116 protein-coding genes and 1 tRNA gene (1 of these 117 running past the window's edge) are annotated in these 115,343 nt (G+C 44.2%); 65 read left to right on the top strand and 52 right to left on the bottom strand.

Annotated elements, in window-relative coordinates; all coding sequences use genetic code 11:
- Both GCHA_RS01215 and GCHA_RS01205 read left to right on the top strand, forming a co-directional pair.
- On the top strand, nucleotides 1-1,115 hold the 3' portion of the coding sequence (locus tag GCHA_RS01215) for an ABC transporter permease (protein ID WP_007984173.1). Its footprint begins 115 nt before the window's first position; only the last 1,115 of its 1,230 coding nucleotides appear in the window; the start codon falls outside the window, past its left edge; its stop codon occupies nucleotides 1,113-1,115.
- A 1,111-nt stretch (nucleotides 1,116-2,226) separates the two neighbouring features.
- Nucleotides 2,227-2,460, top strand: coding sequence for a hypothetical protein (locus GCHA_RS01205; RefSeq protein WP_007984169.1), 234 nt, complete (start codon nucleotides 2,227-2,229; stop codon nucleotides 2,458-2,460).
- Between the two features lie 288 nt (nucleotides 2,461-2,748).
- On the opposite strand, the gene GCHA_RS01200 is transcribed toward GCHA_RS01205, so the two are convergent.
- Nucleotides 2,749-3,732 (bottom strand): hypothetical protein, encoded by a 984-nt coding sequence (locus tag GCHA_RS01200; RefSeq protein WP_007984166.1) that lies wholly within the window; start codon nucleotides 3,730-3,732, stop codon nucleotides 2,749-2,751.
- Nucleotides 3,733-4,066: 334 nt separating this feature from the next.
- Between GCHA_RS01200 and GCHA_RS01190 the strand changes: the two genes are divergently transcribed.
- Together GCHA_RS01190 and GCHA_RS23115 are read left to right on the top strand one after the other, a co-directional pair.
- The gene (locus GCHA_RS01190; RefSeq protein WP_007984162.1) at nucleotides 4,067-4,426 is read left to right on the top strand and encodes a hypothetical protein; all 360 of its coding nucleotides are present in this window, start codon (nucleotides 4,067-4,069) and stop codon (nucleotides 4,424-4,426) included.
- Nucleotides 4,427-4,551: 125 nt separating this feature from the next.
- Nucleotides 4,552-4,911 carry a rod shape-determining protein MreB gene (locus GCHA_RS23115; protein ID WP_318248902.1) on the top strand — a complete coding sequence of 120 codons (360 nt, stop codon included), beginning with the start codon at nucleotides 4,552-4,554 and terminating at the stop codon, nucleotides 4,909-4,911.
- 243 nt (nucleotides 4,912-5,154) lie between these two features.
- Here GCHA_RS23115 and GCHA_RS01180 read toward each other — a convergent pair whose 3' ends face one another.
- The 5 genes from GCHA_RS01180 to GCHA_RS01160 form a co-directional block, all read right to left on the bottom strand.
- Complete coding sequence (locus GCHA_RS01180; RefSeq protein WP_007984160.1) at nucleotides 5,155-5,619, bottom strand: GNAT family N-acetyltransferase; 465 nt, start codon at nucleotides 5,617-5,619, stop codon at nucleotides 5,155-5,157.
- 148 nt (nucleotides 5,620-5,767) lie between these two features.
- On the bottom strand, nucleotides 5,768-6,934 hold the full coding sequence (locus GCHA_RS01175; RefSeq protein WP_007984157.1) for a M14 family metallopeptidase: 1,167 nt from the start codon (nucleotides 6,932-6,934) through the stop codon (nucleotides 5,768-5,770).
- Nucleotides 6,935-7,026: 92 nt separating this feature from the next.
- Nucleotides 7,027-10,206 (bottom strand): TonB-dependent receptor, encoded by a 3,180-nt coding sequence (locus GCHA_RS01170; protein WP_007984155.1) that lies wholly within the window; start codon nucleotides 10,204-10,206, stop codon nucleotides 7,027-7,029.
- A gap of 87 nt (nucleotides 10,207-10,293) precedes the next feature.
- Nucleotides 10,294-11,286 carry a FecR family protein gene (locus tag GCHA_RS01165; protein ID WP_007984152.1) on the bottom strand — a complete coding sequence of 331 codons (993 nt, stop codon included), beginning with the start codon at nucleotides 11,284-11,286 and terminating at the stop codon, nucleotides 10,294-10,296.
- Entirely contained in the window at nucleotides 11,283-11,852 is a 570-nt protein-coding gene (locus tag GCHA_RS01160; protein WP_007984151.1) for an RNA polymerase sigma factor, read from the bottom strand. Before GCHA_RS01160 ends, GCHA_RS01165 begins: the two co-directional genes overlap by 4 nt.
- Nucleotides 11,853-12,062: 210 nt before the next feature.
- Here GCHA_RS01160 and GCHA_RS01155 point away from each other — a divergent pair, with 210 nt between their 5' ends.
- From GCHA_RS01155 to GCHA_RS23285, 3 genes are all read left to right on the top strand, one after another.
- Nucleotides 12,063-12,605, top strand: coding sequence for an NUDIX domain-containing protein (locus tag GCHA_RS01155; RefSeq protein WP_007984149.1), 543 nt, complete (start codon nucleotides 12,063-12,065; stop codon nucleotides 12,603-12,605).
- Between the two features lie 153 nt (nucleotides 12,606-12,758).
- Nucleotides 12,759-13,418 (top strand): thiopurine S-methyltransferase, encoded by a 660-nt coding sequence (gene tmpT, locus GCHA_RS01150; protein ID WP_007984147.1) that lies wholly within the window; start codon nucleotides 12,759-12,761, stop codon nucleotides 13,416-13,418.
- Nucleotides 13,394-13,498: a pentapeptide repeat-containing protein gene (locus GCHA_RS23285; RefSeq protein ID WP_083881808.1), complete on the top strand. Its 105-nt coding sequence runs from the start codon at nucleotides 13,394-13,396 to the stop codon at nucleotides 13,496-13,498. Before tmpT ends, GCHA_RS23285 begins: the two co-directional genes overlap by 25 nt.
- Before the next feature lie 96 nt (nucleotides 13,499-13,594).
- Here GCHA_RS23285 and GCHA_RS01145 read toward each other — a convergent pair whose 3' ends face one another.
- The 4 genes from GCHA_RS01145 to GCHA_RS01130 all read right to left on the bottom strand — a co-directional run bounded on the left by GCHA_RS01145 (nucleotide 13,595) and on the right by GCHA_RS01130 (nucleotide 17,215).
- On the bottom strand, nucleotides 13,595-13,921 hold the full coding sequence (locus GCHA_RS01145; protein ID WP_272995150.1) for a hypothetical protein: 327 nt from the start codon (nucleotides 13,919-13,921) through the stop codon (nucleotides 13,595-13,597).
- Entirely contained in the window at nucleotides 13,918-14,973 is a 1,056-nt protein-coding gene (locus GCHA_RS01140; RefSeq protein ID WP_318248901.1) for a YHYH protein, read from the bottom strand. Before GCHA_RS01140 ends, GCHA_RS01145 begins: the two co-directional genes overlap by 4 nt.
- 107 nt (nucleotides 14,974-15,080) lie before the next feature.
- Nucleotides 15,081-15,776, bottom strand: a complete 696-nt coding sequence (locus tag GCHA_RS01135) for a response regulator (protein WP_007984141.1) — start codon at nucleotides 15,774-15,776, stop codon at nucleotides 15,081-15,083.
- Nucleotides 15,773-17,215 carry an ATP-binding protein gene (locus tag GCHA_RS01130; protein WP_039991916.1) on the bottom strand — a complete coding sequence of 481 codons (1,443 nt, stop codon included), beginning with the start codon at nucleotides 17,213-17,215 and terminating at the stop codon, nucleotides 15,773-15,775. The genes GCHA_RS01135 and GCHA_RS01130 overlap by 4 nt, the downstream gene beginning before the upstream one ends.
- Nucleotides 17,216-17,351: 136 nt before the next feature.
- Between GCHA_RS01130 and GCHA_RS01125 the strand changes: the two genes are divergently transcribed.
- Nucleotides 17,352-17,600: a hypothetical protein gene (locus GCHA_RS01125; RefSeq protein WP_007984137.1), complete on the top strand. Its 249-nt coding sequence runs from the start codon at nucleotides 17,352-17,354 to the stop codon at nucleotides 17,598-17,600.
- Between the two features lie 61 nt (nucleotides 17,601-17,661).
- Nucleotides 17,662-18,006: a hypothetical protein gene (locus tag GCHA_RS01120; protein WP_007984135.1), complete on the top strand. Its 345-nt coding sequence runs from the start codon at nucleotides 17,662-17,664 to the stop codon at nucleotides 18,004-18,006.
- Between the two features lie 126 nt (nucleotides 18,007-18,132).
- On the opposite strand, the gene GCHA_RS01115 is transcribed toward GCHA_RS01120, so the two are convergent.
- Complete coding sequence (locus tag GCHA_RS01115; protein ID WP_007984133.1) at nucleotides 18,133-18,906, bottom strand: Rossmann-fold NAD(P)-binding domain-containing protein; 774 nt, start codon at nucleotides 18,904-18,906, stop codon at nucleotides 18,133-18,135.
- Nucleotides 18,907-19,203: 297 nt separating this feature from the next.
- On the opposite strand from GCHA_RS01115, the gene GCHA_RS01110 reads away from it, so the two are divergent.
- Nucleotides 19,204-19,749 (top strand): heme NO-binding domain-containing protein, encoded by a 546-nt coding sequence (locus tag GCHA_RS01110; RefSeq protein WP_007984131.1) that lies wholly within the window; start codon nucleotides 19,204-19,206, stop codon nucleotides 19,747-19,749.
- A complete protein-coding gene (locus GCHA_RS01105) occupies nucleotides 19,742-21,238 on the top strand; it encodes a sensor histidine kinase (protein WP_007984129.1) in 1,497 nt (498 codons plus the stop codon). Before GCHA_RS01110 ends, GCHA_RS01105 begins: the two co-directional genes overlap by 8 nt.
- Here the strand turns inward: GCHA_RS01105 and nosR are convergent.
- The 4 genes from nosR to GCHA_RS01085 are packed head-to-tail and all read right to left on the bottom strand — an operon-like array spanning nucleotide 21,235 to nucleotide 25,706.
- Nucleotides 21,235-22,545 (bottom strand): response regulator c-di-GMP phosphodiesterase, NosR family, encoded by a 1,311-nt coding sequence (gene nosR / locus GCHA_RS01100; protein WP_007984127.1) that lies wholly within the window; start codon nucleotides 22,543-22,545, stop codon nucleotides 21,235-21,237. The two genes, GCHA_RS01105 and nosR, sit on opposite strands and share 4 nt — an antisense overlap.
- A 45-nt stretch (nucleotides 22,546-22,590) precedes the next feature.
- A complete protein-coding gene (locus GCHA_RS01095; RefSeq protein ID WP_007984124.1) occupies nucleotides 22,591-24,252 on the bottom strand; it encodes an ATP-binding protein in 1,662 nt (553 codons plus the stop codon).
- A gap of 41 nt (nucleotides 24,253-24,293) precedes the next feature.
- A complete protein-coding gene (locus tag GCHA_RS01090) occupies nucleotides 24,294-25,118 on the bottom strand; it encodes a phosphate/phosphite/phosphonate ABC transporter substrate-binding protein (RefSeq protein WP_007984122.1) in 825 nt (274 codons plus the stop codon).
- Between the two features lie 30 nt (nucleotides 25,119-25,148).
- Nucleotides 25,149-25,706 (bottom strand): response regulator, encoded by a 558-nt coding sequence (locus GCHA_RS01085; protein ID WP_007984121.1) that lies wholly within the window; start codon nucleotides 25,704-25,706, stop codon nucleotides 25,149-25,151.
- Nucleotides 25,707-25,861: 155 nt separating this feature from the next.
- Here GCHA_RS01085 and GCHA_RS01080 point away from each other — a divergent pair, with 155 nt between their 5' ends.
- Both GCHA_RS01080 and GCHA_RS01075 read left to right on the top strand, forming a co-directional pair.
- Nucleotides 25,862-26,896 carry a putative porin gene (locus GCHA_RS01080; RefSeq protein ID WP_007984119.1) on the top strand — a complete coding sequence of 345 codons (1,035 nt, stop codon included), beginning with the start codon at nucleotides 25,862-25,864 and terminating at the stop codon, nucleotides 26,894-26,896.
- Nucleotides 26,897-26,954: 58 nt separating this feature from the next.
- Nucleotides 26,955-28,658: an EAL domain-containing response regulator gene (locus tag GCHA_RS01075; protein WP_007984116.1), complete on the top strand. Its 1,704-nt coding sequence runs from the start codon at nucleotides 26,955-26,957 to the stop codon at nucleotides 28,656-28,658.
- A gap of 248 nt (nucleotides 28,659-28,906) precedes the next feature.
- Here the strand turns inward: GCHA_RS01075 and smrB are convergent, their stop codons facing one another.
- Entirely contained in the window at nucleotides 28,907-29,467 is a 561-nt protein-coding gene (gene smrB, locus GCHA_RS01070) for an endonuclease SmrB (RefSeq protein ID WP_007984113.1), read from the bottom strand.
- Between the two features lie 113 nt (nucleotides 29,468-29,580).
- On the opposite strand from smrB, the gene prmB reads away from it, so the two are divergent.
- From prmB to cspE, 4 genes are all read left to right on the top strand, one after another.
- On the top strand, nucleotides 29,581-30,510 hold the full coding sequence (prmB, locus tag GCHA_RS01065; RefSeq protein ID WP_007984111.1) for a 50S ribosomal protein L3 N(5)-glutamine methyltransferase: 930 nt from the start codon (nucleotides 29,581-29,583) through the stop codon (nucleotides 30,508-30,510).
- Between the two features lie 71 nt (nucleotides 30,511-30,581).
- Nucleotides 30,582-31,682, top strand: coding sequence for a chorismate synthase (aroC, locus tag GCHA_RS01060; protein WP_007984110.1), 1,101 nt, complete (start codon nucleotides 30,582-30,584; stop codon nucleotides 31,680-31,682).
- A gap of 50 nt (nucleotides 31,683-31,732) precedes the next feature.
- Entirely contained in the window at nucleotides 31,733-32,866 is a 1,134-nt protein-coding gene (locus tag GCHA_RS01055) for an MFS transporter (RefSeq protein ID WP_007984109.1), read from the top strand.
- Nucleotides 32,867-33,205: 339 nt separating this feature from the next.
- Nucleotides 33,206-33,412: a transcription antiterminator/RNA stability regulator CspE gene (cspE, locus tag GCHA_RS01050; RefSeq protein WP_006994582.1), complete on the top strand. Its 207-nt coding sequence runs from the start codon at nucleotides 33,206-33,208 to the stop codon at nucleotides 33,410-33,412.
- A 117-nt stretch (nucleotides 33,413-33,529) separates the two neighbouring features.
- Here the strand turns inward: cspE and ansA are convergent, their stop codons facing one another.
- The 3 genes from ansA to GCHA_RS01035 all read right to left on the bottom strand — a co-directional run bounded on the left by ansA (nucleotide 33,530) and on the right by GCHA_RS01035 (nucleotide 36,360).
- A complete protein-coding gene (gene ansA, locus GCHA_RS01045) occupies nucleotides 33,530-34,537 on the bottom strand; it encodes an asparaginase (protein ID WP_039991914.1) in 1,008 nt (335 codons plus the stop codon).
- Nucleotides 34,538-34,617: 80 nt separating this feature from the next.
- Nucleotides 34,618-35,490, bottom strand: a complete 873-nt coding sequence (locus GCHA_RS01040) for a hypothetical protein (RefSeq protein WP_007984107.1) — start codon at nucleotides 35,488-35,490, stop codon at nucleotides 34,618-34,620.
- Between the two features lie 132 nt (nucleotides 35,491-35,622).
- Entirely contained in the window at nucleotides 35,623-36,360 is a 738-nt protein-coding gene (locus tag GCHA_RS01035) for a dienelactone hydrolase family protein (RefSeq protein ID WP_007984106.1), read from the bottom strand.
- Nucleotides 36,361-36,507: 147 nt separating this feature from the next.
- On the opposite strand from GCHA_RS01035, the gene ppnP reads away from it, so the two are divergent.
- The 3 genes from ppnP to GCHA_RS01020 are packed head-to-tail and all read left to right on the top strand — an operon-like array spanning nucleotide 36,508 to nucleotide 38,249.
- Nucleotides 36,508-36,789, top strand: a complete 282-nt coding sequence (gene ppnP / locus GCHA_RS01030) for a pyrimidine/purine nucleoside phosphorylase (RefSeq protein ID WP_007984105.1) — start codon at nucleotides 36,508-36,510, stop codon at nucleotides 36,787-36,789.
- A 38-nt stretch (nucleotides 36,790-36,827) separates the two neighbouring features.
- Nucleotides 36,828-37,175: a hypothetical protein gene (locus tag GCHA_RS01025; RefSeq protein WP_007984104.1), complete on the top strand. Its 348-nt coding sequence runs from the start codon at nucleotides 36,828-36,830 to the stop codon at nucleotides 37,173-37,175.
- Nucleotides 37,176-37,196: 21 nt separating this feature from the next.
- Complete coding sequence (locus GCHA_RS01020; RefSeq protein WP_007984103.1) at nucleotides 37,197-38,249, top strand: GGDEF domain-containing protein; 1,053 nt, start codon at nucleotides 37,197-37,199, stop codon at nucleotides 38,247-38,249.
- A gap of 432 nt (nucleotides 38,250-38,681) precedes the next feature.
- Here GCHA_RS01020 and GCHA_RS01015 read toward each other — a convergent pair whose 3' ends face one another.
- The 17 genes from GCHA_RS01015 to GCHA_RS00935 all read right to left on the bottom strand — a co-directional run bounded on the left by GCHA_RS01015 (nucleotide 38,682) and on the right by GCHA_RS00935 (nucleotide 54,716).
- Nucleotides 38,682-39,314, bottom strand: a complete 633-nt coding sequence (locus GCHA_RS01015; protein WP_007984101.1) for a cupin domain-containing protein — start codon at nucleotides 39,312-39,314, stop codon at nucleotides 38,682-38,684.
- Between the two features lie 58 nt (nucleotides 39,315-39,372).
- Nucleotides 39,373-39,654 carry a hypothetical protein gene (locus GCHA_RS01010; RefSeq protein ID WP_007984100.1) on the bottom strand — a complete coding sequence of 94 codons (282 nt, stop codon included), beginning with the start codon at nucleotides 39,652-39,654 and terminating at the stop codon, nucleotides 39,373-39,375.
- 156 nt (nucleotides 39,655-39,810) lie between these two features.
- Complete coding sequence (gene lipA / locus GCHA_RS01005; protein ID WP_013754127.1) at nucleotides 39,811-40,773, bottom strand: lipoyl synthase; 963 nt, start codon at nucleotides 40,771-40,773, stop codon at nucleotides 39,811-39,813.
- Nucleotides 40,766-41,419 (bottom strand): lipoyl(octanoyl) transferase LipB, encoded by a 654-nt coding sequence (lipB, locus tag GCHA_RS01000; protein WP_007984098.1) that lies wholly within the window; start codon nucleotides 41,417-41,419, stop codon nucleotides 40,766-40,768. Before lipB ends, lipA begins: the two co-directional genes overlap by 8 nt.
- A gap of 61 nt (nucleotides 41,420-41,480) precedes the next feature.
- Nucleotides 41,481-41,747 (bottom strand): DUF493 family protein YbeD, encoded by a 267-nt coding sequence (gene ybeD, locus GCHA_RS00995; protein WP_201751662.1) that lies wholly within the window; start codon nucleotides 41,745-41,747, stop codon nucleotides 41,481-41,483.
- A 17-nt stretch (nucleotides 41,748-41,764) separates the two neighbouring features.
- Entirely contained in the window at nucleotides 41,765-42,937 is a 1,173-nt protein-coding gene (locus GCHA_RS00990; protein ID WP_007984096.1) for a serine hydrolase, read from the bottom strand.
- A 212-nt stretch (nucleotides 42,938-43,149) separates the two neighbouring features.
- The gene (locus GCHA_RS00985) at nucleotides 43,150-44,106 is read right to left on the bottom strand and encodes a septal ring lytic transglycosylase RlpA family protein (RefSeq protein WP_007984095.1); all 957 of its coding nucleotides are present in this window, start codon (nucleotides 44,104-44,106) and stop codon (nucleotides 43,150-43,152) included.
- Nucleotides 44,096-45,181, bottom strand: coding sequence for a lytic murein transglycosylase B (mltB, locus tag GCHA_RS00980; protein ID WP_007984094.1), 1,086 nt, complete (start codon nucleotides 45,179-45,181; stop codon nucleotides 44,096-44,098). Before mltB ends, GCHA_RS00985 begins: the two co-directional genes overlap by 11 nt.
- Nucleotides 45,182-45,248: 67 nt before the next feature.
- On the bottom strand, nucleotides 45,249-46,373 hold the full coding sequence (rodA, locus tag GCHA_RS00975) for a rod shape-determining protein RodA (protein ID WP_007984093.1): 1,125 nt from the start codon (nucleotides 46,371-46,373) through the stop codon (nucleotides 45,249-45,251).
- Nucleotides 46,374-46,388: 15 nt separating this feature from the next.
- The gene (gene mrdA / locus GCHA_RS00970) at nucleotides 46,389-48,320 is read right to left on the bottom strand and encodes a penicillin-binding protein 2 (protein WP_007984092.1); all 1,932 of its coding nucleotides are present in this window, start codon (nucleotides 48,318-48,320) and stop codon (nucleotides 46,389-46,391) included.
- Nucleotides 48,321-48,322: 2 nt separating this feature from the next.
- Nucleotides 48,323-48,793: a 23S rRNA (pseudouridine(1915)-N(3))-methyltransferase RlmH gene (gene rlmH, locus GCHA_RS00965; protein WP_039991911.1), complete on the bottom strand. Its 471-nt coding sequence runs from the start codon at nucleotides 48,791-48,793 to the stop codon at nucleotides 48,323-48,325.
- Between the two features lie 46 nt (nucleotides 48,794-48,839).
- Nucleotides 48,840-49,157 carry a ribosome silencing factor gene (rsfS, locus tag GCHA_RS00960; RefSeq protein WP_007984090.1) on the bottom strand — a complete coding sequence of 106 codons (318 nt, stop codon included), beginning with the start codon at nucleotides 49,155-49,157 and terminating at the stop codon, nucleotides 48,840-48,842.
- A 38-nt stretch (nucleotides 49,158-49,195) separates the two neighbouring features.
- Nucleotides 49,196-49,855, bottom strand: coding sequence for a nicotinate-nucleotide adenylyltransferase (nadD, locus tag GCHA_RS00955; RefSeq protein WP_013754121.1), 660 nt, complete (start codon nucleotides 49,853-49,855; stop codon nucleotides 49,196-49,198).
- Entirely contained in the window at nucleotides 49,852-50,874 is a 1,023-nt protein-coding gene (gene holA, locus GCHA_RS00950; RefSeq protein WP_007984088.1) for a DNA polymerase III subunit delta, read from the bottom strand. The genes nadD and holA overlap by 4 nt, the downstream gene beginning before the upstream one ends.
- On the bottom strand, nucleotides 50,874-51,395 hold the full coding sequence (locus GCHA_RS00945; RefSeq protein WP_007984087.1) for an LPS-assembly lipoprotein LptE: 522 nt from the start codon (nucleotides 51,393-51,395) through the stop codon (nucleotides 50,874-50,876). Before GCHA_RS00945 ends, holA begins: the two co-directional genes overlap by 1 nt.
- A gap of 15 nt (nucleotides 51,396-51,410) precedes the next feature.
- The gene (gene leuS / locus GCHA_RS00940; protein WP_007984086.1) at nucleotides 51,411-54,023 is read right to left on the bottom strand and encodes a leucine--tRNA ligase; all 2,613 of its coding nucleotides are present in this window, start codon (nucleotides 54,021-54,023) and stop codon (nucleotides 51,411-51,413) included.
- Nucleotides 54,024-54,167: 144 nt separating this feature from the next.
- Entirely contained in the window at nucleotides 54,168-54,716 is a 549-nt protein-coding gene (locus GCHA_RS00935) for an SRPBCC family protein (RefSeq protein WP_007984085.1), read from the bottom strand.
- A 188-nt stretch (nucleotides 54,717-54,904) separates the two neighbouring features.
- Between GCHA_RS00935 and GCHA_RS00930 the strand changes: the two genes are divergently transcribed.
- A complete protein-coding gene (locus GCHA_RS00930) occupies nucleotides 54,905-57,292 on the top strand; it encodes a Lon protease family protein (protein WP_039991920.1) in 2,388 nt (795 codons plus the stop codon).
- Nucleotides 57,293-57,404: 112 nt separating this feature from the next.
- Entirely contained in the window at nucleotides 57,405-57,896 is a 492-nt protein-coding gene (locus GCHA_RS00925; protein ID WP_007984083.1) for an FKBP-type peptidyl-prolyl cis-trans isomerase, read from the top strand.
- Between the two features lie 107 nt (nucleotides 57,897-58,003).
- On the opposite strand, the gene yhbY is transcribed toward GCHA_RS00925, so the two are convergent.
- Nucleotides 58,004-58,300 (bottom strand): ribosome assembly RNA-binding protein YhbY, encoded by a 297-nt coding sequence (yhbY, locus tag GCHA_RS00920; protein WP_007984082.1) that lies wholly within the window; start codon nucleotides 58,298-58,300, stop codon nucleotides 58,004-58,006.
- A gap of 95 nt (nucleotides 58,301-58,395) precedes the next feature.
- On the opposite strand from yhbY, the gene rlmE reads away from it, so the two are divergent.
- From rlmE to rplS, 12 genes are all read left to right on the top strand, one after another.
- Nucleotides 58,396-59,025: a 23S rRNA (uridine(2552)-2'-O)-methyltransferase RlmE gene (gene rlmE, locus GCHA_RS00915; protein WP_007984081.1), complete on the top strand. Its 630-nt coding sequence runs from the start codon at nucleotides 58,396-58,398 to the stop codon at nucleotides 59,023-59,025.
- A 52-nt stretch (nucleotides 59,026-59,077) separates the two neighbouring features.
- Nucleotides 59,078-61,048: an ATP-dependent zinc metalloprotease FtsH gene (ftsH, locus tag GCHA_RS00910; protein ID WP_013754114.1), complete on the top strand. Its 1,971-nt coding sequence runs from the start codon at nucleotides 59,078-59,080 to the stop codon at nucleotides 61,046-61,048.
- Nucleotides 61,049-61,133: 85 nt separating this feature from the next.
- Nucleotides 61,134-61,967 carry a dihydropteroate synthase gene (folP, locus tag GCHA_RS00905; RefSeq protein WP_007984079.1) on the top strand — a complete coding sequence of 278 codons (834 nt, stop codon included), beginning with the start codon at nucleotides 61,134-61,136 and terminating at the stop codon, nucleotides 61,965-61,967.
- On the top strand, nucleotides 61,960-63,303 hold the full coding sequence (glmM, locus tag GCHA_RS00900) for a phosphoglucosamine mutase (RefSeq protein WP_007984078.1): 1,344 nt from the start codon (nucleotides 61,960-61,962) through the stop codon (nucleotides 63,301-63,303). The genes folP and glmM overlap by 8 nt, the downstream gene beginning before the upstream one ends.
- A gap of 128 nt (nucleotides 63,304-63,431) precedes the next feature.
- On the top strand, nucleotides 63,432-64,181 hold the full coding sequence (gene tpiA, locus GCHA_RS00895) for a triose-phosphate isomerase (protein ID WP_007984076.1): 750 nt from the start codon (nucleotides 63,432-63,434) through the stop codon (nucleotides 64,179-64,181).
- A 9-nt stretch (nucleotides 64,182-64,190) separates the two neighbouring features.
- On the top strand, nucleotides 64,191-64,562 hold the full coding sequence (secG, locus tag GCHA_RS00890) for a preprotein translocase subunit SecG (RefSeq protein ID WP_007984075.1): 372 nt from the start codon (nucleotides 64,191-64,193) through the stop codon (nucleotides 64,560-64,562).
- Between the two features lie 12 nt (nucleotides 64,563-64,574).
- A tRNA-Leu gene (locus GCHA_RS00885) sits at nucleotides 64,575-64,659 on the top strand.
- A 146-nt stretch (nucleotides 64,660-64,805) separates the two neighbouring features.
- Complete coding sequence (locus tag GCHA_RS00880) at nucleotides 64,806-65,861, top strand: ABC transporter ATP-binding protein (RefSeq protein WP_229816491.1); 1,056 nt, start codon at nucleotides 64,806-64,808, stop codon at nucleotides 65,859-65,861.
- A 346-nt stretch (nucleotides 65,862-66,207) separates the two neighbouring features.
- A complete protein-coding gene (gene rpsP, locus GCHA_RS00875; RefSeq protein WP_006994621.1) occupies nucleotides 66,208-66,459 on the top strand; it encodes a 30S ribosomal protein S16 in 252 nt (83 codons plus the stop codon).
- Between the two features lie 30 nt (nucleotides 66,460-66,489).
- Nucleotides 66,490-67,020 carry a ribosome maturation factor RimM gene (gene rimM / locus GCHA_RS00870; protein WP_007984073.1) on the top strand — a complete coding sequence of 177 codons (531 nt, stop codon included), beginning with the start codon at nucleotides 66,490-66,492 and terminating at the stop codon, nucleotides 67,018-67,020.
- On the top strand, nucleotides 67,020-67,817 hold the full coding sequence (trmD, locus tag GCHA_RS00865; RefSeq protein ID WP_007984072.1) for a tRNA (guanosine(37)-N1)-methyltransferase TrmD: 798 nt from the start codon (nucleotides 67,020-67,022) through the stop codon (nucleotides 67,815-67,817). The genes rimM and trmD overlap by 1 nt, the downstream gene beginning before the upstream one ends.
- The gene (rplS, locus tag GCHA_RS00860) at nucleotides 67,810-68,169 is read left to right on the top strand and encodes a 50S ribosomal protein L19 (RefSeq protein WP_007984071.1); all 360 of its coding nucleotides are present in this window, start codon (nucleotides 67,810-67,812) and stop codon (nucleotides 68,167-68,169) included. Before trmD ends, rplS begins: the two co-directional genes overlap by 8 nt.
- Before the next feature lie 65 nt (nucleotides 68,170-68,234).
- Here the strand turns inward: rplS and GCHA_RS00855 are convergent, their stop codons facing one another.
- On the bottom strand, nucleotides 68,235-68,618 hold the full coding sequence (locus GCHA_RS00855) for a VOC family protein (protein WP_007984070.1): 384 nt from the start codon (nucleotides 68,616-68,618) through the stop codon (nucleotides 68,235-68,237).
- A gap of 89 nt (nucleotides 68,619-68,707) precedes the next feature.
- Here GCHA_RS00855 and soxR point away from each other — a divergent pair, with 89 nt between their 5' ends.
- The 4 genes from soxR to GCHA_RS00835 all read left to right on the top strand — a co-directional run bounded on the left by soxR (nucleotide 68,708) and on the right by GCHA_RS00835 (nucleotide 71,583).
- A complete protein-coding gene (gene soxR, locus GCHA_RS00850; protein WP_007984069.1) occupies nucleotides 68,708-69,169 on the top strand; it encodes a redox-sensitive transcriptional activator SoxR in 462 nt (153 codons plus the stop codon).
- 101 nt (nucleotides 69,170-69,270) lie between these two features.
- A complete protein-coding gene (gene rlmF / locus GCHA_RS00845) occupies nucleotides 69,271-70,209 on the top strand; it encodes a 23S rRNA (adenine(1618)-N(6))-methyltransferase RlmF (RefSeq protein ID WP_007984068.1) in 939 nt (312 codons plus the stop codon).
- Nucleotides 70,210-70,301: 92 nt separating this feature from the next.
- Nucleotides 70,302-70,892, top strand: a complete 591-nt coding sequence (locus tag GCHA_RS00840; protein WP_007984067.1) for a sugar O-acetyltransferase — start codon at nucleotides 70,302-70,304, stop codon at nucleotides 70,890-70,892.
- Entirely contained in the window at nucleotides 70,855-71,583 is a 729-nt protein-coding gene (locus tag GCHA_RS00835; RefSeq protein ID WP_007984066.1) for a DNA-J related domain-containing protein, read from the top strand. Before GCHA_RS00840 ends, GCHA_RS00835 begins: the two co-directional genes overlap by 38 nt.
- A gap of 331 nt (nucleotides 71,584-71,914) precedes the next feature.
- Here GCHA_RS00835 and GCHA_RS00830 read toward each other — a convergent pair whose 3' ends face one another.
- Complete coding sequence (locus GCHA_RS00830; RefSeq protein WP_007984065.1) at nucleotides 71,915-74,119, bottom strand: M3 family metallopeptidase; 2,205 nt, start codon at nucleotides 74,117-74,119, stop codon at nucleotides 71,915-71,917.
- A 472-nt stretch (nucleotides 74,120-74,591) separates the two neighbouring features.
- On the opposite strand from GCHA_RS00830, the gene GCHA_RS00825 reads away from it, so the two are divergent.
- Together GCHA_RS00825 and tyrA are read left to right on the top strand one after the other, a co-directional pair.
- Complete coding sequence (locus tag GCHA_RS00825) at nucleotides 74,592-75,683, top strand: 3-deoxy-7-phosphoheptulonate synthase (protein WP_007984064.1); 1,092 nt, start codon at nucleotides 74,592-74,594, stop codon at nucleotides 75,681-75,683.
- Between the two features lie 11 nt (nucleotides 75,684-75,694).
- A complete protein-coding gene (gene tyrA / locus GCHA_RS00820) occupies nucleotides 75,695-76,822 on the top strand; it encodes a bifunctional chorismate mutase/prephenate dehydrogenase (RefSeq protein WP_007984063.1) in 1,128 nt (375 codons plus the stop codon).
- Nucleotides 76,823-77,191: 369 nt separating this feature from the next.
- Here the strand turns inward: tyrA and pheA are convergent, their stop codons facing one another.
- From pheA to yciH, 3 genes are all read right to left on the bottom strand, one after another.
- Nucleotides 77,192-78,391: a prephenate dehydratase gene (gene pheA, locus GCHA_RS00815; RefSeq protein WP_007984061.1), complete on the bottom strand. Its 1,200-nt coding sequence runs from the start codon at nucleotides 78,389-78,391 to the stop codon at nucleotides 77,192-77,194.
- 217 nt (nucleotides 78,392-78,608) lie between these two features.
- Entirely contained in the window at nucleotides 78,609-79,409 is an 801-nt protein-coding gene (locus GCHA_RS00810; RefSeq protein WP_007984060.1) for a response regulator, read from the bottom strand.
- Nucleotides 79,410-79,441: 32 nt separating this feature from the next.
- Entirely contained in the window at nucleotides 79,442-79,762 is a 321-nt protein-coding gene (gene yciH / locus GCHA_RS00805; protein WP_007984059.1) for a stress response translation initiation inhibitor YciH, read from the bottom strand.
- A gap of 134 nt (nucleotides 79,763-79,896) precedes the next feature.
- Here yciH and GCHA_RS00800 point away from each other — a divergent pair, with 134 nt between their 5' ends.
- From GCHA_RS00800 to purF, 17 genes are all read left to right on the top strand, one after another.
- Nucleotides 79,897-80,202, top strand: coding sequence for an STAS domain-containing protein (locus GCHA_RS00800; protein WP_007984058.1), 306 nt, complete (start codon nucleotides 79,897-79,899; stop codon nucleotides 80,200-80,202).
- Nucleotides 80,203-80,236: 34 nt separating this feature from the next.
- Nucleotides 80,237-81,883, top strand: coding sequence for an ATP-binding SpoIIE family protein phosphatase (locus GCHA_RS00795; RefSeq protein WP_007984057.1), 1,647 nt, complete (start codon nucleotides 80,237-80,239; stop codon nucleotides 81,881-81,883).
- A gap of 35 nt (nucleotides 81,884-81,918) precedes the next feature.
- A complete protein-coding gene (locus tag GCHA_RS00790; RefSeq protein WP_007984056.1) occupies nucleotides 81,919-82,380 on the top strand; it encodes a GNAT family N-acetyltransferase in 462 nt (153 codons plus the stop codon).
- A gap of 82 nt (nucleotides 82,381-82,462) precedes the next feature.
- The gene (locus GCHA_RS00785) at nucleotides 82,463-83,479 is read left to right on the top strand and encodes a Fe(3+) ABC transporter substrate-binding protein (protein ID WP_007984055.1); all 1,017 of its coding nucleotides are present in this window, start codon (nucleotides 82,463-82,465) and stop codon (nucleotides 83,477-83,479) included.
- A gap of 32 nt (nucleotides 83,480-83,511) precedes the next feature.
- On the top strand, nucleotides 83,512-85,149 hold the full coding sequence (locus GCHA_RS00780; protein WP_039991907.1) for an ABC transporter permease: 1,638 nt from the start codon (nucleotides 83,512-83,514) through the stop codon (nucleotides 85,147-85,149).
- A gap of 40 nt (nucleotides 85,150-85,189) precedes the next feature.
- On the top strand, nucleotides 85,190-86,251 hold the full coding sequence (locus GCHA_RS00775; RefSeq protein WP_007984053.1) for an ABC transporter ATP-binding protein: 1,062 nt from the start codon (nucleotides 85,190-85,192) through the stop codon (nucleotides 86,249-86,251).
- A gap of 96 nt (nucleotides 86,252-86,347) precedes the next feature.
- Nucleotides 86,348-86,797, top strand: coding sequence for a tellurite resistance TerB family protein (locus GCHA_RS00770; RefSeq protein ID WP_007984052.1), 450 nt, complete (start codon nucleotides 86,348-86,350; stop codon nucleotides 86,795-86,797).
- 552 nt (nucleotides 86,798-87,349) lie between these two features.
- Entirely contained in the window at nucleotides 87,350-87,523 is a 174-nt protein-coding gene (locus GCHA_RS00765; protein WP_229816493.1) for an EF-hand domain-containing protein, read from the top strand.
- A gap of 115 nt (nucleotides 87,524-87,638) precedes the next feature.
- On the top strand, nucleotides 87,639-89,042 hold the full coding sequence (locus tag GCHA_RS00760; protein WP_007984050.1) for a sensor histidine kinase: 1,404 nt from the start codon (nucleotides 87,639-87,641) through the stop codon (nucleotides 89,040-89,042).
- Entirely contained in the window at nucleotides 89,042-89,644 is a 603-nt protein-coding gene (locus GCHA_RS00755; RefSeq protein ID WP_007984049.1) for a hypothetical protein, read from the top strand. The genes GCHA_RS00760 and GCHA_RS00755 overlap by 1 nt, the downstream gene beginning before the upstream one ends.
- Nucleotides 89,641-90,990 (top strand): sigma 54-interacting transcriptional regulator, encoded by a 1,350-nt coding sequence (locus tag GCHA_RS00750; RefSeq protein WP_007984048.1) that lies wholly within the window; start codon nucleotides 89,641-89,643, stop codon nucleotides 90,988-90,990. Before GCHA_RS00755 ends, GCHA_RS00750 begins: the two co-directional genes overlap by 4 nt.
- Nucleotides 90,991-91,159: 169 nt before the next feature.
- On the top strand, nucleotides 91,160-91,951 hold the full coding sequence (gene truA / locus GCHA_RS00745; RefSeq protein WP_007984047.1) for a tRNA pseudouridine(38-40) synthase TruA: 792 nt from the start codon (nucleotides 91,160-91,162) through the stop codon (nucleotides 91,949-91,951).
- A gap of 137 nt (nucleotides 91,952-92,088) precedes the next feature.
- A complete protein-coding gene (gene accD / locus GCHA_RS00740) occupies nucleotides 92,089-92,937 on the top strand; it encodes an acetyl-CoA carboxylase, carboxyltransferase subunit beta (RefSeq protein ID WP_007984046.1) in 849 nt (282 codons plus the stop codon).
- 15 nt (nucleotides 92,938-92,952) lie between these two features.
- On the top strand, nucleotides 92,953-94,233 hold the full coding sequence (folC, locus tag GCHA_RS00735) for a bifunctional tetrahydrofolate synthase/dihydrofolate synthase (RefSeq protein ID WP_007984045.1): 1,281 nt from the start codon (nucleotides 92,953-92,955) through the stop codon (nucleotides 94,231-94,233).
- Nucleotides 94,230-94,868: an SPOR domain-containing protein gene (locus GCHA_RS00730; protein WP_007984044.1), complete on the top strand. Its 639-nt coding sequence runs from the start codon at nucleotides 94,230-94,232 to the stop codon at nucleotides 94,866-94,868. Before folC ends, GCHA_RS00730 begins: the two co-directional genes overlap by 4 nt.
- A 135-nt stretch (nucleotides 94,869-95,003) precedes the next feature.
- On the top strand, nucleotides 95,004-95,492 hold the full coding sequence (locus GCHA_RS00725; RefSeq protein ID WP_007984043.1) for a CvpA family protein: 489 nt from the start codon (nucleotides 95,004-95,006) through the stop codon (nucleotides 95,490-95,492).
- A 26-nt stretch (nucleotides 95,493-95,518) separates the two neighbouring features.
- A complete protein-coding gene (gene purF / locus GCHA_RS00720; RefSeq protein ID WP_007984042.1) occupies nucleotides 95,519-97,039 on the top strand; it encodes an amidophosphoribosyltransferase in 1,521 nt (506 codons plus the stop codon).
- Between the two features lie 82 nt (nucleotides 97,040-97,121).
- On the opposite strand, the gene GCHA_RS00715 is transcribed toward purF, so the two are convergent.
- Entirely contained in the window at nucleotides 97,122-97,721 is a 600-nt protein-coding gene (locus tag GCHA_RS00715) for a Yip1 family protein (RefSeq protein ID WP_007984041.1), read from the bottom strand.
- Nucleotides 97,722-98,036: 315 nt separating this feature from the next.
- Here GCHA_RS00715 and miaE point away from each other — a divergent pair, with 315 nt between their 5' ends.
- Nucleotides 98,037-98,789 (top strand): tRNA isopentenyl-2-thiomethyl-A-37 hydroxylase MiaE, encoded by a 753-nt coding sequence (gene miaE, locus GCHA_RS00710; RefSeq protein WP_007984040.1) that lies wholly within the window; start codon nucleotides 98,037-98,039, stop codon nucleotides 98,787-98,789.
- A 70-nt stretch (nucleotides 98,790-98,859) separates the two neighbouring features.
- Here the strand turns inward: miaE and GCHA_RS00705 are convergent, their stop codons facing one another.
- The gene (locus GCHA_RS00705; RefSeq protein WP_007984039.1) at nucleotides 98,860-99,315 is read right to left on the bottom strand and encodes an HAD family hydrolase; all 456 of its coding nucleotides are present in this window, start codon (nucleotides 99,313-99,315) and stop codon (nucleotides 98,860-98,862) included.
- A gap of 201 nt (nucleotides 99,316-99,516) precedes the next feature.
- Between GCHA_RS00705 and GCHA_RS00700 the strand changes: the two genes are divergently transcribed.
- Both GCHA_RS00700 and GCHA_RS00695 read left to right on the top strand, forming a co-directional pair.
- A complete protein-coding gene (locus tag GCHA_RS00700; protein WP_007984037.1) occupies nucleotides 99,517-100,137 on the top strand; it encodes an HvfX family Cu-binding RiPP maturation protein in 621 nt (206 codons plus the stop codon).
- Nucleotides 100,138-100,253: 116 nt separating this feature from the next.
- Nucleotides 100,254-100,805: an NAD(P)H nitroreductase gene (locus GCHA_RS00695; protein ID WP_007984036.1), complete on the top strand. Its 552-nt coding sequence runs from the start codon at nucleotides 100,254-100,256 to the stop codon at nucleotides 100,803-100,805.
- Nucleotides 100,806-100,872: 67 nt separating this feature from the next.
- Here GCHA_RS00695 and GCHA_RS00690 read toward each other — a convergent pair whose 3' ends face one another.
- From GCHA_RS00690 to GCHA_RS00680, 3 genes are all read right to left on the bottom strand, one after another.
- A complete protein-coding gene (locus GCHA_RS00690; RefSeq protein WP_007984035.1) occupies nucleotides 100,873-102,213 on the bottom strand; it encodes a DEAD/DEAH box helicase in 1,341 nt (446 codons plus the stop codon).
- 81 nt (nucleotides 102,214-102,294) lie between these two features.
- Entirely contained in the window at nucleotides 102,295-102,963 is a 669-nt protein-coding gene (locus tag GCHA_RS00685; protein WP_007984034.1) for a 3-oxoacid CoA-transferase subunit B, read from the bottom strand.
- Nucleotides 102,964-102,972: 9 nt separating this feature from the next.
- Nucleotides 102,973-103,692 carry a CoA transferase subunit A gene (locus GCHA_RS00680; RefSeq protein WP_007984033.1) on the bottom strand — a complete coding sequence of 240 codons (720 nt, stop codon included), beginning with the start codon at nucleotides 103,690-103,692 and terminating at the stop codon, nucleotides 102,973-102,975.
- Nucleotides 103,693-103,811: 119 nt separating this feature from the next.
- Between GCHA_RS00680 and GCHA_RS00675 the strand changes: the two genes are divergently transcribed.
- On the top strand, nucleotides 103,812-104,705 hold the full coding sequence (locus GCHA_RS00675) for a LysR family transcriptional regulator (RefSeq protein ID WP_007984032.1): 894 nt from the start codon (nucleotides 103,812-103,814) through the stop codon (nucleotides 104,703-104,705).
- 62 nt (nucleotides 104,706-104,767) lie between these two features.
- On the opposite strand, the gene GCHA_RS00670 is transcribed toward GCHA_RS00675, so the two are convergent.
- Together GCHA_RS00670 and GCHA_RS00665 are read right to left on the bottom strand one after the other, a co-directional pair.
- The gene (locus GCHA_RS00670) at nucleotides 104,768-105,535 is read right to left on the bottom strand and encodes a hypothetical protein (protein ID WP_318248900.1); all 768 of its coding nucleotides are present in this window, start codon (nucleotides 105,533-105,535) and stop codon (nucleotides 104,768-104,770) included.
- A gap of 41 nt (nucleotides 105,536-105,576) precedes the next feature.
- Nucleotides 105,577-106,272 (bottom strand): sensor histidine kinase, encoded by a 696-nt coding sequence (locus tag GCHA_RS00665; protein WP_007984030.1) that lies wholly within the window; start codon nucleotides 106,270-106,272, stop codon nucleotides 105,577-105,579.
- 195 nt (nucleotides 106,273-106,467) lie between these two features.
- On the opposite strand from GCHA_RS00665, the gene cysB reads away from it, so the two are divergent.
- Nucleotides 106,468-107,442: an HTH-type transcriptional regulator CysB gene (gene cysB, locus GCHA_RS00660; RefSeq protein ID WP_007984029.1), complete on the top strand. Its 975-nt coding sequence runs from the start codon at nucleotides 106,468-106,470 to the stop codon at nucleotides 107,440-107,442.
- A gap of 121 nt (nucleotides 107,443-107,563) precedes the next feature.
- Here the strand turns inward: cysB and GCHA_RS00655 are convergent, their stop codons facing one another.
- The 3 genes from GCHA_RS00655 to pabB form a co-directional block, all read right to left on the bottom strand.
- Nucleotides 107,564-108,937 (bottom strand): L-serine ammonia-lyase, encoded by a 1,374-nt coding sequence (locus GCHA_RS00655; protein ID WP_007984028.1) that lies wholly within the window; start codon nucleotides 108,935-108,937, stop codon nucleotides 107,564-107,566.
- Nucleotides 108,938-109,072: 135 nt separating this feature from the next.
- Nucleotides 109,073-109,666, bottom strand: coding sequence for a CoA pyrophosphatase (locus GCHA_RS00650; protein WP_007984027.1), 594 nt, complete (start codon nucleotides 109,664-109,666; stop codon nucleotides 109,073-109,075).
- A gap of 4 nt (nucleotides 109,667-109,670) precedes the next feature.
- Nucleotides 109,671-111,167: an aminodeoxychorismate synthase component I gene (gene pabB / locus GCHA_RS00645; RefSeq protein ID WP_007984026.1), complete on the bottom strand. Its 1,497-nt coding sequence runs from the start codon at nucleotides 111,165-111,167 to the stop codon at nucleotides 109,671-109,673.
- A gap of 138 nt (nucleotides 111,168-111,305) precedes the next feature.
- Between pabB and GCHA_RS00640 the strand changes: the two genes are divergently transcribed.
- The 3 genes from GCHA_RS00640 (at nucleotide 111,306) to GCHA_RS00630 (ending at nucleotide 115,191) form a co-directional block, all read left to right on the top strand.
- Complete coding sequence (locus tag GCHA_RS00640) at nucleotides 111,306-112,829, top strand: fumarate hydratase (protein WP_007984025.1); 1,524 nt, start codon at nucleotides 111,306-111,308, stop codon at nucleotides 112,827-112,829.
- Nucleotides 112,830-112,949: 120 nt separating this feature from the next.
- Nucleotides 112,950-114,500 (top strand): DNA recombination protein RmuC, encoded by a 1,551-nt coding sequence (gene rmuC / locus GCHA_RS00635; protein ID WP_007984024.1) that lies wholly within the window; start codon nucleotides 112,950-112,952, stop codon nucleotides 114,498-114,500.
- Nucleotides 114,490-115,191, top strand: a complete 702-nt coding sequence (locus tag GCHA_RS00630; protein WP_318248899.1) for an RluA family pseudouridine synthase — start codon at nucleotides 114,490-114,492, stop codon at nucleotides 115,189-115,191. The genes rmuC and GCHA_RS00630 overlap by 11 nt, the downstream gene beginning before the upstream one ends.
- Nucleotides 115,192-115,343 lie beyond the last annotated feature (152 nt).

Genomic DNA, 115,343 nt, shown 5'->3' with positions numbered 1-115,343 from the left:
TCGCTATGGGGGCGGGTGCTCAGCAAAAAGTAGACGAACAAATTAAATCACTTGGCGGTAATGTGTTTTTTGTGACGGGCGCATTTAGACAAAGTGGTGGGGCACGCTCAGCATCGGTCGTGAAAATTAACGAAGACGACGCTAATTTAATTGAAAAGCAAGTACCAGGGGTAGAAGCAGCTGCACCTTATTTATCCTCAGCAGGCCAGGTTATTTACGGAAATTTAAATTGGTCTACTGAGATCGATGGTATCGATAACCGCTATTTTGTGGTGCGTGACTGGGACTTGGCCAGTGGGCGTGAGTTCACCAGTGCTGAAATTAATCGCGGCAGCAAGGTGGCAATCATTGGCGAGCGCTTGCGTGTCGAGTTATTTGGCGCTAGCGACCCTATTGGCCAAACAATACGGGTAACTAATTTTAATGCCACCATTATTGGGGTGTTGGCCGCAAAAGGACAAGACTCCAGAGGCGAAGATCAAGACGATGTGATTTTTCTGCCAATTAAAACCGTACGCAATAAAATTACCGGTGTGAGTTCAACAAACCCTAAATCGGTGCGTTTTATTCAAGTCAGTGCCTATGATGGTGAAGACATGGATTATATCGAAGATGAAATGTCGCGCCTATTACGCCAGCGTATGCGTATCCCGGTTGGCGGCGATGATATGTTTCGCATTCGCAATGTGTCAGAAATGATCGCCACACGGGCTGAAACGATACAGGTATTCAATACCTTACTCGCTTGGGTTGCTTCTGTCAGCTTAGTGGTCGGCGGTATTGGCATTATGAATATTATGTTGGTCTCGGTCACTGAGCGCACCCGGGAAATCGGACTGCGTATGGCGGTGGGGGCAAAGCCGTCAGACATTCTGTATCAATTTCTAATCGAATCTATTGTGCTGTGTGGGTTAGGTGGCTTCATTGGCGTGGTGATTGCCTACGGTTTCGTGTTTATGGGGAATCAATATGGCATCGGAGCCGGAGGGATCATCGAAACTCAGGTGGTACTGTTAAGCTTGGGCTTTTCGGGTCTGATTGGGGTGTTTTTTGGCTATTACCCTGCGCTAAAAGCATCACGATTAGCACCTATCGACGCTCTGCGTTACGAATAGCGCTAGCGATAAAAAAGCCCAGAGCAACCAGCCTTGGGCTCACCTTGCATACACCCTTCAACGTGGCTTACTTATACAAATGAGCCTGCTGTCTCATCATAATGCATCTTTTTTAATTCAATTAATTTTGAACATGCCACGCATATCTGCATTACAAACAAAACATTAAGCGCCTATGGTTTACTTTTAAGTGTGTTAACAGTCTGATTTAGGTGTAATTATTTCAACGTGATCAGTCTGAGTTACCGAGTCGCGCCTCTTTGTATGTTGTGTACTTTAACCTCAACAGCCTTCAAAGGCTGATGGTTGCTCACCTTCACTGATATTCCTTATTTGGTATGGTTTCTGCTAATTCCCGCAAAGAACAACATAACGATCGAGAAGACGAGCACATAAAAATCCCCGCTCTGAACAATTCACGGTCCTATCTTTTATCAATAAAAAATAATGAAATGACGCGCGAGGGTTTACCTGTGGTAGTGACGGAATTAACAATAGGTGTATTTTTACTTTTAGTGGCTTCTTTATTAGTCGTACAAGGCAGCCGACTCCAGCTGGTTCAAAAGGGCAATACTAGAATAAGCAAAGAGCGATTGAATAACCGCGGTAGAATAATGATGGTATCTGGCATGGTGTTAATTATTGTCAAAGTGTATGAATTAGCACAATTCTTTTATCATTGATGCCAGCGTAAAATGTTTTATCACGTTAGAAAGTGCGATCTGTTCTTTGATCTACTTCAAACCCGCTTCAGAAGTGAAGATAAATGCGGGCGCCCAACCCGCAAGGTTTTATTCACTTAGCGTAGCGAAGTTCGAATACCTCATCTTTTACCAAATCTAAAAACACCGATCTGGCCATTGCGCTTCACGTATCACTGTTTTTATAGACAGTTAAGGACTTATTTCCGCTTAACAGCAAGATCTTGGCTTATTCCGTGTTTCCGAAAGTGAAAACCATAAAACAGGAAAAAATTTAACCTGTACAATAAGTTACCGTGTATGCTAAAAAAGACAAATGGAGAAAAGCGGAAAGTTTTCGTGATAAATACGCGGATGCAATCATGGAAAACTTCCGGATATTAATATTGTTATATTTACAAAGAGGTTTTGTGCAATTATTTAATATTAGCCGCATAAATACAGATTTTGGGATCTTTCGCGTTTCAGGTGATTGGTGCTTTAAAAAACCTGAAGTTGAAAGCATAAGCCTTAAATCAATCGAAGTTATGGGAACTGATGGTTGGGTTTTATTAAATAAAACTAGCGAAAGCAATTCTCAATTAATTAATAATTTACTGCCACTGTTATTGTCTCATTTACTATTAAAAAATAATGCAGTGTAAACGTAAATATAATAAGTTTATTAAACATCATTATTTCTAACAAAGACAGCCATCTTTAGAATCGTGTAACATTATTTCTAACAAAGACAGCCATCTTTAGAATCGTGTAAAAAACTCTCCTGCTTAGGGAAAAATACCCATCAATAAGCGCCAAAGTACTTTTGAGCTAAACGATTGGGGATTTTTACTGGAATATTAAGCGTTGAGGGAGAAAACGGCGCAAAAGGTCAATTTTCAGACAAACGCCCACGTTACAAGAGATGCATTAGATGTGTTAGTTGCAATGTCTTATGCGCGTTTTAACAACGCTTTCGCTTTGGTTATTCCTCGAAGCCGTTGATGATGGGTGTGGCGTTTGAACGCATTCATCATTTGCTCAGCCCCTGCTGCATAGCAAAAGTGTTTTTCGAACTCAGTGGTTAAGGTTAACCATTGAGCACTATCTAGCCCTAGTCGTTCTAAAATCGGGCTTTTTGAATTATCGATATGACCAGCCTTATCATCACGAATACAGCGGCCTGTTGTATCTACCAGCTCACAATAGTCTTTCAGTGAGTAGGGGATACCTTTGGGCATATTCTCACGAGGATTGCCCACAAAGTGTATTAAAACGCTCGGTTGAGGTTTTTGGTTTTTAGCGGCGTGAATGCGTTTTTTGATACTGGTGTGCTTTGACGTTTCTGGTGTTTTTTCCATTTTTGCACGAATGGGATTCAAGTCCACATAGGCCATACAAGCTAGTACGGCACTTTCATCCAACAAAGCTTGAGATTTAAACCTTCCTTCCCAGAAACGACCAGTGCAACCGTCTTCTTTATTGGCTTCGCGAGCAATATACTCATTCAAGTCACGCATAAACCAGCTTATGTCGTACAAACGTTGCCGATAGGTTTCAACGGTTTCATCAAAGGTGATTACCTCTCCTTGGCTCAGCGTATCGCCATTCATGAATTTCTGAGTCAGCAATGTGCCTCTGTGCATCTTGTGATAGCGCCTCAACACTTCATCGCTATCCCAATTATCAGCCAAGGCTTTATCCACACAAAGCACCACGTGCGTGTGATTATTCATAACCGCATAAGCACAAATGTCGATGGCGAATATCGTAGCCAAGAACAACAAACGGTCTTCTACCCAGCCTCGGCGGTGCTCGTAACTTTGCCCAGAGTGCTTATCAGTGCCACATAAATATGATTGACGGACACACCGGGAAACGCAATGGTAATAAGGGGTATCGATTAAACTAATTTGGCTTTTTCGCGGTTGAGGCATAGTCCATCTACCTGACAGAATGAAACACAAATTAAGTGTAGTTCAGCCCTGAAAATTGACCATTTTTAACATGGGTGTCTTTATATCGCTTTTGCCATCCAGCAAAGGTTGGGTGCCAATCATCAGAGAAGAAGGAGGTTTGGCATGTAGATTAGGGCATTGTTTTTTAAGCAAATCGTGTAAGATAGAAATATCACACATGGTGTTGTTATCTAGTTGGTTTTTGGCGAAATTTATTAGATAAAATAGCGTCATGCGTGTCTATATTATTGTTTCTGCTCAAAATTATGAGGGGATTCGTTAGAGCGGGGTGTTATGTGCTAAAAGGTATTTTATGAAACTCTTTCATTTTTTCGGAGCTACTTTTGCATTGCTTACGGTTGTTTCATGTAAAAGCACAGGTGTTGTGCCGTTAGGGCAAGATTCTTACTATCTTGGTAAAAAAGATAGTAGCCTTGGTGTTGGCGTATCTCTAGAAAACAAAGCTGAAGTTTACAGAGAAGCTTCTTTATTTTGTTCTTCTAAGGGACTAGAAATGAAGATTATTAAAGAAACGGTCACTTCATCAATTCCGGGCAGATTAGGTTCAACAGAGATCGAATTTTCGTGTATTGAAAAGGGCAGTCTTGAAACACCGACTGACACGAAGCCAGACCAGATTATTGAAACCCGTTCAAAACGATTGGGTAGTTAGGAGGCATATAACAAACTGCTGTAGTCGCTCGCTGGGACGCTAACACGCGAGCTTATTCACTTTGCTCGGATGTTAGCCCACACGTTAGAGTCCCTTAGCCTAAAGTTAGTCACAAAGGACATTGGATGTTTTCAAAATTAATAAAACGCTTTTCTTCAGTTCTTTATGTGCAAATCTGGGAAGGTCGATTAAAAGTTACTGACGTGGCTAATAATGAGTCATTCGACGATTCGCCAATTGTTGTAATTCAGAATCAAGCAAAGGGAAAAAAGGTTATTTCCGGAATCGGAAAGAGAGCTGCAAGTTCACTAAAAGAAAATGAGGTTGCGGTAAATCCTTTTTCGCATCCTAGAGCGCTTCTTTCTGATTTCTTTGTGGGTGAAAAATTGCTCCAACACGCTTTTAAAAGTCTAAGCAATTTCAAATATATTCGTCTTCGCCCTAAGGTAATTATCCACCCTATGGAAAAACAGAGGGTGGCTTAACAGCCATTGAGGATCGTGCTTTTAGAGAGCTAGCGCTTGGAGCAGGAGCAATAGATATCAAAATTCACGTTGGTAAATCTTTAAATGCTTACGGATTTCAATTCGATGAGTTTGAAGAGGAAAAGAAAGCGAGCGTTTACAGTGAGGGGGCCAATCAATCTTCCAGTCATATAGCAATCTTTCTAGTTTATCTTGTTATAGTCATTTTGGGGCTTTGGTATTTGGGTGACTAACAAAACAGCATCAGCCTAAATCGCTAACCATATAGATACAGCCGGCTAAAGGCATATCAGTTGGGTATTGGTTTTTTACAAACCCCAATTTTTGATAAGCGCTGATCGCAGAAATGTTGTCACTAAACACAAACAGCGAGCAGCTGTTTACCTTTAACTCTTTTTTCCCCTTAGCAGCTAAGTTTGCGATTAATGTAGCCGCAATGCCTTGGCCTCTATGGGCAGGGTTTACCACTAAGCGGCCTAAGTGACACCGATTTTCGCGCAAGTAGTATTGGCCAAATGCCAGTAAAGCACCTTGTGGCGATAGGAGTGAAAAAGAGGGCAGGCTTGTTAGTTTCAAATCTTGTTTGAATGTGACCAAATCATATGGATAGCGAAACCCCGGCCCTGACCACATAACAAGTTGCGCCTCGTCTTCAAACCAGCCCATTAATTCAGTTAAATGTGTATCGTTTGCTTTGACGAGTTTCATGCGTTCCTATTGTGGGGTGCTGTGCTAGCAAGACTACGGATATTAGCATGAAGGTGTATGCGTGAGGTACAAGTGAAGCTGCTGTAAAAAAATGCCCTTTGCCCCGGCAAGGGCTGAGAAAAATAGGGCATCAGTGCTAATTAGTGGGTTATTTCTGCTTAACGTAAAACGCGTCTGGTTCGACTTCAAGCAGATTTTTTACCAGCGCTTTGGCTGCTTGCTTGGCCACATAAGGGATCAGTTGTCGATTGGTGTTGTCGCCCACTTCGTAGGTCACAGCATGTACTTTGTAGTGATCGGCAATGTATTGTTTGAAGATGCCTCTATCGGGTGATGACGCCGATTTATTCACCGTTTTAAATACCCAACCTGTTTCAGCATCTAAATCTGCTAACCAGCCTTTCATAAGGGGGATCGGAGCTAAATCGTGGTCATCCGGCATGGTGTAAAAAACGTCGTGGAAGGTGGAGTGAAAATCGAGGGCAAATACAATTTTTCCACCGTTTTGCACTATGCTCGCCATTTTGTCACGAACTAGGCGAGTTTCCGCTTGGGCGAAGTTTTTCCAGTCGCGGTTTAGATCAACACCATTGGCGTTATGCCGCCAATTGCCGGTGTGAACGCCATCAGGGTTTAAATCAGGCACCATGAGCAGATTAAAACGTTCGAAAAAGGGATTGCTCAAGGTGTTGTCGAGTAATAAGGCTTCACTAAACGCAAATAAAGCCATAGCGCCTGTCACTTCAGGCGGGTGTTGTCTGCCAACAATCACCAGCCATTCGTCGTTGTTTGGTGACTGCTTTACAACCGCTTTAATGGGGCGGCCTTTTTCTGATGACCCTAGGGTTTCAATATGAAGATCAGGGCGCTGCTCTTTTAGGCGGGCTAACCACTGGTCATACTCTTGATTATCAATGACTTCTTGGGCTGAAATCCAGACAGGCTTTTTGCCAGTGCTTAGGCTTAACCACATTTCTTTGCCCTTGGTCTCAAACTGAATGTTTTGCCAATCTTTGCCATTCGTACTGAGTTTAGGTAGGTACCGCGGGTTATTACCATTGAAGGTCAGTTTTATTTTTACCTTGCTATCGGTTTTTGAATGCACTTTAAAACCAAACCAAGGGCTAGGGTTGACCGGTTCATTCTCTGGCAAAATGCCAATATGGTATTCATGTTTAGCCAACCTTTCGCAGGTGCTTAAACGGGCGGTGCTAAAATCGCTGTGAAAGGTGACGTCGTCAAACTGGCAGTCTTTGGCATGACTGAACGCTGAAAAAGTGATGAGTAACAGTATGGGGAAAAAATATCTAAGCATGTTGACAGCATTCCGTTCTTTATAGGTAATAAGATATAGGTAATAAGAAAAAGCCAATCAGCGTACCCCTGATTGGCTGAACCGCTAAGTGACTAAAACTTTTTGTTTAAGGTCATGTACAAGTAACGCCCTGCGGATGAATGTACGCCGGCTTCATAACCAAATGTTCCCGAGGTAAAAGGAGGCTCTTTGTCACCTAGATTACGTGCGCCCAACGTTAATTTAGTTTTGTCTAGCCAACTGTTTTGCTGTGTAAACGAATATGAAGCATAGGCGTCAACCGTGGACCAATCGTCAATTTGTTGGTAAATCAAATCGCCAGCATCGTCAAAATAAGACAGGGATACATTTTCTAACTCACTAATATATTTGTATTTTATGCCTGCGCCCCAGTTATCTTTTTGCCATCTTATACCAATGTTACTGCGCCATTCTGGGCGACCATTTTTTGTTAATAAATCACCCGCCGCGCCTGGTATGCCAACAGTTTCACCGTCAAATAATACCGCTTCGTTGCCGTTCTCTTGTGCGGTCACTACGCGCTGCGTGACGGGGTCTAACCCTTGGTCAAACTGGGTTAAATTAGCCGCATTAGCAGTGAAGGTAAAATCACCCAGCTCAGTATTCATCTTGTAAAAAATACTGTAGTCGATGCCTTTAATTTCCCGAGGAAGCAGGTTGGTATAGTCGTTAGTAACGTACAAAATCTCGTTATTGTCATCACGGATCACGTTGGTATTACTGCCACCATCCACTCGAAGTAGTGCATCATACAAAATTTGCGTTTGGCTACTTAATATTCCTACCACGTCTTTTTGTTTTATATGCCACCAGTCCGCCGTTAACGTTAGGTTTTTTATTGGGGTAAATACAATTCCTGCAAACGTGTTGGTGCTGGTTTCAGGTTTCAGGTCGTCGCTACCATTACGTATTTCAAGGGTGCCTTGACGAATACCTGATATGGGATCAGAACGGGTGTTAGAGCGTGACACATCAACGGCTGTTGTTTGAGGTAATCCTGGTGCTTTAAAACCTTCTGCATAGGCCGCGCGAAGTTGAATCATGTCATTCACCTGCCAAGCTAACGATACCTTGGGTTTGGTGATATCGCCTACATCGGAAAACCGCTCATAACGGGCAGCCAGCTGCATGTTCAAGCTTTTCACTAGCGGTAGATCTGCTAACAAAGGCACTGCAAATTCTACATACGTTGAAAACACATTGCGGCTGCCTGAAGAGTCCGGCGTTGGGCTACTGCCTAGTACCGTACTGGCAAGCGCCGAAGCGTTACCTGTTACTATGTCAATAAAGCTATCTGTGCCATTTAGCGCATCGCTGCGTGCATCTGAGAAGCTCTCGTAACGGTATTCCACGCCCACAGCCATGCCTACATCGCCAGCAGGTAAGGCAAAAATATCGGGGCGTGATAGTTTAAAATCATAAAGGGCAAGCTCGGTTTCAGATTCACGTTCAATATTGAACATAAAGCTGTCGATAACGTCTTGGTCATTGCCTGTGTCATCGCCAATGTTTGGTGAGGTCAGGCTACCACCGTTAAAGAGGTTATAGGCTGTGCTTTGATCTGTACTGTTCACAGCTTGTTGAAATAAAGTGGTATTGACCCGGTTCGCAGTATCGAGCGTATGGGCTTTTGAATAAAGCACGGCTGTGTCCCAATCCCAGTCTTGATAGTAACCCCTGAGCCCCGTTAGAAAGCGATAAGAATAATCTTCTACGTTTATTTTACGTGGGCCAGTATCAATGGGGCGGTAGCGTCTTACGGTTACATCTTCACCAAATGGGTTGTAAAAAGCGTCACTTGATACAGTGAAACGCTGGGCCGTTAAGTTCCCGCTTTGTTCACGTAATCGATCAGCTTGTGCTTGGTAATAAAGGGCTTCACCATACAGCTCAACTTCATCAGATAAGTTATGGGTCATAAGTGCATACAAATTAACACGGCTAACTTCTGAGCTAAGAGAGCGTTCAGAGTTTGAGTCGTAACGTAATTCGCGATCTAAGCTACCGCCATCGGCACAAATGCCGTTATCCAGTGCCACTTCACAGCCATCAAACGTGTCGGGTTGAATATGAAAAGTACCTAGGCTCTCAGAGCTTAGTTCTGCCCAAGGTGTGGAAGTCGTGCGTCCGTCTAGGGACGTATTACCAACAAATTCAGCTGCTAACCCTGGATAGTTTCGGGTGTCTGAGCTGGCGGCATAGTCTCGCTCTGATGCCATTAACATATCTTGTTGATACAGACTCCCGCTGAGTGTTAAGTGGGTTTGCTCGTTATTAAAAAACCAGCCACCTGAGCCTGATAGGCTAAACGTGTCTTTGTCAGTGCCGTCATTTTTACCGTATTGGAACTGTAAATCACCACCGGTGTTTTTGTCTTTGAGTACGTAATTAATAACCCCTGCGATAGCGTCTGTTCCATATATAGCTGCGGCGCCATCACGTAACACTTCTACCCGTTTAAGACCGCGTACCGGCAAAGCATTTGAGTTAACCGTGGTAACAGGGACTAAATCTTCAGCTTGGGTGCCGGGGTGCAGGACTAATCGTCGACCGTTCAACAGGGTCAAACTATAGCCGGTGCCTATGCCGCGCAAGTTAACGGAGGAAACGTCACCGCGAGCATCATTGACACCGCCAACCACGCGTTCGCTGTTGAAGCTAACTTCCCCTTGTTGGGGTAATTCTGCCAGCAAATCAGCGCCGCTTGATATGCCTAAGTCTTCAAAGTCTTGGGCACTAAAAGTGGTAATAGGTAATGCGCCAGAATCTTGGTTGACGCGGATATTTGAGCCCACTACTTTAATGCGCTCAACACTGGCTTCGCCGTCAGCCTTTTTTGCTGATGTACCTGATACCTCTTTCGTGGCGGCTGCAGAAGCAGTGCTATTTTCTGTGTTGGGGGCGACCGAAGACGGCGCGTTTTTTTCACGTATGATATAGGTGCTTTTAGAGCGCTTAACAAATTCTAAAGACGTGTTTTCAAGTAATACCGCTAAGGCTTCTTCTACGGTTAAATTTGCTGATATCGCGCGGGTGGTGATGTTCTGGGTAATGGCAGAGGAAAATAAAATTTGGGTTTCACTTTCTTGTGCAAGTTCGAGCAGGGCTGATTCAATGTTTTGCGCCGGTATATCAATGTTTTGCCGCGTGTCTTGTGCAGAAAAACTGTGACTGGCGGGCAGCATAAGCATGACGCAGCAAGCAAGGGGACTGAGTTTAAACGACTTATGTAGTTTCATGTGCAGTTTCATTTTGTATGCCTCTATTATTATTAGATGTGACTGTTCCTATTAGAGGTATACGCAAGGCACATTATGATCCTCCATTAAAAGTGAAAATTAGTTTTTCGCCGTCAGCTCGATGTACTCAGGATAACGCTCTACTTCCACAGGTAGCGCCGCCTCAAGTGCCGATAAAATACTGTCACCGTCTTTTAATTTGAACACGCCACTTATTTTCAATTTGCCCAAGGCTTGGTTTTCTAGGGTTATTTTTTTTAGTCGATAGCGGTTGAACTCAGTCAGCACCTTGGCTAATGGTTCATTATCGAAACGAAAAATACCTTGGCGCCACTGCTGACTGGCGTTTACCTCTTTTGAGGTCACTTGTGCAATGACTTCGCTGGTGCCGTTAAATGCCCCAATTGCCCCTGCAGGCAGTAGAGTTTCAGCTTCCTCGAAGTCAATTTGTTCGCTGCTGGGCAGGGTAGATGACTGCACCGCTACTAAGCCCTCAGCGACAGACACTTTTAGTGTCGCATCAGATTTTCGCACATTGAACTTTGTGCCAATTACCCGAATGGTTTTTTCACCGGTGTTAATGCTGAACACCCGGGTAGCATCTTTCGCTACGTCGAAAAACGCTTCCCCTCGCTCTAATAAAATACGCCGTTGGCTACCTGAAAAATCGACTTTAATGGCACTGTTGGTATTGAGCGTTACTATGCTGCCATCGGGTAAACCCACCGTACTTATTTCACCTACGGCAGTGTGATAACGGTTCGGTTCGTTATGGGCTACTTGTTGTGTTGACACAGATGGGGGCAGGGCAACGAACCAAATGGCTAACACGGCGCACACAAAACTCGCTGCAATACCTGTATACCAATACCTGTGGTTTTTCTTTTTGACGGGCGCAGCCGTTTGAAACAGCTGATTACTGCTGTCCCAAATCGCTAACATATTGTCAAATTCCTGTTGGTGCTGGGGAGATTGGTCACACCAAGCATAAATTTCGTTTTCTTCTTCCGCGCTTAGCTCACCGGAATATAATCGAGCCACAAAGTTAGCGGCCTGTTTGGTTATGGCGTCTTGGTTTAAATCCGTTTTCATATGGGCGACACCTTTGCTCTGATCGCGACCAAAGCGGCTGAGATATATTTTTCCACCGTACTAACTGATACGCCTAATGCGTCACTGATCTCTCGGTAACTCATGCCTTCTACTCTATTTAACATAAATGCCTGTTTGTGGCTGGTTTTAATTTCTGCCAATGCTATTTCAATTTCTCGGAGCTGCTTTCTGTTTTGCAGCGCTCGTTCTGGGGAAAATATCGATGAAAATATAGCCGTGTCTTGTTCGCTCACATGGTTGTCACTGCAGCGCACCTTAGCGCGGCGGTCACGATCGATTAAAATATGGGTCGCAATTTGAAACAGATAATTGCGAACGGTATCCATTCTACCCGATAGCTTTTGCGTTAAGTCATCCAGCTTAAGCAGGCGCTCATATACTTCTTGCATGACATCCTCACAATCGTTGTCACTTAAGCGTGAGCGCACGCGAATAAAGCGGCGCAAGGCACTGCCATACTCTGCATATAGCTGCTGCACTAGCTGGCTATTCTCATCTCTGGCAAGGAGCTGCTTTTTTGCCCTATTTAGCTGGATTACTTTCACGCCTTACCCGTTAAATTGCATCATGTTACTACGTATACGCAGCGAAAATAAAACACCTCAACAAATGCTTTGAATACTTTTATTCGAGGCGTGGAATGGTATTACTTTTGCGCTAGGATAGGGCTCTTTCCAATTACGATTTGCGGCGCAAGCAAATCGAAATAACCAAAATAAATCAGATCAAATTAAAGTAACCCATAAGGAGAAGGAATGAGCGACGAGATAGAAACGCTGGCCAGTACGGTGGTGTATGAAAACAAATGGATGCGTCTAAAAGAAGACAAAATTCGCCGCAGTAGTGGCCATCAAGGCGTATACAGCGTAGTAGAAAAGCCGGACTTCGTGGTTGTATTGGCGGTACAAGATGGATACGTGCATTTGGTTGAGCAATTCAGGTACCCCATTAAAAAACGCTGCTGGGAATTACCTCAAGGCGCATGGGAAGAAAACCCTGATGCAGACCATGCTCTGTTAGCGGCAGGTGAATTAAAGGAAGAAACTGGGCTAGTCGCCAACAAAATGCACTACCTTGGAGATCAGTACTTGGCCTACGGCTTTTGCAACCAAATGTATCATATTTACCTTGCTACCGAGCTTACCTTTACCGAAATTGATTTAGATCCAGAAGAAGAAGGTTTAATCACTAAAAAGGTGACCTTAACTGAGTTTGAAGAAATGATTTTATCCGGTGAAATCAAAGATGCGTCCACGGTGAATGCCTATGGGCTAGCTAAATTGAAAGGTGTACTTTAGCAAGGCATTTACGTCATCTGGGCTGTTTGTATTTGTGATGTGATATTTCGCAAGTGGCACTTGACCTAAAGTCGACTTTAAGTGGCATGATACAGACCCTATAAATGAAATCGAAATAGCTCAGCTGTTTCACTGGTATATGATGGAGCGAATATGCAAGCAAATTACTGGCATGACAAATGGGAAAAAGGCGAAATAGCATTTCATCAATTTAAAGGTAGTCCTTTATTAAAGGCTCACTTTACCGCTCTCGAATTGCCTCAGGGTAGTAGAATTTTTGTACCCTTGTGTGGCAAAACGCGCGACATAGCTTGGCTGCTAGCCAACGACCTTAACGTGGTGGGGGCTGAATTACATGAGCCCGCTGTGCAACAGTTATTTCACGACATGGAAATACAGCCAGAAGTGTCACAACGAGAAGACCTTGGTTTAGTGCATTATCATGCCACTGTGAATGACAGAGCGGTTGACGTGTATGTGGGAGATATTTTTCAACTCACCCGCGACCTAGTGGGTGAAATAGATGGGATATACGACCGCGCTGCACTGGTCGCTTTACCATCAGAAGTAAGAGCAAAGTACACCTCGCATATACGTAAGTTAAGCGGCACTGCGCCGCAGTTACTCATTAGCTTTGATTATCAACAGCATTTAATGCCAGGCCCGCCGCATTGCGTTAATGCCAAAGAGATAGCCAAACACTATGCTGATGATTATGCCATTCAATTGCTTGCCAGCGTGGACGTCGAAGGCGGTTTAAAAGGTAAGGTACCTGCAAATGAAGAGGTATGGTTACTGAAAAAGCTCGGCTAAACAAAGCGCAGTTAAGCAAAGCGCAGTTAAGCAAAGTGCAGTTAAGCAAGGCGCAGTTAAGCAAAGTAAAACTAAGCTAAGCTAAGCTAAGCTAAGCAAAGTAAAACTAAGCTACGCAAATAAATACATGGGCGTGCTTTCAAACAGGTACGCCCTCAACTTTTTATTAACAGCGCTTAATTCTCGAGGGGGCCGAGCACAATAGTCTTAATGGGTTGATTACGAACGCACATTTTATTGCTGGATATTTTCTGACAAAAACCGCTGTACACCTTAGCCACGTTATCTCCAGTCTCTTTTACGTACTGACATGACGCGCGCAGTTCCTTCTCTTTGCAGGCCAGTTGCGCATCTTTGTCCACATGGCCTTCATGGGCAACAGCCGTAAAGGTTAGTGTGCCTAATACAGCAACGACTTTGCACCATGGGCGAGTGCGCATTTGCCAGCTAAAACGTGCATTTGTTGAATCTACTATCATTTCTTGCTCCGTTTGATGTTTCATTCACTCGCGACCCACTCACCTTGCTCACCGTGAAAGCAACCGATAAACATATTTTCACCTGGGCTGGCCACATGATAATGGTAGCCTCTCGTATCGTCAGTGTGACCTCGACATTCGTCTAAGTCTGTTTCTTCATAACCGCTAGCGTCTAGCATGGCGTATATGCGATAGCCATCAAGTGCATAGCCGATTTGACTGGCGTGGCCGTCTTCTTCTTCACTGGCTGTAGAGCAACCCGTGGCAGCGTGGTAATGGTAGCCATCGAACGGATTGATATGCCCGCCGCAGTCATCAAAAGCAGCAATCGTATAGTTGCTCAATATGGCATCGACAGGCGCTTGTGCTGCCAATATCACGCCGTTTAAAGAGACGCCCATATTGGCGTTAACATAGCTCGGGGTAGAGAGGGGGATTGGCGTGACGGGCAATAGCACGGTTTGACTTACACCGCCGCCGTAATATTCTAAATCGCACTGCACGCAGTAATTTTGGTAGGCAGGGTCGACATTCGGCCTGGCTGCTGCTTCACACGCGGTTTGCGTATCAGTGATATTCACCTCGCCTGTGCTAGGGTCGTATAATAACCAGCCATCACCGTAAAGCTGATCTAAGTTGCTGATAAATTCGCCATCGATATCGTAAACCTCACCTGAACCGTCAAACCAAATGCCACCTTGGGAAGCGTCCGATTCTATTGTGGGTGGGCAGAATGGGCCTATTTCATCTACTGCTGGTTCACCCGCCAGAGTAATATGATAACAGGTTGTTTGTGTACCACCTGACAGGGTACAACTTTGTGTCGTGATGGTCTCAATGACAGCGTCATCGAAAAACAACAGGGAGCTGGCTGTCACTGACGCATCGCTGTCAGGCGCTGTCTCTGATCCCGTCTCAACGTCGTCAGTAGTTGAATCTGTCGAAGTTTCGGTAGAGGTATGTTCTTGCCCCGTTTCTTCGTAATTAGCGTCTGTAGAGCTTTCGCCACAGGCACATAAGATAACACCAAGCGCAATTATCAAATAGGTTTGTGCGGTACACATTATACGTTTCATTCAAGTATCTAGGTTTATTGGTTTGCCCTAACGTTACGAATATAAAACGCAGAAACGGTGCAGATACTGAGGATTTTGCGCACAAAATGCACGCTATTAGATGTGTGTTACATTAATTTGTAGCCCACACCGTACACGGATTGCAAAATGGGTTGGGGGTCGTCAACAAGGGAAATCTTGTTGCGCAAGTTCTTCATATGGCTGTCGATTGTGCGGTTACTGACAATACGCGCATCTTCGTAGCAACGTTGCATAAGTATTTCTCGGGAAAAAACCGTTCCTGGTTTTCCCAATAAGGTTTTCAATAAACGAAATTCTACCGGTGTTAACTCGATAATACTGCCATTAATGGTGCATTCGAATCGCTCGGTATCGATGCGAATATGCTTGAAAGTAAGTATGTTGGGGGCTGTTTTCTCAGCCGGGGCGCCGAGCGCCGCTCTGCGCAACAAGGCTTGCACACGGGCCACAACTTCACGTGGGGAAAAGGGTTTACAGACATAATCGTCAGCACCGAATCCTAGTCCCATTAATCTATCTATTTCATCTACTCTGGCGGTCAACATAATGATCGGTACATGAGAAAATTTTCGTACATCTTTGCAAATACTCAAGCCATCTTTGCCTGGCAGCATCAAGTCAAGGATCACGCAGTCTGGGTTTACTTGTTTAATTGCTGCTTCGGCTTCATCGCCATCATGTACGACGTGTGTTAAGAAGCCCTCTAAACTCAGAAAGTCTACTAATATTTGCGCGATTTTAGGTTCATCTTCTACGACGAGAACCTGTTGTTGGCTAGTCATGCTGGCTCCTTGGTTAAGGGGATTTTGACCGTCACACACAAACCACCTAGTGCCGATTGGGTTGCGTGAATGCTGCCACGATGTGCATTGACGATATTTTTGCAAATGGTTAGTCCTAATCCCGCGCCAGGTGTGGCTCTGTTACGCGATGCATTTTGCCGATACAAGGGATCGAATAACTTTTCGCAATCCTCAAAAGGTACGCTAGGTAAGGTGTCGTTAATTTCAAATACAACAGCATTCCCCTTTTGGGAGAGGGCGATTTGAACGCTACCTTTTGCATTGGTGTGAATAATCGCGTTATTGATTAGATTAATAAACAACTGCTCAATGCGCTGCGGGTCGACCAAGCCTACTACATTCTCTTGAATATTCGGTGTGATGATAATGTCTTTACCTTGAGCTTTGCTTTGTAGGGATGAGCACACATTTTCAAGGGCTGAGCTGATATCGAGCTGACTAAAGTGGTACTTCAAGCCGCCTACATCAGACAGGGACAATTGATACAAATCGTCAACTAAGCGGTGTAACAGCAAGGCCTCATGTTTTAAAGATTCAACCTGTTTAGGACCAAAGGGGCGGATGCCCGCTTCAAGCGCATCTAGCTCACCAATTAGTATGGTTAAGGGGGTTCTTAACTCATGCGATATATCGGCAAACCAACGGTTTTTTGCGCTACGCGTTTCGTTCAAAATATGGCTCAGACCGTTTAGGTTTTGCATAAGCTTGCCCAATTCATCACTGCGCGAGGTATCTAGCTTCAGGTCATAATTACCTCGGCTAAGACGCTCTACGCCATGAAGTACGGAATTTACCGGGGATGTTAAGCGCCGAGCGAGCAACCAAGATGCGACACCGGCGAGTAACAAACATAATAAACCTATGGCAATGCTGGCGTATCTTTGTTGAATGGAAAATGAAGAAGCTAATGAACGTTGTGGTATGTCGTTTAACCAACTGCGTAATTCACCAATTTTTTCCCCGTTAAGATAAATTTCATGACTGAGTACCTCTTGGGTGTGTGGCTTAGGTTTATCGCCCGTCAACCATTGCCCTTGTGTATTGAAAAGGGCTGTAGGGGGGCGGTTTTCCTTGCGCGCTTGAGGTGGGTGAAAAGGAGCACCTGCCTTAGGATTGCGCGGGCGCAAAGGACTTGGCTGCCCAAAGCCTCCACCGGGACGAACGCTGTGAGGCATGGGTTGCGTGCTGGTATCAATAAATCGTTCAAGCCCCGTACTGATAACCAACTGCCAGTTGTTATTATGAGAATATGCAGCCGATAAGTTGTTCCCTAATAGGGTAAGCCTTTGCTGTTCTAGGCCGGCTATAAAATTGAGAAAGCCCTGATCGAAGCTCCATCGTGCAAGGCCCAATGTAATTAATAGTGTGACGGCAGTAAGCCCAAGAAAAGATAAGAAAACTTTGCGGAATATGTTCATGACACTAGTATACATTCGCCAAAGCGGGCTGCACCAGCACCGCGCTAAGAATGTCGGACTTCTCCATGTAATCTCCACTGTTTCTGCACATTTGCTTGTTAGTATTCGTTGTAGACTAATTATGGAGTAAAAAAATATGCAAATCTCAACCCTAATTTTCGCAGCAAGCCTGTTAGCTATGAGTAGTATTAGTAGCTATGCACAAGAAGGACGTGGTCAGGGAGGCGAACGCCGTCCGCCGCCTGAAGCATTTGAAGCGTGTGAAAACAAATCTGAAGGTGACAGCGTGACAGTGGAAACCAGACGAGGCGATTCTCTTAGTGCTACCTGCCAAATGATGAACGATACCTTGGTGGCCGTGCCACAGGATGCGAAAAGAGACTAGCGTATTCATAAAGTGCACTGATAAAGGGTACTGATACATTAACTGAAAGAGGATACATGACATGCAAATACAGTCTGCAAGCCAAGCTGTTAACCCTATGAATACGTCAGAGGTGAATCGTCCTAAAGGACCTCCACCGCCACCACGGGAAGGCAGCGTACCACTAGGGTTGGAGTCTGCGGTTTCAACTCTATCCAGTGAAGAGCAAAGCGCCGTTACCGATATGTTGACTAGCTTGAGTAAAGATCAGCAAACGACGTTAAAGTCCCAGTTAGACAGCTTGCGAGATAAGGGGAGCAGTATGTCTCAAGAGGAACTTGGCGGCGCTTTTAAAGACATTTTGACCTCGTTATCGGCTGAACAATCTGACACGTCTTCATTAAATCAAGTGGATGTATTTGCTTAGCCGCGCGAGATTTATTGCTAAGAAGCGCATTATGCAAACTGGCGATTAAGCTTAATTGCCAGTTTAACGATTAGCGTACAGGGTATAACCTTAGCGAACATGCTTATTGAGGTTACGCCCTGTTTTCTACCAGCTTACACGCCGAATACTTGCTTTGAATCCGCTGAACAGTTGCTCTGTTAACTGGCAACTCTGTTTGTCCAGAAACTGGATCGTGAACTGAGCGGGTTGATAAAAATCTTTAATGGTTCGCGCTTTCTCTTTACCACCTTGAATAGAAGCCAATCCAAATGCCTCAGAGGCTTTTTTGCCACTTTGCTCTTCTATGATGGGCAGCAATACTGTTTTTAGAATGTCGGCGTCCACATGCTGACAGAATACTAGATTGTGGTATTGCTCCTTGTAGCGCAGGCTTAAGCCGATTTGCTCGCAAATAATTTTAAGTTTATCGATACTAACATCGGATGCGTGATCGCCGTCATCATTGACACATATCAGTGATGAGGCAGTGCGTTTAATGGCGTTAAAACCGTCATCAGTTGCCACAAGATTGCGAAACGAAGCGATTTGCTCAAGTAGTTCTGGCAATCCTTCTTCATCGGAAAATGTGCGACCTTGGTTTAGCGCGTTAATTCTACGTTGATCCATATCAATACCAATCACTTTATGCCCTAAAGCCGCCATGCAAATCGCTGACAAAGCACCGCTGTGGCCTAGACCAAACACGCTAATCTGTTTAGTATTTCTACATTTAGGTAATTGATAACTTTGTTGATTGCCATCGCTAAACGTCACGATGCGACTAAAGCCACGCGTATTGTCTATGGTGAGTTGCGGCGTTGCATGATGCGTATACGTGCTATGCGTTTCTGAGGTGTCAAATCGCTGAGAATCAAACATTTAAGTTTCCTTCGTTATTTGAATGTTGATCCTAAACGAAGTATCAGGTTCAACATTATCGTTGAGAAAGAAAATGCAGTTCTTGTTCCAAAGTATAATTATGTATAAAAAACAGATGGTTAAATCTTATTTGTCGTGTTTTTAGTATAAGAATGTTGCAAATTTAAGACAAGTTTACATGCAGATGTAGACTAATTTACGTTGAGGTTAGGCGGCTGCATCGTCTATCTTGGAGGTGTGGTTGTTGGCAACTGCACTGAGTACCTAGCGAGACGTTGAAGGTAAAGGAGACGAAGTATGAAAGGTATCATTTTTGTAAAGTTGAACCAGTTCGTAGATGAACTCTGGGGAGAAGAGTTTTGGGATGCGCTTTTACAAGAAGCAACTCTGCCCAGTGAAGGTATTTATACCTCTGTCGCTACCTATGATGACGAAGAGTTGTTTACGCTCGTCGGCCTTATTATGCTAAAGCAGGGGTTATCAGCGCAACAAGCGCAATTTGCTTTTGGCCAATGGATGTTCAAAGAGCTATTACTAGCTGCGCCACCCGAAGCGCATAAGTTTACCGATGTTTTTGAATTTCTTTATGGTGTGCAGGCGGTGATCCATGTGGAAGTGAAAAAGCTCAACCCAGAGGCCATTTTGCCCGAGTTTGAGTTTATTCAAGAAACAGATAATTCGTTGACCTTTCATTATATTTCCCCCCGCCATATGTGTTATTTCTGTGAAGGCATTATTCAAGGCTTAGCAGCGCATACTGGGCAGACGGTAAGTGTGGAGCAGCCTGAGTGCGTACATGAGGGGGGAGAGCGGTGCGTAATGAAGGTGACTAAAGTTGGCTAAATCGCGAGAGGAACTCGAAACAAGAATTGCGGTACTTGAGCGAAAGGTTGAGCGCGAGAAAAAGGCTCGCGTGATGTCTGAACAGCATTTGGAGCATCATTCACGTGCGGTTTATGAAGCGAATCAATCTTTACAAGCTTCGTTGGCGATGGCCAAGAAAAAGCAAGCTGAGCTTGAATTTTTGCGCCAAACATCAGGTGATGTATCGTCCGACATTTCTCTGCAAGAGCTAATTAGTAACACGGTTGAGCTTACTGGGCAGTTCTTCTCGGTTGAATGTGGCTTATTTATTGTCACAAAAGACGGTGAAGCGCTGGACTCACAAGAAGACAATATTTGGCGCGCACCGAATCAGTGGGTTACGGACACGGAGTTTTTTGAGCAAGCAGTCAAGTTTTTACCACTTCATCAGCAAGAGTGTTTAAGCATGTGGCTTGTCTCGGCCATTGATGATGAATCGAGCCAAGCTATGTCTGGGTTCAAATGGATTGTGTTTGTTAATTTTGCCTTATTAGGAGACAAAATTGCCTGGTTGGCATTTTTTAGCAGAGCCGAGTTTATCGACGAGGAGGCACTGTCTGTTTTAGGGACTGCGCGTGAGCACTTGTTAAGCGGTATAAACCGCAGAGTCACAGATGTGAATATACGTAAGCGCACGGTAGAGCTGCAAGATACCGTTAACCGCTTAGAGCAAGCGAAGCGCCAGTTAATTCAATCGGAAAAAATGGCTTCTCTTGGTCAATTAGCGGCGGGTGTAGCCCATGAAATTAACAATCCAGTTGGTTTTATTCGCTCCAACTTAGAGATGCTTGAAGAGTACTTACAAGACTATCAAACGTTGCATGAATCCATGCTGCGCCATATTGAAACCGCCGGTCAACTGGATGCTCAGCACTACAAAGAACTGTGCGATAACATTGACTTAGCTTACATACAACAAGATGCAAAAGATTTACTCGGCTCCAATTTAGAAGGGTTAGAACGGGTTAAGGAGATTGTCGAAAATCTCAGAACGTTCTCCCACAGTGGTGATGGAAAATTAGAGCGGATAAACTTAGGCGTGTGTATCGAAGGGGCGTTAAAAATCGCTTGGAACGCGCTTAAATATGAGCATATTGTAGAAAATCAGATCCCCAATGATTTGCCTGAGGTACTTGGTAATATAGGTCAGTTGCAACAGGTGTTTGTGAATTTATTTGTAAATGCAGCCTACGCCATGGACGCAGGTGGAACATTAACCCTCAAAGCACACGTTACACCCGATGCTTTGCTCGTTGAGGTACGCGACACAGGGTGCGGTATGGACAGAAAAACCCTAGATCAGCTCTTTACCCCATTTTTTACTACCAAACCTGTAGGCGTCGGTACCGGCCTCGGTTTATCTGTTTCGTATGCCATATTAGAGTCGCACAATGTTCTGACGCAAGTTAGCTCAACGGTGGGGAAGGGAACGCTATTTTCGCTTAGCTTTCCGCTTCTTGATGGTTAGGCGCCCGCGGAGAGTTTTTCATCTTCTGGCTGCTCTACAAATATTTCAAAACGTTCAGATTTCTGTTTTTCATATTGGATAAGCTGCAAAATGGAGGCGGCTGAAAACACATGTCCTTTGGGTAAAACAAGGATATGTTGCTGCGTCAGTATATCCTTTTTCAAACGCATGCCTTCTCGTAAGTCGTTTACGTCTATCGCACTTTCAATAAACTCGATACTGATAATTTCGGGGTGTTGAACCAAAATATCTATTATTTTCGGTGTATAGCGCAGTCCGCGGTATTTTTTTAATTCACCAATCGCTTCATGATTCGATAATGCAGATTTACCAATACGGCCTAACTTATGACGCCAAAAATCTCTGGCCACTGCCAAAATTTGCGCACCGATTGGAATTTGCTCTAATGACAGTTGATTTGGGCCACTGCCATCAGGGAACTCAAATTGGCAGATGATGATATCTAGTTCTGGGCGCAAGTGAGTTGCTGGCCCCAATATTTGCTCAGCGTATTTACTTTGTTGAAGAAAGATATGTTGTTGATTGAAATTCAATTCGCAAAAAGGCTTTGAGTATATTGCGGTGTCTAAACCCAATAAGCCGATTTCGCAGAGTAAAGCCGCAAACGATATTTGGGCTTGTTGCTCATCTGAGAGCGATAATTGCTCGGCTAGCTTAGCGCTTAAGTGGCTAACACTTTGGGCAAATCCACCGTCTAAATTTGGGTTGATGCTAATAAAGTTATAAAGAACACGTTGGTTGGCCAAGGTATTACGTTTGAGTTTTTCCATGGCTAGCGCAACTTGTTTGCTGCGCAGTTTTACTTTTTCATCTAAATTGTGGTTCAAATCTTTGAGCAGGGTATTTTGTTTATTCACCAAAGCCTGTAGGCGGGCATTTTCATGCTTGAGCTTAACCGTTGCTAGTCCGTCATTGATGGTACATATCAGCTTGTTATTATCCCAAGGCTTTTGCACGTAACAATCGATGTGGCCTTTATTGACCGCATCTATGGTAGATGACATATCGGCATAACCCGTAAGCAAAATACGGTAACAATCAGGCGCTATTTTAATACTCTGTTGCAGAAATTCAGCCCCAGACATGGAAGGCATTTTCATGTCAGAGACAATCAAATGTACATCGTGCTCAGCCATTAACTCTAATGCTTGTGCGCCGCTTTGCGCTGTAAGTAAGTTGAACGCTTGTTTACGCAAAATACGCTTCATTGCTTGCAAGATATTCACCTCGTCATCAACACACAATACAGTGTAAATGGGGGGTTCTTGTATATTAGGTTCACTCATACTTTTGCCTCTTGATATTGACGCTATCTACGCACTATCTACGCACTAAATCGTGTTTGCCGCAGTGTTTAAAAGCCCAACCTCTTGCTGTACAGCAGGAAGACTCAAGGTAAAACAGCTACCTTGAGCGACTTCACTTTTTACCGTCAGATCGCCGTCATGCTCTTGTGCTATGCCATATGAAATGGCTAATCCAAGGCCAGTGCCTTGACCTTCAGGTTTAGTGGTAAAGAAGGGGTCAAACAAACGTTTGATATCATCCGCAGGAATACCATTTCCCGTATCACATACACTCAGATATACGAATTGATCATGACTGTAAGTTTCAATGCTAATGACGCCATTTTGGCTAATCGCTTGGCCTGCATTAATCAATAAATTGGTGAGAACTTGGCAGATTTTCCCAACATTAATGTCGACTTGGGGAACATCTTGTAACTTGGTAACTATCTCGCAGTGGTATTTCAGTTCGTTGCTGACCATGCTCAATGTGGTCTTCACACAATCATTAATATTGAATATCTGGCGCTCTTGGCTGTCGGCCCGTGAAAACTGCTTTAGCCCTGAAACAATGTCTTTTACCCGGGATAAGCCATCGCTCGATTCCTGAATTAAAGCGAGGGTGTCTTCTTGCATAAATTGGATATTTTCATCGCTAAGCATGTCGTTTATTTGCGCTTCTATACTTTGGCGCTCAGTATCTTTGTCACTTTCATTCCAGTCTTTAATAAGTTTGGTTAAACGAATGTAAACATCCGCGTAGTCAGCTAGCGACGCCAAGTTGCTATTCACGAAACCAATAGGATTATTAATTTCGTGGGCTACTCCAGCTGCTAGTTGGCCAAGTGAGGCCATCTTTTCCGCTTGTACTAATTGTTGCTGGGCACTTTTAAGCTCAAAATTGATTAGGCTCAGTTGCTCGTTTTTGCTTTCTAATAATTGGGTACGTGCCGCAACTCGTTTTTCTAGTGTTTGATTAAGGTTCTCCAACTCTTCTTGATAATTTTTTACGCGAATACACTCAGCTTTCAAGGTTTCGACCATTTGATTAAATGCGTGGGTCACTTCGCCAAGCTCATCTTTACTTTTGATAGGAATATGGGTGTTACTAAAATCACCGGAGATAACGCTATGGGATATTTTTTTAGCGCCTACTCTCAAGGTTTTAAGTTGGCGTGTTAGATAATGACCTAAGGCGTAGGAAAACAGCGCCACTAAGATCATCTCTATTACAGCGATAGAGGTGGTCCATTGTTTTATTTTTGATATCGAACTGTGAGCATGATCTGTACTGATACCAATCTCGACACGGCCATAAATATTATTCCCTTCAACAATATTGGCATACGTATCGAAGATCCCATCGGTAACATCTTCCATGTGTTGATCGGCCTTAAAAACACGCGTTAAGGCTTCTTTAGAGCCATTTTGTGATAACACCCCCTCGGTGCTGCTGATTACGCGAGCGTATGCAATTCCTGGGTTTTTCAGTGCTTCTAATACGAAGTCGTCTAGTGATGCAAGGTCGTATGATAAAACTGCATCCTTGGTGGTTGTTGAAAATAAGGTCGCTGTCGTTGAGGCATGCTTTACCAAGTCGTTGTTTACGGCTTGGCTCAAGAATGTTACAGCCGTCATAATAAGGGATATAAGCAGCACTGCTTCGATACTGGCGATGCCAATAATGGTTTTACCACGTAAAGACATGACGATGCTCCCCTTGTTAGGCGGTTAAAATATGATAAACGTTACAGTGAATCGATACCTAGGACGCGAATGTCATTCCAATCGCTGTCTTGTGCGGTTTCGAACTGCGTAAAGTTAATCGCTTTTAGCAATTGCGCCCCCTGTTCAGATGTGTGCAGGGTTAACAGGCTTTGCTGTACGTTTTGAGATACCTCGTGAGGTACTAATGGATGATTAGCAATAGCATGAGGTGTATATTTTGGGGTTTTCCACAATATCTGTAATTCGTCACGTACGTGTTGCGGCGCGTTATTAAAGGTGCGCATGATGCCGCCCCCAGCAGGGAATAAGCCGCGCGCTACACTTAGATAAACCGAATCGTGAGATGAAACATAGCGACTCGTTACAGCAATACCCTGAGCTTTTAGATCTGCTTTAGGCAATAAGGTAGCGGCAAATGCAGCCGGAGCAGGAAAAGCGAGCGTTAAGTCTTTAAGTTGGCCAAGTTCAGTAATACCTGAATTCTTTTTAACAACGATAATACCTTGTATACGCTTGTTTTTTTGTTTCGCCAACGCTTGGTACCCAGTGGATTTATTGTAAACGACAAAGTGATAAGGGTTCATGTAGGCGAAATCATACTCACCTTTAGCTAAGCGTTGTTCAAACATCGGAATATTGGGTGCAGTGGTAAATATCAGTTTTACACCACTTTTTTTACTGATTTCAGTTAATAACGGCGTCCATAATTTGGCGAGTTTTTTCGCCGATTGTTGTGGTACGACTGCGAACGTCAGTGATTCTTTTTGTTGGGCTGTGCTTTGCGGGGCGCAAAGGGCTTGAAATGTCAGTAATAAACCGCTTATTAGGGAAATGAACGTTTTCATGTCGTACTCCTATTATTTACTTATTACTGCTTAGTCGCGCAAAAGGGTTTCTATGGCGTTTAGCAAGTCTTTGTTCGAAAAGGGTTTGCCTAACGCGGCGTCGGCACCTAGATCGACAGCTTTTTGCCGCTTTTCTTCATCAAGTGCTGAAATCACCAGGATTTTTAAACCACTGTCCGCAAACTCTTTTCTGGCAAATTCAATTACTTCAAACCCATCTGCACCGGGCATGCTTAAATCCAGGGTCATTAAGCTAGGTTTGTAACTAGAAAGTAGTGAGCCCGCTTTGAAAGGGTCGGTAGCAATCATGCTTTTATATCCTGCACGGGTTACAACTCGACTAATGGACTTCGCCATTTGCAGCTCATCATCAACAATGAGTACAGAAGGTTGTTGAGGTGCGTATTTAGCGGGCAAAGGCAAACTATTTTTTTTCAGAAAATCGACAAAATCTTCCTCTGTAACGCGATTGTTACCGCCACCAGGCAGTTTGAATCCTTTAAGACGCCCGCTATCTATCCAGCGGATGACGGTGCGCAGATTGACATCGCAATATTTTGCTATCTCACCGGAGGTTAGTGTTTTCATAGTTATCTCTTAGCTGCTACGAAATCGATAACATAGTTATAACACTCTAAGCAAAAATGACAAATAGGACTAAAGTGTAATATGTGACAATGGTGACATTGTGCAATAGTTAAGCACATCAACTCATCTATGTCATTGACATTCAGGAAAGCGCAATGAGAAAACTAATTGGTGCCATCACACTTGTGCTAACCAGCGCAGCAAACGCAGCGAGTGAAAAAGACCTTGATGTATTTGGTGGCGTGCTACTACGTTATGAGAATGAGCAGCAGCATATCAACATACCTGACCGTGAACGTTTGAGAGCGATTGTACGTTTGGGAGTCAAAGGTGAGATCAATAACAACTGGTCGGCCCAGGGTAGACTGAGTACTGGTTTAAAAAATAAGCAAAACGTACCGGCAATAACGATCCATCGGTTTAATACTCAGCCTCAACCAGATAATGACGTATTTGTTGAGCGACTATTTGTGACCGGACGCTTTGAAAATACCACTATTTTTATGGGGAAAATTCCTTGGAAAACCAAACAACTTTCAGATGCGTTTTGGGATAGAAATTTAAGCCCTGTGGGTATCCATGTGGATTATCAGCTTTCAAAGCAGCACCAATTGCAATTTGCTTCATTAAAGCCTCTTGATGGAGACAGTGACTTCGTTGGGTTGATGCATATCGCTCAGTGGAATATGTCGTACACATTTGACCAGATAAGGTTAGATGTTTCCCCTTGGTTTGTGGACTACCAAGGAGAGGCCAATGCAAAATATGCGAAAAAAGATACTCAGTTAGATAATCAGTTTTTGCGTTTATCCAGCAGCCTCAACTATAAAGGGTATCAACTAGGAATTGATTTGGGACGTTCATTAAAGGGGTTTTCGCAATTCGAACAATTCGCGGACCAAAAAAACAGTGTGGTCGTGCAGTTATCTCAGGGCAAGCTAAAGCAGGCTGGAGATTATGCATGGCACCTGCGCTACCTTCGAGTTGAAAGGTTTGGGGTAATTAGTGAGTTTGCACAAAATGCCACTGCCCGTTTCGCTACAGCAAACTTGCGTGGCCTAGACATTAGACTACGTAAAAAAATGGCTCGCAATTGGTGGCTAGGGGCGCGGGTAAGTGATATGCAAACCATTAAAGGTGAGCAAGAACAAGGGCTTCGTTTTCGGTTTGAAGGTCAGTATACATTTTGATTTCAGTATTATTTGTATCAGTTGATACGCTATTTAAAACAGGTAAAGGTGAGTCGCGATGAAGAGTCAGCAATCACATGTAAAAGCACCAGCCGGTAAGCTACTCGTCGTTGATGATGAGCCGAATATATTGTCGTCATTAAAACGTTGTTTAGTCAAAACGCCATTTGAGGTTTACGTTGCCAATAGCGCTCAAGAAGGCTTGGCGATTATGCAAGAGCATAATATCCAAGTGGTCTTGTCTGATTTTCGCATGCCGCATATGTCTGGTGCTGAACTGATTGAGCAAATAAAAAGTACTTACCCTGATGTGATTTCAATGGTGCTAAGCGGTTTTGCCGATTTTGATTCCGCTATCGGTTTATTGAATAGTGGGGCGGCGCATAAATTTTTGCGCAAGCCATGGAACAATCAGGATTTAATCGATGAAATAGGTGGTGCATTTACCGAATACCATACTCGCTTACTCAATAAACGCGTATTGGAAGGTGAACATAACCCAGAATATTACGCGTTCGAGCAAGCGGTTAGAGATCAATTTGAGATGCAGCAAGAGTTTTGCTTGGTATCACTAAAAATCAAAGATTATGATTTTTTGGAGCAACACGCTGGGCCGAATATTTTTAAAGGGCTACTAACCGAAATAAGGGGGTTAGTGAATAGTGAATTGCCCCAAGGGAGTCAAACCTTCGCTTTTGATAATGGCAAAATCTTTATTATTATTCCCGATTATGAAAGTGAAGCGATTATCCATAGTCGCTTATCAGCCATTAATCACAAGTTAAATGAGCCAAACACCCAGCGCCAAGGCTGCGTAAAAATTAATTGCGTGATGGGCTATGCATTGGCACCTAGTGACGGTGACTCTCCTACAAGCTTACTGGAGAATTTGCGTTGTGCGTTTTCAGTGGACAATGTGGAAAAAGAAAGGTTATGCCGTTTCGATTCTGCGTTGCGCGACGTGCAACAGCGACAGCTTAAAATTAAGAACTCTATCAATGGTGCCCTGCGTGAAAATCAGTTTTATCTGCACTTTCAGCCTAAAGTACATTTGCCAGAACAGAAAATTGATAGTGCTGAAATACTGATCCGCTGGCAACACAAAGAGCTGGGGTGGATCCCGCCGAATGAATTTATAAACCTCAGTGAGCTTGATGGTCAAATAGAGCAAATAGGGGAATGGCTGATTACCCAAAGCGTAAAAATGATTGCTGAGCTGCATCAATTTAGTCCGGATTTAAAACGGGTGGCTATCAATATATCGGCCTGTCAGTTAGCGAATAACAGTGTTGTAGAGCAGTTCGCTCGCCTACTTGAACAATACGCCTTACCGCCATCGTTAATTGAGCTGGAAATTACCGAATCGTGCTTGATTCAAGACTTTGAACAAACGTTAAAAATACTTCAAGCGCTCAAGTCTCTAGGGCTAAGTATTGCCATGGATGACTTTGGGACAGGTTATTCTTCGTTTGCTTATTTAGCGAAATTACCTATTGATGTATTGAAACTCGATAAAGTATTGGTTGATGGTATTGAAGGCTGTAAGGAAATACAAAGCATGATCGCCGGGTTGATAACCATGTGCCACGAATTAGGCATTTCTGTGGTGGCAGAGGGGGTAGAAGTCGCAGGGCAGGTAGACCTGTTGAAACTTTACGGTTGCGATTATATCCAGGGGTTCCATTTTAGTAAGGCGCTACCTAAACCCGAATTCGAACAAATATTGCTTCAGCAACCCTTTAATACCAATTCCCGTAAATAACACGCGGTAGGGCTTAACTCGGTCTCGTTGTTAAAGCACCTTCTTGCCTGGCTTTGACAGGAACTGCTAGAGCTAGCAAAGGGCTAGAGCTAGCGAGGAGCCGGCACAGGGCTAGCGTGAGCGAAGAGCCAGAGCGAGCAAAGAACCAAGGCGGGTAAAAAGCGCTGAGTGTGAGAAACGCACGCGGGTGCCTGATTAGGTTAGCGAGGTAAACCACAGGGCCTCATAATTATGTAATGGAATTGGTATTAGTATTTGCTGTGAACCTGGGGTAAATCAATCAACACCAGTAGGGCACCCTGACCACCCCATTCTAATGGCGCTTGGTGGAAACCTTTCACGGCAGGGTGCTGTATGAGCCAATTCGGCACATTCTTTTTTAATACAAAACTGCCTATTCCATGCACGATACACACACAATGAAAATGCTGCTTTTGTGCAGCATAAATTAGCGCGGCAATTTCTAATTTTGCTTGCTCTTTATTTAAACCATGCAAGTCTAAAATGAGGTCGGGGGGATATTCCCCGCGTCGCAAACGTTTCACTTCGTATGAGTCAGCGCCTGGTTGCACATATTTTAACGGTTGGTTGCTGTCAAAATAACCTTCAAAGCCATCTGAAAATTGAAAAGTTGCATTTCGTTGCTTTACCTCGCTCAGAGGATCGTGCTTTTTCGTTAAATCCGCGGATTTGTGCTTGCTGGAAAGGCGTTGAGGCGGTATTTTGTCCTGCTTTATTGGCTTTACATCAGTAAACTCACTACGAAATAGTGCGCTATCGGATGATTCTGGTGCGTAGGGTTTCTTCATAGTGATATACAGCAAGCTGGGTGTAAGGCGATCGTTAAGCGCAGTTTAACAAAATCTAGGTAGTGAAACTACGCAGGGTGCTTGTTTAAGCGAAACAAATATTTAGGTAAAACATGAATAACAGTGTGGATATAGAACAAGCCGTGAACGACTTGCAAACGATGCTCGATATGGTGCGTTGGGCGGTCAGTCAATTTAATCAAGCCGGTTTGTTTTATGGCCATGGTACGGACAACCCTTGGGATGAAGCTGTTTGTTTAACGCTGCATACCTTAAACTTGCCGCAAGATATGCTTGAGCAAACCGGTGAGCAGCTTTTTCAGGCACGTTTAACGCAAACTGAAAAGCGTGATATCGCGACCTTGGTTCAGCGCCGGGCGCAAGAGCGAATTCCGCTACCGTATTTAATCAACCAAGCTTGGTTTTGTGGTTTACCTTTTTACGTTGATGAGCGAGTACTCATTCCTCGCTCCCCTTTTGCAGAGCTAATCGAAGATAAGTTTGCCGCTTGGGTGACAGTCCCGCCCACACATATTTTAGATTTGTGTACTGGTGGCGGTTGTATCGCAATTGCTTTGGCCTACGCGTTCGAAGATGCCACTGTAGATGCAGTTGATATCAGCACTGAGGCACTTGAAGTTGCCGAAATGAATATTAATGAGCATCAGCTTAGTGAGCGAGTCTATCCTATTCAATCGGATTTGTTGGACGCACTACAAGGGCAAAAATACGATCTCATCATTAGTAATCCACCTTATGTTGACGCCGAAGACATGGCCGATTTACCCGACGAGTTTCATCACGAGCCTGAACTCGCCTTGGCCGCAGGAGATGACGGGTTAGACTTAGTACACAAAATGTTGCGCCAAGCAGCGGCACACTTAACTGACGAGGGTTGGTTATTTGTTGAGGTGGGTAACAGCCAATTTCACATGGAGCATGTTTATCCTGACCTAAACTTGCAATGGGTTGAATTTACCCGCGGTGGCCATGGTGTCTTTGCCATAAGCAGAGCTGAATTAGTGGCCTACTTTGCCTCTTAGATACCGCAAAACAACATTTGAACAATTGAGATAACGCATTAGCAATAACCGAATACGAGGAATACAACACTATGGCTGGCAATACGTTTGGCAAGCTTTTTACTTTAAGTACCTTTGGGGAAAGTCACGGCATTGCCATTGGCGGTGTAATTGATGGGTGCCCTCCTGGTTTAGAGATAAGTGAAGCTGATTTACAGGTAGATTTAGACCGCCGTAAACCCGGTACGTCTCGTTATACGACGGCACGTCGCGAGGAAGACGAAGTACAAATTTTATCTGGCGTATTTGAAGGAAAAACTACCGGCACTAGCATTGGCTTATTGATCAAAAACACCGATCAGCGTAGCAATGATTATTCAAAAATAAAAGATACTTTTCGCCCAGGTCATGCGGACTATACCTATCAACAAAAGTATGGTTTGAGAGATTACCGAGGCGGCGGCCGCTCGTCAGCTCGTGAAACGGCTATCCGTGTGGCAGCTGGTGGAGTTGCGAAAAAATTCCTAAAAACCCATTTAGGCATTGAGGTACGTGGCTATTTGTCTCAGCTTGGGCCGATTAAAATCGATAAGGTTGACCACAGTGTCACCAATACAAATGCGTTCTTTTGCCCAGATGAAAGCAAACTAGACGCGTTAGATGAATACATGCGTGACCTGAAAAAGCAGGGCGATTCAATTGGTGCCAAAGTTTCCGTTGTGGCAACGAATATGCCTGTGGGATTGGGCGAGCCTATCTTTGATCGCCTAGACGCTGATTTGGCCCACGCGATGATGGGTATAAATGCAGTAAAAGGTGTTGAAGTTGGTGATGGTTTTGCCACCGTCGAGCAAAAGGGCAGTGAGCACCGTGATTTGATGTCAGCTGAAGGCTTTAAGTCAAACCGTTCTGGTGGGGTGCTAGGGGGCATTTCTAGCGGCCAAGATTTAGTCGTGCATATGGCGCTTAAACCCACGTCTAGCATCAGTGTGCCAGGTGAAAGTATCGATATTAATGGCGAGGCGGCTGAGGTAGTAACCAAAGGGCGTCATGATCCATGTGTGGGTATTCGCGCAGTTCCCATTGCTGAAGCGATGATGGCGTTGGTGTTGATGGATCACTACCTTCGTCACCGGGGGCAAAACGCCGATGTGCAATCCATAACACCTGTTATTCCTGCTCAAAGTAAATAAGTATTTCAGTGGGAACTGAGCAGGGAGCTCACGCTAGAGGGAATCTGGTGATGCTGTCGTTGACCTTCTTTTTGTATTTCGGTCAACTAGGCGTGTTAGTGCCTTACCTCGGCGTTTTTCTTGACGGGCGAGGTTTTAACTCACAAGAAATTGGTGAATTATTTGCCCTTGTGACATTGATGCGTATTATTGGCCCGAATTTGTTTGCTTCTTTTGCTGATAAATCGGGAAAATCGCTTGGTATTCTGCAGATTGGGGCCTTTCTTACCTTTGCTACATTTTGTTCCATCTTTTGGTTAAATAGCTTTTGGGGCTTAACCATAGCATTTGGCTTAATGATGCTATTTTTTACTGCGATTGCTCCGCAGACTGAAGTCATTACCCTTGGCAGTGTGCGGGGTGATGCCACAAAATACAGCCACGTGCGTTTGTGGGGGAGCATAGGGTTTATCGTGCTGACGGTGCTTGCAGGGAAATTGATTGATGTTTTTTCCAGTGAAGCACCGATTTATATTAGCGGTGCGGTGTTACTAGGCTTATTTTTAGTCACCTTGAGTTTAAAAGAAGCCACTGCCAGCGAGCATAAATCAAGCGCTGCAGACTCAATCTGGCGTAAAGTACGGACCAAGGTGTTTATCGGCTTTATTTTATCTTCTACTCTCATTCAAATCAGTTTTGGTCCTTATTATAGTTTTTTCGCCCTTTACGCCCGAGATTTAAATTATTCGGGGCAAGAAACGGGCGCGTTGATTGCCCTAGGTGTTGCCGCTGAAGTGATTATTTTCTTGTTGGCAGGAAGGTTGATTGGCCGCTTTGGCGTTAAATGGACCTTGTTTGTCAGTATGTTGTTGACTGGCCTGCGCTGGTATTTGTTAGCAGTGGCTGCGCAGTTTTGGCCTACCCTGATAGTGAGTCAGTTATTGCACGCATTCAGTTTTGGCTTGATTCACGCCGCTTCTATCAATTTTATTCATCACTATTTTGGGGTTCAGTTTCGCAGTCAAGGGCAGGCGTTATATACCAGTATTGGCTTTGGCATTGGTGGAGCGGCTGGAAACTTTGGTGCTGGGTTGATTTGGCAGCAAGGACAGGGGGCTGAACTTGCTTTTACGTTAGCCACGGGCTTTGCCTTACTGGGAGCTTTACTTGTTGCATGTATACCTAGCCGGTATATGCCTAAATGATCCCTTTTCAAGTTAGCCCCTTAATATTGTGCAAAACTGCGTGTTTACAGGTTGATGCTGGCTTGGGGCAATGTGCCACATCAAATGTACCGTATGTATTTGATTTAAAATTGATAAAGAAGAGCTTGTTAGACCAGTCTTTCTGATAATAAAGGTTGACGTAACTGCGAAGGGTGTTATTCTAAACGCGCTTGAAAGTACGTTTGATATTTATGCACACTGTTTCGATGTTCCATTGTAGTACCTCGTCTTGTATATCATAAGTAATAGCAACACGCTTCAGCAAACCTCGCCTTGAAAAAGGTATTTTTATTACTCTTGAAAATTATAGGAAAGACTATGTCTACTACTACTGGTACAGTTAAATGGTTCAACGAATCTAAAGGTTTTGGTTTCATTCAGCAAGAAAATGGTCCTGACGTATTTGCTCACTTCCGTGCAATTACTGGTACTGGCTTCAAAACGCTAGCTGAAGGCCAAAAAGTTGAGTTCACAGTAACTCAAGGCCAAAAAGGTCCTCAAGCAGAGAATATCGTAGTACTTTAATTCAAGCTTGCTTGATTAAATACGAATTCCAAAAAAAAGGCAAACATCTAGTTTGCCTTTTTTTATGCCTTAAATTTGATGTGTTTAACATGTTGGAGCCAATGTTGACTCCCCGTATTAGACAGTAAGCTCTCCCTTAAGATTACTTGTCATCATTTTCTTCATTTCTGTCACGCTAAGTGTTTTACTCAATAGGTAATGTAATTTCGCTAATGTAGCCTCTGGAGTCATATCACCACCTGATAATACGCCTACGTCCTGTAGTACGTTACCATTTGCATAACCAGACATATTGACTTTGCCGCGTAAGCATTGAGTGCAGTTAACGATTAAAATACCATTGTCGTTAGCGTGTTTAAGTTCGTTTAACAAAGCAGCGTTTTGAGGTGCATTACCCACCCCATAACTAAGTAAAATCAACGCTTTCACGGGTTGCTGTAGAATATTTCGGATAACCTCAGCGCTGATCCCCGGGTATAAACTGACCACCCCAACCGGTTGTGGTGTGACATTGCTGACCAATAGCGGTTGTTGACTAATGGGTGTCACTTTACCGGCCATCACTTCGATGTTAATGCCAGCTTTTAACAATACGGGAAAGTTAGGCGAGCCAAATGCGTCAAAGCCATCGGCATCCAATTTACGACTACGATTGCCACGAAAAAGCTTATTGTTGAAATACAAGCTAACCTCGGCAATAGGATAGTTAGCTGCTAAATAAAGGGCGTTTAATAGGTTTTCTTGGCCGTCAGAGCGTAGTTGCGCTAAGGGTATTTGTGAGCCAGTAACAATTACGGGCTTTCCTAAGTTCTCTAACATAAATGACAGCACTGACGCTGTATACGCCATGGTATCTGTGCCGTGCAGGATAATGAAACCATCATAGTCTTGGTAATTTTGTTGTATATCATCTGCAATTTGCTGCCAGTCTTTGGGACTCATATCTGCAGAATCAATCAAACTTTCATATTCGTTGATGGTAAAGTCAGGCATTTCTTGGCGATGAAACTCAGGCATTTTAGCAATGGTATCTGATAAAAAACCTGCTGCTGGCACATAGCCCTTAGAAGATGGGCGCATACCGATCGTACCGCCAGTATAAGCAACGTAGATTTGTTTTTTCACGTGATAACTCGTTTAACCTTGTTTGGCAGAATTGTAACCTAAAAGTGCTGCAGAAATCCCGAGTCAGAGACGCTACAGGCTCACTTTCTTGTTAGGTTATTCTGCTTAGGGAAATCCTCTGGATATAGCTGACGCGCAGGTGAGGATTCAAATGACTCAAGAAGAGGAGTGAAAACCGACGCACCGAGTAATCCGTCTAAATCACTCATTAATTGTTCGGCACTGGCGTGGGGTTCATTACAGCAAAACTGATATTGACTGATTAGGGTAGTGAGCTGGGTATTGTGTTGTTCTTGTAAAATGTTATCGGCCAAAATGAAAAAGTATGCGCTACCCCAGTAAGCTGCGGGATATTGCTTGTTACTCATTAAGCGCCTTGCAATAGAGGCAGGGGGTAAATCACTGTTGAACCATTTTAAATGCGGAGCGATTTTCTTGGTATAATTCTGCTCTGTTGTACCTGCTAATATGCCAGCCTTTGCCATGACTTGATATTGCATAAAACTGGCGAATCCTTCTGCAAGCCAAGCGTATCGGCTGCCTAAATAGGGAATGGCTAAGTGGCTTATCTCGTGATAAATCGTCCAGTCATTGATGAATTTATCTTGCTGAAAGCGGCTATCCACATGCAGATAAATACGTTGAGGGTTATCTCGACGTGTGTAAGCCCATGGCACAGGTTGATTTGATTTTTTCGGCACCAAGTGGAATATCAATCGTGATGGATATACGCCTAGCGTATCCCGCGTGGCGTTAACGCCTACTTTGACCCACTGGGTTAGCTTGGCCTTGTCAGGGGCACTAAAGCGTTTAAAACCATGAATTTCAAACTGGTCGAATTCTCCAGCGTTGATGCGTTTTATACGACTTTCGACCCGCTCGACTCGCGCTGCTTGGGTGTCAAGTGATGATGAAGCACCTAAAGAAGGCTGGCTTAAAAAAGCGCATAACAAAAGCAATAGGGCAGGAAAAAGGCTCAGCGCTATCGTGTAGCCCGATTTGCAGGGCGGCGCTTTCCTGCATGCCCGGAGCACACCTATACTGTTAAATAGGCTCATACCGTCGAGCGCTAGATATATATGCATTTAGCTGAGGCAGCGATTGAACATCTGAATAGCCATTTGGTAGCAATGAATTGCTAATGCAGGGTCGTACCTTTCTCCTTCATCACGCATAAAGGCGTGCTGGGCATTTAGCTCATGCCATGTGTAGTTGAGATTGTGATCCTGCATTGTTTTATTGATTAGCTCTCGACCTTCGCGAGATACGTGGGGATCTTGCTTGCCAAAAATCATGCACAACTCAGCATTAATTTTAGCGCATTGACTTAGCGAGTCGTTGCCCTGTGCGCAAGGTAAGGTATTAGAGTGAATATCGGTTGGATATAAACAAAAGGCTCCTGCGATCCTTGGATTCAATGCTGCCCTAAAAGCAAGATGACCGCCTATGCACACGCCCATGCTACCCACTTTCCCGTTACAGTAACTTTGTGTGTCGATGAAGTTGAGCATACTTTGGGTGTCGCTGTCGTGCTGCTCAAGTGGTTTTGCAAATTTATCGGCATTTCCTTTATCTTTGCCTACGTCATCATAAGCAAGTACGGTACCCATGGGATTTAACTCATGAAAAACCTCAGGCACTAGCACAACAAAACCGTGGCCTGCGAGCAGTTTAGCACTGCGAGTAATCGGCGCTGTTTCTTGAAATATTTCAGAATAAAAAATAATGCTTGGGTAAGAGCCCTGGGCTATAGGCCGATATATCGAGGTTTGCATATCGCCGCTAGGTGTTGAGATGGTACTTTGATGAGATTGAATGATCATGAGTGGTGGTTGTCGTTAGAGAGTGATGGAACATAAGAGTAATGGAAGGGGCGTAAACTTTGAAGAAAAAGATACTATGGGCTGTGCAGGAAAACCTTAAAGCTGATACATTAGCGCCGCAAAAATTAATCTGACAGGAGTAGAACCATGTTTAACGTAAATGAATATTTTGAAGGTAACGTAAAATCTATCGCTTTTGATACAGCGGTAGGCAACTCTACTTTAGGTGTTATGGCTCCTGGTGAGTATGAATTTGCAACCTCAAAACACGAAACCATGAGCGTGGTAAGTGGCGCGATGACGGTTTTATTGCCAGGTGAAACAGAATGGAAAACATTCGCAGCGGGCCAAGTATTTACAGTAGATGCAAACGTAAAATTTAAAGCGCAAGTATCGGTTAATACTGCATACCTTTGCGACTACGTATAGTTGCTAACTGACTAAACGTTAGGGCCTGAGTATCAAATATGCAAAAAACGGTAAAGAAGCTAGATAACAATGTGATTAAAGCGCTGACAATAGTTTGTGAGCAAGCTAAACAAGAAGTGCCTGGCTTTGAGTGGATAACACATACCGCCAGCTACGATCGTTTTCCGGGCAGCTTAGCGGTTATTTGCGTGTTTGATACTCAAGCCTCAATAGAGCAAGCCCAAGCGCAACAACTAGATGTGTACTTGCGTCGTCAGATCCAAGGGCAACTACTCAAAGTTGGGATCAAGCTAAAAGATGCCAGACACCACGTGCGCTATGACAGCGAGCAAGCCTGTGAAGCACAAAATAACGGTAATTGGCAGCAGCGTTTAAAACTACATTAAGACCATTTAGCCACAAAAATTATGCTGAGATTTTGGTTTAAAGAGTTCCCTCAATATCCTTGTGACCATACGGATTATTGGCGCACGCGCTTAATTTCCTATGCGTTACTGGTGACGACAAGTTATTTCTTGATCCTTACCATCATCAATATTGTGACGTTCAGTGATTTTTCCTTAGCCTTGTTAGATGGCACGGGGCTGCTATTTTCATTGGGGATTTTTGCATGGTTCAGAACAACAGGTAATGTAACAGTTACCTCGTGGGCCGTGACGATTATGGTGACCGCGCTTATATTGTTATTCGTTGTTACTTCCCAGGGGTATTCTCATTCCCTATATTGGGCCACCCTTGTTCCCCCTTTTGCTTTTTTCTTGCTAGGACGAACATCCGGTACTGGGGTCAGTACCTTTACCTTTTTCATTTGTGCACTTGTCGTGTATGAGCAAATGGAAACGCAGCGGCCTGCATTCTTTGCATTTGGCTCACTACTGAATGTGATAGAGGTGAGCATCGCGCATATATTGCTATTTCGTTTCTACGAACAGGCTCGCTCGTCTGCTTACGATACATTGGCAATTAGAAACACTGAGATTTTACAATTAGCCGAAACGGACAAGCTGACAGGTTTATACAATAGAGAAAAATTAGAAAATACCCTGATAGCCTGTCTTCCCGGGGTCGATGAACAGTACCCACTAAGTGTAATGTTGTTGGATGTTGACTACTTCAAGAAAATTAATGATCAATATGGCCATTTTGAAGGGGATAAGGTGTTGCAAGCACTCGCCAAAAAGCTAAAAGATCTTATGCGTGAGCAAGATATAGTCGCTCGCTGGGGCGGGGAAGAGTTTGTTGTGTTATGTACCAACGCATCACTCGAAACCGCCATGCAGTTAGCGCAACGCATTCGCGAAGACATTGCCAAGCAGGTCATTTGTGGTCATGGGTTAACGGTAAGCGTAGGTGTAGCGCAATATGAGCCTGGCGATACCGTTGAATCTTTATTAGATCGCGCTGACGTTGGCCTATACCAAGCGAAAAATAACGGGCGTAATAGCGTTATTGCCGCCTAGCTTTATTAACCATGCTGTACCCTTATACTGCTATGGTTAGCCAAGTATTACGTGAACCCACCGGTTTATTGACATGCACAAAAGAGGTAAACAATGAGCAAACCCTGTGCAACGTTTCGGTTTTTAGATTTAGCAGGCGTTTACCCTGCAAAAAGAAGTCGAAGGCGCTTATTATACTGCATCAGCGAGAGATGGCCGATTTGTCGGCAGCGTTGAGTTGTGTGAGCACAGGTTTGACGAATTAAATATATTTTTCGTTCGCCAACAAATCGATATAACCCAGTGTGATATCCATATTGTGGCTAAGCTTGAACAGCCCAACCAACAGGTTGTTGTACCGCTGGTTGTAAATAAGCTGCTCAAGCACATTGACTGTCAACTCACTTTTTCAGTTATAAAAAGTAGCTAAGCTTAAAGGGATTTACTGCTGACTTAATGAGGTTTCTTATTCGCTAAACGCTCTATTATGGCTTTATGTTGAGGAAATTTTTCGAGTAACTCCCCTTGGCTTACCTCTATCATGTCTTCTTTTTCCCAACCTGGAGACACAGCTTCACTGACTAATCCATAAGAGCCTGAGGGCAATTCTGCCGCTTTATATGTGCCGCCTGGTACTGCGAGTTGCAATTGCTGACCATTTTGGATATCTGGGCCTACAACGGCTTTCTCGTAACGCCCATCAGGGTAAATCATGTGGTAGGTAATAGGTGCACCCATATGATAAAACTCAATGCCGTCTGAATACTTTGTGTGAAAATGGTCAATGTTGTTGTCGTCTGTCAGCATGTAGAAAATCGCTGTCATTGTAACGCGCTCACCACGCTTGGTTGTTACCTTGTCTCTATGGTTTGCTTTGAACGTTTGACGGAAGTACCCGCCTTCAAAATGATGAGATAAATTGAGCTGCTCTATGACTTGTTCTTTGCTCAAAGTAGGCGCGAGAGGATTAGCGCTAACGTGACTCGGGTTAAGCGTAACGGTTGCTGCCATAGTACAGGTCATTAGGAAGGTTTTCATTTTGCTATTGGCGAATGTTGTGCTCTTCAAAGCGAGTTTGCGCGGCATATTGGTATCAAATCCCTATTTATGGTTGAGTAAGTTGTGTGAAAGATTCTGTGTGTTGTCACAGCGGTAGCACGGTTTCAGCCAGGGTGACTGTTTTTGCGTCTACTCTATCAATGATTTTTATAATGGTGGTCTGTACCGTTTCATTTTGGCGAATATCGTTGCTGCTATTAAAACTCTCAGCCATTGCTGGTGCGCCTTCTTGCTCAATAAAGCTGACTTCCACCTTGCTAGCCAATTCGCTGCTTTGGCCAAAGTATTGAATGCTGATCATCGGGTAACCTTGAAACCCGCGTTTCACCCGTTTTTCGATTCGTTTGTGTGCTTTGTCTACATTCATTTATTACGCTCCGATTTTTATACCACTTCAAATAAATAATACCAATTCCATTAAATAACTTCCCTCTCACGGGTATAAAGCAATAGAAACAAAAAACTCGCCGGTTGGCGAGTTTTGTTTATTAATCTTTAGTGATGCTAAAACGCAGTGTTGTAGTTACTTAACTTCAACGCCGGCTGCTTGTTTGTCTGCATGGTAACTTGAACGTACCATAGGCCCGCAAGCTGCGTGGGTAAAGCCGATTTCTTTGGCGATTTCACCTAGCTCGTCAAACTCAGTTGGATGTACATAGCGCTTTAATGGGAAGTGATGTTTACTAGGTTGTAAATATTGACCTAGGGTAAGCATCTCAACATCATGTGCACGTAAGTCTTTGAGCACTTCAGCAATTTCTTCTTTGTTTTCACCCATGCCCATCATTAAGCCTGACTTGGTGGGAATATCAGGGTGTTGCTCTTTGAATTTTTTCAACAAATCAAGAGACCACTGGTAGTTTGCACCAGGACGACACTCGCGGTACAAACGGGGAATGGTTTCCAAGTTGTGATTAAACACGTCCGGCACACCGTTTTTCAATATCTCTAGTGCTTTGTCCATGCGGCCACGAAAATCAGGAACCAGTACTTCAATCTTGGTGCTTGGGCTGTGTTCGCGAATTGCGTTGATACAATCAACAAAATGCTGAGCGCCACCGTCACGCAAATCATCTCGGTCAACCGAGGTGATAACCACGTACTTAAGCTGCATTTCGGCAATGGTTTTAGCTAATTTAATTGGCTCTTCCGCACTTGGCGGTAATGGCTTACCGTGAGCGACATCACAAAACGGACAACGACGGGTGCAAATATCACCTAAAATCATAAAGGTGGCAGTACCGTGGTTGAAACACTCCGCTAAGTTAGGGCAGCTTGCTTCTTCACAGACCGAGTGCAAGTTGTTTTTACGCAATGTCTTTTTAATGTGATCAATACGATCAGTGGTGCGCGGTAATCGAATTTTTATCCAATCAGGTTTGCGCAGCATCTCCGCCTTTTCAGTAGGCATGATAGTGATCGGAATATGTTTAACTTTTTCATCATCCCGGAGTTTTACTCCGGCTTGTGGACGTGCGTTACTCATCAAAACCTTCTTTGTTTTCGACGCTTGCAATACCAAGCAATGAACATAATTTGTCGGCGATGGCTGGGCCAGCAACAGATAATGCGTCTGGTCCGCCTAATTGGGTGCAATCTACCATTTCTAGGCCAGCATAACCACAAGGATTAATTCGCTGAAAGGGGGCTAAGTCCATATTTACATTCAAAGCTAAGCCATGAAACGAACAACCGCGGCGAATGCGTAAGCCGATAGAACATACTTTTTTGCTATCGACATATACCCCTGGCGCATCTGCTCTTGGGTAGGCATCAATCGCGTACTCTTTTAGAGTATCAACAATGCAGTTTTCCAAGGCGCTAACCAATGTACGTACACCTAAATTGTGACGCTTTAAGTTTAGCAAAACATACATCATTTGTTGACCAGGCCCATGATAGGTGACTTGACCACCTCGATCGACTTTTACTACGGGAATATCACCAGGGGCGAGTAGGTGTTCTTCTTTACCCGCTTGGCCTTGAGTAAAAACAGGATCGTGCTCCACTAACCATATTTCGTCTTGGCTGTGTGCATCGCGGTTATCAGTGAAGTCTTGCATGGCTTGCCATATCGGCTGGTATGGTTGACGGCCGAGCTGGCGAATAATAACGGGGGTAGTGTCGTTCAAACCTTATGGATGTCCTGTCTAAGAAAAGCGCATCATAAGATGCGCTAGATCTAAAAAACGATTAAAGAACCACGCGCACTAATTCAAGCTTAGAAAGCTCAGTATAGATGGTTTCCATATGCTCCTTACTTGTCACTCGTACACTGATTGACAGCGAGTGATAGTTACCTTTAGAGCTTGGTTTAACACTGGGTGAATAGTCACCCGGTGCATGGTTTTGTAAACAATTTATTACCTGATCAGGTAGCTTTTCGTCTGCAACGCCCATTACCTTAAAGGTTTGCTGACAGGGAAAATCGAGTAATTTATCAAATTGAGTTTGCATAATAATGTGCTCAATACGTCTTAGCTATCGAAGCCAAGTTGTAGTTTAACGAAGTCTACTAGGCGATCAATCAAGCCACCTTCATTGACTTCTTGTAATGTAACCAAGGGATATTCGGCTACGTCTTCACCGTCTAATTGCAAAAATAATTTTCCGACTACTTCGCCTTTCGCCAAAGGCGCTTCTAACTTTTTATCAAGTTCGAAATTAGCTTCTAAATTTTTGCTTTGTCCGCGAGGGATGGTAATGGGGGTATCTTGAGAAATACCAAGATCAACTGTTTCTTTGTCACCCATAAATATACGGTGCGACACGAAGCTTTCACCCGCCTGGTAAGGGGTGATGGTTTCATAGAATCTAAAACCATATTTAAGCAGCTTTTTATTTTCAACTTTACGCGCACGCTCGCTGTCAGCACCCATAACCACAGCGATTAAACGCATGTCACCTTGGGTAGCAGAAGACACCAAACTGTAACCAGCATCTGAAGTGTGGCCTGTTTTAATACCGTCCACGTTCAGGCTTTTATCCCACAGCAAGCCATTACGGTTGTATTGCTTGATGTTGTTGTAAGTAAATTCTTTTTCGCTGTATACCTTGTATTCGTTAGGAACGTCAGTAATAAGTGCACGAGCTAAGGTCGCCATGTCACGCGGCGTTGTGTAATGGTCGGCGTCTTGCAAACCATGGCTATTGACGAAATTAGTCGACGTCATGCCTAGTTTTTCAGCATGCAAGTTCATCATACTGGCGAAGGCATCTTCACTGCCGGCAATATGCTCAGCCATAGCAACACAAGCGTCATTACCCGATTGGACAATAATGCCACGATTTAAATCAGCCACAGAAATCTGGGTGCCCACTTCAATAAACATTTTCGATGAATCTGGGAAATTTTTGGCCCATGCATTCTCAGAAATTGTCACCATGTCAGTATCTTTAATATTGCCGTTGGCGATTTCCTTACCAATCACATAGCTGGTCATCATTTTAGTTAAGCTGGCAGGGGGGATTTGAATGTCAGCATTTTGTTCGGCAATTACCTTGCCTGTTTGATAGTCAACTAAAATAAAGCCCTTAGCTGAAACGGTGGGTGCGTCAGGTATGATAACCGCTGCACTCGCCGCATGAGAGAAAAAGGAAAGAGAGAAGCAGCTAAATATGGCTAATATGAGTGTCTTGGTGTTTCGCATGGACCTACCGTAATGTGATATTTGTTAATAATGTATTTTTGGCGTGCTGTGCCTAAAACGACGTCTAATATATCAGTTTTTCAATGACTTTGCTTTGCCAGCAACAAAAATTGTTACACAAAACAAAATTGATAAAACGCCAGTTGGACAACCACCCCAGTAAAAAGTTTATTGCGTTACTTAATTCATCAGATGAAGTTTATGAGCGCCGCCTAATTCATTGGATGAAACTTGTAAGCGTCGCCATACCCTGTGTTGCGTAATTGCTCTAAAATGCCGTTTGCTTGTTGGTCAGAGTCAAAGGGACCTAAACGCAAACGATATAAGCCTTCTTCTAACGGAGCGACAAACGGCACTTGATAGAGACTCGCCAGTGCATTTCCAATTTTATGAATTCGTTGGTTATTGGTCAGCGCTGCAATTTGAATAAAAACCGGATCTTGTTGTGCATTGTCGGGCGGCAATACAATGGCTTTTTGGGGTAAGGCGGTACTAGCAGACGCCACTTCGGTGGTTGCGCCTAACGAAGGGACTGTTGGTGCTGATGCGATTTGCACCTTGTCATTTTCCTCTGAATCGTTCTTAAGCGGAGCAGGAGGGACAGATATACCATTGCCTACGGTTTGCGTGCCAGCTTCATCAATGTGAATGACTTCTAATTTAACTTCGGTTGTACCTGTGCTTAGCATGCCTAGTTTCATGGCAGCAGCATATGATAAGTCGATAATGCGGTTGTCATGAAAAGGGCCACGATCGTTGACACGTACTATGGCTTCCCGTGCATTTTTTAAATTAGTTACTTTTACATATGAAGGCAGGGGTAACGTTTTGTGCGCTGCTGTCATGGCATACATATCGTAGGTTTCACCGTTCGATGTAAGGTGACCATGAAATTTCTGACCGTACCAAGACGCACCACCCGTAGCGGAATACCCCTTACCAGTTTTTAGCGGCGTATAGTGCTTTCCTAGAACCGAATAGCTGCGTAAATTGGCTAGGGCATAGGGTTCGTACATGGGCTCAGCGTCATCAAATTTGATCCCTTCTTTTATCGCATTTGGGGCTGAGTCTTTATGCTGGCTGTAGCGCCCGTTGTTCGGATTTGACGAACTGGTACAGGCAGTCACACAAACCAGTAATAGCGTTAAAATGTGTGTCTTAAATAGCATTTTCTTGTGCTTTTTCATCAATCGTTTTAATGCCCATGGCTAACTGGCGACTAAATTGAAATGCCACCATTGCGTACAATTTACTGTGGTTATAGCGGGTAATCACATAGAAGTTTTTTAAGCCAAGCCAATAGTCTTTACCATCAGGCTGGGCGAAATCGAGTAACTTTACGCTGCTTTTTTGCCCTATGTTTTGCCACTGCGCATCGGGGCTATCGATAGCGTAATGTTGAGCTGTTTCAACATTAAGATTAATACCTGCTTGTTGCAATTGGCCAAAGGTCTCACGGTATTTAAGCGACTTTCTTAGCCATGGCTTCGCTTGTTTACTTGTGGCATTTACAGGAAATGCCACCGCTTCGCCTCGTTGCCAGCCATTACGTTTGAAGTAATTGGCGATACTGCCAATGGCATCCACTGGGTTATTCAATAGGTCTCGTACGCCATCATTGTCAAAGTCCACGGCATAGTGGCGATAACTCGATGGGATAAACTGACCCCAGCCCAGCGCCCCAGCATAAGAACTTTTTAATGCGGAGGCATCAAATTGCTCTTCATTAGCCAGCATTAACAATTGAGCTAGTTCTTTTTTAAAGAATGATGCGCGTGGTGGGTAATGAAAACCTAGCGTATAAAGCGCATTCAAAGCTGAGTAAGTACCTTTATATGTGCCGTAAAATGACTCAATACCCAGTATTGCCACGATCATTTCTGCGGGCACACCATATTTTTCTTCAGCCCTTGCAAGGGTGGTGCGGTGGGTTTGATAGAATGCCAAACCTTTTTCTAAACGCTTTTCAGTGAGAAATATGGGGTAATATTGATGCCAAGGCTTTGCCTCCCATGGGCGTTTAATGGCATCGATGACCGCTTGGTCTTTTTCCGCTCGGTTTAAGACCTGTTGCACTGTCTCGCGATTGAACTTATGTTCGTTGACCATATTTTCAATGAATGCTGCTTCTTTGTCTGTGGTTGTTTCAGCACTAGAGACAGTGGTAATCACTGTAAATGGGATGACAAGTAAAGCATTCACTACAAGGCGAAGACTGGGTTTAAAAGAAATTAGAATAGCCACACTTGCTCCATACAATGACAATATTATTATTTTTAACTGAATACCTTAGTAAATTCAGGCATGGGTGTTAACGAGACAATAACCGTTTCTGTGTTGCAATAGCCATTAAAATGCCAAAGCCTGCAAGCAGCGTCACCATGGATGTCCCCCCGTAACTAACCAAAGGTAGTGGCACGCCGACTACCGGTAAAATACCTGATACCATCCCCATATTAACAAATACATAAACAAAGAAGGTGAGGGTGATACTTCCCGCGAGAAGCTTACTAAATGCATCCTGAGCGCGATTGGCAATGATCATTCCGCGTATAACGATGAAGGTATATATCGCTAGCAAGCCCACCACACCCCAAAATCCGAATTCTTCACTGAATACGGCGAAGATAAAGTCAGTATGTCGCTCAGGCAAGAACTCTAATTGAGACTGGGTACCTTGTAACCAACCTTTTCCTTCGGCTCCACCAGAACCAATGGCAATTTGCGACTGAATTATATGATAGCCTGAGCCTAGAGGATCACTTTCAGGGTTCAAAAATGTTAGTACCCGCTGTTTTTGATATTCCTTCATAAGGAAGTTCCACATAATTGGGCTGAATACGGATACGGCTAAGGCGATGCCGCCGATAAAGCGCCAGCTCATGCCAGCTAAAAACAGTGCAAATACTCCTGAACTAGCAATTAACAGCGAAGTTCCTAAGTCCGGTTGTTGTGCAATTAGCAACGTGGGAACGCCAACCAGAATAAAGCCGAACAATATGTGCCTTAGTTTGGGAGGCAAGTTGAATTGGCTGATGTACCAAGCCACCATCATAGGTACCGCGAGTTTCATAATTTCAGAGGGTTGAAAACGCACTACGCCTAAGTCCAACCAGCGCTGCGCCCCTTTACCTACGTGACCAAAAATAATAACCGCTATCAACATAGCGATACCAAGTAAGTAAAAATATATGGATAATTTTTGATAGGCAAGGGGAGGAATTTGCGCCACAACCAGCATTACCCCAAGGGCTAGACCAAGGCGGACCAGTTGGCGATCAATCAGTTGCCAATCTTGGCCTCCGGCTGAATATATCGTTATCAAACCGACAGCCATCAATACTAACAGGCCAACCAATAGTGGGCCATCACAGTGAATGCGGTTGAGAAATGTGCGTTTATTTGGGTCAAGCTTGGTGCGTAACATCATATTCATAATGGTGATCCAAGCTTAATGATTGTGGGAGGCAGAGTGACGTGCGACATCTTGTGAGATCTCGCGTTCAATAACGTCAGGTTTAGGGGAAAACTCTCGCTGTTCAAAGTATTTATCCATCATGGTTCTTGCTAATGGTGCTGCCTGAGAGCTACCGCCGCCGGCGTTTTCAAGGACTACGGTAACGGCGATTTCTGGTTTTTCATATGGGGCAAACCCAACGTACATGGCGTTATCGCGCAAGTTTTCCGCTAGGCTGTCGGCGTCATATTTGGCGTCTTGGGCTATGGCTACCAATTGTGCTGTGCCCGTTTTACCCGCCGATACGTACGGCGTGTCCACAAATGCGCGACGAGCGGTACCAATTTTGCGGTTCACCACGCCATACATAGCGTCTAAAACTGTGTCCCAGTTTTTGACATTTTGAATATCCATGGGGCGGCGTTCTTTGCTGCCTTCAAAGACAAGTTCCTTGTCGATGTACTTGCCGCGTAAAATTTGTGGAATATAACGCTGACCGTGATTAACCAAGGTGGTTATCGATTGGGTCAATTGAATTGGGGTTACTGTCCAGTAACTCTGTCCAATCCCCACCGGAATAGTGTCACCAATGTACCAAGGCTGATTAAATCGAGCGCGCTTCCAGCCGCGACTCGGCATGTTAGCGTCCGACTCTTCATGTAAGTCGATACCAGTGTAATCACCAAACCCGAACTCGAACATGTTGTCGCTGATTTTATCAATTCCCAAGCGATAGGCGAGATCGTAAAAATAAATATCACAGGATTGTTCAATAGCCGAGGTTAAATCGACCCAGCCATGACCCCAGCGTTTCCAGTCTCGCCAAACATGTTCGACATTTTTCAAACGATATTTACCGTTATCAAAGATACGCGTTTCTGGCGTAACGGTTTTTTCTTCTAAGCCAACTAATGCTAAATGCGGTTTAATGGTTGAAGCAGGGGGATACTGACCTTGTGTCGCGCGGTTTATTAAGGGGCGGCCATTAGATTTTAATAAACCGCTGTAGTTCTTGCTGCTGATACCATGCACGAATAAATTCGGGTCATAGCTTGGGCTACTAAACATGGCCAGTACACCGCCGTCGTTTGTGTCCATCATGACGATGGTACCTTTGTCACCATCAAGTATTCGCTCAGCTTCTTGCTGTAATTTTAAATCTATATTGAGCACAATGTCTTGCCCAGGAACAGGCGGGCTAAAGTTAAGTGTGCGAATAATACGCCCTTGGTTATTAACCTCTACCTCTTGGTAACCCACTTGACCATGCAGAATATCCTCATGGTATTTTTCGACACCGAGTTTTCCTATGTCGTGGGTAGCAGCGTAATTTGCTTCAAGCCCCGCTTCGCTAAGTTTCTGCAGATCTTTCTTGTTAATTTTAGAAACGTATCCCAATACATGGGTTAAGGTTTTTCCATAGGGATAGTGCCGTGTTAAGCGTGCTTCTACGCTGACGCCTGGAAATTTGTGTTGATTTGCCGAGAAGAGTGCCACCTCTTCTGGGGTTAAACGTTTTCGTAACGAGACGGGTTTAAAACGACGATTACGTTTGATTTCGCGATAAAAGTCGGTGACTTCGTCTTCTTCTATATCCAGTAATACACTAAGCAAGCCGAGGGTTTTTTCTAAGTTATCTACCTTTTCAGGGATAACTTCTAAATTAAAAACAGGACGGTTTTCCGCGAGCAGAGTACCGTTTCTGTCATAAATTAACCCACGGTTAGGGGCCACAGGTAAGACTTTAATGCGATTGCCGTTTGAGCGGGTTTGATAATCTTCAAAGCGAGTGACTTGCAAATAGTAAAGGTTGCTCAGCACCATGGCGATCATCGTAAAAATAACCAGCATGGCAATGACAGTACGTCTGGCAAACAGGTTTGCTTCAGCCGTATGGTCTTTAATCGTTACCCTGTTACGCGCCATGACTACTCTCTGTGATAAGGGTGGTTGGCGTTCACTGACCAAGCTCGGTATAAACTTTCAGCGACGATAATCCGTACCAAAGGGTGGGGCAAGGTTAAAGGAGAAAGAGACCATTTTTGTTCTGATGCGGCAATGCATTCTGGTGCTAGCCCCTCAGGGCCGCCAATCAACAAGCTTACGTCGCGACCGTCCATTTGCCACTTTTTCATATTGTTGGCGAGCGTAGGCGTGTCCCAGGGCTTGCCTGTTACTTCCAAAGTGACAATGCGATTCCCTTTAGGAATAGCCGCCATGGTTAATTCGCCTTCTTTGTGCAAAATGCGTTTAATATCCGCATTTTTGCCACGCTTACCAGCAGGTATTTCTGTCAGGCTTAAGGGCATATCAGAAGGAAAGCGTTTTACGTATTGTTGGTAACCTTGTTCGACCCAACTTGGCATTTTACTGCCTACGGCTATGAGTTGAATTCGCATGGCGTTATCTACTTTGCAATGTTACAGCTAGCACTATGATGGTCAATTAGCCCCAAAGTTTCTCTAACTGATAAAATTCTCTCGCGTCTTCTTGCATCACGTGCAGTACAACGTCACCTAAATCGACGAGTACCCAATCCCCCACGTCACGCCCTTCTATGCTTAGAGGCGGGTTACCTGCCTGTTTCGCTTCAACCACCACATTTTCGGCGATGGAAACAACATGACGTTTTGAGTTCCCTGAACAAATTAGCATGGTTTCAGTCACGCTAGACTTTTCTGACACGTCTAAATCTATGATATCTCGACCTTTTAGGTCTTCAATTTTTTCTACCACAAAGGCTTTTAACTGTTGGTGATCCAAAGGGATTCCTTATATTGAACGGACGAATTCTCAGTTTATCAGAAAGTCGTGCTTGGCTGATATAACTTATGTGTTTCTATATATCGACGCACCTTAGGATCGAGCATGTCGTCGGTCGGTTGCTTATCTTCGATACGCTGACGTATTTCACTAGAGGATATCGCTAGCTCAGGGGTGTCAGCGAGAAATATTTTACCATTTAATGCATTATGAAGGGCATTATTTGTCGATACTTGGCGCTGTGCTAGCAAATGGGTTAGCTCTTCACTCAGTGGTTTTTTACTACCTGGGCGGCAGCAGACCACAAAATGGCAATAATCGAATAGCGCTTGCCATTCATTCCAGCTCAAAAGTGAGTGCAATGAGTCCATACCGATAAAAAAGCACAAGGGGTGCTTCGGATACTCTTTCCGAAGTGCTCGTAGCGTATGGATCGTATATGAGGGGGTATCGCTGTGGATCTCACGCTCATCGATGTAAAGTTGTGGGTATTGTTCAATCGCCAATTTTAACATGGCTAAGCGATGCCGGCTGGCACTTGGCGCATGGGCTTTGTGAACCGGAATATGGCAAGGCAGCATAGCCACAGATTGCACTGCGGCTTGGCGCGCGGCTACGATAACGGGTTGAGTATGGCCATAATGCACGGGATCAAAAGTCCCGCCAAAGATGCCTAATGCAGGTCGTAAAATGTTCAATTTAGTGCAAAGTTCTCTAAAGACATGGGAATAAAAAGCAAACACAAATGACATAGTTCAACATAAGGACGCTCGACTTGGGATTGTTTGAGTGCGCAGTCCATGACGTTAAGCTTGTGCTGTAGCTGTTGTAAATGAACAGGAGACAAGCGTTGCAAGGCAGATAAATACAACCCTTGACGATTTTTCCAGATCCTGTGTTGATTCCAGTTTATGCTTTGCCCTGCTGTTTTATTAGCTTGCAGGGCAGATAGGGTTTGCCATTCTCGGGTTAATGCCCACAAAACGATGTTTGGTTCAACACCTTCGCTTTCAAGCCGATAGAGCATTTTTACCGACTTTTGACTATCGCCTGCAAGCAATACATCTATTAGCTGAAAGACGTTGTATCTGGATTGATCAACCACTGCTTGTTCAACCTGTTCTAAGGTCGGGTTACCGTTAGGGTAGAGTAAACACAGTTTTTCGATCTCTTGGCTAGCCGCCAGCAGATTACCTTCACAGTATTCAGCGAGTAAACGACTTATGTCAGAAGAAGCGTTCAGGCCTTGGGTACGCATTTGCTCTGTTAACCACTGGTGCAGCGCATTCCCTTCTAATGGGTAGCATGGAACATAGCTACCTTGTTTATCTAGCGCTTTAAACCATTTACTGTTTTGAACGTCTTTGCCAATTTTCGCCCCGTGAATAACCAACAAAATGTCTGGATTATTTTGCGTGCTAAGCTCAGTGAGTATTTTACTGCCTTGGGTACCTGGTTTACCTGTAGGCAACTCGAGCTCAATATACTGACGAGACGAAAATAGCGATAACGTTTGCGTTGCTTCGAGTAAGGTTAGCCAATCGAATTGGGCGTCAGCCACCAAGGTTTGACGCTCGTCAAACCCTTGGGCAAGGGCTATCTCTCGTATCTGATTAATCGCGGTTAGCTTTTGTTGGGGTTCGTCACCAAATATTAAGTAAAAGGGCTGTAACCCTTTATTTAACGAAGCGGCAAAACGATTCGGATAAACTTGCATTAGGGAGTAACGAGCGCCGAATTAGATAATGTATGTTGGGCAATAGATATTTGATGGATAATACGAATTGCTGCTTGCTTGCGCATTTCAGATAGCACGAGTTCGAGTTCACGAGACTTTGCTAATACGGCGTCGGGATCGTCCTGATACTCGCGTTTGATATCAAATTCCAATAATTGTGCATCACTGTTAGCAAACTGAAGTTCGTAGCGTACCGTGTAGATTAATTCGTACTCAGCCACTTGCCCTGTGCTGAACAACGATAACAGGCGTCTGTCGAGTTCATCGCTCAGCAGGTATATGTTGGTAACATCAGAATTACCTTCAACGCTGGCATCAATTACATCTACGTCGTATGGCTTTAATTCATTGCGAAGTGCGCGCTCAAGTGCTGAGTGTGCCTCGGCTGAGCCTACTCTCAATTGAGAGACACTTGCTGGTAGCTCATAATTGCCACGCAATGAAAAACCGCAGCCACTGATAATAACACTACATAATAAACAGATGATGAGGTTTCGCATTGCGTTTTTCACTCGTTAATTTGCCACGATATTAAGCAATTTGCCGGCAATATAAATGACCTTGCGTATGGTTTTACCCTCAACAAATTGCTGTACATTTTCTTGTGCTAATCCAAGTGCTTGTACTTCATCTTGGCTTGCATCAGCAGCAACTGTAATTTTAGAGCGTACCTTTCCGTTCACTTGCACGATGATCAGTTTTTCGTCTTCTACTAACGCAGATTCGTCAACCTCAGGCCAAGCTGCGGTTTCGATATCTGTAGTATGCCCAAGGTCATGCCACAACACATGGCACATATGCGGTGCGATGGGGTTTAGTAATAACACCACTGACTCAATGGCCTCATGCATAACAGCTTTGTCTTGTGCGCTGTCCTGAGGGGCTTTTTGTAAACTGTTAAGTAGCTCCATAATGGCTGCTACTGCAGTGTTAAACGTTTGGCGTCGACCCACATCATCTGTGACTTTAGCAATCGTACGATGCACAGCACGGCGCAATGTTTTTTGCTCGCTAGTCAGGGCGGCCTTGTCAATCGCAGGTGCCGCTTCACCATTAAGCACGTCAATATGATCTTGAGTGAGTTTCCACACACGCTTTATAAAACGGTTAGCGCCTTCAACACCAGAATCGACCCATTCTAATGTTTGCTCAGGCGGCGCCGCGAACATAGTGAATACCCGTATGGTATCTGCACCGTATAAATCGATAACATGCTGAGGATCGATACCGTTATTTTTCGACTTCGACATTTTGGTCATGCCGCCGTGTTCAACAGGTTTTCCGTCACTGCGCAGTGTGGCTAGCGTAATTCGGCCTTTTTCGTCTTTTTCTGTGTCGACATCCGCTGGTGAGAACCATTCTTTTTTGCCGTTCTCATCTTCTCTGTAGAATGAATCAGCCAGTACCATACCTTGGCATAGCAAGCGCTTATAAGGCTCGTCAGAGCTAACTAAGCCTTCATCACGAAGCAGTTTGTGGAAAAAACGTGAATACAACAAATGTAAGATAGCATGCTCAATACCGCCGATGTACTGATCTACTGGTAGCCAGTAATTAGCTTGGGCCGGGTCGAGCATGGCATCTTGATTTTGTGCGCTGCAATAGCGGGCGTAATACCAAGATGACTCCATGAAGGTATCGAACGTATCTGTTTCACGCTGAGCTGGCTGACCATTATATTCGGTCTTCGCCCATTCAGGGTCTGCTTTAATGGGGGAAATAACGCCGTTCATTTGTACATCTTCAGGCAATTCAACCGGAAGCTGATCGCTTGGAACAGGAACAGATTCACCGTTCTCAAGATTAAGCATGGGGATAGGAGAACCCCAGTAACGCTGCCGAGATACGCCCCAATCACGCAAGCGATAATTCACTTTCTTACAGCCGGAACCTAGAGCTTCTAGTTTGGCAGCAATGGCGTCAAATGCCTCTTGAAAGGCCAATCCATTAAATTCTCCAGAGTTAACTAATACGCCTTTTTCTGTGTAAGCGGCTGTGGTGAGGTCGCACTCTTGCGGGTCATCTGCATTGGGCTCTACTACCTGCGTAATAGGCAGACTGTATTTTTGTGCAAATTCCCAGTCGCGTTGATCGTGACCCGGAACAGACATCACCGCGCCAGAGCCATAACCCATCAATACAAAGTTGGCGACCCAAACGGCTACTTTTTCACCTGTTAATGGGTGAATAGCAAATAAACCGGTATCGCAGCCTTTTTTCTCCATGGTGGCAAGCTCAGCTTCAGCCACTTTGGTGTTTTTGCATGATACGATAAACTCGGCTAATTCTGGGCGAGTTTGTGCTGCATGTAACGCTAGGGGATGCTGCGCTGCAACGGCGACGTATGTCACGCCGTAGAGTGTGTCAGGGCGCGTGGTGTAAACATCAAAACTGCTGATATCCGCTGCAGACTCACTCAGGTTAAATGTGATATCTACGCCTTCTGAGCGACCAATCCAGTTTTTCTGCATGGCACGCACTTGTTCAGGCCAATCTTCTAATTGTTCAAGGTCAGTCAACAATTCTTCAGCGTAGTCAGTGATTTTAATAAACCACTGAGGGATCTCTTTTTGCTCGACTAAGGCACCTGAACGCCAACCTCGACCATCAATAACTTGCTCGTTCGCTAAAACAGTATGATCAACTGGATCCCAGTTAACCGTAGAGTTTTTCTTGTAGACCAGACCTTTTTCATAAAGACGGGTGAAGAACCATTGTTCCCAGCGGTAGTATTCTTTCTTACAGGTGGCAACCTCACGGTCCCAGTCATAACCAAAACCAAGAGATTTTAACTGGTTTTTCATGTAATCGATGTTTTGATAGGTCCATTTGGCTGGGGCGGTATTGTTGTTCAGCGCCGCATTTTCTGCAGGTAAACCAAAGGCATCCCAACCCATAGGCTGTAATACGTTTTTGCCATTCATACGTTGAAAACGACTAACAACATCACCTATGGTGTAATTACGCACATGACCCATGTGCAAGCGCCCACTTGGATAAGGGAACATAGACAAGCAGTAGAATTTCTCTTTATCTTCTTGTTCTGTTGCTTTAAAAGTTTGATTGGTTTCCCAAAGCGCTTGTACCTCTTGTTCTATTTTCTGAGGTTCGTAAATTTTTTCGGCCATTAAAAAGAGTTTCCGCGAAGATAAGGTGTATGAAATAAGATAGCCGGTAAGAATACCCTAACGGTTTGCTGGGTCACAATAGCTGAACTGGGATTTAACGATATTTATCGTAAAAAATAATGACTTAAGGGATAAATCTTTCCTTTAGTCAGGATTTGTAGGTTTAATGTATTCGGCTAACGCCATTAATTGGCTGTTCTGCACCCTATCCACAATAGGCGCTAATTCAGTAAAGTTGCCTTCGATAACCCCATGGGCTTGATAGGTTAAGACGAGTTTGGTGCGGTTATTTTGTGCTGTTAACTGCCATGTAAGAGCCCCATAAATGCCCATTCCTTGCAGTGGCCCTAAGCCACCTGTCATGCGTAATATGTGATTAACCTCAACGAAACTAATGCGCATATGCTCGGCAGAGTTCTCACCTGCAGTCTCGCAGAAGCAACCACCTGCCACAGGGCGTAAAGTCAAGGTCCCCTTGTTGCCCCACCATGTATGATCTTTTGGCCACCAATAATCAATGTCGCTCACCAGTGCTGCCCAAACCTGTTTTGCCGGTGCGTTAATAAGCACGGTGTTTTCAAGCGTAAAGCCGTGCTCGTTTAACTGCTTAACGCTGGCATGGCTAGAGAATGAAAAAGATAACCCAAGGCTAAGAATGTAAATAAACTTTTTAATGTGAGTAAAGTGAAGCATGCTATTCCTGTTTTTTGTTATTATATTAACATTGGATATCAGCTTATTAATCAATATGCTAATGCGCAATGTTATGTGCTAAAGCGCAACCTAATGAGTTTATCAATTACGTTATTCACCTCAAACGAGAATTTCGCGACGAGCAGGTGCTAGTTCACTTGCTCTTAAAAGGACAAAGCCAGCTAACCATGCATCTTAAATACGCCTTGAGTTTAAAAGAAATTACCGCCAAGCCTAGTCGACGATTAATTAACCACGCCCTGAAAGATGACAACGCTATGCAGGCTACCTTTATAGGTCAAGCACGTGCACGAGAAGCTTTGGATTTCGGGCTGGGTATTAATGCAAAGGGTTACAATCTTTATGTGATGGGCGAACAAGCCACAGGTAGATTTACCTTGGTGCACGAATATATCGCTAAATACGTACAAAAAGTACTTACCCCAGATGATTGGTGTTATATCAATAATTTCGAAGATGAGCGTGAGCCTTTTGCTTTACGTCTTCCTCCTGGGGAAAGTAAGCAACTGGTAAAAGAGATGGAAAAGTTAATTGATGAATTACTTGATACCTTTCCGGCCGCCTTTGATAACCCAGGCTACCAGCGCAAAAAAGTCACTATCACCCGTGAGTTTGATCAACGCTATGATCACGCCATTGATTCTGTAGAACAACTTGCTCAGGCGCAAAATGTCGCGTTATATGAAGATAATGGCAATATTAGCTTTTCGCCCATAGTGGATGGTAAACCAATCAATGATGCGGACTTTGCTAAGCTGAGCGACGACCAGCGTCAGAATTACTATCAACTTATCGATGAGTTGGAAAACCGCCTGAGTGAAGCGTTATTAGAATTACCTAAATGGAAACGTGCCTCATCAGAACAGCTCAGGCGGCTGAAAAAAGACACAGCAGAGCAGGGAATAAAACCCCTGCTAAAAGCCCTAGAGCATCAATATGCATCGGATTTAGGGATTTTAAAGTTCTTACGCCAGCTCAAGCCGCATTTGGTTGAAACCATAGTAGAAATACTGGCGGATGATAAAAAAGACGAGAAACACGACGAATATGACCGTCGCTCTGTACTTGAAGAACAGTACCTGCCTAACATTTTGGTCAGTCATGAGTTAGAAAGCGGCGCACCTGTTATATACGAACCTAACCCGACACATCAAAATTTATTCGGGCGTGTTGAATACACCAATGTTTCAGGCTCTGTGTTTACTAACTACAGGATGATTCGCCCCGGTGCCTTACACCGAGCAAATGGCGGTTATTTACTGCTGGATGTGGATAAGCTGATTTTACAGCCTTACGCATGGGAAACCTTAAAGTTAGTGCTCAAGTCAGGGCATCTTAAAATGGATTTACCTCAACCCGATGTCGGCATGGTGAATTCTATTACCCTTAACCCTCAGCAAATACCCATCAACGTTAAGGTTGTGCTGCTTGGCTCCCGTGAGCTTTATTACAACCTGCAAGATTTTGACGATGAGTTTTATGAGATGTTTAGGGTATTGGTGGATTTTGACCATGAAATTCAATTAGACAAACAAACCCTGTATGACTTTGTTGGGCGCGTACGACATCAAGTGTCACAACTAGGGTTAAACAGTATTTCGCCTAAGGCAATGTACCGACTAGTGGAATACAGCCTGCGCATGGCTGAACATCAACAACGTTTATCGGCGCGCTTCTCGGATGTTATTGAGTTGCTTAACGAGAGTTTATATTTCTGTCGCCAAAAGCAAGAGCTAGATTTAGATGTGACGCATATTGAAGCAGCATTAAGCGCTAAAACGAGGCGCACGGGCCGGGTAAGCGAAGCGGTGCTTGATGATATTAAGCAAGGGCAAATTCTGATAGCCACTGAAGGCGTAGACGTTGGTAAAGTCAACGGTCTCACTGTACTGGAAGTCGGTGATAGCTTATTTGGTACACCTGCCCGGATTACCTCCACCGTCTACGCTGGGGCGAATGGCGTTGTGGATATAGAGCGTGAAGTAGAATTGGGCCAACCGATTCACTCTAAAGGAGTCATGCTGTTAACCGGCTATTTAGGCCACAAATATGCGCAGTTATTCCCCCTGACGTTATCGGCGAATATTGCAATAGAACAATCATATGGTCACATAGATGGTGACAGCGCTTCTTTGGCTGAATTAGTTGCTCTTATATCCGCACTTACTAACATTCCGACTCGTCAAGATTTAGCCATAACCGGCTCTATCAATCAGTATGGGCAAGTACAATCTGTTGGTGGGGTAAATGAAAAAATTGAAGGTTTTTTCAAGTTATGTCAGCACAGAGGGCTAACCGGCACCCAAGGAGCGATAATTCCCAAGTCGAATCAGATATCACTGATGTTAGATAAAGAAGTGGTAGCTGCGGTTAAACTTGGCAAGTTTCATATTTGTGTTGTTGAAACTGTTGACCAAGCGCTAGAGCTGTTGATGAATAAAGAGGTAGGCGTAATGAATGCCAAAGGACGCTACCCCAAAGGGACAATTAATTATATGGCGGTCAGCAGTTTGTTGAATATCGCCAATGTAGTGAACGGCGCTGATGAAGACTGATGCCAATTCCAATAAATAAAGCGCAATTATGCCATCACGACAGCAAATCTGATTTCACCAAGAAGATGATCTGATAGACTGCGGCAAATTTACCGTTCACAAGAGATAAAAGATGCAAATAGAAAAAGACACAGTTGTTCAATTTAAGTACACCATTACAGAGTTAGATGGCACCGAACTGGAAAGCAACCGTGATGCAGAGCCTGTCGCGTATCTTCACGGCCACGACAATATGATGCCAGGGGTTGAAGCTGCACTTGCAGGGAAAAACGTTGGCGACAGTTTTACGGTAGAACTAGAGCCAGCACAAACCTATGGTGAAATACGCGAGAACGCTGAGCAGCGTATTCCGGCTAAACACCTGCAGGACGAAAAAGGAACCAAAAAATGGAAGGCTGGTATGACCGCAGTGGTGAACACTGAGCAAGGTCAACGAGAAGTCACTGTCATAAAAGTGGGAAAATTTATGGTGACAGTAGATTTAAACCACCCAATGGCGGGTAAAACGCTGAATTTCGCGCTAGAGGTTATTGATGTTCGCCAAGCCACACCTGAAGAAATTCAGCATGGTCACGCGCATGGGGTAGGTGGTCACCACCACTAAGTGAGAGCTACTCAGGTGGCTAGCAGATAAATCATAATGCGGCCCACCGAACCCGTATCAAAGCCGAATATTCTTCGCTTTGTTACGGGGCGGATTAGGCAGCAACGCTATTTACGTGGCAACTCGATCTTTTTCTCGTCACTTTGACGAAATAATACCAAGGTGTGGCCAATCGTTTGTAACTTCTCAGCGTTTGTTTCACGGATAATGGCATCCATTATTAAAGCTTTCTCTTCTCTGTCGTCAGTGGGGACTTTAACTTTAATGAGTTCATGATGGCTAAGTGCGCCTTCAATTTCAGCCAATACGCCTTCGGTTAATCCATTTGCGCCAAGTTGAACCACTGGCTTAAGTGAATGTGCGAGGCCTTTTAGGTGTTGTTTTTGCTTATTTGATAGAGTCATTGAGTAATATTTCTTACAATTATATTGAATGTGAACAGTTGAAAAGAAGTATTCTAGCGCCATCTTCCAAGTATTCCTAATGACAAACGAAGCCAATGGGTAAAAATAAGCAATCTGAAAGCAGTAAACGCTGGTTAAAAGAACACTTTGACGATAAATATGTCATTCAGGCAAAAAAACAAGGCCTTCGTTCTCGGGCAGTGTTTAAGCTTGAAGAAATTCAAGCAAAGGACAGCCTGATAAAGCCTGGGATGACGGTTGTCGATTTAGGTGCTGCGCCAGGGGGCTGGTCGCAGTATGCAGTAAAACAGGTCGGAGAGAGCGGGCATGTTATCGCCTGCGATATTTTGGCTATGGACCCTCTACCTGGCGTTGATTTCCTTATGGGGGATTTTCGAGAGGAAGCAGTACTTGACACTTTATTGAACAAAATTGGTGGCAAGAACGTAGATGTTGTTATGTCTGATATGGCGCCGAACATGACAGGCAATGACACGGCAGACCAAGCAAAATCGATGTATTTAGTCGAACTTTCACTGGATATGTGCCGGCAAGTATTGAAGAAAAACGGTAGTTACACCGTAAAGGTTTTTATGGGTGAAGGTTTTGACCAATTCTTTAATGAGGTCAAAAGTGCCTTCAAAGTAGTCAAAACACGTAAACCTGATTCATCTCGTGCGCGGTCAAGAGAGGTTTATCTGGTAGCGACGGGCTTTAAATTATAGTAGTCTCAGGCGTGAGATTCGCAACAAAATTGAAATAACAGAGGTCAACAACTTGAGCGACATGGCAAAAAATTTAATCCTATGGTTGGTCATAGCTGTCGTTTTGATGTCAGTCTTCCAGAGTTTTTCTCCGGGAGAGTCATCAAAGGTACAAACGGATTACACAACGTTTCTTAAAGAAGCCAATCAAGGGCAAATCCGTGAGGTGCGTATTGATAGTGAATCACGTGAAATAAAGGGCACGAAGCGGTCAGGGGAAAGTTTCTCTACGTACATCCCATATTTTGACGACCAACTTATTTCAGATTTGGTAAAACAAGACGTAAAAATTCTTGGAGAACCACCTGAAGAACCGTCATTACTGACCTCTATCTTCATTTCTTGGTTTCCTATGTTGTTGCTTATTGGGGTATGGATTTTCTTCATGCGTCAAATGCAAGGCGGCGGCGGTGGTCGTGGTGCCATGTCGTTTGGTAAGAGTAAAGCGCGCCTGATGGGCGAAGACCAAATCAAAACGACTTTTGCTGACGTGGCAGGTTGTGACGAAGCAAAAGAAGATGTGTCTGAGTTAGTCGACTTCTTGCGTGACCCAAGTAAATTCCAAAAACTAGGCGGCCGTATTCCTACTGGTGTGCTTATGGTGGGTCCTCCTGGTACAGGTAAAACTTTGTTAGCCAAAGCAATTGCCGGTGAAGCAAAAGTGCCGTTTTTCTCGATTTCAGGTTCTGACTTTGTTGAAATGTTCGTGGGTGTCGGTGCATCTCGTGTACGTGATATGTTCGAGCAAGCTAAGAAAGCGGCACCTTGTATTATATTCATCGATGAAATCGATGCTGTTGGTCGCCAACGTGGTGCCGGCATGGGCGGTGGGCATGATGAACGTGAACAAACGTTGAACCAAATGTTGGTGGAAATGGATGGTTTTGGTGGAAACGAAGGTATTATCGTTATTGCTGCAACCAACCGCCCTGACGTACTTGACCCTGCGCTATTGCGTCCAGGTCGTTTTGACCGTCAAGTACACGTTGGTTTGCCTGACATTCGCGGTCGTGAGCAAATTTTAAAAGTACACATGCGTAAAGTGCCGTTAGGGGACAACGTTGAACCCTCTTATATTGCACGAGGCACACCTGGTTTCTCAGGAGCTGATTTAGCAAACTTGGTTAACGAAGCTGCTTTGTTTGCTGCAAGAAGTGGTAAGCGCACTGTATCGATGGAAGAGTTTGATAAAGCCAAAGATAAAATCATGATGGGCTCTGAGCGCAAAAACATGGTGATGTCAGAGGAAGAAAAGACCAATACGGCATACCACGAAGCTGGTCACGCCATTGTGGGCCGGTTAGTCCCTGAGCATGATCCGGTTTATAAAGTGTCTATTATTCCACGTGGTCGCGCGTTAGGTGTAACTATGTACCTGCCGGAGCAAGACAGATACAGCCACAGTAAGCAGCATCTTGAAAGCATGATTTCAAGCTTGTTTGGTGGTCGAATCGCTGAAGCGCTCACTTTAGGTGAAGACCGAGTCACCACAGGTGCATCAAACGATATCGAACGTGCTACCGATATAGCGCGCAAGATGGTAACACAATGGGGCTTATCGACTAAAATGGGGCCAATGCTTTACGCTGAAGAAGAGGGCGAAGTGTTCCTTGGTCGCAGCATGGCGAAATCTAAGCATATGTCTGATGACACCGCTCGTGCAATTGATGCCGAAGTGAAATCATTAATTGATAGAAACTATTCACGCGCTGAAAAAATATTGACCGATAACATCGATATTTTGCACGCAATGAAAGATTGCTTGATGAAATATGAAACCATTGATGCGAAACAAATTGATGATTTGATGGCGCGTACAGATGTTCGTCCTCCAGCTGATTGGATTGAAGATTCTAAAAATGACAATACTCCGCCAACCGGTGGTGCGTCAGTCAGTGATGAACCTAAAGATGATTCGAGCGACAAGAAAGAGACCAAAAAATCTGACCCTACGGTTGGAAAACCGGGCGATGCAACTAACTAATTAAATTAGTAGTGAATACAACGCTTTGTTGAGTAATCAGCAAAGCGTTTTTTTTCAGCTCCACTTAGGTGTTCAAAGCCCAACAATGAATTTTCTTCATAAAACACTAAATTTAGATAGCCCCAAGGTCATGGGGATCCTCAATGTCACGCCTGATTCATTTTCAGATGGCGGACGCTTCTCAACAGTCAGTAATGCTATTAATCACGCCCAAGAAATGATTGCATCAGGCGCCGATTTTATCGACGTAGGTGGAGAGTCCACGCGCCCAGGTGCAGACGATGTTACTGAGCAGGAGGAGCTCGACAGAGTCGTGCCCGTTATTGAGGCCCTTCATGCCCGCTTTGATACGGTAATCTCTATCGATACCAGTAAGCCTGCAGTGATGAAAGCTGCGGTAGATGCAGGGGCAGGGCTTATTAATGATGTTAGAGCGTTCCAGGCACCAGGGGCATTAAAGGTAGCCGCTCATGCACAGGTATCAGTGTGTTTAATGCATATGCGTGGTCAACCGCGTAGCATGCAGGATGCTCCTCATTACGATGATGTACAGACTGACGTGCATGACTTTTTGCATGCTCGAGCGCAAGCGTGTATTCAAGCGGGTATTCACAAAGATCAAATTTTGATAGATCCAGGCTTTGGATTTGGAAAAAGTTTAGCGCATAATTATCAGTTGCTTGCGCAGTTAGAAGCGTTACACCTATTGGGCTACCCATTACTTGTTGGGATGTCGAGAAAGTCAATGATAGGCCAGTTGCTAAACCGAACCACGGATGAGCGACTAGCAGGGAGCGTAGCATTGGCGACGATTGCAGCGCTTAAAGGCGCGCAAATCATACGTGTACATGATGTAAAAGAAACAGTTGATGCAGTCAAAATTGTGTCTATGTTACAAAAGGAAAATAATAATGAGTGACAGAAAGTATTTCGGAACCGACGGTATTCGCGGAAAAGTCGGTGAGAACCTAATTAATCCAGAGTTCGTTATGAAGCTCGGATGGGCTGCTGGTAAAGTGCTAGCTGGCAGTGGCACAAACAAAGTCATCATAGGTAAGGATACGCGTATATCAGGTTACATGCTGGAGTCAGCATTAGAATCAGGCTTATCAGCTGCCGGCATTAATATCGGCTTACTTGGCCCTATGCCTACGCCAGCGATTGCCTATTTAACTAAAACGTTTCGCTCTGAAGCAGGGATCGTGATCAGTGCATCTCATAACCCGTATTATGATAACGGCATCAAGTTTTTCTCTGCTGATGGCACTAAATTAGACGATGATATAGAGCTGGCGATCGAAGCCGAAATGGACAAGCCAATGCAATGCGTCGCATCAGATAAACTGGGTAAAGCGGTACGTATCGCCGATGCTGCTGGCCGTTATATTGAGTTTTGTAAGGGTAATTTCCCGTCAAACTTATCCTTGAAAGGCCTGAAAATCGTGGTCGATTGCGCCCATGGCGCGACATATCACATTGCACCTAATGTGCTGAGTGAGCTAGGTGCAGAAGTCATTGAAATAGGCACTGAGCCTGATGGCTTAAATATCAATCGCAAGGTAGGGGCTACCTCTATGAAAGCGATTGTAGATAGTGTTATCAAAAACAAAGCGGATCTTGGTTTCGCCTTAGATGGTGACGGCGATAGAATTATGCTCGTTGACCACCATGGTAACGTTATCGACGGTGATCAAATTGTCTATATTATCGCACGTGACGCCCTTAAATCTGGCAAGTTAAATGGTGGAGTGGTCGGCACTGTAATGAGTAACTTAGGCCTAGAAGTCGCATTAAGTACACTCGGTGTTCCTTTTGAACGAAGCAAAGTCGGTGACAGATATGTACTTGAATTGCTGCGTCAAAAAGGTTGGTCAATTGGCGGTGAAGGATCTGGGCATGTACTAAACCTCGATGCAGCGTCTACTGGTGATGGTATTGTTGCTGGGTTGCAAGTACTGGCCGCGATGATTAATGCCAATATGACATTAAACGAATTAAGCCGGGGTATGACCAAATTCCCACAAACGCTGATTAATGTGCGCTTTAACGAAGGAGACACTCCGTTGTCTGCTGAAGCGGTTAACAACAGTGTACTTGAAGCTGAAGCTGCATTGGGCGAACGGGGCAGGGTGCTACTGCGTAAAAGTGGTACTGAACCTTTGATACGCGTCATGGTTGAAGCTAACGATGCTGCTGACTCACGCAAGTGGGCAGAGCATATTGCAGATGCTGTGCGCAAAGCAACTGGGCAATAAAACAGCAATATTAAATAACTGACGCGATTTACTGAATAAAGTCGTTAAATTTCAATTCTTCTACTTGTATATTAGTAGCAGGTTGGTTAATATCTCGCGCGCTTTTCACTGGCGCTACAGGAGTTAGGATGCAAACGAATAACCGTCGACCCATAGTCGCAGGTAATTGGAAGATGAACGGAAATCTTGCCTTAATAAAGCAAGTTGAAAAATTGTTTTCCAACGCAGATATATCTCATGTAGATGTTGTAGTGTGCCCACCTTTTCCCTACTTAGGTGGATTCAATGACAGTAACTTTGCCTTAGGTGGGCAAAATATTAGTCATTTTGAATCTGGTGCGCATACCGGCGAAACTGCCGTCAGCATGTTGAAAGAAATGAATTGCCAATATGTTATATTGGGACATTCAGAACGACGAGCTGATAACAACGAGTCGAACGAATTGGTTGCCGATAAAGTTGAGTTGGCGTTAGCGCACAAGCTCATCCCTTTATTTTGTATAGGTGAGCCAGAAGATATTCGTGAAAGTGGTCAGTTATTTGATTTTATTGGGGCACAAATTGATGCCGTGATAAACAAAGTGGGTATTGCGGCATTTAACGATATTGTCATTGCTTATGAGCCGATTTGGGCTATAGGAACAGGCAAAACTGCAAGCCCAGAACAAGCACAAGAAGTGCATGCATTTATTCGTCAACATTTGGCTAAGCAAGATAGTAATATCGCTAACCAATGCGTGATTTTATATGGTGGAAGTGTCAAGGGCAGTAATGCTGTTGAACTGTTTTCACAACCTGATGTTGATGGTGGATTGATTGGCGGCGCCAGTTTAAATCCAGAAGATTTTTTAAGCATTTGCTTAGCAGCAAAGCGATAGAGGCGACAGATGTTTTACGAAGTATTAATTGTAGTGTATTTGATAGTAGCGATTATGTTGATCGGCTTTGTTCTTATTCAACAGGGCAAAGGCGCGGACATGGGCGCGTCGTTTGGTAGTGGCGGTTCTAACACAGTGTTTGGGTCAACCGGCTCTGGTAACTTCTTAACTCGCACTACCGCAATATTAGCTACGTTTTTCTTCGTGATTAGCTTAATTTTAGGGAATCAAACTGCAGATAAAGAAAAAGCAGTTGATGACTGGCAAAATATTGAAGTGCCTGTTTTAGATGAGCCTGCTCAATCTACTCCAGCGCCTGTTGAATCTGATGTACCCGTTACAACATCAGATGCACCTGCGAGCGACGTACCTCAAAGCTAAAAGTATTACCACGCGGATGTGGTGGAATTGGTAGACACGCAGCCTTGAGGGGGCTGTGGCTTAGGCCGTGGGAGTTCGAGTCTCCCCATCCGCACCATATTATTAAAAGGGCTGTAACGAGAGTTACAGCCCTTTTTTGTTTATCTTGCCATTGTTTTCACAGTCGGGTTGTTGTCACTGATGAGTCAAATTAGCCTACAAAACATTTCAACAGTTTTAGAAAGCATAACGAACCGATTTCGCTTGCCTCCACTATCTGCTGAATTTGCCGTGGGAGAATTTGTGGCCATTGTGGGACCTTCTGGTGTAGGAAAGTCAACCTTACTCAGGCTCATAGCAGGGCTGGAGACATTGACGCAAGGCGCGATATTGTTTGACTCCCAGCGCGTTGATCACTTGGCGAGTCAGCAACGCAATGTGGGAATGGTTTTTCAAAACTATGCTTTATTTCCGCATTTAAGCGTGGCCGATAACTTAGGTTATGCCTTGTACGCAGAAAAGGTTCAGCGTTCGAAGATTAAACACGCAGTAGAGCAGGTTGCCGAGCGCTTAGCGATTGAAGATCTGTTGGCACGGTTCCCTCGGCAGTTATCTGGCGGTCAACGCCAGCGTGTCGCAATTGGTCGAGCCATGCTGTCATCGCCCCAAGTATTCCTATTCGACGAGCCTTTTTCTAACCTTGACCCAACTTTAAGAGTGCAAATGCGTCACCAGCTCAAAGAGCTGCACGAAAATTTGGCCACCACCACATTGTTTGTGACCCATGATCAGCACGAAGCTATGGCGTTAGCACAGCGTATTATGCTACTCAGTCAGCGCGGTATTGAACAATTTGATACGCCTGAAAACCTGTATCGTTATCCGAAAAATTTATACGTTGCTCGTTTCTTTGGGGAGCCGAAAATCAATGTCTTTGATGGCCTAGCAGATGGGCAGGGGGTGCGGTTAATCAATCAGGTAGAATACCAGCTGAGATGCAAGCTACCTGAAGCCTTACACCATAAAACACTCATCGTAGGAATACGACCAAGAGCATTTTGTGTTTCGTTAGATTTTATTGCTCATGGGTTAAGCATGCAGGTGAGTAGAGTTGAATATTTAGGGGATACTCAATACCTGTATCTCGCTCCCTACGATGCCCCTCAGAGCATAAACAGCAGCACACATGACAGCGATGATTCGCAGTCAGTGGTGGTGGTAGATAACCGTTCAATAAGTATAGGCCAGCGAGTGTACTTGACGTTCGCGCTAGAAGACATATTGCTATTTGATGAAAACCAAGAGCGTATTTCCCTGTAAATTACGGTAACGGTTAAATGAGTTACACGTTTTTTTAGGGGATCTTGCTTTATTTAATGGAGTTGGTATTAAAGACCTCTCATAAATCTATTTAGCGCTAAATAGCCTGTTATTGCTAGACAATGCAACACCGCTAGGCACAAAAGAGCGTTATCGAGAAGTTCGGCCTATCCAGTTTTCAGGTTAAATATAATCCTGATAAATCAATCGCCTATTCTTTGCTAACTAGACTTGCAATCAAGCCTAAAATCCGTACAATACGGCGTCCTTTTATCTAGCGGAGAATCGTTAGGTAGTTAAAAAGGACATAAGTTAACGTTAACGCTACAACGAGTTTGAGGCAAATATGGTTACTATTCGTTTACAGCGTGGTGGCGCGAAAAAGCGTCCATTTTATCAAGTAGTGGTTGCTGACAGCCGTCGTTCACGCGATGGTCGTTTTATTGAAAACATTGGTTTCTTTAATCCTACAGCACAAGGTCAAGAAGAGCGTTTGCGTCTTGATCTAGACCGCGTAGAGCATTGGGTAGGAAATGGCGCTGGCCTTTCTGACCGTGTTGCTCGCTTGGTTAAAGATGCACAAAAAGCAGCTGCTTAATTGCAATTGCGAAGCAAGATTGAGGTATAAATGAGTCACGCGTCTGACACATTAGTGATTGGCAAAATCGGTGCACCTTACGGTGTTAAAGGTTGGGTCAAGATCACATCATATACCGATGAATTAGACGGTATCTTCAGTTATACCCCTTGGCTTGTGGGCCAAGAAGGGAATACTAAAGAGATCGTCGTTGACCAATGGCGAACCCACAATAAGGGATTGGTTGCCAAACTGGTTGGGGTTGAAACACGAGATGATGCTGAAAGTATCAAAAATCTCGATATTTCAATTAAAGCTCAACAGCTACCTCAGTTAGATGGTGATGAATTTTATTGGAGAGAGTTAGTCGGCATGCAGGTAGTAACCGAACAGGGTTATAACTTAGGTGTCGTGAAAGAATTATTCGAAACGGGTGCGAATGACGTTATGTTAATCAAAGCCAATTTGAAAGATGCTTTCGGTCAAAAAGAACGCATGGTGCCTTATTTAATCGACCAAGTCGTTAAGCAAGTGGACCGTGAGGCAAAAACCATTCAGGTTGACTGGGATCCGAGCTTTTAATGAGTTCAGATACACAGCGTTGGTTTGGGGTAGTCAGTCTGTTTCCAGAAATGTTTCAGACTTTTACCGAACAGGGCGTAACAGGGCGAGCTGTAAAAAGCGGTAAGTTGAAAGTAGATTTCTTTAATCCAAGAGATTTTACTCACGACAAACATCGTACTGTAGACGACCGACCATACGGTGGTGGTCCCGGAATGCTGATGATGGTTCAGCCGTTATTAGACGCTATTCGTGCAGCAAAACAGGCTGCCGAGAAAAAAACTAAGGTGATTTATCTCTCACCTCAAGGGAAAACGTTAACTCAACGTGGTGTGAAGCAGCTTTCTGAAAATGAAAGTGTGATTCTAGTCGCCGGTCGCTACGAAGGTATCGACGAGAGAGTAATAGAAGCTGAAATAGACGAAGAATGGTCTGTTGGTGACTATATCCTCAGTGGTGGTGAACTACCTGCGATGATCTTAATGGATGCGGTCGCAAGACTGGTACCCGGTGTATTAGGGCATGCACAATCTGCCGAGCAAGATTCGTTTAGCGACGGTTTGCTAGATTGTCCGCACTATACCCGACCAGAAAACTTGAACGGTCAATCAGTTCCTTCTGTGTTGTTGAGTGGTGATCACCAAAAAATCAAACAGTGGCGTGAAAAACAGTCGCTAGGTAGAACCTGGCAACGACGCCCTGAATTATTAAACGACCTAGCTCTGACTGAGGAGCAGCAACGTTTGTTAGATGAATATCAGCAAGAGTTGTTGCAGCAAAATGGCAGTTATTCTGGGATGAGAGGATATGATGAGTAAAGTCAATCAAGATATCATCAAGCGCATTGAAGAAGCTCAGTTAAAAACTGATGTTCCTGCATTTGGCCCTGGTGATACAGTTGTTGTTCAAGTACGCGTTAAAGAAGGCGAGAAAGAGCGTCTTCAGGCATACGAAGGCGTTGTAATCGCTAAACGTAACCGTGGCCTACACTCTGCTTTTACAGTTCGTAAGATTTCTAGCGGCGAAGGTGTTGAGCGTACGTTCCAAACCCACAGCCCTGCAATTAGTTCAATTGCTGTGAAACGTCGTGGCGATGTTCGTCGTGCTAAGCTTTATTACTTGCGTGACCGTTCAGGTCGTTCTGCACGTATCAAAGAAAAGCTTAACTAATATTAATTTTGCGTTACCGTTAACTTATAAAAAAGCCCGCATCTTGCGGGCTTTTTACTGTCTGCTCAACTGGTATAACTCACCACTTCCGCTTCGATACTTTCACTGAGCATAAAATAAAAGCGTCTTCCTGGTTCATAATCACCGTGGTTAAAGGTTTTAAAGCCAAGGGCGATGACTGCTTTTTCTACAGCATCTAATTCATTGACCAAAACCCCGAGGTGATTCACTTTGCCTAGGTTACGGTGATCTAAGTCAGCGTCTACCGGGCGCTTCGGTTTATACAAGGCTAAATAAGCGGTCTCAGAGCCCACATGCACAGTGTAGCCGTCATCCTTTGCTGGTCCTGACCAGCGAATATGCCAGTTGAATAATTGGCAAAGTACTTCGGCGGTTTTGTCCGGATTATTGACGGTTAAATTAACGTGTTCAAACATAGCTGGACGCATAATATTTCCTTTTTTATTGACTGGATTATTGTATGGCGACAGCTTAATATCTAAAGTGAACTTTAGATCAACAAGAAATTTAAATTTTTATGTCTCAAGAGCCATTAGTGAGTATCGGTTTTGTGGCAAAGCGCACTGGGAATGCCGTTTCCTTGATACGCTATTATGCAAATCAACAGCTCATTCCTTTTATACGCACGCAAGGTGGTAGTCGGGTGTTCCCTCGGTCGGTGATCCGCCGAGTCTCTTTTATCCTTATTGCGCAAAATATGGGCTATAGCTTGGATGAAATACGCCAACTTTTGCATACGCTGCCCGACAAGCGAACGCCGACAAAGTCCGATTGGGCGAAACTAAGCCGCGTTTTTAATCAGCGGATTGAACAGCGCATTGCACAGTTAAATGAACTTAAATCTTCATTGGCGGGGTGTATTGGGTGTGGCTGTCTGTCTTTAGATAAATGTCGCCTGTACAATAAAGAAGATAAAATGGCAGTAAAAGGGCCGGGGGCGAGATATTTACTTGGCGACACGCCTATCTTGCACAAATAGCGCTCTAAAAAACATAAAATTAACGACACAAGGGCAGAACAAGTTGGCTGTAAAGCAAAGTAAAACCACGCGAAAAAGTGCTACTCAAAAAAGGTCCTTCCATGCATCCGCGTAACCTACACCACAGCGGCTATCCTATGGTCAAATTGTGCCAAAGTTACCCAGCGCTGCGTGCGCATCTCATTAGTGCAAAAAGTGGCCAGCAAAGTATTGATTTCGCTAACGCCGATTCTGTTAAAGCGCTGAATGCGGCTTTGCTTATACACTACTACGGGATGAGCATGTGGGACATACCAGCGGGTTACTTATGCCCACCTGTGCCAGGGCGGGCAGATTATATACATGGCATAGCGGACCTCTTATCAGCGGAAAATAATGGGAAAACGCCTACCGGAAGCAAAATTAATGGGCTAGATGTAGGAGTGGGAGCCAACGCAATTTACCCCATTATTGGCAGTCATACGTACGGCTGGCGTTTTGTTGGCAGTGATATTGACGATGTAGCGTTAAGCTGTGCAAACACACTCATTGATAATAACTCAAGGTTGAAACCGCTGTTGGCAGTGCGTAAACAGCACAGCAAAGATAATATTTTTGCTGGGATCATTCAGCCGGATGAACATTTTACCTTTAGTTTGTGCAACCCGCCATTTCATAAATCTGCGCGAGATGCTGCCACGGGGAGCCAGCGCAAGATGTCAGGACTTGAGCGCAGTAAGCAAAAACTTAGCAGGAAAGGCAAAACGTCAGCTGCACAGGGAAGTAAACTGAACTTTGCAGGGCAAAACAATGAACTTTGGTGCGAAGGGGGAGAGCTCGCGTTTATACAACGTATGATCAGCCAAAGCGTGGATGTTCAACAGCAAGTGGACTGGTTTACCTGTTTAGTGTCAAAAAGCGCACATTTAAAAGCGATTGAAACCAGCGTGAAATACGTTGGAGCGAAAAAGTTTATTAAAGTCGATATGGGTCAAGGGCAAAAAATAAGTCGTTTTGTGGCATGGACTTTTAAGGATAATAAAGCGCAAGTTAGCGAATAGTAACGCAAAGCAGAGCAGAGCAAAGCAAAGCCGTAAGTGCTGAGTCTAACGAGAAACTTCTTTTAAAACTGTGCAGTGCAAGCAGGAGACAAATGGAAAAGTTAAGCGAAAAAGAAAAAATGCTGCGAGGAGAACTGTATTTTCCGAGTAATAAAGTATTACAGCAGGATAGAGCGATAGCAAAGGCGGCTTGCCAGCAGTTTAATCAAGCGCCTGAAGCCCAGCGTAAGTCAGCCATGAAAGCTTTGCAGAGCCTGTTTGCTGAATCACCTAATGCTTGGATAGAGCCGACGTTTTACTGTGACTATGGATACAATATCCGCATGGGGCGAAATTTCTATGCTAACCACAATGTGGTTATTTTAGATGCTGCACCCGTTACCTTTGGCGATGATGTAATGCTTGCCCCTGGTGTGTTGCTTTCCACTGCTTCGCATCCCCTTGATGCGAAAAGACGCAATAAAGGACTGGAAACAGCAAGGCCCATTACCATTGGCAACAGTGTGTGGATTGGTATGGGAGCAAAAATTTTAGATGGGGTCACCATAGGGGACAACGCCGTTATCGCAGCGGGTGCTGTGGTCAACAAAGATGTAGCGGCAGATACTGTGGTCGCTGGCGTGCCGGCTGTGGTTATTCGCCAAATTGACAACACATCAACCGTTAGTACTAGTGTCGAATAACAACGCGCGATTAAGTGATCCATTAGCCATTCTTCAAGGGGGAAAAAGCACACCGTCGCTGCTTGTCACCCTTGAATCTTTGTTACTTAGGCATCCTACTGGCGTGAGTGAATATGATTTACTCAGGTGTTTACAAAGGGTTTATAAGCAGCGTGCTCAGCAGCTAGGCGAGGTGATAAACGCGTCGCCAAGGGATCTATTTTCTTCATTAAAGCTGAATGACTCATTAAGCTTATTTCAAACTCATTTCGTATTATTCAATGGGCTGTATCAGTTAAGGCAAATTTGGCGAAAAGAGCATATTGGGGATATCGATATTCATACCCTCAATATTTTACCTTTGCCGTACAATGAGCAAGCGACTGGCAGCGGGCTGACCAACAGCGACCCATTAGCTGTGTATTATCTAGACTGGAATAATTTAATTGGCACCTCAGCTGCGAACGTGGATAGCTTACTCAGCAGTTTTTGGCAGCATTTCTACGCAGCTGAGAACGGCCTGGGTGCATATGCGAAGGTCAATCAAAAACAGCTTGAAGAGAGTTACACTCTACTTGAAGTTGTGTTTAACGCTCCGTTAAAAGACGTTAAACGTCAATATCTAAGGTTAATTCATCAGTATCACCCCGATAAAGGGGGAGATACCGAGGCTGCGCAATCCTTACAGGCAGCTAATACCATTCCACGTTAATAAGTGATGACTCAGCGAGAGTTTAAAAGGGCTTAAACAAGGCGCATGACTGAATGAATAGTTGTTCTCTTTCGAAGTCATGCAACGCAGTGTAAGCCCTTTTAAAACTCGCCTGCAAGGAATGCCCCAGCGGCTTTTGCTCTGCGTTCTCACTATTTGAAAGGGAACAACCATTACTGCATAGCGACGCCTTAATCAAAAACCGCTGGACGCATTCTGAGACGGTCACTTATTAATGCGGATTGGTATTACGCCTATATATGCCAAAATAGACGTTTACCTGCCATAAAAAGCCCTGCTAAGCAGGGCTTGGTGCGAAGTCGGTAAACAATTACTGTTCTTTCATCGCTTTTAACTGTTCCTCTGAAAGCAATCCTCGGCGCTCAAGTAACGGCCATACTTTAGGATCTTGTCCTCTAAAACGACGATACATAATCATAGGATCCTCTGTGCCGCCAGTTTCAAGCACATGCTCACGATAGCCGTTGGCAGTATCTTGATCGAAGATACCGTTTTGGCTAAACACTTGCCACGTATCGGCGTCATAAATATTTGACCAGATGTAGCCGTAATAACCAGACGCATATCCGCCAGCAAAGATATGTGAGAAGTAACCCGTACGATATCTAGGGGTTATTTCAGGTATTAAGCCAATCTCGTCCATGGCTGCTTTTTCGAACGCGTCAGCATCCTGCTCGGTGGCGGTTTCAAGGGTATGCCACTTCATATCCAATAACGCGGCCGCCATGTATTCAGTCGTGGCAAAGCCTTGGTTGAATTTACCTGCCGCTTGAATCTTGTCGATTAACGCCTTTGGGATCACCTCGCCTGTTTGATAATGCTTAGCAAACTGAGCTAACACTTCAGGCTCCATCATCCAGTTTTCCATAACCTGTGACGGATATTCTACGTAATCGCGAGGTAAAGAAGTACCAGTCTGAGATTGATAGTAACCGTCTGACAGCAAGCCTTGAATGGCATGACCAAATTCATGGAACAAAGTAGATGCTTGGTCAAACGTCAGTAGAACCGGCGCATCTCCCACGGGACGAGGGTAGTTCAGCACATTATAAATGATGGGTTTAACATTCTCGCCAAACATTTTTTGTTGCTTACGGTAAGAGTTCATCCATGCACCGCCACGCTTACTTTCACGCACGTAGTAGTCGGTCATGTATACGCCAATACTTTCCCCACCTTTATCGAATACTTCAAAAGTGCGTACATCTGGGTGGTATTTAGGAATATCGTCGCGCTCTTTGAACGTGACGCCCCATAGTTTTTCGGCGGTGTAAAAAACACCTTCTCGTGTAGCATCAAGAGAAAAATACGGCTTAGTCTGCTCTGCATCTAGGTCGTAACGGGCTTTGCGGATTTTTTCAGCGTAATACCACCAGTCATAGGCGGCTAGGGTAAAGTCGCCACCTTCAGCATCAATCATATCCTGCATATCGGCTGCTTCTTTTTTCGCTTGGGCTAAGGCCGCAGGCCAAACTTGGTCAAGTAAGCCATATACATTTTCAGGGGTTTTGGCCATAGCCTTTTCGAGTACGAAATTCGCGTAGGTTTTATACCCAAGCAACTGCGCTTTTTGATAACGCAATGAAGCAATTTTAGACGCTAGCTTTTTATTGTCGTTTGCGTTGTCATTGTCACCACGCTGAATATAACCCTCGTACAAAGCCTTACGTAATTCACGATTTTCAGCATAGGTTAAAAACGGGTTTTTACTTGGGCGGTGGGTGGTAAATACCCATTTACCGTCGTGGCCGCGTTCGGTAGCAGTCACGGCGGCAGCGGCAATAATATCGTCAGGTAACCCTGCTAGGTCTTCTTTGTTGTCGATAACCAACTCAAATGCGTTAGTTTCAGCGAGTAAGTTTTCGCCAAACTGCACAGATAATTTGGACAATTGGCCGTTCAAGTCACGCAGTGTCGCTTTATCTGCATCATTTAAATTAGCGCCACCACGCACAAATGACTGGTAGCTATCGTCGAGAAGCGTTTGCTGGTCAGCACGTAAATCCAGTTGATCTTTTTGTTCATATACGGCTTTTACGCGAGAAAATAGCTTGGCATTAAGATAAATGTCATCATTTAAGGCAGATAAACGAGGGGACATTTTTTTGGCAATGCTCTGCATTTCTTTAGAGGTATCGGTACCGTTTAGTGCATAAAAAACCGTGGTTACATGATTCAGTGCTTGGCCTGATTTTTCCATGGCTTCGATGGTATTTTCAAATGTTGGGGTTTCAGTTGAATTGGCAATGTCATCGATTTGTTGTTTGTTTTTCGCTATGGCGAATTCAAATGCAGGCTCGTAGTGTTCAATTTTTATTTTGGAAAATTCAGGCACGCCAAATGGGGTACTTGATTGGGTTAATAGAGGGTTAGTGTTGACGATATCGTTTGTCTGTTGGGCTGTTTCTTGCTGGGTAATTTTTTGCTGGTCTGTGTTTGTGTTACTTGTGCTGTCAGGTTGACACGCAGCAAGCATAACAGCCATCGCAATTGGGCTGAGTACTGCTTTTTTCATAAAGATCCCTGAGTTAAATACTTTGACGACTATATTGTCGTTCGATGTTGTTTATTGTGATGTTACTTACCTGCGAGGATAATGCGCGGGTAATACTAAAGACTATCGCGATCTGCTACATGACCGCAAATTTGTTGACCTATACTGTGGTAGGCAAAGTGTAAGCGTTGATGTGCAGCGATGGGCGTTGATGTGCAGCCATCAGCGTTAATGTCCAGCTATAAGCGTTGCTGATGATAGTGTCTTTTTAGCGGGTTATTTCGTGCGTATTTTGAGCGAAAACACGAATAAATTAATTAATTCTTGCGAAAAAAATTAGCAACTGTTAAAAAGTCAATCAAATTACATAAAAAGTTAATTTGCAGTTGTAATTATATGTTTACATCTAATCGGCCGCTTGCTTTAAATGTGTTATTTCTAGAAGGACTGCTAAGCAGTTTTAATTTATTTTTTACTTATGTGAGTCAAGATTATGTTACGCGACAACATTAACAATATTAACGTTACCTCAGAGCAGGTACTGATAACCCCCGAAGCCTTGAAAAGTGAACTTCCTGTTACCGATCATGCCTTGTCTGTGATCCAGTCTTCACGAAAAATTATCTCTGATATCATTCACCGCCGAGACCATCGTTTCTTAGTCATTAGTGGGCCATGCTCCATTCACGATATTGAAGCCGCTAAAGAGTATGCGCTTAAACTCAAAGAGCTACATGAATCATGTAAAGATACGTTGTACATTGTTATGCGTGTCTATTTTGAAAAACCCCGCACTACCGTTGGTTGGAAAGGGCTAATCAATGACCCGCATATTAACGATACCTTTGATATTGAAACAGGGTTACGCAAAGCCCGTGAACTACTGATTTGGTTAGCCGAGCTTGAGATACCCGTAGCGACAGAAGCCCTCGATCCCATTAGTCCCCAGTACTTAGCTGAGCTTTTCAGCTGGTCAGCCATTGGTGCTCGCACGTCTGAATCACAAACTCACCGGGAAATGGCCAGTGGTTTATCTATGCCGGTTGGCTTTAAAAATGGTACTGACGGCAGCCTAGGCATTGCGATTAATGCATTGCAATCAGCCGCATCAGGCCATAGTTTTATGGGCATTAATGGAGAAGGACAAGTTAGCGTCATTCAAACCCAAGGCAATCCCGATGGGCATATTATTTTACGAGGCGGCAAGCAACCTAACTATGACTCAGTGTGCGTAGCAGACTGCGAAGAAGAAATGCGCGCTGCTAAGCTAAGCGCCGGGTTAGTGGTTGATTGTAGCCATGCTAATTCAAGTAAAGATTATCGCCGTCAGCCGTTAGTCGCACAAAATGTAGTGAACCAAATACTTGGCGGAAACCAATCAGTTATTGGTATTATGCTGGAAAGTCATTTAAACGCGGGCAATCAAAGCAATAAAGGTAAAACGCCTAGTGAATTAGAATATGGCGTGTCAATTACCGATGGGTGTATTAATTGGGAAGCAACAGACGAGTTAATCAACCATATGCGTGATAAACTTATTACTGTATTGCCTTTGCGGTTAAATAAAATGAACAGCCCGAATTAGAAGGAACTTTGATGCCAACCGAACTAGAAAAACTACGTGACCAAATTGATGCTGTGGACTCGGAGTTAGTTGCACTTTTAGCTAGACGTGCTGCGCTTACCGAGCAAGTTGGTTTGTATAAAAGTAAGGTTGGTTTACCTGTGTATGTGCCTGCGCGAGAAGCTGAGCTGATTGAACAGCGCTGCGAGCAAGCAAAAGCAATGGGGGTTCCGCCCACATTAGTAGAGGATTTGTTACGCCGTATTATGCGTGAGTCGTATCATACGCAAAATAAGCGCTACATGTGCTGCGCTCCCGAGGTAGAAAATATTGTCGTTATCGGCGGGGGCGGGGCACTTGGGCGTATCTTTGTCGATATGTTCACCAGAAGCGGTTACAAGGTTGATATTTTAGAGCAAAACGATTGGCCCAAAGCGAATGATATGTTCGCAACCGCGAGTCTAGTACTCGTGGCAGTGCCGATTAAGTTGACTGAACAAATTATCGCTAAACTCGACAACCTTCCTGAAGACTGCATTTTAGCGGATATCACCAGTACCAAAGCGGTGCCACTGAACGCAATGTTAAATGTCCATAAAGGGCCTGTGGTGGGATTGCACCCCATGTTTGGCCCTGATGTATCTAGTATGGTTAAACAAGTTGTGGTGGTATGCCACGGCCGCGAAGAAGATAAGTACCAATGGTTGCTACAACAAATGCGAGTGTGGGGTGCGGCGCTGCAAGAAACCGACGCTCAAGAACACGATGACTCAATGGTGTTTATTCAGGTCATGCGTCACTTCTCAAGTTATGTATTCGGGGCACATTTACTGACTGAAAACCCGTCCCTTGACCGTCTTATTTCACTCAGTTCGCCGATATACCGACTCGAGCTTGCTATGGTAGGGCGTTTGTTCGCACAAGACCCAGCCTTATACACAGACATTATCTTTAACAACAAAGACAGTGTCGCTGTTCTGACTAGCTTTAGAGATACCTTCGATAACGCATTAGACATGCTCAAAAAAGGTGACAAGGGCGCGTTTATCAAACTGTTTTTCAAAGTCGGGGCGTGGTTTGGCGATTATTCGAAGCAATCATTGGTGGACAGTAAAAAATTGCTGCTAAAAGCCAACGATGATCGAACCATAAGCGAGTAACGCGCACCTAATTACAAATAACGATAATTTCATGATTTTTTGGATTCACAGTTACCAAGGCTGGTCCAGTACGGTGCATTCGCACTGGCGTTGGTTGTTGGCAGTGTGAATGCCGTTAAGCTTTTCCCATTAAGCTATTTCCCCTTCATCAGCCACGGCAACACTCGTTGGCACGAGCGGTTTACAAAATGCATTGGCGGCAACGTACAGTGGCGGTGTGATAGGCGCGAGTTTATTGAGTTATTTTGGTTTTAACGCGTTATTGATGCCTGCGTCGGCCCTTAGCTATCGTGTTTATCGCAATAAAATGAAAAGAAGGCGCTAAAAAGCGCCTTCTTATCTGACAATGATTAAAAATACCGTAAAGGGTTACTCTTCTTTAAGGGCATTTACAGCCGCAATCTTCGTCGGGTTTATTTCGTCATTTGGGTAGCATCCCAGCACTTTAAAATAACGGGTCGTGTTTTTTAGCTCTTCAAGTGCCACCTGCATAGGGCCATCTTGAATGTTGCCTTCAACATCGATATAAAACATCTCTTCCCACGGATTGCCTGTGATCGGCCTCGATTCCAGTTTCGTCATATTGATGTTGTTACTTTTAAGCACCATCAGTGCTTCTACTAACGCACCTGACTTTTGCACTGTGGACATCACTAGCGTCGTTTTAGCTGGAACTTGCAACGGCACATTAACTGGCTGGCGAGCGACAACGAAGAAACGGCTGTGGTTTTCTTTTTGATTGGCTAGGTTCGACTTAATGGCATGTAAGCCATAAAGCGCACCGCCAGCTTCACTGCCAATTGCGGCAACCGACTCACTTTGTAGTTCATTCACTGTCATCATTGCCGTGGATGTAGCATCACAGGTAATCACCTCAACATTACCTAACTCAGCTAAAAAGTGGCTACATTGAGCAAATACTTGAGGATGTGCATACAAGGTTTTAATGCGATGTACGTCGGTCGTTTTACTCACTAGCAACGCGTGTTTGATAGGGTGGGTGAGCTCACCAATAATCGACAAATGAGTGTGCTGTAACTGGTCATAGACTTCGTTGATGCTGCCAGACGAGGTATTTTCAATAGGTAATACAGCGTAGTCCGCTTCGTTGGTTTCCACTTTTTTGATGATTTCACCAAAGCTCTGGCAGCCAATTTCCAATAATTCACCTGGACGGCGAGAGAAATACTTCTGTGTTGCCAGGTAACTATACGAGCCTTTGTCTCCCAAAAATGCCACGCGGTTGAGTGGTAAACTGCTTCCAGGATTTGCTCGTTGTGCCAACAATGCCTGCTGGTTCAATACCGAATCTTCAATGATTACGTGAAACAGTTGAGTAACGTAATGAGCATCAAGTCCATGGCCTTGGCCACGCTTAATTAAGCTGACTAAAAGTTGTTCTTCGCGTTTGTGATCTCTTACCGGAATATGATGGGTAATTTTGGTTTCAGCCACTTGATTGGTGCACTGCTGACGCTCAGCGAGCAGTTTCAGTAACTGCTGATCAATTGAGGTAATTTGTTCTCTTAATTTATCTAGCTCCACGACCGACATTTTACTCACTTCCATAGATAGGTTAAAAAGCCTTTTGGGTAAGGCATAAGTTCTTTGTATATAAATGATTTAACACAGGCTTGGCGCGCTGAAACTATTATCAGTTGAATACACTGAGCTTTCGAATCTATTAACTCGAGCGCCCAATGTCAATCTTTACCTTATGCTAAAATAGCCTTTAGCGTAGATATTTTCTATAAACAGGCTAAAAGTGCATGTTTCTTAGTGCTATCTATTCCTCTAATAGGGAGATAAGTAACATCTTAACTTGTTCAACTTCAAAGGGTTTATCACACAGAGCATTCACGCCAGTCTGGTGAATATTGGCCATATGCAAGCTGTTTACCGATTCTGACGTTACCATAATAATGGGAATATGCGACGTTTCACTGTTAAAACGGATGAACTCGGATAATTCTCTACCATCCATTTCTGGCATATTGTAGTCCGTTACCACTAAATCGAACGTGTGCTCTTTAAGTTTAGTGAGCGCTGAAGCACCATTTTCCGCTTCAATTATCTGTTCTATGCCTAAGCCTTGTAAAACACGCTTGATATGGTTTCGCGCTAGTTTACTGTCATCCACTAACAAAACACGCACTTGGCGAACATCAAATAAATTTAAGTCTAATTCTTCGGTGTTAATAAGATCTAACGACGCTTTTAACGCACGGGAGAGGTTCTCGGTGCTAAACGGTTTGGGAAGCATAGCCGCCACACCTGCTTGTTTAAACTCTTCTAGCTTTTCAGGGCGATTTTCCGATGAGACCAACATAAACGGGATTGAACAATGTTCAGGCGAGTTTTTAATTGATTTTAATATGTCTACGCCAGTACCATCTTCAAGGTACATAGAGCTCACGACCAAGTCAGCGCCTTGTTTATTGATGGCTTCTATGGCTTCTTTGACATTGCTGACGGCATTAACGTTTTCGACGTTTTCTTTGTGCAGCAATGTACTGATAATTTTTCGTTGGGTATCCGATGGCTCGACCAAAATAATACTTAAGTCTGCTAACAATATCTTTTGCATGGTAAACCTTTGTTGGGGACTAATTTAGCGGATTATCCGCCAGCTAGCTTTACAGTGTAGCCGCGCTTTTCTAAAGCTTGTTTTATTTTGTCTCTGTTATCACCTTGAATTTCAATGACGCCGTCTTTTACTGCACCGCCAGTACCGCACATTTTCTTTAATTCAGAACACAAGGTTTTGATCTGTGCTGCATCCATGTCCATGCCGCTCAAAGTGGTTACTCCTTTACCCTTACGGCCTTTTGTTTCTCTGCGGATACGGATAATACCGTCTGTTTGCGGGCGTGAAGGCTGCGCTTTTTTAGCAGCAATTCGACCACCATCTGTACTATATACAAGATTATCTTGGCTCATGTTGACTATCGCTTTAGCTTGGAAGATGAGAATAAAAATGTGATTCTATTAAAAAAGCGGTGATGTTTATAGGCAAAATGCGCAAACTGCTATTTAATGTAAGAGCAACTAAGCGCAGTTTTATGGAGTAAAGCATGAGTTTGGAACGAAAATTTTCAGCTGACAAAAAGCAATTAACGGTGGTCGCTGATGAAGTATTTGATTTTGGTAAAGTGCAAGATTTTCGCGTAGCTTTTTCAACTGATATTGAAGATGTGGAAGAGGTAACAATCGACTTACACAAAACAGACTATATGGATAGCTCAGCGCTGGGTATGTTATTGAACATGCAAAAGCTGTTATCAGGAAAGGTGTCTACCTTTAAAATTACTAATACCCGCCCTCAAGTGCTTAAAATTTTACAAATTGCACGCTTCGATAAAAAATTTGAAATCAGCTAGTTTGCTTGCTAGCTAAGCGGTGGTTCGCCTAATTATGCGTATACTTATTGTTGATGATGACTCCTTAAACCGTTTCTTATTGGTGCACATGCTAGAACAGAACGGTTATCCAGACTGCTACGAAGCAGAAAGTGGTCACGAAGCACTGTCGTTAGCAAAGCGCATTCAGCCTGAATTAGTGTTACTCGACGTGATGATGGAAGACATGAGCGGCTTTGAAGTGGCACCCTTGCTCAAGGCTCAAACAGATGAAATCTATCTACCAATTATTTTTATTACCGCATTGGATGACGAAGACAGTCTGGTGCGTTGTCTTGATGTAGGGGGCGACGATTTTGTTGCCAAACCCTTTAATAAAACTATTCTTGCGGCGAAAATAAGTGCCCATGCTCGGACCCGAGAATTAAGTAAAAAGTCATATGAACAAAATCAGCAGTTAATATTTTATCGCAACGCAGTGGAGCGTGAGCATAAAATTGTTGAGCATATTTTTGGCAATGCAGTAACGAACGACAACAAGTTATTACCCTATTTAGATTTTAAGTTACTTCCCGCAACGGATTTTAATGGTGACTTATTATTGTTTAGTGCTGGCCCTAACGGTGGACTTTATTATTTAGTCGGTGACTTTACTGGTCACGGCCTTGCTGCAGCTATCGGAGCGTTGCCGGTTTCTCAGGCTTTTCATGCAATGGCGAGCAAGGGACTATCAGTGTTTGAAATGGCTGCGACTCTAAATGAAACCTTATTAAAATTACTGCCTGGCGATATGTTTTTTGCTGCCGCGCTGGTGCATGTAAGTCTTTGTGGTACCCGTTTGGAAATATGGAATAGTGGTATGCCTGACCTACTGCTATTTAACGCTGAAGGGGACGTGATTGAACGGTTCTCGTCACAACATATGGCATTAGGCATACTGGACGCCGATGAGATGGGCAAAGAAATTCAGCGCTATCAAAGTACGGTAGGCGACCGTTTACTGGCTTTTTCAGATGGTGTGATAGAAATCATGGATCCTGAGCAGAATATGCTCAGTGAGAAACAAATTGAACATTGGGTGGCAGCTCAAGCAGATGTGACGGTCACAGAGTTATTTGAGCGGATTACGCAATTTAGTCAAAATACCAGTCCCTCGGATGACTTAACTTGCGTTTCCTATACGTGTCAATCTCTTTTGGCTTTAGAGCACCAGCAGACTATTGCGCCAATACCTTTTCATTTAACGTTTGAATTAGACGCTAGCGCTATTAAAGAAGGCGATCCCGTGCAAAGTGTGGTCAACATGGTATGTAGCCAAACTGGCATGTACGCGCTACACGCTCGTTTATTTACTGTCGTAAGCGAGTTGTACAACAACGCTTTAGATCACGGGGTATTAAAGCTTGATTCTGCTTTAAAACATTCCCCTGATGGGTTTGAAGCCTATTTTGATTTGCGTACACAGCGCCTCGCGCAGTTAAGTCAGGCAGAAATCAGCATGACCCTAACATTTGATCCCGTTAAGCGTAGTTTGATTATTCTGGTGCGTGACTCGGGCCCAGGGTTTGATTATCAGCTTCGCTTAAAACAAGCCAGTTTAGAGGATTGTTTTGGACGTGGCATTCAGTTAGTGGCAGAGTTAACAGATAGCGTGCAGTATTTAGATGCTGGTAACGCGGTCGAAGTGATGTTTAACGTATAAAGTGAAGTTTCACGGAAAAGCTAAAAAGGCTAGATATGCAAAATAACTTACAAACAATCATCAGAAAAGCCCAGGTGAGTGATATCGAATCTTTGGTTAACTTCAATCAACTTATGGCTGACGAAACCGAAGGTAAGCAACTCGATAGCGACGTGTTAACGTTAGGGGTAAGTAACCTTATTAACGATGCAAGCAAAGGCTTTTACCTGGTCGCTGAAATAGATGAACAAGTGGTTGGCAGCTTGATGGTAACAACCGAGTGGAGTGATTGGCGTAACAGTGAGTTTTGGTGGGTACAAAGTGTTTATATTGTGCCGCAATTTCGCCGTAAAGGGCTTTACAGCGCTCTATATAATAAAGTGCGAGCACTTGGAGATGACGCAGGTAATGTGTGCGGCTACCGTCTTTATGTAGAGCGGGAAAATCTGGTTGCTCAGCGCACTTATGAGGCGTTAGACATGCATGAAAGTCATTACCTTATGTTTGAAAGTCAATAAAAGCTCACCTAATTGATAATTATTCTCAATTGCTTTAGGCTGTCATTCATTCGATAAATACTATTTGAAACAGGATATAGGTTTGAAACGTTTTCTTAAATTAGTGGGTTTAGTCAGTTGTATTTCCGTTAGTGCATTTGCATCTGCGCAAGAAGTTAATGTGTATTCTGCGCGAAAAGAGGCTCTTATCAAGCCGTTGCTCGATAAGTTTAGTGCTGATACTGGTATATCAGTTAACCTTGTTACCGGCAAAGCCGATGCGCTTATCACGCGCCTTAAAAGTGAAGGGAAGTACAGCCCAGCGGATATCTTAATTACCACCGATGTTGGTCGACTATACCGTGCAAAAGAGCAAGGTCTAACCCAAGCAATTGAAACAGACGCGTTTAAAGAATTGATCTCACAAAATTATATCGATCCGGATAGCAACTGGGTTGGTTTTACCTTAAGAGCGCGGCCTTTGATGGTTGCCCCTGAGCGCGTTGATGCCAGCCAGTTGTCCCGTATGGAAGACTTAGCCGATGAACAATGGCGCGGTAGGATCTGTATTCGCTCTTCAAGCAATATTTACAACCAATCCATGGTGGCTGCTATGATTGCTCAGCTTGGTGAAGAGAAAACCCAAGCTTGGTTAAATGACTTTGTTAAGAATTTTGCTCGCACGCCAAAAGGTGGAGATCGCGATCAAATTAAAGCTGTTGTGGCAGGTCAGTGTGATATCGCCATTGCCAACACATACTACTTGGCGGGTATGGCCAGTGATGGAGACGAAGCTACGCGAGAAACGGCCAGCAAAGTAAAAGTGGTTTGGCCAAATCAACAAGACCGTGGCGCCCACGTCAATATTTCTGGTGCCGCCATTACCAAGCACGCTCCTAATGCCGCTGCAGCACAAAAGCTAGTGAGTTTCATGCTACAAGATGAGTCGCAAGAGTGGTACGCAAAAACCAATCATGAGTACCCTTTACGCGCTGATGTTGAGCAAAGTGAAGTGTTGACTACGTTCGGTGACTTTAAAGCCGAAGATGTTGACCTTGCTAAGGTAGGCGAATTAAACCGTCAAGCAGTGGTATTGATGGATAAAGCAGGTTGGAAATAACTCGATAGTTTATTTTACCGACCTGTTCTCTTTTGAAAATTAGTCCTTGGCGAGAGCCGTGGTTATGGGCCGTCACTGTCTTTAGTTTACTATTGGCAGTGCCGGTTTTATTAATTTTTACCAGCGTTTTTATTCCCCAAAAAGAATTATGGCAGCACCTGTTTGCCACAGTGCTTAATGACTATGTTTATCATTCATTACTGATAGCCTTTAGTGTGGGTGGGCTGACGCTATTGCTAGGTACAAGCTTAGCTTGGCTGGTGGCTCGTTACGAGTTTGCTGGGCGTGGCACTTTACAATGGCTTATTCTTCTACCTATGGCGATGCCTGCCTACATTCTAGCTTACACCTATACAGGTATGTTGGATGTGGCAGGGCCATTACAAACTCACCTGCGCGCTACCTTCAACTGGACATATCATGATTACTGGTTTCCTGATGTGCGCTCAGTAGGCGGTGCAATATTGATGCTATCGCTGGTACTTTATCCTTACGTGTACATGTTAGCGCGCACGGCATTTTCAGAGCAATCAGCGAGCTTTTATGAAGCGAGCCGCAGCATGGGCGTTAGCGGCTTTGGTTATTTTCGTAAAGTTGCTTTTCCACTAGCTCGTCCGGCCATTTTAACCGGTACTGCATTGGCCATGATGGAAGCCTTTGCCGATTATGGCACCGTGCAGTATTTTGGTATTAGTACCTTTACCACGGGTATTTTTCGTACTTGGAATGGTTTAGGAAATACGATTGGGGCGGCGCAGTTGGCTGCCGTGCTAACCAGTTTTGTGTTGGTGCTTTTGTTGATTGAAAAACACTCTCGCCGTCGCTTACGCTATTTTCATCAAGGCCAAAAGCAAAACAGCGCTAAGCGTTTAACGTTGACCCCAGTATCCGCAGTGTGGGCGGTGATAGCCTGTTTGTTGCCGGTATCTTTAGGGTTTATTATTCCTTGCGCACAATTGCTAATTTGGGCCGCAGAGCGCGCCACCACGCAAATTGACAGTGGCTTTATCGATTTGATTTGGAATAGCTTTTACTTAGCCGCAAGCGCTGCGTTGATTGCTGTTGGTTTAGCTTTGCTGTTTGCTTACGCGAAGCGTTTACGCAGCCACTGGTTGCTAAACTCTCAAGTGCAAATAGCTAGTTTGGGTTATGCGATACCAGGTACGGTGATAGCTATTGGCGCAATGCTGATGTTAAGCGCCGCAGATGATGCTCTGAATGCGCTTACCGAGTCGCTATTTGACACCAGTGTTGGTTTGATATTTTCAGGTACATTAGTCGCGCTACTTCTGGCCTACTCTGTGCGTTTTTTAGCCGTGGCATTACACAATGTTGAAGCAGGGTTACAACGCATTAAGCCAAGTATGGATGATGCGGCACGTTCAATGGGGTTGTCCTCTTTCGCTGTTTTAAAAACAGTCCACATACCTTTACTACGCGCTAGCGTTCTCAGTGCGATTTTGCTTGTTTTTGTAGATGTATTAAAAGAACTACCCGCCACACTCATACTGCGCCCCTTTAATTTTAATACCTTAGCAGTAAGAACATTTGAACTGGCCTCAGAAGAGCGGCTTCAAGATGCGGCGGTTCCTGCTATAGCCATCGTGTTGGTTGGAATATTACCGGTTGTATTATTAACCAGAGCGCTTGAATCAGGTAAAGATAGGTGACAAAAGCAACGACAGTGCGGTGTTATGAAGGTGAAACCAAATGCTTGATTTGAACAATATTAGTATTGCTTACGACAATAAAACGGTGGTCAGCGAGGTAACTTTTTCGCTCAACTCTGGAGAAATAGGTTGCTTGCTGGGCCCATCAGGATGCGGGAAAACTTCTATTTTACGCGCAATTGCTGGTTTTGAACCTCTTACCCAAGGTGAGATTGCTCTAAGAGGCACTCAGGTGGCCAGTGTAGATACGCATATTGCACCGGATAAGCGCAAAGTTGCCGTTGTTTTTCAAGACTTTGCCTTGTTTCCACACTTGAATGTAGCGCAAAATATTGCTTTTGGACTACATCACAGTAGTGGCAAAGAAAAGGCACAGCGGGTTGACGAACTGCTTGCGTTGGTGGGCTTGCCGGATATCGGTGAACGTTTCACTCATGCCTTATCAGGCGGTCAACAACAACGGGTGGCCCTTGCGCGTGCGCTGGCGGTTAGGCCTGATTTATTATTGCTTGATGAGCCATTTTCAAGTTTAGATGCTGAGCTACGTGAAGACTTAGCGCAAGATATAAGGCGTATTCTAAAGCAAGCAGGTACGAGTGCATTGCTGGTCACTCATGATCAGCACGAAGCATTTGCCATGGCAGATAAAATTGGGGTGTTAAAGGCGGGGCATTTATTACAGTGGGCAACGGCATATCAGTTGTACCACCGGCCAGTAGACAAATTTGTCGCCGGTTTTATTGGCCAAGGCACCTTGTTACCCGGGCAAATTATTATGGCGGACAGCGCCGACGACATTCACCTTAAAACCAAGCTGGGCGTCTTTTCCCTCACTAAAGAACAAATAACACGGTTTGCAGGTGCAACAAACATTGATGTGTTGGTGCGTCCTGACGACATAGTACATGATGACAATAGTCAGAATCTGGCTTTGGTCATGTCGCGTGCGTTTAAAGGTGCACACATACTTTATGAACTTGCTTTGCATGACGATCCTTCGGCAACTGTGCTTTGCTTGGCTCCGAGTCACCACGACCATGCTCTTGGTGAAAGGATCGGCATCCGTTTAGATCTTAAGCACCTCGTTATGTTTAACGCGTAAGAGCGACCATTTATCGATACATTGCTTACTCCCTCTTGTAATTTACTGAATAATCGTTAGATATAAGGTTAATCAGAGAACGAAAGAGAAGTGGTTATGTTGTCAAAGTTAGTAAATTGGTTTGAAGAAAAGACACGTCAAGACGAACAAGCAGGACGAGAAAACAGCCATGAGGTAGCCACTGCCGTTTTACTCTACGAATTAATGCGTGCCGATGGCGACTTTAGCGCAGAAGAACAAAGTGCTTATGAGCACATCCTACGTACACGCTTTACCTTAGATGACACTCAGTTAACTGAGTTACTTGATTTAACCAAAGATAAAGCGGCCCAAGCGGTAGACTTCTCTCAGTTTACTCGGGTTATCAATGATACGTGTACCCCAGAGCAGCGGCGCGGCATTATTGATGGCCTTTGGAAAATAGCTTACGCGGACGATGTACTGGATCCAGAAGAAGAGCACATGATAAGAAGGGTGGCTGACCTTCTGTATGTTTCCCATAGCCAATTCATTCAAAGTAAACTTGCCGCAGCCGGTGATTTGTAACTTCACAGTAGGGTGTATCTAATTAAATACACTATAAAGCTGACCGATTTCCTCAGGGGAGGCCATTTCTGCAGCGTTTCCCCGTACTCGACGACAGTATCATTAATTTTGTCTTAAATTCGCGACACTTAAGGATGCTATCTACTTGACTTCTCCTATTGTAATTAATTTAACTATTTGATTTTAATGAATTAAATAAACTTGGCTTAGATATTGTAATACTAAAGTTGTAATCGTACTTTTCTCGACTGGTTCCTCGGGAGTGACGCATGGATAGCAAGTACGGTGAAAATAATAAGGGTCGACACTAATACTGTTATTGGCTGCGATGGCGTTTGCAACTGATGGCTCTTATGCATTTTTAGCTAGGCTTACGAGTTGCGCTTATTGCAAGGCAAGGATGCTATTTATCTTTTTCAATGAACCCAATTTTGCCTTCGTGCTGCGGATATAACATTCATGAAACGCGCTTTTTGTAAATTCATTTCTTGCCTACTTACGTTTTCAAGTAGTTTTGCTATGGCGATCCCATCTCAGCCACAGGATGATATTTTGCAACGTCTGGACAAAAACGCCGACGGTGAGATATCGATTAAAGAGGCCGTGGCGGATCCAATTATCCTTGAGTCCTTTAGTCGTATTGATATTAATGGTGATGGTTTGATCAGCCGTCACGAATTAACCACGGTCCACGTTAGACGATCCCATGGCAACGCTTTGAACTAAGCGAGGTCGAAAATCTGCTATGCATTAGGTTAAACCATCATATTTACTGCCTAGTGTTACCACCTTTTGTTATTATGCTGGCCAATTAGGAAGGATTAGATTGTTAGGATTGCCAATGCAGCTTGGATCGTTACGCCAGCTTACCTTAGTCAGCTTTGCACTCGTGCTGGTACCACTAGTGGTACTGCTGTGGCACAGCCAAATAACATTAGGAAGAATGGGAGAGATCGCCACCAATGAAGCCGAGTTTTCGGTGGCTATGGTGCGGCGTGTGAATAGCCTTGAAAGTTTTTCGGTGGATATTGAACGCTTGATCCGACAATACCACGTGTTAGATAAAGCAGAATTAAAAGAGCTATCTGACAAATACGTCGAACGTTTTACAGAAGCCTTAGGTAGCTTGTGTGTGCAGCTAGAAAACTCACAAGAGTGTCATGTTCTCTCTGAGCGTTTAACTTGGTTTCAAAGTTATGACAGGTTAAGTGATCAATTATTGCTCGACGCACAGCTTGCAGAGTTTCGTAGAGCGCTGACCGAATTAGGGCAAAGTGTTGATTCGTTACTCGATGACAGGATCAAAAAACGTCAGGGCTATGTTAGTTCTGTGCAGCAAACCCAAGCTTGGCTGACCGCTTTATTGGTCAGTATCAGTCTAATGTTGATCATTTTTGGTAGTCAGTTGATTTTGCGACCAGTGCGCAAATTGGAGCATGTAATTCAGGCTATCTCTCTACAAGAAGATGAGCTGCCAGAAATTTCTAACTCCGGGCCCAAAGAACTTATTCTGGTAGAACGCAAGTTACACCGTCTTGCAGATCGCTTAACTCAGTTAGAGCATCTTCGCCACGCGTTGTTGCGCCATGCTTCGCATGAGCTTAAAACACCGTTGGCCAGTATTAAAGAGGGTTGTTCATTATTAACAGAGCAAGTCGTGGGTGAGCTAACGGAGCAGCAAATGGAGGTGATGTCTCTACTCAATAGCAGCACGGATCGATTAAACACCCTGATCATGCAGTTGCTTGACTACAATTTGCTGCTGCAACAGGCAAAACCTGATTTCCAATGGTTAAAAACGGCCACATTGATCGAAGAGTTTATTACGGATAATCGCTTGGCCTTACAACAAAACAAGCATGAATTAGATACCAAAATAGAATTAAACCAAGTGTATGCAGATGCGAAATTGTTTCGTCGTATTTTGGATAACTTGTTATCAAATGCCATTGCTCATGGCAGTAAAGGGCGGCCAATCAATATCAAACTTTATCAAGAGAAACATGTTCAGGTGCTTGATGTGTCCAATCGCGGGCAAAAAATATCACCCGAGCAACGCGCTATTTTATTTGAACCATTTAATCGCGGTGAAGGAAAACGAAATGACCGGATTATTGGATCTGGACTGGGGTTGTCGATCGTAGCCGATTGTGCGCGTATGATGCGAGGTAAAGTTGAAATTGTAGACGTGGATTACGCGGATGTGTGTTTCCGTGTTTCTATCCCCTTAACTGAGAAAAAATAATGAAAGCGAAAATAATAAAAGCAGGGATAAGCTTAGTCGTTTTGAGTTTGGCCGGTTGTAAACTAATACCTGAGAACGAGACCGCTGCTGAGCGTCAAGAAGTGCTTCACGAAAGAAACTACTGTTTATATAAGACCCCTGAAGCCTCTGTTGAGCAAAATTGTGATGTTGTTTATTGGCTTAATTATTGGCTAGATGGCGACGAAATGACGTGGGCACAACGTAAGGCTGAAATCGCTTTGCTGAGCGATAGCCCGCAGGATTTGCTGCGCAAGGTGCTGCTTTGCCAAGGTAAAGACACTCCTTATCAAGATAAGCTTCGATCTCAATCTTGGGCATTGAGTCTTATCAAAGAGTTTGATGGTGGCATGCAAGACATGCTCAGTGTGATGATCTACCACCCAAGCCAAGTCTTGCTCGAATCGGAATCTGCCGTGGTGACCCTAAGCAAGATTAACGGTGGGCAATCCACCCGAATTGAAGAACAACAAGCCTTGGTTGACCAACAAAGAGAGCAAATTGAAGAACAGCGTAGTCAGATTGAACAATTATTAAAGATTGAAGCGTCCATTATGGATAACGCTAAAGGAGATCCTAAGTGAGTAAAAATGAAGCGTCGTTGAAGCCACAAATATTACTCGTAGATGATGATGAGAGTTTACTGCGATTAATGGCCATACGCCTAGAAGGCGAAGGCTACAGTGTGCAAAGCGCAGAAGGTGGCAAAGAGGCCTTGCGTTTAATGAATACCCAAAACTTTGATGCGGTATTAAGCGACCTTAGAATGCCAGGTCTAGACGGCTTGAGCTTGTTTGAAGAGATTATGTCTTTAGGCAAAGATCTGCCTGTTATATTGATGACAGCCCATGGCACCATTCAAGACGCGGTAGAGGCGACCCAAAGAGGGGTCTTTGGTTTTTTAACTAAGCCGATTGACCATACAGAATTACGCGATTTATTAGCCAAAGCGGTCAGTCAAAGTCAAGGCTCGCAAGCGGGAGCGTGGCGAGAGCAAATCATCACCCGTTCTATGCAAATGGAGCAACTACTTGATCAAGCCCACCGAGTTGCACAACGTGATGTCAGTGTTTTAGTCAGTGGTGCAAGTGGTACAGGTAAAGAGCTGCTAGCCAATGCTATTCATAAAGCCAGTAAACGGGCTAACAAACCTTTTGTGGCAATAAACTGCGGTGCGTTACCGGAAAATCTTTTGGAGTCTGAATTATTCGGCCACGCCAAAGGTGCGTTTACCGGTGCGGTAAATGAGCATCAAGGTTTGTTCAGAGAAGCCGATGGCGGTACCTTATTTTTGGATGAAATTGGCGATATGCCGACGCCTTTGCAAGTAAAATTATTACGTGCATTGCAAGAGCAAGTGATTCGCCCGGTAGGTAGCAGCAAGCAAATCCCAGTTGATGTGCGAATTATCTCTGCGACACACAAGAATTTGTCCACAGAAATGAGCGAAGGGAATTTCCGAGAGGATCTGTATTATCGCTTAAACGTGGTGAATTTAACCTTGCCCACGTTACGTGAACGTTCCGAAGATATTCCGTTGCTGGCACGTTACTTATTAAAGAAAAGCGCCGAGCGTCATGAAGTACGTGTGAGTCGTTTTTCAGATGATGCAATGCAATTGTTGACCACCGAGTTATGGCCAGGAAACGTTCGCCAATTAGTCAATGTGGTTGAGCAATGCGTGGCATTAACGCAAACATCCGTTATTGCTGTGCATCTTGTAGAACAAGCTTTGTCTAGCTCAGAACAAAAGTGGCCAACGCTTACCGAAGCTCGTGACGCATTTGAGCAAAGCTACTTGCTTAAGTTACTGAAAATGACAGACGGCAATGTAACGCGCGCTGCTGAAATTGCCGGGCGTAATCGAACCGATTTACACAAGCTAATGAAAAAGCATGATTTGCACTCGACCGATTTCAAGCATGATTAGCGCTTATTGAGCCTAAAAAGTTCAGCGATAATTCAAAAACGCGAATAATGTTATTATTCGCGTTTTTTTGTGTTTTTGTAAAAATGTTCAATTGCGCAAAGTTAGTGCTACATATTGTTGTGTTCTGTTTTAGAATACGCGGCAATTTATTAAAGAGGTAATTAGTTACATGCGTATAGCGTTAGGAGTGGAATACGACGGTGCCAGTTTTCACGGCTGGCAAAGGCAAAATGAAGTTATCAGTGTGCAACAGCACTTAGAGGAAGCCTTAACGCGTATTGCCAATGAACCTATACGCGTGGTGTGTGCAGGACGTACCGACGCAGGTGTACATGCAACAGGGCAGGTGGTGCATTTTGAAACGAATAGCCAACGCCCAGATAGAGCATGGACGTTAGGTATCAATACTTACTTACCAGATACCGTATCAGTACGCTGGGTTAAAGCGGTGCCTGATGATTTTCATGCGCGCTTTTCAGCCACGGCGCGACGTTATCGTTATATTATCTACAACAGTACCTTGCGCAGCGGTATTTTAGCCAATGGGGTGACGCATATTTATGGTGATCTTGATCATGAATTGATGAACCAAGCGGCACAGAAGTTAGTGGGCAAACACGATTTTAGCTCGTTTAGAGCGGTCAACTGCCAAGCTAAAACAGCCACCCGTACTATGTCTCATATTCGCGTTAAGCGCATGGGCGACTATATTGTGATTGATGTGCAAGCGAATGCGTTTTTACATCATATGGTGCGCAATATCACTGGTACCTTGGTCGCTATTGGCCATAAAGAGAAGCCCGTCGAATGGGTAGATGAATTATTAGAAGTTAAAGATCGTACTAAAGCAGGCATTACCGCATTGCCGAACGGACTTTATTTAGTGCATGTGACGTACCCAGAAGTGTTTGAACTTCCTCGTTTAAAAATGGGCCCGTTGTTTTTAGCTGACGACTTCTAAGACCAGTTTTACTTTCGTAACTTTGGATAACTGTGTTTTAATACGGTTTGAATGCGCCTAGAAAATTAATCGTTGCATCTGTCGTTGCATATCTTCAATAAAAACAACGATATGATTGCCAAAGAAGGTTTAAATTAATGAGTTGGATTGAAAAGATATTACCGCGTACTAAATCACCCACTAAAAGTAATGTACCTGAAGGTATATGGACCAAATGTGGTAAATGTGATGCGGTTCTATATAAAACTGAGCTAGAAAAACAATTAGGCGTTTGTCCTAAATGTAATCATCATATGCGCGTCTCTGCGCGAGCTCGGTTGAATCAATTTTTAGATCAAGGTGAGCGCGTCGAGTTGGGTGCGGAACTTGAGCCAAAAGATTTACTAAAATTCAAAGATTCGAAGAAATACAAAGACAGAATTGTTGCTGCACAAAAAGCCACCAATGAAAAAGATGCCCTAGTTGTAATGCAGGGTAAGTTAAAAGGCATGCCGGTAGCTGTTGCGGCATTTGAATTTGCCTTTATGGGTGGTTCTATGGCCTCTGTGGTGGGTGCTCGCTTTGTAAAAGCTGTTGAAGCGTGTTTAGAGCACAATATGCCGCTTATTTGCTTTTCGACCAGTGGCGGCGCACGTATGCAAGAAGCCTTACTCTCGCTGATGCAAATGGCGAAAACGAGTGCTGCTTTGGCTAAAATGAGCGAGAAGGGCTTGCCTTATATTTCTGTTCTCACTGATCCTACTATGGGCGGTGTCTCTGCAAGTTTGGCTATGTTAGGTGATGTGAATGTTGCTGAACCTAAAGCACTTATTGGCTTTGCTGGCCCTCGTGTTATTGAACAAACTGTGCGTGAAACCTTACCTGAAGGCTTTCAGCGCAGTGAGTTTTTGCTTGAGAAAGGGGCAATTGATGTGATTATCGACAGACGTGAAATGCGCGACCGTCTGCATAGCATATTATCTAAGTTGCATCATCAACACGCATAAAACCTCAGTACATTAATGACAAATTTATCTTCTAAACAGGCCTCTGATTACGAGGCCTGGTCTTTAAATGAATGGCTGGATCATCTCAGCGCATTACATCCTAAAAATATCGAAATGGGTTTAGGCCGCGTTATTAACGTGTTCGAGCAACTTGATATTTCGTTCTCAAATCAAATCGTTGTTACCGTTGCTGGCACTAACGGCAAGGGTACTACTTGCGCGTTTATAGAGCAGGCGTGTTTGGCTGCCGGTAAAAAGGTGGGGCTTTATAGCTCGCCTCATTTAATCGATTACACTGAGCGCGTGCGTATTAATGGCGTAGATGGTAGCGAGCAAGCACACTGCCGTGCGTTTCAAGCTGTTGAGCGAGCGCGAGGCGAGATCCCACTGACCTATTTTGAATTCGGCACCTTAGCTGGGCTTAAATTTATTCATGATGCGAACGTCGACATCGCGTTACTTGAAATTGGGCTAGGTGGCCGTTTAGATGCGGTGAATGTTGTATCACCTGATATTGCCGTAATCACCAGTATCGATTTAGACCATCAAGATTGGCTAGGAGATACCAAAGAGCTTGTGGCTGCTGAAAAAGCGGGCATTATGCGCCCGAATATACCTGTGGTCATAGGGGAGTCAGTAAAATATCAGGCGTTGATAGATGCGGTAGCATCAAACAATGCCTCTGCGTGGTGGCAACGACAAGATTTTGAGTACCAAGTTGAAAATGATGTTATGACCTGGACAAATCATGACGTTAGCTACTTACATTTACCCTTGCCGCACATTCCCATGCAGAATGTCTCTACCGGATTACAGGTGCTGCAGATACTTGAACTTGGTTTAACTGAAGAGCAAATCGCCCATGTGATTAAGGGCACTCGTGTACCTGGTCGTTGCCAAATACTGTCTCAGTCACCCAAAGTGATGGTGGATGTGGCACATAACCCCCACGCTACTGGCTATCTGTTGTCGCAAATAGCCAAGTGTGATTACAACAACCTTTTCTTGGTTGTTGGAATGTTAAAAGACAAAGATATTAAAGCAAGCCTAGCGGATTTTTCGCAACTAGGTGCCCAGTGGATGTTGGGGGGCTTAGATGTGCCAAGAGGGGCTACTGCTGGTGAAATTAAATCAGTATTAGACGAGCAGCAAAAAGTGCTAGAATTTTCCACGGTTGCCCAAGCGTTCGAAAAAGCCAACGCTTTGGCCCATGAGCAAGACTTGATTGTGGTATTCGGTTCTTTTTTTACCGTATCAGACATTCTTAGGTTAACGAATGAAGGATTAAACGAGTGACATCTGCGCTAAAAAATCGATTAATTGGTACGGTTATTATAGTGGCTATCGCTGTTATTTTTTTACCGGATTTGCTGGGTGGTAAAACCCAAAGTGAAAAAGAGCTGTTTGTTGAACTGCCCGAACGCCCGGCTGTGAAGACGGTACAGCGCCCTAACCATTTCTCAAGTGAAGACGTTGCGGATCTCGCCTCTAGAGACATCGAGATAGTTGAAGACAAAGCGCTTGATGATAAAAATCAAAGCAATGCTGACGCAGGTGTTGAGAATAACGAACAAGATGATGCAGATGTAGCTGCTCAGACAGCTTCAGCCGAGAAGGAAAATACACCTGTAGCGGCTAAGGACACTGCCAAATCCAGTACCCAAGCTTACGAGAAAGCGTTACTAGAAGGCGCTGGTTGGGTCGTGCAGTTGGGAACATTTAGGCATAAGAAAAACGTGCAAGAATTACTCGAAAAGTTAGAGAAGGGCGGTTATCGTGCGTTTTCAAGGCCGGTTCAGACCAGCAGCGGCACCTTAACCAAGGTATTTGTCGGCCCAGATTTGCAAAAAGTGCGCTTGCAAAACTCCTTAGCTGAATTAACCAAACTTACTGGCTTAAAAGGTCGTATTACACCATTCACGGTTCAGTGATGAATCAGTATTAATCCTAAAATTAGCAAGATTTTAGTGATGAGTTTTGGTAATATGCGCGCGAATTTAGTGTCATGGCGTGAGTCTTAAGCATTTGAGCCACGTTATGCATCACCAGCGGATTTATCAATTTATATGAACTGGATAGACTACGCCATTATTGGTGTGATTCTGCTCTCCACTGTTATCAGTTTAATACGTGGCTTCGTTAAGGAAGCCATTTCGCTAGCTGTTTGGTTCTGCGCCTTTTTTATTGCTAGCCGCTTTTACGCAGACCTGGCTACTTACCTTACTAGTATTGATGATCAAACCATACGAAATGGTGTGGCTATTGCGATTTTGTTTATCGTGACATTAATACTCGGTGGGTTACTAAATTATTTAATTTCACAGTTAGTGCATTACACTGGCTTATCAGGCACTGATCGCGCATTAGGCGCTATATTTGGTGTGTTACGCGGCGTATTAATCGTCAGCGCGTTACTCTTTTTTGTCGATACGTTTACTCCATTGGCCGATGCCGACGGATGGAAAACATCATTGCTCATTCCAGAATTTAGCTTAGTGATAGAGTGGTTCTTTCAGTATTTGCAAGGCAACTCAAGCTTCATCAAACCCGTTTAACAGACCCGTATAAAAAGGTAACTCACATGTGTGGTATTGTCGGAATTGTAGGTAAAAGTCCAGTAAATCAGTCTTTGTATGATGCATTGACCGTATTGCAACATCGTGGGCAAGATGCCGCAGGGATCATCACCATTGATGATGGTGTATTTCATCTTCGTAAAGACAATGGTTTAGTCCGTGATGTATTCCATACGCGTCACATGAAGCGTCTTACTGGTCAGTTTGGCATTGGGCACGTTCGTTATCCTACTGCTGGCAGCTCAAGTTCCGCTGAAGCGCAGCCCTTCTATGTTAACTCTCCCTTTGGTATTGCGTTTGCGCACAATGGTAATTTGACCAACGCCCATGACTTGAAAGACGAAGTGTTTAGAATTGCCAAGCGGCATATCAACACAACCTCTGATTCTGAGTTGCTGCTTAACATCATTGCCCATGAGCTACACAATTGTGAAGGTTTAAGCCTGACGCCTGAAGAAGTCTTTAAGGCGGTAACAACAGTACATCAAAAAGTACGCGGTGCGTATGCAGTGGTTGCAGCCATCATAGGTAATGGCATGTTGGCTTTCAGAGACCCTTTCGGAATTCGTCCTTTAGCTTTAGGTAAGCGCAAAACCGAATTTGGTGACGAGTACATGGTGGCCTCAGAAAGTGTTGCACTCGATGCCGTTGGTTTTACTTTTATTCGAGATGTAGCACCAGGTGAAGCGATTTATGTGACCGAAAGTGGCCAACTGCATACCCAGCAATGTGCTCATGGAGCGATAAACGCACCGTGTATTTTCGAGTTTGTTTACTTCGCGCGTCCAGATTCATTCATTGATGGCATTTCTGTGTATGCATCTCGAGTGAACATGGGCCGTAAATTAGGTCAGAAAATCGCACGGGAATGGGCTGACATGGATATTGATGTGGTAATTCCTATCCCTGAAACATCCACCGATGTGGCGCTACAAATATCCCTTGAGTTGAATTTGCCGTACCGCCAAGGCTTTGTCAAAAACCGTTATATTGGTCGCACCTTCATCATGCCTGGACAAACGATGCGCCGTAAATCAGTGCGTCGTAAGTTAAATGCGATCTCGTCAGAGTTTGCTGGCAAAAACGTTTTGCTGGTAGATGACTCTATTGTGCGTGGTACGACGTCAGAGCAAATCATCGATATGGCGCGTGAGTCTGGTGCTAAGAAAGTGTATTTTGCCTCTGCTGCTCCGGAAATTCGTTTTCCAAACGTATATGGTATTGATATGCCCTCGGTGAATGAGTTGATTGCCTATGGCCGTGAAATTGAGGAAATCAGTGATCTAATACGTGCCGATGGTCTGATTTTTCAAGATATCAGTGACTTAGTGGAAGCTGTTACTGAACTTAATCCGGAGATTGGTCGTTTTGAAACGTCTGTGTTCGATGGCAATTACATCACAGGTGATGTAGATCAAAACTATTTAGAGCGCATTGATACGTTGCGTAATGAAGGAGCTAAAAATGCCGGCATTCAAACGGAGTTGAGTAACCTAGAAATGCATAACATGCAGGAAGATTCATAGCTTTATTCAATTCAATTCAATCCAATATAAAAAAGCGCTGAATGTTCAGCGCTTTTTTGTATCCGAGGTTTTAAAAAACTCGCTATCCGGTAAATACGGGGCCCATGCCCATACTCCATAAAATAACCGATGCAGCCATCAAAATAGTGAGAAGTACCAGGCCACAGGTTACAACAGAGCTGGCATAGATAAAGCCTTTTTCTTCCGGTATGTGCATTAAGATGGGCGTGCCCGTGTACAACAAATAAACCGAGTAGGTTAAGCCTACTAAGCCAATTAGCATCACAAACCATAAAACCGGATAGAAGGCTGCAAACCCGACCATAAATAAAGGTGTTGCTGTATACGCTGCCAGTTCAAGTGATTGGGTATAAGTGGGTGTTGAATCAAAGGCTTTGGCTAATTCGTGAATCAAAACGGATAAGGCTAATACGCCTATTACCAAGCCTAAATAAGTGCCGACGCTCATTATGCCAGCGCTTTCTTTTGTTAATTTAATGGTATCGCCAACACCAATGCTCCAGCCTAGATAGGCGGTAGAGTAATATGTCATTACGGCGGGGATAAGTGAGATAAGAGCAATATGGCTTAAACTGTAAAAGTAGGTTTCGTGTCGGTCGTCAATGCTGTGCCATTCTTCTTTAGGATGGGCGTACAATCCCCACAGGTGATTCAAAATCATATAGTTACTCGCTCTTTTGTTTTTAACAATGAATTTACAACTGGTTAACGTTTATTCTGTTGTAGGTTGGTTAATTCGTCAACAGTTTTATGCATCAGCTTAATGTTGACTATAAATTTTAGTAATACGTCGATTGTTTTGTTTCATTTAGAGTGGCTCTTAACTCGGTTTCATTTTGTAGAAAAAACGCCGGGGGATAGCAGAAAATGCCACGTGTATTAGGAGTGTTGTATCAGGCTTATGTTACAATGCGCTGCTGTTAGGCTAACGTGTGTTTAGCGATATAATGTTGATGTGTAGTGTAGGTCATATAGTTTGGAAAATTTGTTAGCTCCTATAAAAGCGTTTTTAAAATGTGATACCCCAGATGAGTGGGTCACCGAAGCCGTTAAGAAAGAAAACTTAGCCGTACTTTTGACGGATCATCTCATTTGTGAATTAAAGGCCGCGCAAAGTGCGATGTTTCTAATTCGTCGCTATGCGGTGGATGCAGACAGCGCCAAAGCTTTGCTTGATTGGTTAAAGCCCTATGAGGATTTTGCCTATCGTCAAATTGGCGACTGGAGAGAGCTTGAAAAGTTAAAATTAGATAAGTCTATGCTGGTTAAATCTGGAAGTCGCTACGGGCAAGATTTAGTCGACAAAATGGTCATGCTTATCCGCGAAGAGTTGCATCATTTCTACCAAGTGCTCGAGATGATGCATAAATACGATATCGAGTATGACAAAATTGAATCGAGTCGTTATGCAAAAGGGCTTTTACGGCATGTTAAAACCCACGAGCCTGATGCACTCATCGACAAGCTAATTTGCGGTGCTTACATTGAAGCGCGCTCCTGTGAGCGTTTTGCTAAAATTGCCCCATTCTTAGACAAACCCCTAGGGGATTTTTATATCTCACTGCTACGCTCAGAAGCTCGTCATTATCAAGACTACCTAACATTAGCCGAAGAAATAGCAGGTCATGACATATCAGCACGGATTGTGTTTTTTGCACAGGTAGAAGCGGATTTGATCCGGCAGCCCGATAGTGATTTTAAATTTCACAGCGGCACCCCCGCGAATTAGAGGCGGGGCTTTCTCAAACATTGCCCATCTTGACAGGATAAGAAAGTGCTTAATTCGAAGCAACATTCCTTCAAGGCAGCAGTGCTTCTAGTTGATTGATAACCGTGAAGCTCTGATTTTTAGTGAGGGGCTTGTTTAGTGCGCGTTGCGGCAAGTGTTTTGGGTTATACCAAACGGCATTGACCCCCGATTCAAGGGCAGGGAGTACATCTTTTGCAAAGGTATCGCCCACCATTGTTATTGAACTTGCTTCTACGTTTAACCGCTTAATGATGTGCTGGTAAAAGTCAGCGGACGTCTTATGCAGCCCAGTATTTGCGAAACAAAAATAGCCGGAAATGTATTGCGCTAAATTTACTCTTTCGAACGCCTTTTGAATATCCTGTTCATTTGAATCTGCTGCATTGGTAGCGATATAAATATCGTGCTTTTGTGCTAGCTGCTTGAGAGTGGTAGTGGCCCCTTTGACGGTTTCAACGTTCTGCCACAGGTGCATTTTTCCATTGGCGCTGGGGAAGTCGACCATTAAAGTGTTTCCCCAATCAAATAAATATATTTTGCTCACATCCTTACCCGTAGACATTATTAATTGCGTTGTTAACACTCTTGAACTAGCCGTCAGTTTGCCTGATTGAACTGGGGCTAGGCTAATTATTATTCGCCTATATTGAAAGTTTTTACGAGTATCTGCTATCTAATGAGTAACAATTTTGTTAGCGGAACCATTATGAGCGTATTAAATTTAGCCACAAGTGCACAGCGCACGTTAGAAAAGACATCGGTTTTTGAGGGAATAGCGCCCTTGCTACTGCGACTGTATTTAGCCCCTGTGATGATCCAAGCGGGATGGACAAAACTTGGCAGTTTTGACAATACAGTTGATTGGTTTGCCAGTCCTGATTATGGATTAGGTCTGCCTGCGCCAGCTTTAATGGCGTCGTTGGCGATTGCGGCGGAACTGCTCGGTGGCATCTTTATATTGATTGGTTTAGCGACGCGCTGGGCGTCTATTCCATTGATGTTTACTATGCTGGTAGCTGCATTTACCGTGCATTGGCCAAATGGCTGGCCAGCTATTGCGGATGCATCTAGTTGGCTATCAGATGGGACAATCATGTTAAATGAGAATGTAATGAGCGCTCCGGACAAATTAGCCGCGGCTAAAAACTTGTTGCAAGAGCATGGCAATTACAATTGGCTGACATCCAGCGGTAAGTTTGTGATCTTAAACAACGGGATTGAATTTGCGATGACTTACTTCTTTATGTTGCTGTCTTTGTTTTTTACCGGCGGCGGCAAATTTACCAGTGTGGATTATTTTTTACGCAAAAAATTTATGCCTGAATAACGCATAATGACGATAAAAATCAAGGCGCATTGTGCGCCTTTTTTTATTGCTCCGCGCTATGATAGTCGCCATACTGGTGGCCTACATTCTGTTTTCCTTTGAGGTATTTTTATTTTATGGACGCCTTAAACTTGCTACTTAATCGTAGCTCACATCCTAGACTCCAAGCGCCTGCACCGGAAGGTGAGGAGTTGACTAATATCATGCAAGCTGCACTTCGTGCCCCAGATCATGCTTGTTTGTCGCCATGGCGTTTTATTGTCTGTGAAAAATCTGGGTTAGCTAAGCTAGGGGATATTTTCGAGCGTGCAGCAATCGATGCTGACATGACCGAAAAAGAAATTGAGCGCGCACCAGAGTTACCGAAACGCGCCCCTATGGTGATTGTGGCAATCGCTAAATATGCTGAACATCCGAAAGTACCTTGGGTAGAACAGGTGGCTTCTGCGTCCTGTGCGGTGCATGCCATGCAAATGGCAGCGGTTGCCCAAGGTTTTAATGGTATCTGGCGAACAGGCAGTTATGCGCGAGATGAGAACGTTAAAGCGGCACTAGAATGTGCCGAAAATGATGAAATTGTCGGTTTTTTGTATTTAGGTACGCCGGTAACAGATGCGTCGCCTAAGCCAAACCGTGATGTGGCTGATTTCTTTGAGTCGTGGAAATAAAGACATATAAATAAGTGAAAATGCTGGACGGGTAGAAACCGTCCAGCTTTCGCTTTTCTAGCGTAGGTTATTCTTCGTCGTCTTGAATGGATTTGCGTGGTTTACGTTTCATGGGTCGATCGCCTACTTCTGTTCCTTGCATAGGTTTAACCCGATTAGGCCCTTGATTATTTGCTCCTGAGCCTGCGTTCCCTTTGTTATTTTCGCTTTTCCCAGCGGGCTTTTTAACGGTGGGTTTGGCTTTTTTAGGGGGGCGTAATCCTTTAAATTTCGCCTCTTGTCCTTCAATTTCGCTAAAGCTGATTTCTTGTTGTAAAAAGCTTTTGATAGAAAGGTAACTCGCCCAGTCTTTGGGCCCTACAAATGATACGGCTTCACCTTTATTACCCGCACGACCGGTGCGGCCCACACGGTGTACATACTCATCTGCGAGTTTAGGTAAATCGAAATTCACCACTAAAGAAACGTTAAGTAAATCTAAACCGCGAGAGGCGATATCTGTGGTCACCAAAATGTGTTGTTGACCGCGACCAAACTCACTCATGATGTTATTGCGTTGCCCTTGGCTTAAATTTCCGCTTAAGGCGATGCTGTACAAACCTTGCTCTTTTAGCAGACTCGACAACCGCTCAGTATCGGCACGGGTAGCGGTAAACACGATCACCTGACGATGGTCTTTCTCGTTGATGATGTGGGCTAACATGCGTTCTTTGTGGGTGACGTTATCGGCTAAAAAGAAACGTTGTTGTATGTCTTTATGCTCAGCGCTGGAAATACCTATGCTGATCCGCTGTGGGGCTTTTAGCATCGATTGAGTGAGATGATGTAGCGCGGCATTATCTAAGGTGGCTGAAAACATCATGGACTGGCGTTTACGGTGATCAGCGGCTGCATTTATTTGTTTTAACTGCTCAGAGAAGCCTAAATCAAGCATGCGATCAGCTTCATCCATAATGAGCATTTCGAGTCCATTTAGATACAAAGATTTACCTGAGAGGTGATCGGCAATTCGACCCGCTGTACCCACAACAAACTGAGGGTAATGACGCAGGGCTTTCACTTGGTCGTTAAAATTCTCTCCGCCAAGTATCAATGCTGCTTTTAACTGATGCTTTGCAATTAACCATTTGAGCTGAAAAAAGACTTGTTTCGCCAGTTCGCGAGTGGGCGCAAGAATGAGCACTCGTGGGTCTTTACGGCTTAGAGGTTGTTTGGTTAACACTCTTTGCACAGCAGGTAGCAGGAAAGCTAATGTCTTTCCTGAGCCTGTTTTTGACGAGGCAATCAAATCTTTACCCATAAGGGCATATGGAATGGCTTGCGCTTGAATTTCAGTTGCTTGGGTAAACCCTTTAATCTCTAAGGCTTTACCCAAGCGGTGATCTAATGGTAAATCGCTAAATTGCAAAAAATAAGTACTCTAAAATGGGATTGGGCGCATTATACAATTGCCGCACATTTTATGGAGCTTTATTTTACGTTTTGTCGATTATTCGCTTAATGACACGCGCATTTCTGGCACGTTGTCGCTGACAATCAACTTACCAGCGGTTTTGCTTTTTATTTCTTCAACGCTCACACCTGGGGCGCGCTCGAGTAAATGAAACGCTCCCTCTTTGACTTCAATCACAGCCAAGTCGGTGATGATACGGTTAATGCAGTTCACGCCAGTCAAGGGGAGGGTACAGGCTTCCAGCAATTTTGAATTCCCGTGTTTATCGGCATGGGTCATGGTTACGATTATGTTCTTCGCACCTGCTACTAAATCCATTGCTCCGCCCATGCCTTTAATCAACTTATCTGGGATCATCCAAGAGGCAATGCTACCGGTTACGTCTACTTCAAACGCACCAAGAACGGTAACGTCAACATGGCCGCCGCGGATCATGGCGAAACTCTCTGCTGAGCTAAAAATAGAAGCGCCTACGCCCGCGGTAACGGTTTCTTTACCCGCGTTTATCATATCAGCGTCTACGTTTTCTTCAGTGGGATAAGGGCCCATGCCTAATAATCCGTTTTCTGATTGCAACATCACTTCCATGTCAGCAGGCACATAATTAGCGGCTAAGGTTGGGATACCAATACCTAAGTTAATATAGTCGCCGTCGTGAAATTCTTGTGCCACACGCATGGCGATTTGGTCTCTTGATAGTGCCATGATGATCTCCTATTGCCCTTGCTCGGTTGAATTTTTTGCTAAAACTTTTCGTTCAATACGTTTTTCAAACTGCCCTACAATCACGCGGTCGATATAGATACCAGGGGTATGTATTTGACTTGGCTCTATTTCACCTGGCTCAACGAGTTCTTCCACTTCAAGAACGGTAATTTTACCAGCAGTTGCTGCCATAGGATTAAAGTTTTGTGCTGTGTGGCGATAAATACAGTTGCCGTATCGGTCAGCTTTCCACGCTTTAACGATGGCAAAATCTCCAGTAATGGATTCTTCCATGATGTATGGACGGCCATTAAATTCTTTTACTTCTTTTCCTTCACCTACAGGTGTGCCATAGCCGGTCGCTGTATAGAAAGCGGGTATACCTGCGCCACCGGCACGCATTTTTTCTGCTAGGGTGCCTTGTGGCGTTAACTCTACTTCAAGCTCGCCATCTAATAATTGACGTTCAAAAAGCGCATTTTCACCCACATAAGACGAAATCATTTTTTTTACTTGCTTGTCTTCAAGTAGCAAACCTAAACCGAACCCATCGACGCCGCAGTTGTTCGACACTATGGTAAGGCCTTTGGTGCCCATTTTTTTCATTTGTCCAATTAGGCCCTCTGGGATACCGCATAACCCAAATCCACCTGCGATAACGGTCATGTTGTCTTCTAAGCCAGCCATTGCGTCTTCGTAGCTGCTCACTACTTTGTCAAAACCTGCCATGTTCATTCCTCGTTTACGTTTATTTAACATCAATATAAAGACTATCTTTTGATAGTAAAGTTGAATTAATATGCCTATTAATAAATTTTATTTATTAATAGGGTGTGAGCCACTGAGTCATGAATGTTTCTTACCGACAACTTCAAGCGTTTGTGCAAGTTGCGCAATCTTCAACATTTGCTGAGGCGGCCCAGAAAATGTGCTTGTCTCAGCCTGCGCTTTCCAGTGCGATCAAAAAAATGGAAGAGCAGGTCGGCGGGGCGCTGTTCTCGCGCACCACCCGAAAAGTACAATTGAGCCCTGAAGGGCAGGATTTTCTGCCCACAGCTATACGTTTGATGAATGACTGGCAAGATGCCTTTGGCGATTTGCAGCAGGTTTTTTCTATGGGCCGAGGGAAATTGTCGATTGCTGCCATGCCATCATTTGCAGTTGGGCATTTACCGTCTATTTTGTCCCAGTTTCAATCACAGTTCCCTAACGTGAAAGTGAGCGTGGCAGACATCGTGATGGAGCAAGTCATTAAAGCGGTGTTAGAGGAAAGGGTCGCCTTGGGCTTTACCTTTGAAACTGAGCAATTAGAAGGGCTTACATTTCACCCTATGTTTAGCGATAAATTTATTGCTGTATTACCAAGTAAACACGCGTTAAGTGCAAACAGTGAGGTAAGTTGGGGTCAGCTAGCCCAATACCCGTTTGTGGCTATGAACCGGGGCTCGGCGATCCGTAGGTGGGTCGATAGTCATTATGAACATTTGGCATTAAAGCTAAATATGGTTGCCGAAGCTTCGCAATTGGCGACTTTGGGTCAATTTGTGGAGCACGGACTAGGTGTGTCTATTGTACCCGGGTTATGTCAGCAGCAAATGCAGCGCCTTGGCTTAGTCTGTTTGCCTATTAAGGGACCCGGGCTAAGTAAACGAGTAGGAATGGTTAAAAAAGTGCAAAGCAATATGTCTGTATCGGCCCAAGCCTTATGGGATTGGGTGAATCAACAATCACCTTTGCCGTAAAAGAGGCGAATAAACAGAGGCGAATACGAAAAGGTGAATACACAAAGGCGCATTTCGTTGCTCTACCATTTTTTCTTTTCTGAGAATAATTCATCTAACTCATTACGTTCCGACTCTTTGCGTTTGAGTACATCTTCCGTATTGGCTGAACGTAAACTGTCTTGAATTTGTTTTAGTTTCCCTTCTAGCTCTTGCTTGCGCTGAATAATATAGTCGTCTGGCTGGGCTTGACTATCCAAGGCGGTGATTGCTTTTTCGATGCATTGGCGGGCGGAGCCCAGTTGTTGAGCTTGTATAGACGATTCACCTCGGCGCATTAACGTTTCAACATTTGCCCGAAGTTGTAGGCGTTCTAAAAACTTGTCTTCGACCACAAAAGCACTGCTATCCACACGTCCTTTTGTGTATTCAGAGCGCAGCAGACCGCGCATCTTCTTAACGCATTTTATGTAAACAACGACTTGTTTGTCGCTACTAGGCAGGGAGAACGAGTCACTTGAAACCGGCTCTTGGTTGCCAGCGAACTCCTTCAATTTATTGTTAGCCGCTTCTAGGCGACTATTAATATCCATCACACTTGGGTTGATCTGCGCAATAATTTTCAGCGCGTTCAGAATACGCTGTTGCAAAATATATTTTAATTGCTGACTGACTTTGATGTGTTCGGTGGCAAGTATAATTTCTTCCGTTTCATCGATAACGTTTTTCTGTTTTGCTACTTCGATGCGTTTTTCAGACTCGACCTTATTTCGATGCTGTTGCACGGCGTTTACTATGATAGCCATGACAATTAACGATACGATAAGAACAATTATTATAGGGAAGATCATTTATTACTCTATTTTTCGCCACTGACCTGAACAGGCAAATGCTAGACAGGAATTTTTAAGGTAAATACGCTGCCGCCTAACGAGCCACCATTCGCAAGTGAAATGGAGCCTGTGCTGTCGTGCGCTTTGTGTGCTTCTGCGATTAACCTAGCAAAAAACAAGCCAAGGCCAGTTCGCCCTTGGCTGATATCATAATTTTGCATAGTGACAGTATTTGCTTCAAGCATACTATTTGGATACCCCGGTCCGTCGTCTTGTACTTCAAATATAAGATGATGGGCGTCGCTGAACACTTTGAGCAAAATATGCTTGTTACTGTATCGCATAGAGTTAATCAGCATGTCGTTGAGCAATAAGCTAATTAAATCAGCGTCGAAGTATCCCATTAAGTCGGGTTCTTGCTCAATGTTTAGGGTGATTTTTTTATGATTTATATAGCTCTCATTGGTGGCAAGTATTTCATCGATGACATCTTCGATGTAGTGTTCATCTATGTTTAGTGGCATATTGTCCATGCCTGCTCGGTACAAAGACAATAATTGAACTAACCCAGTATTTAAGCGAGACGCTTCGTAGTGTGCAGAAGCGAAATGTTCACCCACTTCATTATCTTGGTCTTTTAGCGTGTGCCCGAGATTTTCAATGGATTGAATGAGCAGACATAAAGAATTTTTCATGTCGTGCACCGCTGAGGCTAATACTGTGGCAAAATCAATTTGTCCGTTGTCGTTGTTCATACTTAACCGTGAGCTGATAAATGACTAGAATACACTAGCATAAAAATCGAGTATCCTTTAGTTTACAATGCGTTAGTGTCTGGCCATATCGAAAAATTTAGCATTTTCGTTAAAATGTTATGGAATTAATGGCCCGCTCGGTATATAAGAAATTAATATATATAGAACTCTGAATATAACAATCAAGGCATTGCCATGAAACTACAACAGCTTCGTTACATCGTTGAGGTGCTCAACAATAATTTGAATGTGTCGGCAACAGCCGAAAGTTTGTACACCTCTCAGCCGGGTATTAGCAAGCAAGTACGTATGTTAGAAGATGAACTTGGGGTGCAAATATTTGGCCGTAGCGGCAAGCATTTAACCCATGTAACAGACGCAGGCCAAGATGTAATTAATATTTCGCGAGAGATCCTCGCAAAAGTTGAGAGCATCAAAGCGGTTTCTAGAGAGCACACATTACCTGATCAAGGTAAGCTTAATATAGCGACCACTCATACTCAGGCTCGCTATGCATTACCTGATGTTATTAAAGGGTTTATGAACAAATACCCTCGTGTGTCATTGCATATGCATCAGGGAACGCCTTCTCAAATAAGCGATTTAGCGGCAAAAGGCGAAGCAGACTTTGCCATCGCTACAGAAGCACTGCATTTGTACAATGACCTAGTCATGCTGCCATGCTATCACTGGAATCGCAGCATCATCGTTAATCGAGATCATCCGTTAGCGCAAAGTACGTCTATTACCATCGAAGATATCGCCCAGTATTCACTGGTTACCTATGTATTTGGCTTCACTGGTCGTTCAGAGTTAGATCAGGCCTTTAGCCGCGCCGGGCTTGACCCGAAAATTGTCTTTACCGCAACCGATGCAGATGTTATTAAAACCTATGTACGCCTAGGCGTAGGTGTTGGTGTGATTGCATCAATGGCGGTTGATGAAAAGCTAGACAGCGACTTGGTTAAAATAGATGCCAGTCACTTGTTTGAATACAGCACCACTAAAATTGGTTTCCGTAAAGGGTCGTTTTTACGCAGCTACATGTATGATTTCATTGAACGCTTTGCACCGCACTTAACCAAGAGTGTGGTTGAAAAAGCCATGATGCAGAAAAATAACGATGAGGTTGAACGTATGTTTAAAGGGTTAACCTTACCGGTTAAATAGTGCGGTCAATTTGTGTACTTGAAATGAGCTTAAGCGGACATTAATCATCCTAAAATAAAAAAAGAGGCAAAATATTGCCTCTTTTTTTGTGCCTAGCGCCAGAGCGAAAATATGAAACGCATTAACACTCGATAATGTTAACCGCTAAACCGCCTCTGGCTGTTTCTTTGTATTTTGATTTCATGTCGTTACCCGTATCCCACATAGTTTTAATCACCTTATCAAGAGACACTTTATGCTGACCACTACCACGCAGGGCTAGGCGAGAGGCGTTAATTGCTTTAATTGCGCCCATGGCATTACGTTCAATACAAGGGACTTGAACTAATCCTCCCACTGGGTCGCACGTTAAGCCAAGGTTGTGTTCCATACCAATTTCGGCGGCGTTTTCTACTGCATCTACCGAACCGCCGATTATTTCAGTTAATGCGCCTGCTGCCATTGAGCAAGCGACGCCCACTTCACCTTGGCAGCCCACTTCAGCACCGGAAATAGACGCATTCTTTTTATACAAAATACCAATAGCGGCAGCAGTGAGTAAGTAGCGACTGACAATGTCTTTGTCTACAGGACGCACAAACTTATCAAAGTAACACAGCACGGCTGGTAAAATACCTGCCGCTCCATTGGTTGGGGCGGTTACCACACGGCCGCCCGCGGCGTTTTCTTCGTTAACGGCCAGTGCAAATAAATTCACCCAGTCCATGGCCACCATAGGGTCGGCGTTTTTCTCACTTTGAAGGCGACGGTGTAAGCCCGGTGCTCTGCGCGTTACTTTTAAGCCACCAGGTAAGATACCTTCAGTTTTTATACCGGTTTGAATGCATTCGTCCATCACCTGCCAGATATGCCAAAGCTTGTCGGTAATGTCATTCTTTGTTTGAAAAACTTGTTCGTTGCGATACATCAACGAACTTATTGATAGACCGTTTTCTTTACACAAGCGGACTAATTCCTCTGCGCTTGAAAAGGCGAACGGTACCGGTTTTTCTACTAAGGTAAGGGCAGCGGTTTTTTGCTCTAAAAAGTCTTCAGCGCGAATAATAAAGCCACCACCAATTGAATAATAAGATTGGGATGCAATGATATCGCCTTTATGTAGCGCATGAATGGTCATGCCATTGGCATGATGGGGTAGGGTTTTGCGGCGGTGAAAAACGATAGCGTCTTTGGCCGCAAACTTCACTAAACGCTCTTGGTCTAACAATAATTTTTGCGTTTTTTCAACTTCTTCGAGCATGCCGTCTATGGCACTGGCATCTACGCTTTCAGGTGCATGTCCGAGCAAACCTAGGATCACTGCTTTGCCTGTGCCGTGACCTTTACCCGTTTGCCCTAGGCTACCAAATAGTTCAGCGCGAACTTCGTCTGTCTTGGCAAAAAAGTCTTGTGTTTTTAATTGTTGGTTAAATTCTTTCGCCGCACGCATGGGGCCCACAGTATGTGAACTAGACGGGCCAATACCAACACTGAACATATCAAAAACACTGATCATAAAAACGCAAAACCTTTTGAATAATTGAGGCGTCAATTGTGCAGGTTTGTAGACAAAGGAACAACTATCGATTTCGATATATTGCCATTAAACAATGTAAAGATTTTGTTGCGATAAACGTAAGAAAGGCAGGTATTAGTTCTGGGCTGAAAGGTCTTGTGCAATATGGTTTGATAACACGCGCACAAAGGCAGCTGTGGCTCCCCAAATAACCTGTTCATGCCATTTAATAAAGTAGATGGGATGCTGAACTGAATTCTTACGTTTTACCCAATGAATAAAATGATTGTTTCTATCGAGTAGGAACGAAAGAGGAACCTCAAACACGGATTCAACTTCGTTGGTATCTAAGGTTAATTCAAGGGGCATACTTACAAAGCCTACATATGGGATTACCTCATAGCGGCTCACGGTGCGATAACGCGGAAGGCTGCCTATCACGTCAATACATTGAGGGTGAATACCGATTTCTTCATGGGTCTCACGTAAGGCTGTACGCAGTAAGTTTTCGTCGCTTGGTTCTTGCTTGCCGCCTGGGAAACTCACTTGACCAGCATGATGTTTTAGATGGCGAGCGCGCAATGTGAATAACATGCTCAATTCACCCTCTTTTTCAAGCATGGGCATTAGCACAGCTGCAGGTTTGCCTGCTGTGCGTAGGGGATAGTCCATTTCAGGTTGAATGGTGCGAGCATGATGAAAGCGAGAAATAAATTCATTCTTATTCATGTGCTTAGGCGTTCCCTTCCATTAATACGGGCAGTATTTTACACACTTTGTCTAAACTTTCCTGGTATTCGTCTAGCGGTAATGAATCTAGCACTATCCCGCCGCCTGCCCAGCAATATAGATGTGAATCTTCGAGTAATAATGTACGAATACATATACTGGTGTCCATATCTCCGTCGATACCTAAGTATCCGATACTGCCACAGTAGATGTTGCGCCTATGAGGCTCTAGCTCTTCAATGATCTGCATGGCGCGAATTTTAGGGGCTCCTGTAATAGAGCCTCCTGGAAATGCGCCTCTTAGTAAAGAAAGAGGCGTGTGCTCCTCTGCTAGCTGGCCGGTAACCGTGCTCACCAAATGATGCACAGCGGCAAAGCTTTCAATTTCAAATAACGCAGGTACATCTACCGAGTGTGGCTCGCACGATTTGCTCAAATCATTGCGCAGTAGGTCAACAATCATTAGGTTTTCCGCCTGATCTTTGCTCGATTTCTGCAGCGCTTGAATATTCTGCTGGTCTAGCGCTTTATCTGAAGAACGAGGGCGGGTGCCTTTAATGGGCTTAGTTTGCACCTTGCCCTGTCTATCAACCGACAAAAACCGTTCCGGCGAAATACTGATTATCACGGCTTCTGGAACGCGTATAAAAGCAGAAAACGGCGCTTTGTTGGCACGACGTAAGCGTAAATATGCTTGGTATTCATCCCCAGTGTATGGGGCATCAAAACGCTGGGCCAGGTTGACTTGATAGCAGTCACCGCTATGTAAATAGGCGTTAATGGTGTCTATTTTTTTAACGTACTGGCTTTGCTCCATATTAGACTGCCACTGTCCATTTAGAGTAAAAGTCTCTGCAAGGCCGGTATCATTTTCATCACTATCTTCTAATAAGGCGTTTAACTCAGCGGCAGTCGGTGCGTTGTCGGTTTGTGCAATGGGAAAATGGCATAAGTAAAACTGCTGGGTGTGGTTGTCTTTAATGACAGCCCAATGATAAATGCCGACTGCCATATCAGGTGCTAAATACGGGTCCATTGCCTGTTGCGGCAAATCCTCGAACCTGCGACCCAAATCGTAACCAAAATAGCCCATAGCGCCCGCCTTAAAGGGCAGTGAAGACGAATTCCCTGAAGGTGTTTGTTCTAAATCAGTATGTTTGCCTAAACATTGCTCTAACACGGTTTGCACCAAAGACATAGGATCGCTGTGGCTAAGGTCATTGTTTTGCGGCTGTAGCGGATAACAAATTTGCGTGCTATTTCCCTTGGTAACGAGTGTTGCGATAGGGTTTGCCACCATCATATCGTATCGGCCATCAATGTGAGTGCTGTCCGCTGAGTCGAGTAATATGGCCCAATCTTGTTTGGAAAAGTGCTGGAACAAGTGACTCATACTGGGGTTTTTAGTTGTGGTTAGCGGGGTGATGGTAAGGGTTGGCAAAGCTGAATTTCCGTTAAGTTTAGCGAGTTCAATCGTTTGATAATTGCCTAAAACACGCATTGCGGGACGTAGAAGGCGATTTATCGTGGAGCAATCAATCATCACAGGTTATCATATGCGCGACCTACGAACGACAATTGTCGAGCGCTTTGACGTGACTTTGTCGAAACTATGTGACACATCAAACAAGAGGCAACTATGGCTGTTATCCGTCAACAGGACTTTATCGATAGCATTGAAGATTCTTTGCAGTTTATTTCCTATTATCACCCGCTAGATTATATCAAGGCCGTCGAGAAGGCCTACAACAAGGAAGAAAGCCAGGCTGCGAAAGATGCAATGGCGCAAATACTGATTAATTCGCGTATGTCAGCTGAAGGCAAACGTCCGTTATGCCAAGACACAGGCATAGTGACCTGTTTTGTGAAAATTGGCATGGGCGTACAGTGGGATAAAACTGACCTGACGGTTCAACAAATGGTTGATGAAGGTACACGCCGCGCTTACAACAACAAAGACAACCCATTGCGGGCTTCTATCGTTGCTGACCCTGCTGGCGCACGTAAAAACACCAAAGACAATACCCCAGCCGTTGTGCACATCGATACTGTGCCAGGGGAAGGTATTGAAGTAATGATTGCCGCGAAAGGGGGCGGTTCAGAAAACAAATCTAAAATGGTTATGCTAAACCCCAATGACAGCATCGCAGATTGGGTCGTCAAAACGTTACCTACTATGGGAGCTGGTTGGTGCCCACCAGGGATGCTTGGTATAGGCATCGGTGGCACAGCTGAAAAATCAGCGGTATTGGCTAAAGAGAGCTTGATGGATCCCGTTGATATCCAAGAACTCATGGACAGAGGCGCCGAAACGACCGAAGAAAAGCTACGCTTAGAAATCTTTAAGAAAGTAAATGACTTAGGGATTGGTGCCCAAGGCCTTGGTGGTTTAACAACCGTCGTCGATATAAAAATCAAGTCATTGCCTACCCATGCTGCTTCACTTCCTGTGACCATGATCCCTAACTGTGCAGCAACCCGTCATGCACATTTCCATCTTGATGGCTCGGGCGCAGCTGAATTTACGCCACCTGATTTGAATGATTGGCCTGAAGTAACGTGGGAAGTCAGCAAAGACACTCGCCGGGTGAACTTAGATGACGTTAAAAAAGAAGACATTCAAGAGTGGAAAGTAGGGGAAACTGTATTGCTTTCGGGCAAGATGTTAACCGGTCGTGATGCGGCTCATAAACGTATTCAAACCATGTTGGATAGCGGTGAAGGTTTACCTGATGGCGTTGATTTAACGGACCGTTTCATTTACTACGTTGGCCCTGTTGATGCAGTAGGTGACGAAGTAGTTGGTCCCGCCGGACCAACTACTGCAACGCGTATGGATAAATTCACTGATTTAATGCTAGAGCAAACCGGGCTTATCGGCATGATTGGCAAAGCAGAGCGCGGCCCAGCTACAGTGAATAGCATTGCCAAACACAAAGCGGTTTACTTGATGGCAGTGGGCGGGGCAGCTTACTTGGTGTCTAAAGCCATCAAAAAGTCACGGGTTGTAGCCTTTGAAGACCTAGGAATGGAAGCCATCTATGAGTTTGAAGTCAAAGATATGCCAGTCACCGTTGCGGTAGATAGCACAGGTGCCAATGCCCATGAAACTGGACCGGCAATTTGGAAGGTGAAAATACAAGAAGCTAACGCAACCGCGTAATTTTCTCATTCAATCCAAAATAGGCGCCGTATTAATGGCGCCTTTTTTTATGCTACATTCTGCGCCAATACGCTTTGGTTTCTCCATTATACTTTTCAGTTACAGGACCGTTTTTACCCTATGAATTTTCTTGCACAATTCTCCTTTGATGATCCCAATTTATTAATGTTACTTGGCGCGATCGCCGCCTTGGGTATCGTTAGCGGCTGGTGGATAAATGCATTGTTATCACGCCGTAAGCATGTAGAAATAAAAAGCCAGTTAGAGCAACATTACCAACAATCGCAGGGTTATGTTCAGCAACAAATTTTAGATTTAAAAGACGCACTGCATACGTCTACTAGCGAGAATACGCAGTTACGTCAGGTGCAGTTAAGTCAACAAAATGAACTTGGGCAGTTAACGCAGCAAGTCGCACGTATTCCTGTGCTTGAGCAAGATAGCAAGCGTTGGCAGGGCCATTATCAGCAAATTCAGCAACACGCATCAGACTTGCGTGAAGAACTAGCGGAAAAAACGGCCCGTTTCGAACAAGAAAAACTAGCCAGTGACGAAAAGCTCGCATTACTTGAATCATCTGAGCAACGTTTACAGCAACAGTTTGAAAACCTAGCAAACAAGATTTTTGAACAAAAAAACAACTCTTTTCAGCAATCGAGTAAAGCAGGGCTAGATGCGTTACTCAACCCATTGAAAGACCAGATTGAAGGGTTCAAAAAACAGGTCAGCGATCAATATGTGCGTGAAGGTCAAGAAAGAGCTTCTCTAAAAACAGAAATTTTGGGTTTAAAGGAGTTAAACCGACAAATCACCCAAGATGCCGCTGCCTTGACCAAAGCTTTAAAAGGTGACAACAAGCAGCAAGGAAATTGGGGCGAAGTGGTACTTGAACGGGTATTAAAGGAGTCAGGGCTGCGTGAGGGGCATGAGTTTGACACCCAAGTTGCTTTAAAAAATGATAGCGGCAAAAGTTATCAACCGGATGTGGTGGTACATTTGCCGAATGACAAAGACGTGGTAATCGATTCAAAAGTATCACTTGCGGCTTATGAGCGGTACTTTAACGAAGAGCATGAGGAGTCTCGACAAGTCTACTTGAATCAACATGTTGCCTCTTTGCGCAACCACATCAAAGAGTTAGGTAATAAAGATTATCAAGATTTAAAAGGCTTACGCTCCCTAGATTACGTTTTGATGTTTATTCCAATCGAACCGGCATTCTTACTCGCTGCTGAACATGCGCCTGAATTGGTAAAATTGGCGTTTGACAACAATATAATGTTAGTCAGCCCGACGAACTTATTGGTGGCACTGCGCACGATTAATAATATTTGGCAGTACGAATATCAAAATCAAAACGCCCAGAAAATTGCCGCAAACGCAGGAAAGCTGTACGACAAATTTCATGGGTTCGTTAGCGACATGGAAAAAGTGGGTAAATCTATGGAGTCCACGCAGCGTAACTATGATGCTGCCATGAATAAGCTCACCACGGGTAAAGGCAATCTGATCCGCCAAGCTGAGCAATTTAAAGCCTTAGGTGTGCAGTCAAACAAAAAACTCGATGCACGTTTACTACAAGATGACGACTTTGCGCTGCCTAACAACGAGCCGTTTGAAGATAATCAAGATTCGCTCAGTAACGCTTCTGAGCAACACGATGAAAAATGACATTCCCCAAAAAATTGTCGAGACGCCCATAGTCGACAGTTTCATTGCCCCGCCTTGCTTTGAGGCGGTGACGGTCTTGTATCAAGACGACTATTTATTGGCAGTGAACAAGCCCAGTGGTTTGCTCAGTCTATCGGGGAAGAACCCCTTGAATAAAGATTCTGTGCACTACCGTATCGTGAAGCAGTTTCCAACCGCGTTGATGGCTCATCGGCTAGACTTTGGCACGTCAGGGGTATTGCTACTTGCCCTTGATAAAAAAAGCAATGGCGAGCTTACCAAGCAATTTCAAGCGCGTAGCGTAAAGAAGCGCTATAGCGCCGTGTTATTCGGTAAGATCCAGGATCCCGAGGGCAGGGTGAGTGTGCCTATAGCGAAAGATCCTGCTAATTTTCCGCGACAAAAAATATGTTTTGAACAGGGCAAAGAAGCCATCAGCCATTACCGCGTTATTGAGTACCTCGAAAACCCGCCTAGAACTCGCGTCGAGTTCACACCTGAAACGGGGCGCACCCATCAATTACGGATACACAGTTTGGCGATGGGGCATCCAATTTTAGGCTGTGACTTATATGCGAATGACCAGAGCGAACAACTCGCTGAGCGCCTATTACTTCATGCATCTTGGATTGAATTTTTGCATCCCTACTCGAACCAGCCCATGACAATCGAAGCGCCGTGTCGCTTCTAACATTCGGCCAACATTACATGTCTGCGATCACAGGGTCATATTTACATTAAGCTCGTTCATCGGAATATGAAATAGTTAGTATTTTTTACACTCCTTAATTTTATTGTCTCTAATGAGCGTCAATTTCTTGTATAATACCATTCCACGTTAAT

The sequence above is a fragment of the Paraglaciecola chathamensis S18K6 genome, from assembly GCA_000314955.1.
Classification (GTDB): Bacteria; Pseudomonadota; Gammaproteobacteria; order Enterobacterales; family Alteromonadaceae; genus Paraglaciecola; species Paraglaciecola chathamensis.
The sequence above is the reverse complement of the archived record's forward strand: the minus strand, read 5'-3'. Positions and strand labels throughout refer to the sequence as shown.

Coding starts and splice junctions, on each gene's coding strand:
- prmB (WP_007984111.1), top strand. CDS start 29,581: ATGAATAACAGTGTGGATATAGAACAAGCCGTGAACGACTTGCAAACG.
- GCHA_RS00770 (WP_007984052.1), top strand. CDS start 86,348: ATGTTGTCAAAGTTAGTAAATTGGTTTGAAGAAAAGACACGTCAAGAC.
- GCHA_RS01120 (WP_007984135.1), top strand. CDS start 17,662: ATGCAAATACAGTCTGCAAGCCAAGCTGTTAACCCTATGAATACGTCA.
- rlmH (WP_039991911.1), bottom strand. CDS start 48,793: ATGCGAATTCAACTCATAGCCGTAGGCAGTAAAATGCCAAGTTGGGTC.
- rpsP (WP_006994621.1), top strand. CDS start 66,208: ATGGTTACTATTCGTTTACAGCGTGGTGGCGCGAAAAAGCGTCCATTT.
- GCHA_RS00655 (WP_007984028.1), bottom strand. CDS start 108,937: ATGATCAGTGTTTTTGATATGTTCAGTGTTGGTATTGGCCCGTCTAGT.
- GCHA_RS01145 (WP_272995150.1), bottom strand. CDS start 13,921: ATGAAACATCAAACGGAGCAAGAAATGATAGTAGATTCAACAAATGCA.
- GCHA_RS00840 (WP_007984067.1), top strand. CDS start 70,302: ATGGAAAAGTTAAGCGAAAAAGAAAAAATGCTGCGAGGAGAACTGTAT.
- GCHA_RS00725 (WP_007984043.1), top strand. CDS start 95,004: ATGAACTGGATAGACTACGCCATTATTGGTGTGATTCTGCTCTCCACT.
- GCHA_RS00775 (WP_007984053.1), top strand. CDS start 85,190: ATGCTTGATTTGAACAATATTAGTATTGCTTACGACAATAAAACGGTG.
- GCHA_RS01085 (WP_007984121.1), bottom strand. CDS start 25,706: ATGAAAACACTAACCTCCGGTGAGATAGCAAAATATTGCGATGTCAAT.
- GCHA_RS01190 (WP_007984162.1), top strand. CDS start 4,067: ATGAAACTCTTTCATTTTTTCGGAGCTACTTTTGCATTGCTTACGGTT.
- rimM (WP_007984073.1), top strand. CDS start 66,490: ATGAGTCACGCGTCTGACACATTAGTGATTGGCAAAATCGGTGCACCT.
- accD (WP_007984046.1), top strand. CDS start 92,089: ATGAGTTGGATTGAAAAGATATTACCGCGTACTAAATCACCCACTAAA.
- GCHA_RS00855 (WP_007984070.1), bottom strand. CDS start 68,618: ATGCGTCCAGCTATGTTTGAACACGTTAATTTAACCGTCAATAATCCG.
- GCHA_RS01035 (WP_007984106.1), bottom strand. CDS start 36,360: ATGATCATTCAATCTCATCAAAGTACCATCTCAACACCTAGCGGCGAT.
- GCHA_RS23285 (WP_083881808.1), top strand. CDS start 13,394: ATGGTTACTGAAAAAGCTCGGCTAAACAAAGCGCAGTTAAGCAAAGCG.
- rmuC (WP_007984024.1), top strand. CDS start 112,950: ATGAATTTTCTTGCACAATTCTCCTTTGATGATCCCAATTTATTAATG.
- GCHA_RS00825 (WP_007984064.1), top strand. CDS start 74,592: ATGTTACGCGACAACATTAACAATATTAACGTTACCTCAGAGCAGGTA.
- rplS (WP_007984071.1), top strand. CDS start 67,810: ATGAGTAAAGTCAATCAAGATATCATCAAGCGCATTGAAGAAGCTCAG.
- GCHA_RS01130 (WP_039991916.1), bottom strand. CDS start 17,215: ATGAACATATTCCGCAAAGTTTTCTTATCTTTTCTTGGGCTTACTGCC.
- GCHA_RS00665 (WP_007984030.1), bottom strand. CDS start 106,272: ATGAACAACGACAACGGACAAATTGATTTTGCCACAGTATTAGCCTCA.
- GCHA_RS01135 (WP_007984141.1), bottom strand. CDS start 15,776: ATGACTAGCCAACAACAGGTTCTCGTCGTAGAAGATGAACCTAAAATC.
- GCHA_RS01080 (WP_007984119.1), top strand. CDS start 25,862: ATGAGAAAACTAATTGGTGCCATCACACTTGTGCTAACCAGCGCAGCA.
- trmD (WP_007984072.1), top strand. CDS start 67,020: ATGAGTTCAGATACACAGCGTTGGTTTGGGGTAGTCAGTCTGTTTCCA.
- GCHA_RS01115 (WP_007984133.1), bottom strand. CDS start 18,906: ATGTTTGATTCTCAGCGATTTGACACCTCAGAAACGCATAGCACGTAT.
- pabB (WP_007984026.1), bottom strand. CDS start 111,167: ATGCGTGTTTTAGGCAATTATCAAACGATTGAACTCGCTAAACTTAAC.
- GCHA_RS23115 (WP_318248902.1), top strand. CDS start 4,552: ATGTTTTCAAAATTAATAAAACGCTTTTCTTCAGTTCTTTATGTGCAA.
- cysB (WP_007984029.1), top strand. CDS start 106,468: ATGAAACTACAACAGCTTCGTTACATCGTTGAGGTGCTCAACAATAAT.
- rodA (WP_007984093.1), bottom strand. CDS start 46,373: ATGAATATGATGTTACGCACCAAGCTTGACCCAAATAAACGCACATTT.
- secG (WP_007984075.1), top strand. CDS start 64,191: ATGTTTTACGAAGTATTAATTGTAGTGTATTTGATAGTAGCGATTATG.
- soxR (WP_007984069.1), top strand. CDS start 68,708: ATGTCTCAAGAGCCATTAGTGAGTATCGGTTTTGTGGCAAAGCGCACT.
- GCHA_RS00695 (WP_007984036.1), top strand. CDS start 100,254: ATGGACGCCTTAAACTTGCTACTTAATCGTAGCTCACATCCTAGACTC.
- folP (WP_007984079.1), top strand. CDS start 61,134: ATGAATTTTCTTCATAAAACACTAAATTTAGATAGCCCCAAGGTCATG.
- GCHA_RS00675 (WP_007984032.1), top strand. CDS start 103,812: ATGAATGTTTCTTACCGACAACTTCAAGCGTTTGTGCAAGTTGCGCAA.
- rlmE (WP_007984081.1), top strand. CDS start 58,396: ATGGGTAAAAATAAGCAATCTGAAAGCAGTAAACGCTGGTTAAAAGAA.
- GCHA_RS00650 (WP_007984027.1), bottom strand. CDS start 109,666: ATGAATAAGAATGAATTTATTTCTCGCTTTCATCATGCTCGCACCATT.
- yciH (WP_007984059.1), bottom strand. CDS start 79,762: ATGAGCCAAGATAATCTTGTATATAGTACAGATGGTGGTCGAATTGCT.
- lipA (WP_013754127.1), bottom strand. CDS start 40,773: ATGAGTAACGCACGTCCACAAGCCGGAGTAAAACTCCGGGATGATGAA.
- purF (WP_007984042.1), top strand. CDS start 95,519: ATGTGTGGTATTGTCGGAATTGTAGGTAAAAGTCCAGTAAATCAGTCT.
- GCHA_RS00945 (WP_007984087.1), bottom strand. CDS start 51,395: ATGCGAAACCTCATCATCTGTTTATTATGTAGTGTTATTATCAGTGGC.
- GCHA_RS00800 (WP_007984058.1), top strand. CDS start 79,897: ATGAGTTTGGAACGAAAATTTTCAGCTGACAAAAAGCAATTAACGGTG.
- GCHA_RS00925 (WP_007984083.1), top strand. CDS start 57,405: ATGCAAATAGAAAAAGACACAGTTGTTCAATTTAAGTACACCATTACA.
- aroC (WP_007984110.1), top strand. CDS start 30,582: ATGGCTGGCAATACGTTTGGCAAGCTTTTTACTTTAAGTACCTTTGGG.
- GCHA_RS00630 (WP_318248899.1), top strand. CDS start 114,490: ATGAAAAATGACATTCCCCAAAAAATTGTCGAGACGCCCATAGTCGAC.
- nosR (WP_007984127.1), bottom strand. CDS start 22,545: ATGAGTGAACCTAATATACAAGAACCCCCCATTTACACTGTATTGTGT.
- smrB (WP_007984113.1), bottom strand. CDS start 29,467: ATGAAGAAACCCTACGCACCAGAATCATCCGATAGCGCACTATTTCGT.
- mrdA (WP_007984092.1), bottom strand. CDS start 48,320: ATGGCGCGTAACAGGGTAACGATTAAAGACCATACGGCTGAAGCAAAC.
- tyrA (WP_007984063.1), top strand. CDS start 75,695: ATGCCAACCGAACTAGAAAAACTACGTGACCAAATTGATGCTGTGGAC.
- GCHA_RS00790 (WP_007984056.1), top strand. CDS start 81,919: ATGCAAAATAACTTACAAACAATCATCAGAAAAGCCCAGGTGAGTGAT.
- GCHA_RS01095 (WP_007984124.1), bottom strand. CDS start 24,252: ATGTCTTTACGTGGTAAAACCATTATTGGCATCGCCAGTATCGAAGCA.
- GCHA_RS01075 (WP_007984116.1), top strand. CDS start 26,955: ATGAAGAGTCAGCAATCACATGTAAAAGCACCAGCCGGTAAGCTACTC.
- GCHA_RS00985 (WP_007984095.1), bottom strand. CDS start 44,106: ATGCTATTTAAGACACACATTTTAACGCTATTACTGGTTTGTGTGACT.
- GCHA_RS00810 (WP_007984060.1), bottom strand. CDS start 79,409: ATGCAAAAGATATTGTTAGCAGACTTAAGTATTATTTTGGTCGAGCCA.
- tmpT (WP_007984147.1), top strand. CDS start 12,759: ATGCAAGCAAATTACTGGCATGACAAATGGGAAAAAGGCGAAATAGCA.
- rlmF (WP_007984068.1), top strand. CDS start 69,271: ATGCATCCGCGTAACCTACACCACAGCGGCTATCCTATGGTCAAATTG.
- pheA (WP_007984061.1), bottom strand. CDS start 78,391: ATGGAAGTGAGTAAAATGTCGGTCGTGGAGCTAGATAAATTAAGAGAA.
- GCHA_RS01010 (WP_007984100.1), bottom strand. CDS start 39,654: ATGAATGTAGACAAAGCACACAAACGAATCGAAAAACGGGTGAAACGC.
- GCHA_RS00930 (WP_039991920.1), top strand. CDS start 54,905: ATGCATCTTAAATACGCCTTGAGTTTAAAAGAAATTACCGCCAAGCCT.
- GCHA_RS00680 (WP_007984033.1), bottom strand. CDS start 103,692: ATGGCAGGTTTTGACAAAGTAGTGAGCAGCTACGAAGACGCAATGGCT.
- GCHA_RS00760 (WP_007984050.1), top strand. CDS start 87,639: ATGCAGCTTGGATCGTTACGCCAGCTTACCTTAGTCAGCTTTGCACTC.
- GCHA_RS01125 (WP_007984137.1), top strand. CDS start 17,352: ATGCAAATCTCAACCCTAATTTTCGCAGCAAGCCTGTTAGCTATGAGT.
- cspE (WP_006994582.1), top strand. CDS start 33,206: ATGTCTACTACTACTGGTACAGTTAAATGGTTCAACGAATCTAAAGGT.
- GCHA_RS01140 (WP_318248901.1), bottom strand. CDS start 14,973: ATGAAACGTATAATGTGTACCGCACAAACCTATTTGATAATTGCGCTT.
- GCHA_RS01170 (WP_007984155.1), bottom strand. CDS start 10,206: ATGAAACTGCACATGAAACTACATAAGTCGTTTAAACTCAGTCCCCTT.
- GCHA_RS01200 (WP_007984166.1), bottom strand. CDS start 3,732: ATGCCTCAACCGCGAAAAAGCCAAATTAGTTTAATCGATACCCCTTAT.
- GCHA_RS00640 (WP_007984025.1), top strand. CDS start 111,306: ATGGCTGTTATCCGTCAACAGGACTTTATCGATAGCATTGAAGATTCT.
- GCHA_RS00795 (WP_007984057.1), top strand. CDS start 80,237: ATGCGTATACTTATTGTTGATGATGACTCCTTAAACCGTTTCTTATTG.
- GCHA_RS00990 (WP_007984096.1), bottom strand. CDS start 42,937: ATGCGAAACACCAAGACACTCATATTAGCCATATTTAGCTGCTTCTCT.
- GCHA_RS01020 (WP_007984103.1), top strand. CDS start 37,197: ATGCTGAGATTTTGGTTTAAAGAGTTCCCTCAATATCCTTGTGACCAT.
- GCHA_RS01090 (WP_007984122.1), bottom strand. CDS start 25,118: ATGAAAACGTTCATTTCCCTAATAAGCGGTTTATTACTGACATTTCAA.
- GCHA_RS00935 (WP_007984085.1), bottom strand. CDS start 54,716: ATGCTTCACTTTACTCACATTAAAAAGTTTATTTACATTCTTAGCCTT.
- GCHA_RS01055 (WP_007984109.1), top strand. CDS start 31,733: ATGCTGTCGTTGACCTTCTTTTTGTATTTCGGTCAACTAGGCGTGTTA.
- tpiA (WP_007984076.1), top strand. CDS start 63,432: ATGCAAACGAATAACCGTCGACCCATAGTCGCAGGTAATTGGAAGATG.
- GCHA_RS01180 (WP_007984160.1), bottom strand. CDS start 5,619: ATGAAACTCGTCAAAGCAAACGATACACATTTAACTGAATTAATGGGC.
- GCHA_RS01015 (WP_007984101.1), bottom strand. CDS start 39,314: ATGCCGCGCAAACTCGCTTTGAAGAGCACAACATTCGCCAATAGCAAA.
- GCHA_RS00715 (WP_007984041.1), bottom strand. CDS start 97,721: ATGATTTTGAATCACCTGTGGGGATTGTACGCCCATCCTAAAGAAGAA.
- yhbY (WP_007984082.1), bottom strand. CDS start 58,300: ATGACTCTATCAAATAAGCAAAAACAACACCTAAAAGGCCTCGCACAT.
- GCHA_RS01155 (WP_007984149.1), top strand. CDS start 12,063: ATGAGCGACGAGATAGAAACGCTGGCCAGTACGGTGGTGTATGAAAAC.
- GCHA_RS00685 (WP_007984034.1), bottom strand. CDS start 102,963: ATGGCACTATCAAGAGACCAAATCGCCATGCGTGTGGCACAAGAATTT.
- GCHA_RS00700 (WP_007984037.1), top strand. CDS start 99,517: ATGAGCGTATTAAATTTAGCCACAAGTGCACAGCGCACGTTAGAAAAG.
- GCHA_RS00670 (WP_318248900.1), bottom strand. CDS start 105,535: ATGATCTTCCCTATAATAATTGTTCTTATCGTATCGTTAATTGTCATG.
- GCHA_RS01025 (WP_007984104.1), top strand. CDS start 36,828: ATGCAAAAAACGGTAAAGAAGCTAGATAACAATGTGATTAAAGCGCTG.
- GCHA_RS01175 (WP_007984157.1), bottom strand. CDS start 6,934: ATGCTTAGATATTTTTTCCCCATACTGTTACTCATCACTTTTTCAGCG.
- GCHA_RS00755 (WP_007984049.1), top strand. CDS start 89,042: ATGAAAGCGAAAATAATAAAAGCAGGGATAAGCTTAGTCGTTTTGAGT.
- GCHA_RS01165 (WP_007984152.1), bottom strand. CDS start 11,286: ATGAAAACGGATTTAAACCAAGACGCCATAACCAAACAGGCCGCTAAC.
- GCHA_RS01110 (WP_007984131.1), top strand. CDS start 19,204: ATGAAAGGTATCATTTTTGTAAAGTTGAACCAGTTCGTAGATGAACTC.
- ppnP (WP_007984105.1), top strand. CDS start 36,508: ATGTTTAACGTAAATGAATATTTTGAAGGTAACGTAAAATCTATCGCT.
- holA (WP_007984088.1), bottom strand. CDS start 50,874: ATGCAAGTTTATCCGAATCGTTTTGCCGCTTCGTTAAATAAAGGGTTA.
- truA (WP_007984047.1), top strand. CDS start 91,160: ATGCGTATAGCGTTAGGAGTGGAATACGACGGTGCCAGTTTTCACGGC.
- leuS (WP_007984086.1), bottom strand. CDS start 54,023: ATGGCCGAAAAAATTTACGAACCTCAGAAAATAGAACAAGAGGTACAA.
- folC (WP_007984045.1), top strand. CDS start 92,953: ATGACAAATTTATCTTCTAAACAGGCCTCTGATTACGAGGCCTGGTCT.
- GCHA_RS00830 (WP_007984065.1), bottom strand. CDS start 74,119: ATGAAAAAAGCAGTACTCAGCCCAATTGCGATGGCTGTTATGCTTGCT.
- GCHA_RS00705 (WP_007984039.1), bottom strand. CDS start 99,315: ATGGTCGACTTCCCCAGCGCCAATGGAAAAATGCACCTGTGGCAGAAC.
- glmM (WP_007984078.1), top strand. CDS start 61,960: ATGAGTGACAGAAAGTATTTCGGAACCGACGGTATTCGCGGAAAAGTC.